Source organism: Endobacterium cereale, from assembly GCF_009617585.1.
GTDB lineage: Bacteria > Pseudomonadota > Alphaproteobacteria > Rhizobiales > Rhizobiaceae > Neorhizobium > Neorhizobium cereale.
The window spans coordinates 56,352-169,171 of record NZ_WIXI01000047.1; the positions used below are offsets into that span (position 1 = coordinate 56,352).

Annotated in this window: 110 protein-coding genes, 3 tRNA genes and 6 pseudogenes (2 of these 119 cut by a window edge); 24 read left to right on the plus strand and 95 right to left on the minus strand. The window is 57.8% G+C overall.

Annotation, left to right across the window (positions count from 1 at the left end; genetic code table 11):
• The 10 genes from cheD to GAO09_RS18980 all read right to left on the minus strand — a co-directional run.
• Positions 1-111, minus strand: the 5' portion of a protein-coding gene (cheD, locus tag GAO09_RS18935; RefSeq protein ID WP_153355943.1) for a chemoreceptor glutamine deamidase CheD. 447 nt of this gene lie to the left of the window's left edge; the window shows 111 of its 558 coding nt (coding positions 1-111); the start codon lies at positions 109-111; its stop codon lies beyond the left edge, outside the window.
• Positions 108-497, minus strand: coding sequence for a response regulator (locus GAO09_RS18940; protein WP_112727551.1), 390 nt, complete (start codon positions 495-497; stop codon positions 108-110). Before GAO09_RS18940 ends, cheD begins: the two co-directional genes overlap by 4 nt.
• Positions 498-1,529: a protein-glutamate O-methylesterase CheB gene (cheB, locus tag GAO09_RS18945; RefSeq protein ID WP_410769383.1), complete on the minus strand. Its 1,032-nt coding sequence runs from the start codon at positions 1,527-1,529 to the stop codon at positions 498-500.
• A 2-nt stretch (positions 1,530-1,531) separates the two neighbouring features.
• Positions 1,532-2,440, minus strand: coding sequence for a protein-glutamate O-methyltransferase CheR (gene cheR, locus GAO09_RS18950; protein WP_153355949.1), 909 nt, complete (start codon positions 2,438-2,440; stop codon positions 1,532-1,534).
• Positions 2,437-2,904, minus strand: a complete 468-nt coding sequence (locus GAO09_RS18955) for a chemotaxis protein CheW (protein WP_132272630.1) — start codon at positions 2,902-2,904, stop codon at positions 2,437-2,439. The genes cheR and GAO09_RS18955 overlap by 4 nt, the downstream gene beginning before the upstream one ends.
• Positions 2,905-2,934: 30 nt before the next feature.
• A complete protein-coding gene (locus GAO09_RS18960) occupies positions 2,935-5,157 on the minus strand; it encodes a chemotaxis protein CheA (protein WP_153355952.1) in 2,223 nt (740 codons plus the stop codon).
• Positions 5,158-5,173: 16 nt separating this feature from the next.
• Entirely contained in the window at positions 5,174-5,539 is a 366-nt protein-coding gene (gene cheY1 / locus GAO09_RS18965) for a chemotaxis response regulator CheY1 (protein WP_112727556.1), read from the minus strand.
• On the minus strand, positions 5,536-5,835 hold the full coding sequence (locus GAO09_RS18970) for an STAS domain-containing protein (protein ID WP_153355955.1): 300 nt from the start codon (positions 5,833-5,835) through the stop codon (positions 5,536-5,538). Before GAO09_RS18970 ends, cheY1 begins: the two co-directional genes overlap by 4 nt.
• Positions 5,836-5,883: 48 nt before the next feature.
• A complete protein-coding gene (locus tag GAO09_RS18975) occupies positions 5,884-7,485 on the minus strand; it encodes a globin-coupled sensor protein (protein WP_410769387.1) in 1,602 nt (533 codons plus the stop codon).
• A gap of 546 nt (positions 7,486-8,031) precedes the next feature.
• On the minus strand, positions 8,032-8,238 hold the full coding sequence (locus GAO09_RS18980; protein ID WP_153355961.1) for a hypothetical protein: 207 nt from the start codon (positions 8,236-8,238) through the stop codon (positions 8,032-8,034).
• 54 nt (positions 8,239-8,292) lie between these two features.
• Between GAO09_RS18980 and mprF the strand changes: the two genes are divergently transcribed.
• From mprF to GAO09_RS19000, 4 genes are all read left to right on the plus strand, one after another.
• Complete coding sequence (gene mprF / locus GAO09_RS18985; protein WP_324185686.1) at positions 8,293-10,866, plus strand: bifunctional lysylphosphatidylglycerol flippase/synthetase MprF; 2,574 nt, start codon at positions 8,293-8,295, stop codon at positions 10,864-10,866.
• Positions 10,863-12,251 (plus strand): virulence factor family protein, encoded by a 1,389-nt coding sequence (locus tag GAO09_RS18990; protein ID WP_153355964.1) that lies wholly within the window; start codon positions 10,863-10,865, stop codon positions 12,249-12,251. The genes mprF and GAO09_RS18990 overlap by 4 nt, the downstream gene beginning before the upstream one ends.
• A gap of 193 nt (positions 12,252-12,444) precedes the next feature.
• Complete coding sequence (locus GAO09_RS18995; RefSeq protein WP_153355967.1) at positions 12,445-13,077, plus strand: TerC family protein; 633 nt, start codon at positions 12,445-12,447, stop codon at positions 13,075-13,077.
• An 86-nt stretch (positions 13,078-13,163) separates the two neighbouring features.
• Entirely contained in the window at positions 13,164-14,390 is a 1,227-nt protein-coding gene (locus tag GAO09_RS19000) for a TIGR03862 family flavoprotein (protein WP_153355970.1), read from the plus strand.
• A gap of 21 nt (positions 14,391-14,411) precedes the next feature.
• Here the strand turns inward: GAO09_RS19000 and GAO09_RS19005 are convergent, their stop codons facing one another.
• Positions 14,412-14,645 (minus strand): hypothetical protein, encoded by a 234-nt coding sequence (locus GAO09_RS19005; protein WP_153355973.1) that lies wholly within the window; start codon positions 14,643-14,645, stop codon positions 14,412-14,414.
• A 961-nt stretch (positions 14,646-15,606) separates the two neighbouring features.
• Between GAO09_RS19005 and GAO09_RS19010 the strand changes: the two genes are divergently transcribed.
• Positions 15,607-16,368: a helix-turn-helix domain-containing protein gene (locus GAO09_RS19010; protein ID WP_153355976.1), complete on the plus strand. Its 762-nt coding sequence runs from the start codon at positions 15,607-15,609 to the stop codon at positions 16,366-16,368.
• A 19-nt stretch (positions 16,369-16,387) separates the two neighbouring features.
• Here GAO09_RS19010 and GAO09_RS30105 read toward each other — a convergent pair.
• Positions 16,388-16,606 (minus strand): annotated as a pseudogene (locus GAO09_RS30105) (contractile injection system protein, VgrG/Pvc8 family); the annotation flags it as partial.
• Positions 16,607-16,741: 135 nt separating this feature from the next.
• Here GAO09_RS30105 and GAO09_RS19020 point away from each other — a divergent pair.
• Positions 16,742-16,993 (plus strand): prevent-host-death protein, encoded by a 252-nt coding sequence (locus tag GAO09_RS19020; RefSeq protein WP_153355982.1) that lies wholly within the window; start codon positions 16,742-16,744, stop codon positions 16,991-16,993.
• 166 nt (positions 16,994-17,159) lie between these two features.
• Positions 17,160-17,381: a hypothetical protein gene (locus GAO09_RS30110; RefSeq protein WP_235938299.1), complete on the plus strand. Its 222-nt coding sequence runs from the start codon at positions 17,160-17,162 to the stop codon at positions 17,379-17,381.
• Between the two features lie 392 nt (positions 17,382-17,773).
• Here GAO09_RS30110 and GAO09_RS19030 read toward each other — a convergent pair whose 3' ends face one another.
• A complete protein-coding gene (locus GAO09_RS19030; RefSeq protein WP_338015086.1) occupies positions 17,774-18,835 on the minus strand; it encodes a nucleotidyltransferase family protein in 1,062 nt (353 codons plus the stop codon).
• Positions 18,836-19,856: 1,021 nt separating this feature from the next.
• On the opposite strand from GAO09_RS19030, the gene rfbC reads away from it, so the two are divergent.
• From rfbC to rfbA, 4 genes are all read left to right on the plus strand, one after another.
• Entirely contained in the window at positions 19,857-20,417 is a 561-nt protein-coding gene (rfbC, locus tag GAO09_RS19035; protein WP_153355985.1) for a dTDP-4-dehydrorhamnose 3,5-epimerase, read from the plus strand.
• 17 nt (positions 20,418-20,434) lie between these two features.
• Complete coding sequence (gene rfbB / locus GAO09_RS19040) at positions 20,435-21,490, plus strand: dTDP-glucose 4,6-dehydratase (RefSeq protein WP_153355988.1); 1,056 nt, start codon at positions 20,435-20,437, stop codon at positions 21,488-21,490.
• 5 nt (positions 21,491-21,495) lie between these two features.
• On the plus strand, positions 21,496-22,386 hold the full coding sequence (gene rfbD / locus GAO09_RS19045) for a dTDP-4-dehydrorhamnose reductase (protein ID WP_153355992.1): 891 nt from the start codon (positions 21,496-21,498) through the stop codon (positions 22,384-22,386).
• 93 nt (positions 22,387-22,479) lie between these two features.
• A complete protein-coding gene (rfbA, locus tag GAO09_RS19050) occupies positions 22,480-23,364 on the plus strand; it encodes a glucose-1-phosphate thymidylyltransferase RfbA (protein WP_153355995.1) in 885 nt (294 codons plus the stop codon).
• Positions 23,365-23,451: 87 nt separating this feature from the next.
• Here rfbA and GAO09_RS30650 read toward each other — a convergent pair whose 3' ends face one another.
• The 14 genes and pseudogenes from GAO09_RS30650 to GAO09_RS19120 all read right to left on the minus strand — a co-directional run bounded on the left by GAO09_RS30650 (position 23,452) and on the right by GAO09_RS19120 (position 43,010).
• Positions 23,452-24,594 carry a glycosyltransferase family 4 protein gene (locus GAO09_RS30650; RefSeq protein WP_153355999.1) on the minus strand — a complete coding sequence of 381 codons (1,143 nt, stop codon included), beginning with the start codon at positions 24,592-24,594 and terminating at the stop codon, positions 23,452-23,454.
• 37 nt (positions 24,595-24,631) lie between these two features.
• Entirely contained in the window at positions 24,632-25,564 is a 933-nt protein-coding gene (locus GAO09_RS19060; RefSeq protein WP_153356002.1) for a rhamnan synthesis F family protein, read from the minus strand.
• Positions 25,565-25,895: 331 nt separating this feature from the next.
• A complete protein-coding gene (cysN, locus tag GAO09_RS19065; protein WP_153356005.1) occupies positions 25,896-27,797 on the minus strand; it encodes a sulfate adenylyltransferase subunit CysN in 1,902 nt (633 codons plus the stop codon).
• Positions 27,797-28,699, minus strand: a pseudogene (gene cysD, locus GAO09_RS19070) (sulfate adenylyltransferase subunit CysD); the annotation flags it as partial. The gene cysN and the pseudogene cysD, both read right to left, overlap by 1 nt.
• 178 nt (positions 28,700-28,877) lie before the next feature.
• Positions 28,878-32,252: a rhamnosyltransferase WsaF family glycosyltransferase gene (locus GAO09_RS19075; protein WP_235938301.1), complete on the minus strand. Its 3,375-nt coding sequence runs from the start codon at positions 32,250-32,252 to the stop codon at positions 28,878-28,880.
• A gap of 121 nt (positions 32,253-32,373) precedes the next feature.
• Positions 32,374-33,780: an ABC transporter ATP-binding protein gene (locus GAO09_RS19080; protein ID WP_153356011.1), complete on the minus strand. Its 1,407-nt coding sequence runs from the start codon at positions 33,778-33,780 to the stop codon at positions 32,374-32,376.
• Positions 33,770-34,615 (minus strand): ABC transporter permease, encoded by an 846-nt coding sequence (locus tag GAO09_RS19085; RefSeq protein ID WP_338015087.1) that lies wholly within the window; start codon positions 34,613-34,615, stop codon positions 33,770-33,772. Before GAO09_RS19085 ends, GAO09_RS19080 begins: the two co-directional genes overlap by 11 nt.
• Positions 34,616-34,777: 162 nt before the next feature.
• Positions 34,778-36,823, minus strand: a complete 2,046-nt coding sequence (locus GAO09_RS19090) for a hypothetical protein (RefSeq protein ID WP_153356013.1) — start codon at positions 36,821-36,823, stop codon at positions 34,778-34,780.
• A 5-nt stretch (positions 36,824-36,828) separates the two neighbouring features.
• Entirely contained in the window at positions 36,829-37,245 is a 417-nt protein-coding gene (locus GAO09_RS19095; protein WP_153356016.1) for a GtrA family protein, read from the minus strand.
• A complete protein-coding gene (locus GAO09_RS19100; protein ID WP_153356020.1) occupies positions 37,242-38,525 on the minus strand; it encodes an NAD(P)/FAD-dependent oxidoreductase in 1,284 nt (427 codons plus the stop codon). Before GAO09_RS19100 ends, GAO09_RS19095 begins: the two co-directional genes overlap by 4 nt.
• A 9-nt stretch (positions 38,526-38,534) precedes the next feature.
• Complete coding sequence (locus tag GAO09_RS19105; RefSeq protein ID WP_153356023.1) at positions 38,535-39,467, minus strand: NAD-dependent epimerase/dehydratase family protein; 933 nt, start codon at positions 39,465-39,467, stop codon at positions 38,535-38,537.
• Entirely contained in the window at positions 39,467-40,204 is a 738-nt protein-coding gene (locus tag GAO09_RS19110) for an SDR family NAD(P)-dependent oxidoreductase (RefSeq protein WP_235938308.1), read from the minus strand. The genes GAO09_RS19105 and GAO09_RS19110 overlap by 1 nt, the downstream gene beginning before the upstream one ends.
• Before the next feature lie 11 nt (positions 40,205-40,215).
• The gene (locus GAO09_RS19115) at positions 40,216-41,553 is read right to left on the minus strand and encodes an FAD-binding oxidoreductase (RefSeq protein ID WP_153356029.1); all 1,338 of its coding nucleotides are present in this window, start codon (positions 41,551-41,553) and stop codon (positions 40,216-40,218) included.
• Complete coding sequence (locus GAO09_RS19120) at positions 41,550-43,010, minus strand: UbiA family prenyltransferase (protein ID WP_153356032.1); 1,461 nt, start codon at positions 43,008-43,010, stop codon at positions 41,550-41,552. Before GAO09_RS19120 ends, GAO09_RS19115 begins: the two co-directional genes overlap by 4 nt.
• Positions 43,011-43,245: 235 nt before the next feature.
• On the opposite strand from GAO09_RS19120, the pseudogene GAO09_RS30575 reads away from it, so the two are divergent.
• Positions 43,246-43,314: pseudogene (locus tag GAO09_RS30575) on the plus strand (IPT/TIG domain-containing protein); the annotation flags it as partial.
• Between the two features lie 136 nt (positions 43,315-43,450).
• On the opposite strand, the gene GAO09_RS19130 reads toward GAO09_RS30575, so the two are convergent.
• From GAO09_RS19130 to GAO09_RS19140, 3 genes are all read right to left on the minus strand, one after another.
• Positions 43,451-43,864: a type II toxin-antitoxin system VapC family toxin gene (locus GAO09_RS19130; protein ID WP_153356036.1), complete on the minus strand. Its 414-nt coding sequence runs from the start codon at positions 43,862-43,864 to the stop codon at positions 43,451-43,453.
• On the minus strand, positions 43,861-44,109 hold the full coding sequence (locus GAO09_RS19135) for a plasmid stabilization protein (RefSeq protein ID WP_153356039.1): 249 nt from the start codon (positions 44,107-44,109) through the stop codon (positions 43,861-43,863). The genes GAO09_RS19130 and GAO09_RS19135 overlap by 4 nt, the downstream gene beginning before the upstream one ends.
• Before the next feature lie 98 nt (positions 44,110-44,207).
• A complete protein-coding gene (locus GAO09_RS19140) occupies positions 44,208-44,414 on the minus strand; it encodes a hypothetical protein (RefSeq protein ID WP_153356042.1) in 207 nt (68 codons plus the stop codon).
• Between the two features lie 29 nt (positions 44,415-44,443).
• Here GAO09_RS19140 and GAO09_RS19145 point away from each other — a divergent pair.
• The 4 genes and pseudogenes from GAO09_RS19145 to GAO09_RS19160 all read left to right on the plus strand — a co-directional run.
• A pseudogene (locus GAO09_RS19145) lies at positions 44,444-44,765 on the plus strand (integrase); the annotation flags it as partial.
• Between the two features lie 228 nt (positions 44,766-44,993).
• Positions 44,994-46,937, plus strand: coding sequence for a sulfatase-like hydrolase/transferase (locus GAO09_RS19150; RefSeq protein ID WP_153356045.1), 1,944 nt, complete (start codon positions 44,994-44,996; stop codon positions 46,935-46,937).
• Between the two features lie 671 nt (positions 46,938-47,608).
• Complete coding sequence (locus GAO09_RS19155; protein ID WP_153356048.1) at positions 47,609-47,749, plus strand: hypothetical protein; 141 nt, start codon at positions 47,609-47,611, stop codon at positions 47,747-47,749.
• 339 nt (positions 47,750-48,088) lie between these two features.
• Positions 48,089-49,168 (plus strand): acyltransferase family protein, encoded by a 1,080-nt coding sequence (locus GAO09_RS19160; RefSeq protein WP_235938310.1) that lies wholly within the window; start codon positions 48,089-48,091, stop codon positions 49,166-49,168.
• 216 nt (positions 49,169-49,384) lie between these two features.
• Here GAO09_RS19160 and GAO09_RS30580 read toward each other — a convergent pair whose 3' ends face one another.
• Entirely contained in the window at positions 49,385-49,558 is a 174-nt protein-coding gene (locus GAO09_RS30580; RefSeq protein WP_420796171.1) for a hypothetical protein, read from the minus strand.
• 119 nt (positions 49,559-49,677) lie between these two features.
• Between GAO09_RS30580 and tnpA (GAO09_RS19165) the strand changes: the two genes are divergently transcribed.
• Positions 49,678-50,100: an IS66-like element accessory protein TnpA gene (tnpA, locus tag GAO09_RS19165; protein WP_153356054.1), complete on the plus strand. Its 423-nt coding sequence runs from the start codon at positions 49,678-49,680 to the stop codon at positions 50,098-50,100.
• A gap of 2 nt (positions 50,101-50,102) precedes the next feature.
• Here tnpA (GAO09_RS19165) and tnpB read toward each other — a convergent pair whose 3' ends face one another.
• From tnpB to rpsL, 6 genes and pseudogenes are all read right to left on the minus strand, one after another.
• Positions 50,103-50,408, minus strand: a complete 306-nt coding sequence (gene tnpB, locus GAO09_RS30585) for an IS66 family insertion sequence element accessory protein TnpB (protein ID WP_153356057.1) — start codon at positions 50,406-50,408, stop codon at positions 50,103-50,105.
• On the minus strand, positions 50,405-50,767 hold the full coding sequence (gene tnpA / locus GAO09_RS30590) for an IS66-like element accessory protein TnpA (protein ID WP_153356059.1): 363 nt from the start codon (positions 50,765-50,767) through the stop codon (positions 50,405-50,407). Before tnpA (GAO09_RS30590) ends, tnpB begins: the two co-directional genes overlap by 4 nt.
• 127 nt (positions 50,768-50,894) lie before the next feature.
• Positions 50,895-51,107 (minus strand): annotated as a pseudogene (locus tag GAO09_RS19180) (GTP-binding protein); the annotation flags it as partial.
• 97 nt (positions 51,108-51,204) lie between these two features.
• The gene (gene fusA, locus GAO09_RS19185; protein WP_153356062.1) at positions 51,205-53,304 is read right to left on the minus strand and encodes an elongation factor G; all 2,100 of its coding nucleotides are present in this window, start codon (positions 53,302-53,304) and stop codon (positions 51,205-51,207) included.
• Positions 53,305-53,337: 33 nt separating this feature from the next.
• Complete coding sequence (gene rpsG / locus GAO09_RS19190; RefSeq protein WP_153356065.1) at positions 53,338-53,808, minus strand: 30S ribosomal protein S7; 471 nt, start codon at positions 53,806-53,808, stop codon at positions 53,338-53,340.
• Between the two features lie 83 nt (positions 53,809-53,891).
• Positions 53,892-54,263 (minus strand): 30S ribosomal protein S12, encoded by a 372-nt coding sequence (gene rpsL, locus GAO09_RS19195; protein WP_003507760.1) that lies wholly within the window; start codon positions 54,261-54,263, stop codon positions 53,892-53,894.
• Between the two features lie 492 nt (positions 54,264-54,755).
• Here rpsL and GAO09_RS19200 point away from each other — a divergent pair, with 492 nt between their 5' ends.
• Both GAO09_RS19200 and GAO09_RS19205 read left to right on the plus strand, forming a co-directional pair.
• Complete coding sequence (locus GAO09_RS19200) at positions 54,756-55,052, plus strand: transcriptional regulator (protein WP_153356068.1); 297 nt, start codon at positions 54,756-54,758, stop codon at positions 55,050-55,052.
• Positions 55,053-55,079: 27 nt separating this feature from the next.
• Positions 55,080-55,520: a hypothetical protein gene (locus GAO09_RS19205; RefSeq protein WP_235938312.1), complete on the plus strand. Its 441-nt coding sequence runs from the start codon at positions 55,080-55,082 to the stop codon at positions 55,518-55,520.
• 99 nt (positions 55,521-55,619) lie between these two features.
• Here GAO09_RS19205 and GAO09_RS19210 read toward each other — a convergent pair whose 3' ends face one another.
• The 13 genes and pseudogenes from GAO09_RS19210 to GAO09_RS19270 form a co-directional block, all read right to left on the minus strand.
• Complete coding sequence (locus tag GAO09_RS19210; protein ID WP_410769507.1) at positions 55,620-56,639, minus strand: cytochrome-c peroxidase; 1,020 nt, start codon at positions 56,637-56,639, stop codon at positions 55,620-55,622.
• A 216-nt stretch (positions 56,640-56,855) separates the two neighbouring features.
• Complete coding sequence (gene rpoC / locus GAO09_RS19215; protein WP_153356071.1) at positions 56,856-61,064, minus strand: DNA-directed RNA polymerase subunit beta'; 4,209 nt, start codon at positions 61,062-61,064, stop codon at positions 56,856-56,858.
• A 187-nt stretch (positions 61,065-61,251) separates the two neighbouring features.
• The gene (gene rpoB, locus GAO09_RS19220; RefSeq protein ID WP_153356074.1) at positions 61,252-65,388 is read right to left on the minus strand and encodes a DNA-directed RNA polymerase subunit beta; all 4,137 of its coding nucleotides are present in this window, start codon (positions 65,386-65,388) and stop codon (positions 61,252-61,254) included.
• A gap of 245 nt (positions 65,389-65,633) precedes the next feature.
• The gene (gene rplL, locus GAO09_RS19225; protein ID WP_153356077.1) at positions 65,634-66,005 is read right to left on the minus strand and encodes a 50S ribosomal protein L7/L12; all 372 of its coding nucleotides are present in this window, start codon (positions 66,003-66,005) and stop codon (positions 65,634-65,636) included.
• 54 nt (positions 66,006-66,059) lie between these two features.
• Positions 66,060-66,578 carry a 50S ribosomal protein L10 gene (gene rplJ / locus GAO09_RS19230; protein ID WP_410769509.1) on the minus strand — a complete coding sequence of 173 codons (519 nt, stop codon included), beginning with the start codon at positions 66,576-66,578 and terminating at the stop codon, positions 66,060-66,062.
• Positions 66,579-66,937: 359 nt separating this feature from the next.
• The gene (rplA, locus tag GAO09_RS19235) at positions 66,938-67,630 is read right to left on the minus strand and encodes a 50S ribosomal protein L1 (RefSeq protein WP_153356080.1); all 693 of its coding nucleotides are present in this window, start codon (positions 67,628-67,630) and stop codon (positions 66,938-66,940) included.
• 1 nt (position 67,631) lies between these two features.
• Positions 67,632-68,063 carry a 50S ribosomal protein L11 gene (gene rplK / locus GAO09_RS19240; RefSeq protein ID WP_153356083.1) on the minus strand — a complete coding sequence of 144 codons (432 nt, stop codon included), beginning with the start codon at positions 68,061-68,063 and terminating at the stop codon, positions 67,632-67,634.
• A 181-nt stretch (positions 68,064-68,244) separates the two neighbouring features.
• The gene (gene nusG / locus GAO09_RS19245; protein ID WP_112730811.1) at positions 68,245-68,775 is read right to left on the minus strand and encodes a transcription termination/antitermination protein NusG; all 531 of its coding nucleotides are present in this window, start codon (positions 68,773-68,775) and stop codon (positions 68,245-68,247) included.
• Between the two features lie 16 nt (positions 68,776-68,791).
• Positions 68,792-68,992 (minus strand): preprotein translocase subunit SecE, encoded by a 201-nt coding sequence (gene secE / locus GAO09_RS19250; protein ID WP_153356086.1) that lies wholly within the window; start codon positions 68,990-68,992, stop codon positions 68,792-68,794.
• A 195-nt stretch (positions 68,993-69,187) separates the two neighbouring features.
• Positions 69,188-69,263 (minus strand) — tRNA-Trp (locus GAO09_RS19255).
• 503 nt (positions 69,264-69,766) lie between these two features.
• Positions 69,767-70,738 (minus strand): annotated as a pseudogene (gene tuf / locus GAO09_RS19260) (elongation factor Tu); the annotation flags it as partial.
• 196 nt (positions 70,739-70,934) lie between these two features.
• Positions 70,935-71,114 (minus strand): hypothetical protein, encoded by a 180-nt coding sequence (locus GAO09_RS19265; protein WP_153356091.1) that lies wholly within the window; start codon positions 71,112-71,114, stop codon positions 70,935-70,937.
• Positions 71,115-71,229: 115 nt separating this feature from the next.
• Positions 71,230-71,348, minus strand: a tRNA-Gly gene (locus GAO09_RS19270).
• Between the two features lie 339 nt (positions 71,349-71,687).
• Between GAO09_RS19270 and GAO09_RS19275 the strand changes: the two genes are divergently transcribed.
• Positions 71,688-71,936, plus strand: coding sequence for a hypothetical protein (locus GAO09_RS19275; RefSeq protein WP_153356094.1), 249 nt, complete (start codon positions 71,688-71,690; stop codon positions 71,934-71,936).
• Positions 71,937-71,963: 27 nt separating this feature from the next.
• Here the strand turns inward: GAO09_RS19275 and GAO09_RS19280 are convergent, their stop codons facing one another.
• The 7 genes from GAO09_RS19280 to GAO09_RS19310 all read right to left on the minus strand — a co-directional run bounded on the left by GAO09_RS19280 (position 71,964) and on the right by GAO09_RS19310 (position 78,920).
• Positions 71,964-72,653, minus strand: coding sequence for a hypothetical protein (locus tag GAO09_RS19280; RefSeq protein ID WP_153356099.1), 690 nt, complete (start codon positions 72,651-72,653; stop codon positions 71,964-71,966).
• A 17-nt stretch (positions 72,654-72,670) separates the two neighbouring features.
• The gene (locus GAO09_RS19285) at positions 72,671-72,862 is read right to left on the minus strand and encodes a hypothetical protein (RefSeq protein ID WP_153356102.1); all 192 of its coding nucleotides are present in this window, start codon (positions 72,860-72,862) and stop codon (positions 72,671-72,673) included.
• Entirely contained in the window at positions 72,859-73,350 is a 492-nt protein-coding gene (locus GAO09_RS19290) for a hypothetical protein (protein ID WP_153356106.1), read from the minus strand. Before GAO09_RS19290 ends, GAO09_RS19285 begins: the two co-directional genes overlap by 4 nt.
• A 4-nt stretch (positions 73,351-73,354) precedes the next feature.
• Positions 73,355-73,672 (minus strand): hypothetical protein, encoded by a 318-nt coding sequence (locus tag GAO09_RS19295; RefSeq protein WP_153356109.1) that lies wholly within the window; start codon positions 73,670-73,672, stop codon positions 73,355-73,357.
• 25 nt (positions 73,673-73,697) lie between these two features.
• The gene (locus GAO09_RS19300; protein ID WP_153356113.1) at positions 73,698-74,378 is read right to left on the minus strand and encodes an NlpC/P60 family protein; all 681 of its coding nucleotides are present in this window, start codon (positions 74,376-74,378) and stop codon (positions 73,698-73,700) included.
• A 332-nt stretch (positions 74,379-74,710) separates the two neighbouring features.
• Positions 74,711-76,648 (minus strand): acyltransferase family protein, encoded by a 1,938-nt coding sequence (locus GAO09_RS19305; RefSeq protein WP_153356116.1) that lies wholly within the window; start codon positions 76,646-76,648, stop codon positions 74,711-74,713.
• A 64-nt stretch (positions 76,649-76,712) separates the two neighbouring features.
• Positions 76,713-78,920: a right-handed parallel beta-helix repeat-containing protein gene (locus GAO09_RS19310; RefSeq protein WP_209018765.1), complete on the minus strand. Its 2,208-nt coding sequence runs from the start codon at positions 78,918-78,920 to the stop codon at positions 76,713-76,715.
• 42 nt (positions 78,921-78,962) lie between these two features.
• Here GAO09_RS19310 and GAO09_RS19315 point away from each other — a divergent pair, with 42 nt between their 5' ends.
• Positions 78,963-79,280 carry a hypothetical protein gene (locus GAO09_RS19315; protein ID WP_153356120.1) on the plus strand — a complete coding sequence of 106 codons (318 nt, stop codon included), beginning with the start codon at positions 78,963-78,965 and terminating at the stop codon, positions 79,278-79,280.
• Here GAO09_RS19315 and GAO09_RS19320 read toward each other — a convergent pair.
• The 11 genes from GAO09_RS19320 to GAO09_RS19370 form a co-directional block, all read right to left on the minus strand.
• On the minus strand, positions 79,222-81,819 hold the full coding sequence (locus tag GAO09_RS19320) for a hypothetical protein (protein WP_153356123.1): 2,598 nt from the start codon (positions 81,817-81,819) through the stop codon (positions 79,222-79,224). The two genes, GAO09_RS19315 and GAO09_RS19320, sit on opposite strands and share 59 nt — an antisense overlap.
• Positions 81,819-83,465 (minus strand): coiled-coil domain-containing protein, encoded by a 1,647-nt coding sequence (locus tag GAO09_RS19325; RefSeq protein WP_153356127.1) that lies wholly within the window; start codon positions 83,463-83,465, stop codon positions 81,819-81,821. The genes GAO09_RS19320 and GAO09_RS19325 overlap by 1 nt, the downstream gene beginning before the upstream one ends.
• Entirely contained in the window at positions 83,462-86,503 is a 3,042-nt protein-coding gene (locus GAO09_RS19330; protein WP_235938314.1) for a transglycosylase SLT domain-containing protein, read from the minus strand. Before GAO09_RS19330 ends, GAO09_RS19325 begins: the two co-directional genes overlap by 4 nt.
• A 5-nt stretch (positions 86,504-86,508) precedes the next feature.
• A complete protein-coding gene (locus GAO09_RS19335; RefSeq protein WP_153356131.1) occupies positions 86,509-87,024 on the minus strand; it encodes a hypothetical protein in 516 nt (171 codons plus the stop codon).
• Positions 87,012-87,377, minus strand: a complete 366-nt coding sequence (locus tag GAO09_RS19340) for a hypothetical protein (protein WP_153356134.1) — start codon at positions 87,375-87,377, stop codon at positions 87,012-87,014. Before GAO09_RS19340 ends, GAO09_RS19335 begins: the two co-directional genes overlap by 13 nt.
• Positions 87,370-90,045 carry a phage tail protein gene (locus GAO09_RS19345; RefSeq protein ID WP_153356137.1) on the minus strand — a complete coding sequence of 892 codons (2,676 nt, stop codon included), beginning with the start codon at positions 90,043-90,045 and terminating at the stop codon, positions 87,370-87,372. The genes GAO09_RS19340 and GAO09_RS19345 overlap by 8 nt, the downstream gene beginning before the upstream one ends.
• Positions 90,045-90,701: a phage connector family protein gene (locus tag GAO09_RS19350; protein ID WP_153356140.1), complete on the minus strand. Its 657-nt coding sequence runs from the start codon at positions 90,699-90,701 to the stop codon at positions 90,045-90,047. The genes GAO09_RS19345 and GAO09_RS19350 overlap by 1 nt, the downstream gene beginning before the upstream one ends.
• Positions 90,701-91,258: a hypothetical protein gene (locus GAO09_RS19355; protein ID WP_153356143.1), complete on the minus strand. Its 558-nt coding sequence runs from the start codon at positions 91,256-91,258 to the stop codon at positions 90,701-90,703. Before GAO09_RS19355 ends, GAO09_RS19350 begins: the two co-directional genes overlap by 1 nt.
• Positions 91,259-91,324: 66 nt before the next feature.
• Complete coding sequence (locus tag GAO09_RS19360) at positions 91,325-91,630, minus strand: hypothetical protein (protein ID WP_153356146.1); 306 nt, start codon at positions 91,628-91,630, stop codon at positions 91,325-91,327.
• Between the two features lie 13 nt (positions 91,631-91,643).
• A complete protein-coding gene (locus tag GAO09_RS19365) occupies positions 91,644-92,477 on the minus strand; it encodes a phage capsid protein (RefSeq protein ID WP_153356149.1) in 834 nt (277 codons plus the stop codon).
• A gap of 189 nt (positions 92,478-92,666) precedes the next feature.
• On the minus strand, positions 92,667-93,641 hold the full coding sequence (locus GAO09_RS19370; protein ID WP_235938316.1) for a hypothetical protein: 975 nt from the start codon (positions 93,639-93,641) through the stop codon (positions 92,667-92,669).
• Positions 93,642-93,669: 28 nt separating this feature from the next.
• Between GAO09_RS19370 and GAO09_RS19375 the strand changes: the two genes are divergently transcribed.
• Positions 93,670-94,200 carry a hypothetical protein gene (locus tag GAO09_RS19375; protein WP_153356152.1) on the plus strand — a complete coding sequence of 177 codons (531 nt, stop codon included), beginning with the start codon at positions 93,670-93,672 and terminating at the stop codon, positions 94,198-94,200.
• A 97-nt stretch (positions 94,201-94,297) separates the two neighbouring features.
• Here the strand turns inward: GAO09_RS19375 and GAO09_RS19380 are convergent, their stop codons facing one another.
• From GAO09_RS19380 to GAO09_RS19410, 7 genes are all read right to left on the minus strand, one after another.
• A complete protein-coding gene (locus tag GAO09_RS19380; protein WP_153356154.1) occupies positions 94,298-94,606 on the minus strand; it encodes a hypothetical protein in 309 nt (102 codons plus the stop codon).
• Positions 94,607-94,662: 56 nt separating this feature from the next.
• A complete protein-coding gene (locus tag GAO09_RS19385) occupies positions 94,663-94,968 on the minus strand; it encodes a hypothetical protein (protein ID WP_153356157.1) in 306 nt (101 codons plus the stop codon).
• Entirely contained in the window at positions 94,965-96,635 is a 1,671-nt protein-coding gene (locus GAO09_RS19390; RefSeq protein ID WP_153356160.1) for a portal protein, read from the minus strand. The genes GAO09_RS19385 and GAO09_RS19390 overlap by 4 nt, the downstream gene beginning before the upstream one ends.
• A gap of 221 nt (positions 96,636-96,856) precedes the next feature.
• A complete protein-coding gene (locus tag GAO09_RS19395; RefSeq protein ID WP_153356163.1) occupies positions 96,857-98,434 on the minus strand; it encodes a terminase family protein in 1,578 nt (525 codons plus the stop codon).
• The gene (locus tag GAO09_RS19400; protein WP_209018766.1) at positions 98,431-98,868 is read right to left on the minus strand and encodes a hypothetical protein; all 438 of its coding nucleotides are present in this window, start codon (positions 98,866-98,868) and stop codon (positions 98,431-98,433) included. The genes GAO09_RS19395 and GAO09_RS19400 overlap by 4 nt, the downstream gene beginning before the upstream one ends.
• Positions 98,869-98,883: 15 nt before the next feature.
• Positions 98,884-99,627 (minus strand): Rieske (2Fe-2S) protein, encoded by a 744-nt coding sequence (locus GAO09_RS19405; protein ID WP_153356166.1) that lies wholly within the window; start codon positions 99,625-99,627, stop codon positions 98,884-98,886.
• The gene (locus GAO09_RS19410) at positions 99,627-100,139 is read right to left on the minus strand and encodes a hypothetical protein (RefSeq protein ID WP_153356169.1); all 513 of its coding nucleotides are present in this window, start codon (positions 100,137-100,139) and stop codon (positions 99,627-99,629) included. Before GAO09_RS19410 ends, GAO09_RS19405 begins: the two co-directional genes overlap by 1 nt.
• Before the next feature lie 57 nt (positions 100,140-100,196).
• On the opposite strand from GAO09_RS19410, the gene GAO09_RS19415 reads away from it, so the two are divergent.
• Positions 100,197-100,373, plus strand: a complete 177-nt coding sequence (locus tag GAO09_RS19415; RefSeq protein ID WP_153356172.1) for a hypothetical protein — start codon at positions 100,197-100,199, stop codon at positions 100,371-100,373.
• 25 nt (positions 100,374-100,398) lie between these two features.
• On the opposite strand, the gene GAO09_RS19420 is transcribed toward GAO09_RS19415, so the two are convergent.
• The 19 genes from GAO09_RS19420 to GAO09_RS19510 form a co-directional block, all read right to left on the minus strand.
• Positions 100,399-100,542: a hypothetical protein gene (locus tag GAO09_RS19420; protein WP_153356175.1), complete on the minus strand. Its 144-nt coding sequence runs from the start codon at positions 100,540-100,542 to the stop codon at positions 100,399-100,401.
• Between the two features lie 26 nt (positions 100,543-100,568).
• The gene (locus tag GAO09_RS19425) at positions 100,569-100,766 is read right to left on the minus strand and encodes a hypothetical protein (protein ID WP_153356178.1); all 198 of its coding nucleotides are present in this window, start codon (positions 100,764-100,766) and stop codon (positions 100,569-100,571) included.
• A gap of 258 nt (positions 100,767-101,024) precedes the next feature.
• Positions 101,025-101,093: transfer RNA gene (locus tag GAO09_RS19430), tRNA-Tyr, on the minus strand.
• 17 nt (positions 101,094-101,110) lie between these two features.
• Complete coding sequence (locus GAO09_RS19435; protein ID WP_153356181.1) at positions 101,111-101,731, minus strand: hypothetical protein; 621 nt, start codon at positions 101,729-101,731, stop codon at positions 101,111-101,113.
• Positions 101,728-102,183 carry a hypothetical protein gene (locus GAO09_RS19440; RefSeq protein ID WP_153356184.1) on the minus strand — a complete coding sequence of 152 codons (456 nt, stop codon included), beginning with the start codon at positions 102,181-102,183 and terminating at the stop codon, positions 101,728-101,730. The genes GAO09_RS19435 and GAO09_RS19440 overlap by 4 nt, the downstream gene beginning before the upstream one ends.
• On the minus strand, positions 102,180-102,455 hold the full coding sequence (locus GAO09_RS19445) for a hypothetical protein (protein WP_153356188.1): 276 nt from the start codon (positions 102,453-102,455) through the stop codon (positions 102,180-102,182). The genes GAO09_RS19440 and GAO09_RS19445 overlap by 4 nt, the downstream gene beginning before the upstream one ends.
• The gene (locus tag GAO09_RS19450; RefSeq protein WP_153356192.1) at positions 102,452-103,078 is read right to left on the minus strand and encodes a GcrA family cell cycle regulator; all 627 of its coding nucleotides are present in this window, start codon (positions 103,076-103,078) and stop codon (positions 102,452-102,454) included. Before GAO09_RS19450 ends, GAO09_RS19445 begins: the two co-directional genes overlap by 4 nt.
• A complete protein-coding gene (locus GAO09_RS19455) occupies positions 103,075-103,404 on the minus strand; it encodes a hypothetical protein (RefSeq protein WP_153356195.1) in 330 nt (109 codons plus the stop codon). The genes GAO09_RS19450 and GAO09_RS19455 overlap by 4 nt, the downstream gene beginning before the upstream one ends.
• Complete coding sequence (locus GAO09_RS19460; RefSeq protein ID WP_338015090.1) at positions 103,401-104,294, minus strand: DNA cytosine methyltransferase; 894 nt, start codon at positions 104,292-104,294, stop codon at positions 103,401-103,403. Before GAO09_RS19460 ends, GAO09_RS19455 begins: the two co-directional genes overlap by 4 nt.
• 101 nt (positions 104,295-104,395) lie before the next feature.
• Positions 104,396-105,880, minus strand: a complete 1,485-nt coding sequence (locus GAO09_RS19465) for a DnaB-like helicase C-terminal domain-containing protein (protein WP_153356201.1) — start codon at positions 105,878-105,880, stop codon at positions 104,396-104,398.
• Entirely contained in the window at positions 105,877-107,037 is a 1,161-nt protein-coding gene (locus tag GAO09_RS19470) for a DNA-methyltransferase (RefSeq protein WP_153356205.1), read from the minus strand. Before GAO09_RS19470 ends, GAO09_RS19465 begins: the two co-directional genes overlap by 4 nt.
• Entirely contained in the window at positions 107,034-107,660 is a 627-nt protein-coding gene (locus tag GAO09_RS19475) for a hypothetical protein (RefSeq protein ID WP_153356207.1), read from the minus strand. Before GAO09_RS19475 ends, GAO09_RS19470 begins: the two co-directional genes overlap by 4 nt.
• On the minus strand, positions 107,657-108,238 hold the full coding sequence (locus tag GAO09_RS19480) for a winged helix-turn-helix domain-containing protein (RefSeq protein ID WP_153356211.1): 582 nt from the start codon (positions 108,236-108,238) through the stop codon (positions 107,657-107,659). Before GAO09_RS19480 ends, GAO09_RS19475 begins: the two co-directional genes overlap by 4 nt.
• Positions 108,239-108,328: 90 nt before the next feature.
• On the minus strand, positions 108,329-108,892 hold the full coding sequence (locus GAO09_RS19485) for a hypothetical protein (protein WP_235938318.1): 564 nt from the start codon (positions 108,890-108,892) through the stop codon (positions 108,329-108,331).
• A complete protein-coding gene (locus GAO09_RS19490; protein WP_153356214.1) occupies positions 108,889-109,305 on the minus strand; it encodes a hypothetical protein in 417 nt (138 codons plus the stop codon). The genes GAO09_RS19485 and GAO09_RS19490 overlap by 4 nt, the downstream gene beginning before the upstream one ends.
• 218 nt (positions 109,306-109,523) lie before the next feature.
• Positions 109,524-109,856, minus strand: coding sequence for a hypothetical protein (locus tag GAO09_RS19495; RefSeq protein WP_153356217.1), 333 nt, complete (start codon positions 109,854-109,856; stop codon positions 109,524-109,526).
• A gap of 192 nt (positions 109,857-110,048) precedes the next feature.
• Entirely contained in the window at positions 110,049-110,405 is a 357-nt protein-coding gene (locus tag GAO09_RS19500; protein ID WP_153356219.1) for a hypothetical protein, read from the minus strand.
• Entirely contained in the window at positions 110,402-111,355 is a 954-nt protein-coding gene (locus GAO09_RS19505; protein WP_209018767.1) for a phosphoadenosine phosphosulfate reductase domain-containing protein, read from the minus strand. Before GAO09_RS19505 ends, GAO09_RS19500 begins: the two co-directional genes overlap by 4 nt.
• On the minus strand, positions 111,304-111,558 hold the full coding sequence (locus GAO09_RS19510) for a hypothetical protein (RefSeq protein ID WP_153356224.1): 255 nt from the start codon (positions 111,556-111,558) through the stop codon (positions 111,304-111,306). Before GAO09_RS19510 ends, GAO09_RS19505 begins: the two co-directional genes overlap by 52 nt.
• Positions 111,559-111,669: 111 nt before the next feature.
• On the opposite strand from GAO09_RS19510, the gene GAO09_RS19515 reads away from it, so the two are divergent.
• Positions 111,670-112,305, plus strand: coding sequence for a LexA family protein (locus tag GAO09_RS19515; protein WP_209018768.1), 636 nt, complete (start codon positions 111,670-111,672; stop codon positions 112,303-112,305).
• 233 nt (positions 112,306-112,538) lie between these two features.
• Here GAO09_RS19515 and GAO09_RS19520 read toward each other — a convergent pair whose 3' ends face one another.
• On the minus strand, positions 112,539-112,820 hold the 3' portion of the coding sequence (locus GAO09_RS19520) for a hypothetical protein (protein WP_153356227.1). Its footprint extends 141 nt past the window's final position; only the last 282 of its 423 coding nucleotides appear in the window; the start codon falls outside the window, past its right edge; it ends in the stop codon at positions 112,539-112,541.

Sequence of the window (112,820 nt, forward strand, 5' to 3'; positions counted from 1 at the left end):
GGCAGCCACGCAAGAACCAAGGATGGTCGAAAGGACGACGTTGGGATCGTCCACCACCTTGAATTCGCCCTGGATAATATGGACTTTCTTGGCAACCGCCAGCTCATTCATTTTAGGGCTCCGAATACTGCCTCGATGGCAGCCTTCATCTTTTCGATCGTGAAAGGCTTGGCCAGAACGTTGTTGGCGCCCAGCTGTGCCGCACGCTGAACCAGCGCACGGTCGCCCTGCGCGGTCAGGATGATGAAGGCGGCCTTCTTGGTGTTCGGGTTTGCACGAACAGCCTGCAGGAAGCCGATGCCATCCATGTTCGGCATGTTGAAGTCCGAGATCACTAGGTGATGCGGCTGCTCGCTCATGATCTTCATGCCCTGCACACCATCACCGGCAGCAGTGATCTGCTTGAAGCCGAGCTGGGTCAGGGCGTCGCTGAGCAGAAGACGGCTGGTGACCTGATCGTCGACGATCAGAACTTTGATTTTTTCAGCGATAGACATTTATTCAGTACCTTCTTTGCGGGCGGCGGTTAATTTCAAAACTTCCTCACCGATGGAGCTCAAGGGCAGCTGGGTTTCAACCGCCCCTATTTCGTATGCGACCCGCGGCATGCCGTAGACCACACATGTCTTTTCGTTCTGGCCCACCGTGCGTGCGCCTGCCTGGCGCATTTTCAGCAGACCGGATGCTCCATCGCGGCCCATGCCGGTGAGGATGACCCCGACGGCATTGCGGCCGGCCAGTTCGGCGACACTGTCGAACAGCACATCCACCGACGGCCTGTGGCCGTTGACCGGATCGCGCTCGACCAGTCGGCAGACCGGAGCGGACGGATTGGCGACCTGCAGATGCCGTTCGCCACCGGGTGCCAGATAGACCTTGCCGATCTCCAGCCGGGCACCGTCGGTAGCTTCCTGCACAACAGGCGCGCAGATACGATTAAGACGTTCTGCAAAACTTTTGGTAAACGTCGACGGCATATGTTGAGTAATTACAGTCGGCGGGCAGTTTTTCGGGAAGTTCTGAAGTACTGTTATAAGTGCTTCTACTCCGCCGGTAGACGAACCGATCGCCACAACCTTGCGACCGACCTTGTATTCTGTAGCAGGTGTCACAATTGCTGCAGGAGCGGAACTACGGCGCAGCGTGGAACGCGCCGCAGCCTTGACCTTGTCGGCGAGATCGCCAAACGGGCGCGCGTCACCCGGCGCTGGCTTGCCGACACAATCGAATGCACCGATTTCGAGCGCAGCCAGCGTCGCATTGGCGCCGTGATGGGTCATGGCAGAGACCATGATGACCGGCATCGGACGCAGGCGCATGATCTTGTCGAGGAACTCGAGCCCGTTCATGTTGGGCATCTCGACATCGAGCGTGACGACGTCGGGATTGAGTTCCTTGATGGCGGCGCGAGCCTCCATGGCATCGCCGGCCTGACCGACGACACTGACGTCCGGATCTGAATTCAGGACGGCGGTGATCAAACCACGCATGGTGGGTGAATCATCTACGACGAGAACGCGTGCCGGCATGATCAGGCTCTCCTTCCTGCAGCTTTACCAGTATAGCGGTAGGTCGTTATTCCGATATTATCGAAGACATTCTTGCTATCTCCCGATACACGCTCGGAGTGACCGATATACAGGTGGCCTCCTTCCGGAAGCAGGCTGGAAAAACGCGACCAGATTTTCATCTGCGTCGGTTCATCGAAGTAGATCACGACATTACGGCAGAAAATGACGTCGAAACCGCCCTTGAACGGCCATTGCGCCATCAGGTTCAGTTCGTTGAAGGTGATCAGCTTCTTGACGCGGTCATCGACCTGGAACTTGCGACGGCCACCGGCATCGACTTCGCGGAACCACTGTTTGCGCATGGCGGGCGAAACCGTTTCCAGCGCGTTTTCGTCATAGACGCCGGCACGCGCCTGCGCCAGGATCTTCGGGTCGATGTCGGTCGCCAGAATGCGGAAATCGTAATCGGCGACATTCGGCATCATCGCCAGGCACGTCAGTGCAATCGAATAGGGTTCCTGTCCATCGGAACAGGCCGCCGACCAGATACGCACGCGACCACCCGAACGGGCGCGGTTGATAAGTCCCGGCAGGACCTCATCGCGCAGATGTTCGAAATGGTGGTTCTCGCGGAAGAAGCGCGTGAAATTCGTCGTCAGATGCGACAGCATTTCCCGACGCGGGGCAGCCCCTTCCGGCGACGAGACCAGCGCGCAATATTCCCGAAAGCCGCTGAGGCCAAGGTTGCGAATGTGCTTCGACAGACGCGAATACACCAGCGACGCCTTGCTATCGTTCAGATAGATACCCGCATCGGCATAAATCATTGCCGCAATGTCGGCGAGATCCTTGCGCGACAGCGGGTATTCGCCGCTGGCAAGTATCTCGTCCGGTGACTGCCGGCTATCCATGGCGTTCATCGCCTTCATGCGGCTTCGCTTTCGTTCTCAGGGAACAGTGAATCGAGTTCGATCATGCAGATCATGCGTTTGTCGATCGCGAGGATGCCCCGCGCGTATTGCTTCACCAGGCTGGAGGCCACTTCCGGCACGGCCTGAATGTTGTCTTCGGTAACGGTGAGGATGTCCGATACCGCCTCGACCAGAAGGCCGACGATGCGCGAGCCGACCTGCGACACGATGATGACGTGGCGCGGGGTCGGTTCGGTCTTGCGCATGCCGAGACGGGCGGAAAAATCCACGATCGGCAGGACGGCACCACGAAGGTTGATCACACCGATGACATAGGAGGGCGCATGCGGCATGGACGTGGCTTTCGTCCAGCCGCGAATTTCGCGCACCGCCATGACATTCACGCAAAATTCCTGATCGCCGACACGGAACGCGATGAGTTCCCGGTCACCTTGAGCAAGATTTTTCACGATATACGACATGCTGTATTTCCGTCTCTTGAGACTGTTCGATCAACCTGCCGCTGCCAGCGACACGTCTGCCTTGAGGGCACCACCATCCTGCTTCATGGACTGGCCACGCGAAGCGCCGACGACGGCATCCACATCGAGAATGAGCGCGACGCGGCCATCACCGAGGATGGTTGCGGCAGCAATGCCCGGAACGTGGGTGTAGTTGGCTTCGAGCGACTTGATGACGACCTGACGCTGACCCTGGATGGCATCGACCATGAGGGCGCGCTGACCGCCGCCTTCCGATTCCACCAGCAGAGCCACGCCTTCGACGGGGTTTGCCTGGGTGGAGCGGAAGTTCAGGATGCGACCGACATCGACCAGCGGGCAGAAGGAGTTGCGGATCGAGATCAGGCGCTGTGTTGCGCCGAAGGAATGGATCGCAGACGCTTCCGGCTGCAGTGTTTCTACGATTGCCGTCAACGGCACCACGAGCGTCTGACCGGCAACGGTAACGACCATGCCGTCGAGGACGGCGAGCGTCAGCGGCAGGCTCATGGTGAAGGTCGAGCCGAGACCCGGACGCGACGAGATCGAGATACGACCACCGAGTGCCTGAATCGAACGCTTGACGACGTCCATGCCGACGCCACGGCCGGAAATGTCGGAAATCTTGTCGGCGGTCGAGAAGCCCGGCGCGAAGATCAGGTTGTCGATTTCCTCGTCGGACAGGTTGGCGTCCGGCGAAATGAGATCGTTGTCGATAGCCTTCTGGCGGACGCGCTCGCGGTTGATACCACCGCCATCGTCGATCAGTTCAATCAGGATGCGGCCCGAACGATGTTTTGCCGACAGCTTGATCGTGCCTTCCGGATCCTTGCCGGCGGCCTCGCGCTTTTCAGGCGATTCAATACCATGGTCGACGGCATTACGGATCATGTGGGTCAGCGGTTCGGCGATCTTGTCGATGACCGTCTTGTCGACTTCGGTGTTTTCACCTTCGGTGACGAGGCGGATCGACTTGCCGACCATGTCGGCCACTTCGCGAACGATACGCGACATGCGCTGGAAGACCGGCTTCACCGGCTGCGCACGGATGGCCATGACCGAGTCCTGGATCTCGCGGGTGAGCTGCTGCAGCTCTTCGAGACCCATGTTGACGGCGGACGTACCGTTGGTGTCGTTTTCGACAACGCTCTGCGAGAGCATAGCCTGGTTGATGACAAGCTCGCCGACGAGGTTGATCAGGCGGTCGACGCGATCGAGATCTACGCGGATCGTCTGGCCGGCAGCATTGGCGGCGGCGGCAGCGTTGTTGGCGGCAGCAGCGGCCGGAGCAGCAGCGGCTTCCTTCTTTTCGACACGTGCGGCAGCAGCAGCCATCTTGCTTTCAGCCGGTGCTTCGGCAGCAGGTGCCGGAGCGGCGGCCGCTTCGTCGTCAAGCGCCGAGAGATCGAACGGAACCGGGACCATCGGTAGTTCTTCGGCAGCTTCCGCTGCCACTTCCTTCACCTCGAGATCGCAATCCCATTCGGCGAATTCGAAGACGGCGCGGATATCTTCCTCGGTCTTGTCGGTGGTGATGGAGATCGTCCAGGAGAAATAGGTCTCTTCCGGGTCCATCGCATCGAGCGCCGGAAGCGCATCGGTGTCGCAATTGATGGCCATGTCGCCGAGACGCGACAGGTCGCGCAGCAGGAGAGCGGCTTCATTGCCCTTGGAATAAAGCTCGCGACGCGGCTTGAAGCTCACTTCGAAGACCGTCTTGTCGTCGCCGCCAAAATCGTCGTCGAAGGAGAACGGGATCGGCTGGAAACCGCTGTCGTCGGTCGGAGCGACCGCAGCCGGTGCGGCAACAGCCGCCGGCTTCGGCGCTTCGGCTGCACCGCCGCTCGGCATTTCGCCCTTGGCAAGCGCTTCCAGTTCCTTGACCAGACCACGGGTACGGCTGTCCTCGACACTGCCGCCATCACGCGAGCAGGTGACGAGGTCGGCCAATACGTCGGCCGACTTCAGCATGACCTTGAGAACGTCCTGATTGGGCTCCAGCTTGTTGGAGCGCACGCAGTCGAGGGTGGTCTCGAAGACGTGTGCGAACGAAACCAGGTCGTCGAGGCCGAACGCGCCGGCGCCGCCCTTGATCGAGTGGACGGCACGGAACACTGCGTTGACCGTTTCCGGGTCGCGGTCGCCGTCATTCAGCTTGAGAAGACCAGATTCCAGTTCTGCGAGCTGTTCCTCGCACTCCTGGAAGAAGATCTCTTTGATTTCGTTCATATCCATTTCAGGAATTCCCGTATCAGGCGGTTACACGCTCAATCGCATCGATCAGTTTTGCAGGGTCGAAAGGCTTGACGATCCAGCCTGTCGCACCGGCCTGGCGGGCGCGGTTCTTCTTTTCCGCATCGCTTTCCGTGGTCAGGACCAGGATCGGGATGGCGCGATACTTTTCGTTGCGACGAACGCCTTCGATAAAGCCGAAGCCGTCGAGACGAGGCATGTTGATATCGGTGACGATGACATCCGGGTTGCAGCCTTCGAGAACTTCGAGGCCTTCGACGCCGTCTTCGGCCTGGATGGTTTCAAAACCGGCATTGTTGAGGGTGACCAGAAGCATGTTACGGATCGTTCTGGAATCATCCACTGTCAGGACTTTTTTCTTCACTGCCGGATCTCCTTGGCGAGCAGATGTTCAATATCGATGCCGATGAGCTGCATCGTCTTTTCGAAAGCCTCCGAAACCTTTTCGAAGACAAAATTCTTGCTGTCGGCTTCCCAGGTCTTGGCAGCGGCCAGAATGACCTGGACGCACTGGACGCCAATGCGCTCGACTTCGGAAGCGTCGATCTTGACGTCCTCGCCACGCATGTTGGTCAACTGGCCGTGCAGGACCGACGCCTCGTTGAGGTCGAGTATGGGAACCAGCTTGAGGCTCCCCTTGTCTGCTTTCTTGCTCGCCATCAGCCGATCCTTGTCGTTGGCATAAAAAGAAAATTGCTTGCCGGCATATCAGCCCCTGAACGCGGCGAGTTGCGCCGAAAACAGTTGTTGCACCGGGTTAATGTATTCTTCTGCATCGGCCTCGCCTGTGCCCTGCTGCACCTGAATGCGCTGTTGCTGGCGGGGGGCCGTTTCATGTGCCTGACGGGTGATGCGGAATTCGCGGATCGTCTGGCCGAGTTCGAGAATGACGGTATGAAGCTCGTCGGCGTTTTCGCCGGAACGAAGCGCGATGCCGGACGTGCTCGACACGCGCTGACCGATCTCGCCGATCTCGCCGGCGACGCGGCCCAGACACTGGACCTGCTCTCCGCTATCGGTTGCGATGCCGGCAATGCTGTCATTGATATCGGAGACCTGACGGACGATGCCGGCAATGGCTTCCTGCGTGCGGTGAACCATGTCGACGCCGGCGCCGACCTGGCTCTTGGTGCCGGTAACCAACGTCTTGATCTCGCGAGCAGCATCGGCTGAGCGCTGCGCCAAGGCGCGGACTTCCTGGGCGACAACGGCAAAACCACGACCGCTATCGCCGGCGCGCGCTGCCTCGATGCCGGCATTGAGCGCCAGGAGATTGGTCTGGAAGGCGATCTCGTCGATGACGCCGATGATCTCGCCGATCTTTTCCGCCGAGTTTTCGATATCGGTCATCGCGTTGATGGCGCGGCCAACGATCTCGCCGCTTTGCTCGACCGATTTGCGGGTCTCGGTCGCGGCCTTTTCAGCGGCGACCGTACGGCCGGCGGTATCGCGGAAACGGATGGTCAGTTCCTGCAATTGCCCGGAGGTGTCGGCAAGGTTGCGGGCATGCTCGGCCGTCTCGTTGGCGATGGTGCGGGCGTCGGTGATAAGGCCCGACGACAGCGCATCAACCCGGCTCATCTTGTCGCCAACGGTTTCGATCGCGGCGCGCATGGCGTCTGCCGCCTTATTGAGAATGCCGGCGAGCTCGGAATAGACGTCCGGCACATCACCTTCGACACGCGCCGTCAGGTCGTTGACGGACAGAGCGGAGGCGAAATCGAAGAACGTGTCGATAGCCTGTGCCTGATCACCCTTGCGCTGTTCCTGTGCAGCGCGCTGGTGGCGCTGGCGCAATTCGTTGAAGCGCAGCGAAACCGCAATCTCCACATCGACCATGACGAGGCGGATGACGGCGGCGATGGCCTCGGAAATTTCCTGATCGCGACGACGCGCGCCCGGCAGAAGAGATTTTGCGCCGATCTGTTCAACCAGCGCCGCAACCAGATGCTCGAGCATGACCGCATGGCCGGCCACATGCCAGCGCGGATCAAGCCCCATACGGCTTTCAGCGTCGGAGAGAACTTTTACCCGCTCGGCATAAAGCGCATCGAAACGCGCGTCGGTCAGAACGCTCCAGTGCGAGGCCTGCAGATCGTGCAGGCGATCGAGCTGGCGTTCGTTCTCGAAATTGCGGGCGGCATCGGGGAAAGACTGGAACCGGAGGAAGAGATCGCGCAAGCCGGTCTGCAACTGCTCTTCAAGCTGAGGGCGGAAACGGCGCAGCAGATCGCATTGCTGGGCATCCAGACCGGCAAAGGCAAGGCGATCGCGCAGGCTGCCTGCCTGTGCGTTTTTCGCCTGATCCATTGGCGTATCCTGCCCCAAAGTACAGTCCCCGGTAGGGTTCCGGCGCGGCCGGAACTGGATGAAATTCTCGCTTTTCTGTCATTGCCGGCCTGCTCGATTCCCCTGTTTCGAGCCAGCCTTCCGCAAAGATGAAACCACTGAACTTCGGCGTACGGCAGAGCTCTGCGGCAGCCTCACGTTCCAGCTTTCCAGCTTTTCGCAATGTCTGGTGGGATACCGGATCGAAACCGGTACGACGTCGGCGGCTTCATGCCTGACGGTCGGACACACGTCCGGCCATTTCGCCGTGTGCTCCATATGTATGGTTAATTCCTTGCCCGAAGGTTAATGAAACGTGCAACCGGGCAGACTTTTATGCGTAAACTTGGTCCGATAGATGCTCGGATAAAATTCCCAAGTGTAAACTAGTCAGCTTCGAGCAAGCTTGACGTGCAATACTTCGATATTCCCCGGCCATGATCGCCTTCGGAGAGAGAGCAATGATTGTTCTTCAAGCATGCGCACTGTTTATTTCTATCACATTTCTGATTGCCATGCTGCGTATCCTTAAGCTGGAGCAGCAACGCTCACCGGTTCATCGAAAAATTCTCTGATCTCGATCGTCATAGACGCATCGTGGCGGCGCAACGCAGATGAAATCGCGTTCACTTGGCTGTTCGTCTGTTCTTCCGCCGAAATTCCGCCTGATTGGACAAGGATGGCTTGCGCTCTATTTGGCGCCGGGTAACGACGGTAAATAGCGCAGCCTTTCATTCAGGTGCTCATGTGATACCCTCAGATACACCCGCCACAGATGAAGCCGCCCCCGTGGCTTCAGAACCGCATCCGTTACTGGCGGTTTTTCTTCGGTTCAAAGTCTATTTTACCTCCGTCGCCGTGATTGCCGTCTTCGGCCTGATGACCGTTGCGGCCTACAACCTCACGCATGAGGTTCGTTACGACGAGGTGCTGGAAGCGCTGTCACAGACGACATGGACGTCGGTGGCATTGGCGGTCCTGTTTACCGGGATCAGTTTTGCGGCACTGATCTGCTATGATCTCAACGCACTCGACTATATCGGCCGCAAGCTGCCGACGGCACCGGTGGCGATGACGGCCTTCAGCGCCTATGCGATCGGCAATACCGCGGGTTTCGGCGCGCTCAGTGGCGGCGCCATCCGTTTCCGCACCTATTCCCGCCTGGGCCTGACACCGGAAGAGATTGCCCGTGTCATCGCCTTCGTCACACTTGCCTTTGGTATCGGCCTTCTGTCCGTCAGCGCCCTGTCGGCATTGGTGACCGCACCGCGCCTTGCCGCGGTTGCCGGCATGGACCCCGACATTCTGCGACTGATCGCGCTTGCGGTAATCGCCGTGCTGGTCGGCCTGCTGATCCTCGGCCGCAATGGCCGGGTGATTGCCATCGGCAAGCTGAAACTTCGCCTGCCCGACACCTTGACCTCGTCACGCCAGTTCCTCATCACGGCGCTCGACATCGCGGCTTCGGCCTCGGTTCTCTACATGCTCCTGCCGGAAACCAATGTCGGCTGGCCAACCTTTTTTGCGATCTATGCCACGGCCGTGGGTTTGGGCGTGCTCAGTCACGTTCCCGCCGGCCTCGGTGTCTTCGAGACCGTCATGCTGGGTGCACTCGGCAATGCGATCAGCATTGATGCACTGCTCGGAAGCCTCGTTCTCTACCGCCTTGTCTACCACGTTCTGCCGCTGGTGATCGCCGTGCTTCTGGTGGTCGGCGCCGAACTGCGGGAAGCATTGCAGCACCCTGTCGCCAACGATATCGGCAACATGGCGGTGCGGCTGGCGCCGCATCTTCTATCAGCCTACGGCCTCATTCTCGGTGCCATGCTGATCTTTTCGAGCGTGACGCCAACCCCCGATACCAATCTCGACTTTCTCTCCGCTTTTTTGCCGCTGCCCGTCATAGAGGGCGCGCATCTGTTCTCCAGCCTGCTCGGGCTTATCCTGGCGATTGCCTCGCGCGGGCTTGGCCAGAGGCTGGACGGCGCATGGTGGGTATCGCTGGTCTCGGCCAGCGGTGCCTTCATCTTTGCCTTCCTGAAAGGCATTGCCGTTGTTGAAGCCACTGTGCTTGCAATATTCATTTTCGCGTTGATCCTCAACGTCAAGCGCTTCAACCGCCCGGCTTCCCTGTTCGGACAGGCTCTCAGCCCGGCATGGCTTGCCGCCTTGCTGGTCATCATCGCCAGCGCAGTGACCATCCTGTTTTTCGTTTACCGTGATGTCGATTACAGCCGCGATCTATGGTGGCAATTCGAATTCAGCGAGGAAGCGCCCCGCAGCCTGCGTGCATTGCTCGCACTGACGGTCGCGGCATCAACGATTGCCTTTTTCAGCCTCCTGCGCCCCGCCTTCAGCCGCCCTGAAAAGGTTTTGCCGGAAGACCTGGAGCGCGCCATTGCCGTTGCAGCCACCCAGAACGTCGCCGATGCCAATCTGGTGCGCATGGGCGACAAGCGGGTGATGTTTTCCGACAGCGGCAAGGCCTTCATCATGTACGGCATTCAGGGCCGCTCCTGGATCGCGCTTGGTGATCCGATCGGCGCAGATGAAGACACGGCAGACCTGATCTGGCGTTTTGTCGAAACCGCCCGCGCTGCAGGTGGCCGTGCCGTGCTTTATCAGGTGTCGCCATCCCTGCTTTCCTATTGCGCCGATGCGGGCCTGCGTGCCTTCAAGCTCGGCGAAATGGCTTCCGTCACCCTGCCGACATTCGAACTGAAGGGCGGTAAGCTGGCGGGCCTGAGACAGGCGCTCAGCAAGGGCGCACGCGAGGGACTGGAATTCTCCATCGTCTCGCCACCGGATGTGGCCGGCATTCTAGGCGAACTCCGGGCCGTTTCCAACGCATGGCTTTCGGAACACAACACGCGCGAAAAAACCTTCTCGCTGGGCGCATTCGATGACGACTATGTCACATCGCAGCCGGTTGCCTTGCTGCGCAAGGCAGGCCATGTCGTCGCCTTTGCCACGATCTTCGTGACGGAGACAAAATATGAAGGCACGGTCGATATCATGCGTTTTGCGCCGGATGCGCCGCGCGGATCGATGGATTTCCTGTTCGTCAGCCTGCTCGAATATCTGAAGGGCGAAGGGTATCAGCTGTTCAATCTCGGCATGGCACCGCTTTCCGGAATGTCGAAACGCGAGATCGCGCCGGTCTGGGACCGGATCGGCGGCACGATGTTCGAACACGGCGAGCGGTTCTACAATTTCAAAGGGCTGCGCGCCTTCAAATCAAAGTTTCACCCTTTGTGGCAACCGCGTTATCTTGCCGTATCAGGCGGAACCGGCGCGGTTCTGGCGCTGATGGATGTTACCCTCCTGATCAGCGGAGGCGTTCGAGGAGTGGTCGGCAAATGAAGCGTCATGTTTCCGTCTTGTTGTCCGCTGCTGTTGCAGTCGCCTGCTGCCTTGCCATTTCCTTGCCGGCAAGGGCGCAGCAGCAGACCTCAACCAGCTATGACACCGGCCTGATCCCTTCTCCCCATATTTTCGAGCCGAGCGGCGAGGTCACGGCCAATGTCTTTCTCGTTTCGGATGCCGGTGGCTGGGGTGAACCCGAGGAAAGCCAGGCAAAGGCGCTGATGGAGAAAGGCGCAGTCGTCATCGGCATCGATTTCCCGACCTATATCGCATCACTTGTGAAAGACCCGCAGGACTGCATCTACATGATCTCCGACATCGAGTCGCTGGCTCAGCAGGTGCAGCGCTCGCTGGGCAACAGCACCTACCATCGACCAATGCTTGCCGGCATCGGTGCCGGCGGCGGTCTGGTGCTTGCCATGGTCGCACAAAGTCCGCCCGCAACCATCGACGAGGCAATCGCCGTGGATCCGGTCGCAAGCGTGCCGATGACGCGCGAACTGTGCACGCCCGCCGCCAAGAAACCGGTCGATGGCGGTATCGTCTATGCGTTGACAGAAGGAGCACTGCCGACCCCCGTGACCGTTCTTCTGACGTCACAGGCGGATGTCGTCGGCAAGGCGCATGTGAAGGAACTTGAACAGACCTGGACCGACATCGATCTCAACGACAGCGACAAAACTGCTCAAGAAGCACTGTCTGCCGCACTGTCGGACCATATCGACGCCGCCGCCAACAGTGATCAGCCGCTTGGCCTGCCGCTGACCATTCTGGAAACCAGGCCGACACTGGACACGATGGCGATCATCTATTCCGGTGACGGCGGCTGGCGCGATATCGACAGCGAAGTGGGCGCCACCCTGCAGGCGGAGGGCATTCCCGTCGTAGGACTGGATTCTCTGCGTTATTTCTGGACCGAGTTGAAACCCCAGCAGGTTGCCGACGATCTCGACCGCATCATCCGGAACTACCGGCGCGAATGGAACGTCAAACACGTTTTGCTGATCGGCTATTCCTTCGGCGCCGACGTGCTTCCGGCCAGCTACAACCTGCTGCCTGCCGAACAGAAATCCCGTATCGCCCAGATGTCCCTGCTCGCCCTGGCGCGCGAGGTGGATTACGAGATTTCCGTCACCGGCTGGCTCGGTGTTGCCGGAGACGGCAAGGGCGGCGACACAGTGGAGGATCTGAAAAAGATCAATCCGAAGATCGTGCAATGCATTTACGGAACCGACGACGACGATGACCCATGCCCTTCACTGGCAGCCAACGGCGTTGAAACTGTTGCCATCGAGGGCGGGCATCACTTCGATGAGGATTACAAGGGGCTCGCCGACCGGATCGTTGCCGCATTGAAGACACGCCTTTCCCTGAAGCCTTGACGACAGCCATTCCGCGGCAAGTTTTCGCTTGCCATCCTCACGGAAATGTCATGTAGCGGTGATCGTAGCATTTCACAGTCTACACCGACACAAAACGCATTGATCGAGGTGCGGCCGGCTTTTGCGGCCGGCGCCCTTGCGATCTTGACTGTTTGCGGCCCCCGGCCACCCAGAGGAGAGGGTAAGACACACAATGGAAATCTTTACGGCTGCGGGATTTGCAGCTCTCTTGCAGGTTATTGCCATCGACCTGGTTCTGGCCGGGGATAATGCCATCGTCATCGGCCTTGCCGCCGCCGGTCTGCCGGCCGAACAGCGCAAGAAGGCCATCCTGGTCGGCATTATTGCCGCCACGGTTCTGCGTATCGGCTTTGCAGCCATCACCGCCCAGTTGCTCGGCATTGTCGGGCTGCAGTTCATCGGCGGCCTGCTGCTTGCCTGGGTCTGCTGGAAGATGTGGACCGAACTGCGTTCCGCCGATCACAATGCCGAGCATGCGGAAAACGAAGATGCCGCCGGCGAAACCCGGGTGAAGAAAACCTTCCTGCAGGCGGCCATGCAGATCGTTATTGCCGACGTTTCGATGTCGCTGGACAACGTTCTGGCCGTGGCCGGCGCTGCGCAGGAGCACACGACTGTCCTCATCATCGGCCTTGTGATTTCCATCGCGCTGATGGGTCTTGCTGCCAACTTCGTTGCCCGACTGTTGCATCGCCACCGCTGGATCGCCTATGTCGGTCTTGTCGTCATCGTCTACGTTGCGGCAAAGATGCTTTACGAAGGTGGTCACCAGCTAATGCCCTATGTCCAGCAGTGGATGGCCTGATCACATAGAACACACGGAAGGAAGGCGGGCGTGGCCAGAACCTTGGACTACATGAACGCCGCCTTCCGCACCAGCAGACAGCCGTCATGACGGCTGTCTCGAAGGCACGCAGGAAAATAGCCATCATAGGTGGCGGCCCCGCCGGCCTGATGGCGGCCGAATATCTTTCCGCCCAAAATCGTGACGTGACCGTTTACGAAGCGATGCCGACCGTCGCGCGCAAGTTTCTGCTGGCCGGAAAATCGGGCCTCAACCTCACCCATTCCGAGGAATTTTCTCGTTTTTCCGAGCGATATGGCGACGCAAACGACTGGTTGCGTCCATCCCTCGACACTTTCACACCCGACAATGTCCGCGAATGGGCGGCAGGGCTCGGCACCGAAACATTTATCGGCTCGTCCGGGCGTGTCTTTCCGGTCGCCATGAAGGCATCGCCGCTGCTGCGGGGCTGGGTGGCGCGTTTGCGGGCACAGGGTGTGGCCATTCTCACCCGGCACCGCTGGACGGGATTTGACGCCGACAGGCTTATCCTCGACACACCGGAAGGCACAAAGGCAATTGAAGCCGACGCGGTGCTGCTGGCGCTCGGTGGAGCAAGCTGGCCGAGGCTTGGCTCGGATGCCGCATGGCTGCCCTGGTTACGGGACCGTGGCGTCGAAACAACAGATTTTCTACCTGCCAATTGCGGCTTCGATGTTGCCTGGAGCGAGCATTTTCGTGAACGCAATGCCGGAGCGCCGATCAAGTCCGTGGTCGCATCGGTCACCTCAGATGACAGCCTGCCCGGTGAATTCGTCATCTCCCGCCACGGCATCGAGGGAAGTCTTGTTTATGCGCATGCCAGCACGTTGCGGGCTCGCCTGATGCAGACCGGCACATCGGCACTGGTGCTCGACCTGATGCCCGGCCGCGCCAGGGAGCGGTTGACGCGCGACCTTGCACGTCAGGACCGCAAGGCAAGCCTTTCCAACCGGCTGCGCAAGGGGGCAGGTATCGACGGCGTCAAAACCGCCCTTTTACGCGAACTGTGCACCCCGGATGTTCTGGCTGATCCTGCAAGCCTGGCAGCGCGCATCAAGGGGCTGGAAATCCCGCTCGTGGCGCCCCGCCCGATCGCCGAAGCGATTTCCTCGGCCGGCGGCATACGGCATGACGCCGTCGATGAGAATTTCATGCTGCGCAAACTGCCCGGCCTGTTTGCGGCCGGCGAGATGCTGGATTGGGAAGCGCCGACCGGCGGCTATCTGCTGACGGCCTGCCTTGCCACAGGCAAGGCAGCCGCCCGCGGTATCGAGGCTTGGCTGGCACGATAACCGGCGTTGCCCGAGTGGCACCTACAGCCCGACGACGCGCCATTTGCCATCGACCATTTCGACAGCGGCCTTGTAGTGATGTCCATGCGGTGATTCCAGCACGATATCGTGCTGCTCGACGGCGCGAACGAGGATATCACCACTGGCGGCAATCGGGCTTGGGCAAATGCGCTTGCTGCCACGCACGCTCTCGAAATGAATATCGCCGGAAACCTCGTGACGGGAACCGTCATTGAGCACGATCTGCCAGGTCATACGCATTCTCCTCCCTATCCGCGGATCACGAAGGCGCCGGAAAATCCGTGAGGCCTGCCCGCGGTTCATACAGCGTCGCGCCGAGATAGCCTTGTGTCAAGCGGATGAGCGGTCATCGATCAATCGATGCGACAATCTGCCGAATATCTGGCTTCTAGAAAGAGAGATGGTGCCCCGAGAGGGGAATACATAAAACGTTATAGAACAGCCACTTAAAGGCAGAGCGGCAATCATTTCTTTCCATGGTTTTATTGGAGCCTCACCGCCTTGGTTAGACTGCACACCTTCAAGTCTTGTAGTGATAAAAATGACAACGCCGCTCGGTGGACGAAACTGGACGACGCACAGAAAAACTTGCAGGGACGCCAAACCCGTAAAGAGCGTCACCACGGAGATGGTCAACATGGTATATCGTAACAAAATCAACCACTCAACTGATCATGACGATCCTGTAGGCTCGGCTTCATTGGATCGCCCGCTTCGGTTCACGACTTCCCTCGGCTTCTCAGGCGCCGGAAAGGAGCCCGGCGACTCACGTTTCGACAGATTATCAATCTGATCGAGACCACCGAAGCTGTTGGTCGCCACCGATTTTGAGGCGGAACTGAACAAACGGCAGCTATCACCGCACAGTCTGAAACCATCAAGCTCAAAACATTTATAGAAAAAGATAAGATGAAAACCCAAGTTATAACATGGGAATAAAATGGTGCCCGGAGGCGGATTTGAACCACCGACACGCGGATTTTCAATCCCGTTCGGATCGCTGCACGGCCACGAGTTACGGCAAATTCGACGTCAAACGAGATAGGCAAAATCAAGCACTTAGCGAGCGTTGGTCAAACAGAAATTGGCGGTATTTCGCGGCCGCAATGACCAGTCAACCGCGCTCAAACATAGCGCTGCATAGGGAGCCGGCTCAGTCCGGCTCTCTGACGCTCTCCTATGGCAGGAGGCAGGCATGAGCGTGTCTAGACCATTTCGGGAAGTGAAGCTGCAGTGGCTCCAGCAGTTGAGTTGCGACAAGCAACTGAGCGACAGTGCTCGATCGATTGCGCTGTACATCATCACCACACATGTAAACGGCCACACCGAGAAGGCGTGGCCGTCTTATCAAACGATTGCCGAAGCGACCGGCAAGAGCGTCAAGACCATTCAGCGCGGGGTCCGCGAACTGGAGCTTAAGGGCTGGTTCGAGATAAAGCGCGGTAACGGCGTTGGGCACAATACAGAGTATCGTCCCTCAGCAGCTTCGATATTACGCGCATCAAATGCCCGTGAAAAGACGGACAAAATTGTCCCCCTTCATCCGCGGGAAGGCGGTCAAAATCGTCCTGTGAGGCGGTCAGATATGTCCAGTGAAGGCGGTCAAATATGTCCACCAAACCTAGAGAAAGAAAAAATATATAAATTTAACGGGCGCGAGGGCGCCCCTCCGCGCAAGGAGGCGCGACGGGCCATCCCGCTTGTCTTTCTGGACGAGCGCAAAGCAAAACAGATCTCGTTGTGGCGCGCCTGGCTGCACCGTTACGGCCTCCCGTCACTTGAGGCTGTCAGAGCCCGAACAATGCGAAGTGGAAGGTTCGGTTACGATTTGCCCGGCTACTGGCCGCCAGACGATGGCGACGTCGCAACCCTTGACTGGATCGCGTTTTTTCAACGTTGCGGTGGCAGTGGCAGCACAAAAACCTTTGAGACCATCGAGCTTCTCGAGGCCTCGTGATTGGTGTTGCAGATAGCGATGTAAGCACACTTGATGTATTCGGTGCGAGAATGCCGTGCTCGGAAAACATGATTTCGGCAATCTCGATCGACGTCTTGTCCATATAGATGGGGCAGTCGGAACCGCGTGTGAGCAGCCACATTTGCCGGCGCAGCACCATGGCATAAGAACGCAGACCGCGGGTAATTGGCGGGCCTTCGTCGAGTTCGGTTACCAGCCCGTTGAACCGGCGGCGGATGGCCGGAATAGCCTCCATGCCCCTACACTCGCCAGCCTTTTACTCTGCTCAGAGCTTATTTTAGATCGCCGACAAGGGCATTTGCATAAAGTAGGTATTTCACCTGAATTACTTAAATAGCTTAGAGACCTTATTATGAAGCAGTTTTCTTTTCCCGACATGAACCGTGTTTCGGGGGAAATCCTCGAAACCGCGTTGATAGAGCCGGTGACGCTTACCAAGCGCGGCAAGGAACGATTGGTTATTCTGACGACTGACACCTATCAACGCCTTTTGGGATTGCCGCAGGCTCAAGTTTTCGGCCTCTACGATGCGCCCGAGGACGTACACCGCGAGTTGATGACCGGCCTTGACGAAATCTTGGTCGAGAGTAACACCGATGGTTAAGCGTGGCGAGATTGTCAGGTTCCATTATGTCTGGAAGCGGCAGGCCGACGCAGGCGAGGAAACAGGCCGCAAAGTCCGACCAGTTTGCGTTACCGTCCGCAGCGAAGGCAATCCCGGCCACCTCTTTCTGTTTCCGATCACGTCACAGCCACCCGCAGCTTGAAGCTTGGCGCTCGCTTTTAATCAAATGGAATGCCGCCGCGCCGGTCTGAAATTTCCATACTGGATCATTCTCGACGAACATAACCTAGTCGACTTGGACAAGACCTATGATTTTGAAAGCACAAAGCCGTTTGGCATTGTCAGCCCCGCTTTTCTCACTGAGATTGCCCGTATCATCAAGCAAGCCGCCGCCACTGGACGGCTTTCAGGCGTTAAACGCTCCTGAAAAGAGAGCCGGTGAGCTGACGTGATTGCTATGCTCGCCGAAGCGGCAAGCAATAACCGACTCAATTCCGAGTGGAAAGCAACAGGTGTCAGCTTTTCATTCTTTGATAATGAGGTGGTGAATGCGCTATGCAAGCCTCAGCTCAAAAAAGCTTGTGCCCCGATTTCCAGCTAATCTCCTACGTCTACTCCGGCGTTGCTGGAATTTCGATCGGTTTCCTGCGAGTGCCTCCAAACCTTGCGATCTTTCTCGAGCCGAAAACCCGAAGCACATCTTCGGCAGCGTCAACAGTGTGGACACACTCATCCATAGTTTGAATCCGGCGTGACCGATCTTCACGGCGGTAAAGCTCAGTCATTCAATTGATGCTGTTTTTCGTCTTTCGGCTTGGTTTACATATCCCGGCCATGGGCGAGGAAAGAGTTCGCTACTAACTGCGCCTCTTCCGTCATCATCCCAATGCTTTCCAGAATCGCGGTCTGCCATGATGGTCCACGCAACCATGCTTCTGCAAAGACTTCGGCCGCATTGTCCCTACGATAATACTGGCGCATGGCGAGTAGCAGCAATTGAGCTTGCAGAATGTCTTTCTGCCGTTTGGCGTCGCCGCCCGCGTCGTTCTGCCGACGACCCGCAACTATCAGCTTGTGAACCGCATATCGTTCCGGCGACGGGATCACGACCGAGACACCGGGGCCATGGAGCAGGATCGAGCGTACGGGATCGTGTATCAAGAAGTCCATGAACCGAAGCGGCTCGGCTGGAGCACCGCCCAGGGCAGGCATCTTTCCCGGTTCGTCGCCGTAATCATCGCTACCCCGGTTGGTCGTCAGGAACTCGACCCTATAGCCGGATTGATTGCGAAAGGCATTGCTGCGCTGAGAACCAGAAATGCGCGGTATGGCGCGGAAAGTCGGGTCGAGACCTTTCAAGAGATCGAGGATAGGCGGCAGGCTGTCAGCGATTTCAGCCGAGATCGCGTAATCCTGGGCGATGTCAGCGTCGCCGGTCAGGATGGAAGCCATAGGAAGGCGAACGCCGAGATATGAGGAATAGCATTGAAACGCGACGGTTCCGACTAGAATACCACGGAGGCGAAACAGGCCAGCCATAGCGAAGGCTTCGACTACATCACCGGTGAACGTATCAGGGGCGATCAGTCCGGCTTCGCGTGTCAGCGTGGAAACCAGTTTTCGACGAGTTTTATAGTCGCTCTTCTCTGTTCGGTGGCTTTCGACGCGCAGCGTGATTTCCGGATCGTCCGCGGGACCGAAGTACCGGCGTTTCTGGCCGCCCTCGCCATCGGGTTGATCGAAGTACCAATACGCGAGATTATCAACTTTCACGGAGACGAAGCGACCCGCCGGCAGAAAGTCCGGGGAGCATTGCGCGTCGAAAGAGCGCTGCTGCAGCTCTGCTACTAGCGTCCGAAAGGCAATGTCAATTTGCTTCACAGATGCCACCTCTATACCATTTTCGAAATTCCAGTATAGTGCGCCAATGTACGCGAGCTTGGGTCAAAGGAAGGTGTTCCCTCTCGGCCACTCGAATCGCACCTTTTGCAATCCTCGATATCATTCAGGCAGAGTGGGACACTGAACAGGTGTCAGTTCCTTTTGAGTGGGTTCGAACCGCCAGTTATGCGACCATTCACGCTGCACTAGTTCATCAAAGCAGTTGCGTTAGCCGCATGGCTGAAAGATCTGTACCCTGTGGTCCCGACGTGAGATCCGGATGCCCAACGCGTTCATCCGTTGCCGCAGCGGCTCCTTCGACAACGAGAATCGAGTCTAGTCGGCTGGCGGCCGACATGGTTTAAAAAGCTCTGTAAGGCACGAAGAGCCCGTCGCTTTCGAGCGGGAACATCTGCATCTTGCCCGCCACCTCTGACAGCTTCTGCGTTTTTAATCCCGGTCGGATCGCAACGGCTACGAGTTATGGCAAATTCGACGTCAAGCGAGATAATCAAAATCAGGCACTTAGCCAGCGTTGATCAAACAAAATTGGCGACAATTCGCGCTCTTAACCACCAGCCAACCGGGATCAAACACAGTGCTGTAACGGAGCCGGCTCTCTGATGCTCTCCACTGACGGGAGGCTGGCATGAGCAACGCGCGACCATTTCGAGAGGTAAAGCTGCAATGGCTTCAGCAGGTGAGTTGCGAAAGGGAACTGGGCGCTAGCGCTATCTAGCGCGCGCGAGGGCGCCCATCCGCGCAAGGAGCGGCAGCGGACCATCCCGCTTGTCTACGTGGTGGAGAGGAAGGCAAAGCAAATCGAACTCTTGTGATCTGAACCCTTCAAACTGGACCATCTTTGGTTAAAGTTTTCCGGTGATAGACGAGAAATCTTTTCATATAGGCGCTGAGCAATTTCTTGCCGCGAGCGCAAGACAATCCTGCACGCCCGGATATCACACTTGCAAGCATGTAAGAAAATTATAGAAAGGCGGATCATGAAACTGACGGGTGCGCAATGAAGATCGAGAGATTGCCTCTGGCCGGGCTGGCCAAGATTATTCCGACGCGACTGGGCGATCATCGCGGCTATTTTTCCGAGGTTTTCAAGGATGGCTGGTTTCGCGAGACTGTCGCGGACGTCACCTTCGTGCAGGAAAACGAATCCCTTTCGGCAACGGTCGGCACGGTGCGCGGCCTGCATTTCCAGCTCGAACCGTTTGCGCAGGGCAAGCTGGTGCGCTGCCTTGCGGGCAAGATCTTTGACGTTGCCGTCGATATCCGCGTCGGTTCCCCGACCTATGGTCAGTGGTATGGCGCCGAGCTTTCCAAGGAAAATGGCGAGCAGCTCTGGGTGCCGGCCGGTTTTGCCCATGGTTTTGCCACGCTCGAACCCGACAGCGTCATCTTCTACAAGGTGACGGCACCCTATAGCGCCGAAAACGATCGCGGCCTGTTGTGGAACGATCCGGCGATCGGCATCGAATGGCCGTTGCCGCTCGACAATGCGGTCCTGTCCGACAAGGACAAAAAACAGCCGGCGCTGGCGGATCTGCCGCCGTCCTTCCAGTATCGATAAGAACAGGAGCAGACCCCATGCGAATTCTCGTCACCGGCGGAGCAGGTTTTATCGGTTCGGCACTCGTGCGGCATCTGGTCAAAAATGTCGGCGCCGAAGTGCTCAATGTCGACAAGCTGACCTATGCCGGCAATCTCGCTTCGCTGAAGGAGATCGAGGGTGCTTCGAACTACCAGTTCCTGCAGGCGGATATCTGTGATCTGCAGAAGATGTCGGAGGCGATGACCTCGTTCAAGCCGGACCGCATCATGCATCTGGCGGCAGAAAGCCATGTCGATCGCTCGATCAGCGGTGCCGCCGATTTCGTGCAGACCAATGTCATGGGCACGTTCTCGCTGCTGGAGGCCGCCCGCCATTACTGGAACGACCTGTCGCCGGCCCGCAAGGAGGCTTTCCGCTTCCTGCATGTGTCGACCGACGAGGTGTATGGTTCTCTGGGCGACGAAGGCCTGTTTGAGGAAGTTACGCCTTACGATCCGTCCTCGCCCTATTCGGCTTCGAAAGCCGCGAGTGACCATCTGGCCATCGCCTGGCACCGAACATATGGCCTGCCGGTGGTGGTGTCCAATTGTTCGAACAATTACGGCCCGTACCATTTCCCGGAAAAGCTGATCCCGCTGATCATTCTGAATGCCATGGATGGCAAGCCGCTGCCGGTTTACGGTCAGGGCGTCAACATCCGCGACTGGCTGTATGTCGAGGATCACGCCCGCGCGCTCGACCTGATCGCATCGCGTGGCCGTCTCGGCGAAAAATACAATGTCGGCGGCCGCAACGAGCGCCGCAATATCGATGTCGTCAAGCGCATCTGCTCGCTGATGGACGAGTTGCGTCCGAAGGCGACGCCGCATGCGGATTTGATCACCTATGTCACCGACCGGCCGGGCCATGATGCGCGTTATGCCATCGATGCCACCAAGCTGGAAACGGAACTGGGTTGGAAGGCGCAGGAGAACTTTGACAGCGGCATCGAGCGCACCGTGCGCTGGTATCTCGACAATGAATGGTGGTGGCAGCCGCTGCGCGAAGGCGTCTATTCCGGCGAGCGTCTCGGCGTTCTGAAGAAGGGGTGATGCGCATGCGCATAGCCGTCACAGGAAAACAGGGACAGGTGGTGACCGCGCTGATCGAGCGTGGACCTCAAGCCGGTGTCGAGATTATCGCCGTCGGCCGGCCGGAACTGGATCTGGCCGATCCGGCCTCGATCCGCCGTGTTCTGTCGGACTTGAAGCCGGATGCGATCGTGTCTGCGGCCGCCTATACGGCGGTAGACAAGGCCGAGAGCGAACCGGAGCTGGCCTTTGCCGTCAATGCCAAGGGGCCGGAAGCGTTGGCGCATGTTGCCGATGAACTGGGTATTCCGGTCATTCATATCTCGACCGATTATGTGTTTCCCGGCGATAAGGATGGTATCTATCTGGAAACGGATGCCACGGGGCCGGTGTCTGTCTACGGCCAGTCGAAACTGGCCGGTGAAGAAGCGATTGCGGCAGCAACGCCCAATCACGCCATCCTGCGCACCGCCTGGGTCTATTCCCCCTTTGGCGCCAACTTTGTGAAGACGATGTTGCGGCTGGCGGAAACCCGCGATGCCTTGAACGTCGTGGCCGACCAGCACGGCACGCCGACCGGCGCGCTCGACATTGCCGATGCGGTGATCGCGATTGCCAAACGTCTGGCGACCGATGCCGATCCCAAGCTTCGCGGTGTCTTCCACCTGACCGGCAGCGGTGAGGCCACCTGGGCGGATTTTGCCGATGAGATCTTTGCCGGGCTGAAGGCCAAAAGCGGCAAGACCATCACCGTCGGCCGCATCACTACCGATCAATACCCGACGCCGGCGAAACGGCCTGCCAATTCGCGGCTGTCGAACGACAAGCTCGCCAAGACTTACGGCATCGTTCTGCCCGACTGGAAACAGTCGACGGCGGTGGTGCTCGACCGGCTTCTGAGCGAAGCGAACAGTTGAACGACCAAAAGCCTTTGCGCCTTCCCGGCGCATGGCATTCCAGCGATCGGCGCGGACCTGCAAAAATGTCCGCCCTCACACGAAGGAAAAAGCATGAAGGGTATCATTCTCGCCGGCGGTTCCGGCACGCGGCTTTACCCCATCACCATGGCCGTCTCCAAGCAGCTGATGCCGGTTTATGACAAACCGATGATCTATTATCCGCTGACCACGCTGATGCTGGCCGGCATCAGGGAAATCCTGATCATCACCACGCCGCATGACAATGAGGCGTTCAAGCGCCTGCTCGGCGACGGCAGCCAGTGGGGCATTTCCATCGAATACGCGGTGCAGCCAAGCCCGGATGGTCTGGCGCAGGCTTTTGTCATCGGTGCGGATTTTGTCGGCTCCAACCCGTCGGCGCTGATCCTTGGCGACAACATCTATTACGGCCACGGCCTGCCGCAGCTGATGCGCCCGAAGGACGGTACGGACAAGGGCGCGCGCGTGTTTGCCTATCACGTCACCGATCCCGAGCGTTACGGCGTGGTCGAGTTCGACCAATCGATGAAGGCGCTGTCGATCGAGGAAAAGCCGGCCGAGCCGAAGAGCAACTGGGCTGTCACCGGTCTTTATTTCTACGACGAACAGGTCATCGACATCGCCGCCAACCTGAAGCCTTCGCCACGCGGCGAGCTTGAGATCACCGACGTCAACCGCATCTATCTCGAGCGCGGCCAGCTTTCGGTCGAATTGATGGGCCGTGGTTATGCCTGGCTCGACACCGGCACGCCGGACAGCCTGCTGGATGCCGCAGATTTCGTCGGCACGCTGGAAAAGCGTCAGGGTTTCAAGATCGCCTGCCCGGAAGAAGTCGCCTACCGCATGGGCCATATCGATGACGCCCAGCTGGAAAAGCTTGCCGTCAAACTCGGCAAGAGCAATTACGGCCAGTATCTCATGAAGCTTGCAAAAGCACCACACGACACCGCTTTTTGAGGAGTTCGACAAATGAACCGCCGTGCCTTCGACGTCGGTTCAAGCAGTTCTCGCGCTCGCCAGACGTCCGGTTCAATTATTGAGACACTAAGCGGGCTTCATAGCGAAACTTCGGTAAATTCCCGACATTTGTGCCATTACATGCGCCTCGGTAAAACCCGAGGTGATCCGCTGGCGCGCATTGATGCCAGCCTGTGCCACAAGCTGCCGATCCAGCGCCAACGCGCAGATCCGGTCCGCAAGCGCTGCGGCATCATCAGGTGGCACCAACCAGCCCTCCTGCCCATCTCGGACAAGATCACGGCAGCCCGGCACATCGGTTGTCAGAATGGCCCGGCCGCAAGCGCCTGCTTCCAGGATCGAACGCGGCAACCCTTCCCCACCCCTCGTCGGCAGACAGGCGAGATCATGGGCCGCCCAGATCTGCCGCACATCGCGCGTGCTGCCGTGCCATTCGATGCCGGGGAGCTTTGACCAGTTTTTCAGCGTGTCTTCCGATAGCGATCGCGGATTGGACGGATCAGGCGTACCGTAAAGCGAAAGACTGACATCATACCCACGTCCGCGGGCGATGGACACAGCTTCCACCGCAATATCTGCACCCTTCGACCAGACCATGCGACTGACCATCGCGATCTTCAAGTCTTTGCCCGCTGGCACAGCAGCGGGCGTATAAAAGTCCGGATCCACACCAGCACCCGGCAAGACCGTTACATTTGCTACATCCGGGGCGATTCCGAAGCTCAACGGATCGGTCACATTTTCGAACAGAAACCGGTTATCACCCCGCAGTGCTATAACGCGGATTATGTTTTTTAAAAGCCCGCGCAACACGGCAGCGCCAAAACCCTTGTTTGCAGTAAGCAGGCCACCACCCGTGACGGCGAGGACACGGTTCCTTAGGCCGGCGAGATTGGCGGCGAGGCCTCCAAGGAAGATCGAGCGTAGCGCGATACAATGGACGATATCAGCTTTCTCCGCCCGCAGTATCCGCGACATGCGCCAGATGGAGGCCGCGACGGCTAGCGGTCCGATATGGCGCCTCTCGACATCGAGGGGCACGACGCGGGCACCAAGGTTTTCAAGTATCTCCCGGTGCTGGTTAATACGAGTGACGATGATCGGTTCAAAACCGGCATCCTGCGCCGCACGCAACATCGGGATGAAATGCGAGACGAAAAACCAGTCTTCGGAGACGACGAAGGCGATGCGCAATTTCTTTGAGGACATGCCGGCAAACCGGGCCTTTCTCCTGATGGGATGCTGATTACCGTCGGATCACTGCTCGAACCATACGTATGGCCCCTTTGGGCATCTTCGCATAGACCATATGCGCGAGTTTCAACAGCCGCGGGCTTTGGCGCCAAAAGTCACGCAACGGCAGAGAGAATGGATTGTCGGGAACCAGCGTCCGGTCAATCAGCAGTTTTAGCTCTGACTCTGACAGCGATGACGGCGGCGCATTGAGGATCGGGCCGGCGTTTTCCATTGCGGCGGAGACAAAACCTTGGTGCTCGACGATTGTGGCGAATAGACGCTCCAACGCGTGTGCCGCGGTACCATCCAGCTGACCGCGCTCGGCAGCAAACAGCGTGTCGACCTCCTCCGAAAGAAGCAGATTAAGCGCCGAACGACGAAACCAGAACATTGATCCGGCGGCGAAACGCGGCATCTCGACGTCGACAATAGCGTCACGATCATAAAAGGCTGCGAGCATATCAGACATCGCACCATCATTGATGGCGGTGCGACCATCGAGCGCCATCAAGTGGGCGCGCGGAGCGATGAGCCCGATGCGGTGATCAGCCGCCATCAGTTTTTGACCAAGCAGCACGCCTTCCCCATCAGTTTCCAGTAGCGAACCGCAAAGAAAACGTCGCCAGTCGGCACCATCGGAGCGATGCGGCGACCGTTTAGTATGGAGTTTCAGGCCGATGTCTGGTGTAGGCAGGATCTGGCCATGTAGCGCCTTCATGAAGGGCAGTATATCACGGCCACGGTTTTCGGCCTCGAACTGGTGGGAAAATTTCAGGAACGGTGTGTTTGGCAAGGGCACCGGCGCCACCGTAGGCGGCCGGCTGATTACCAGCGCGAACGGTTGATGTAACGCTTGCTCGATCTCCCAGCGCATTTCCTCCCAGACATCGGAATAAAAGACATGCACGAAGATCGTGAAATCGGCCTTATCGCTGTCGATCAACGTTTGAAACTCCTCAACCCTCAACAGTCGATGCCTTTGGGCGATAGCAGCTGGCTTCATCTCTTTCCATCGAGCCCGGGCAATCCATGCTAGATGTTCTGAAACTCTCCAGACGCAGGCCGGGCAATGCGAAGAATAGCAGTCGCTTGATCGCCCGCTTGCAAGGACGAACCGCCAACGCCGACTGATGCAACGGCAGCGCGCTAGAATGATAGAATTACGCGCATACTAGTAAGGCCGTTGCCGGATGTGAACAGGAAAGCGGCGTCCGCGACAGGCAATTCAGTCCGGGTGCTTTGATTCCAAAAAATGGCGGATCGATTGTCTCAGGTCACTTCAAATAACCTTTGCTTTGAAGATAATCGAATACCTGCCTAGAGAGAACGTCAGGATTTTGATCTTTTGTTGAGAGGCGAATTTCGGCATCCAGAGGCTCCTCATAAACCGAAGAAACGCCAGTAAAATTTGGTATCTCATCCGCCAGCGCGCGCTTATAAAGACCTTTTGGGTCGCGGCGAATACATTCTTCAATGGGTGTGTCGATATAGATTTCGATAAATTCACCTGCATCAAAACTTTCACGCGCGAATTGACGCTCGGAGCGAAATGGCGAGATAAACGAGACGATGGTTATCAAACCGGCCTCGCTCATCAGCTTAGATACTTCCGTCACCCGCCGTATGTTCTCAACGCGATCACCATCAGTAAATCCTAGATCTCGACACAATCCATGTCGAATATTGTCTCCATCCAGGACAATCGTATGCCGGCCGTGAGCGTGAAGTAACTTCTCAAGGCTGTTGGCAATTGTCGATTTCCCTGAGCCTGATAGACCAGTAAACCACATTACCACGGGTTGTTGCCCCATTAGGCGAGCGCGGGCAACTTTGGTTACTTCCAAAAGCTGCCACTTGACATTGCTGGATCTGCGCAACGCAAAGTCGATCATCCCCGCACCGACGGTGGCGTTGGAATGACGATCGATCAGAATGAAATTTCCGGTCGAGCGATTTTCCTTATAGGGATCGAAAGCAAGCATCGACTGTGTTGCAAGATTGCATATGCCTACTTCATTTCGAGCCAACGAGCGTGCAGGACGACGGGTATAAGTGTTGATATCGATACCGTATTTCAGATGCGTGATGGACGCGGTGACCGTATCGTTCTCCGTTTTCATCGTATAGCTTCTATTGGGAATGAGGGGTGCACTGTCGAACCAGATTATTTTCGCCTGGAATTGATCGGCGACACAAGGTGGTTCTTCAGGAGATGAAAGCATGTCACCACGAGACACATCCAGTTCATCTGCGAGCACGATCGTTATGGCCTGACCACAAAATGCCTCAGAGAGCGAACCATCTTTCGTCACGATATCTTTGATACGCGACGTTTCGCCGGACTTTGCCACAAGAACCGTCTCGCCACGGCGTATTTTCCCGCCCGCAACCTGACCTGCCAACCCACGAAAGTCGGCATTGGACCGACAGACATACTGAACTGGGAAACGGAAAGCTGCTGCGACTGGTGCTTCTACGATATGAGCGGCCTCCAAGGCTTGGAGAAGACTGGGACCTTCGTACCATGTCGTCTGATCCGAAAGGGTGACGACATTGTCACCATAACGGGCGGAAATTGGTATAGCCTGCACGGACGAAAAACCGAATTCACGCGTATATTGTGAAAAGTCCTCGGTAATTCTCCGAAACTGACTTTCCTCGAACCCAACAAGATCGAGCTTGTTTACGGCCAGAATGATATTTTTGATGCCTAGAAGCGACGCGATGTAGGAATGTCTCTTGGTCTGCGTTCTGAGCCCATGCCGTACGTCCAGCAGCACGATGGCGAGATCAGCAGTAGACGCACCTGTCGCCATATTTCGGGTGTACTCCTCGTGACCGGGAGCATCTGCCACGATAAATTTCCGCTTCTGCGTCGAAAAAAAGCGATAGGCAACGTCGATAGTGATGCCCTGCTCCCGCTCAGCCTCCAAGCCGTCGACCAGCAATGCGAAGTCGATATCATCTCCAGCAGTGCCGTAGATCTTGCTATCGCGTGTGAGCGTGGCCAATTGATCTTCGTAGAGGAGCTGAGTATCGTAAAGCAGCCTCCCGATCAGCGTGGACTTTCCGTCATCGACCGACCCACAGGTCAAAAATCGGAGGATTGATTTATCTTCCTGCTCAATGAGAAATTCCGAAATTTTGCTGTCGTGGGTAGTTTCCAATTCACCCATTAGAAATAGCCCTCTTTTTTCTTCTTTTCCATGGATGCGCTCTCGTCTGCATCTATGAGTCTACCCTGCCGCTCAGATGTTTTGGTGGTGAGAGTTTCAGCAACGACATCCTCAAGCGTGGTGGCATCGGACGCGATGGCGGCAGTCAGGGGATAACAGCCCAAGGTTCTGAAGCGGATGAGCCGCTCGGTGACGCTATCTTCCAGGCGGAGCGGCAGGCGATCATCATCAACCATGATCATCATACCTTCCCTGTCGACGACGGGCCGCATTTTCGCGAAATAGAGCGATACGATGGGAATACGTTCCTTGAGAATATACTGCCAGATATCCGTCTCCGTCCAATTGGAGAGCGGGAACACGCGTATCGACTCTCCCGGGGCGATGCGTGTGTTGTAGGTCTTCCACATTTCCGGGCGCTGGGCCTTTGGATCCCAACCATGCTTCTGATTACGAAACGAGAAAATACGCTCCTTCGCCCTGGATTTTTCCTCGTCGCGTCTAGCGCCTCCGAAGGCCGCATCAAAACCATGTGCGTCTAGGGCCTGCCGCAGGGCTTCGGTTTTCATGACATGGGTGTAAAAATTGGAACCGTGGGTGTACGGAGTTATATCTTCCTCCAAGCCCCGTGGGTTGGTGTGGACCAACAGCTCCAGACCGAGATCGCGCACCGTCTGGTCCCGAAATGCAATCATTTCTCGGAATTTCCACGTCGTATCGACATGGAGCAGCGGAAATGGCGGTTTTGCCGGGTAGAACGCCTTCATCGCGAGATGCAGCATCACCGAAGAATCCTTGCCTATCGAATACAGCATGACAGGCTTGGTGAAGGTCGCGGCCACCTCTCTCAAAATATGGATAGCTTCGGCTTCGAGCTGTTCGAGATGTGTAAGTTTCACCCGCGTTCCCTGCTGCTGATATTGGTAGAGCTTCGTTTCATAGTCTTAACCCAGCAAACCGGATGATCATCGTCATTCGAGACGCGACTTTATTGTCTGCCCTAGACCTTAAAGTCGCGCTCGGTTCCAGCCGCCCAAAATTGCCGTCTCCTAATAGAGGAACTAGCGTCGGAAGTTGTTTCTACAATGTCACATCCCTTTTGGGAGTGTCGGAACTGATCGTAGTGTCTACCAGAAGTGCCGCCACGCGCCGTGCGACATGCAAGTTCACTTCGGTCTGCGACAGTATGGTCGACACGTCCTCGGGATTGAATGGAAGGAGATCGGCTTCAACCGCTTGCAATATGGCCGCTGCGACATCCTCCGCCACAAGCCTGCGAACCGGGAAATAGCATCCTTTACGCGTCTCCCACTTTTTGCTTCCCCAATCATTCGTGACAACCGCCATACCGGCTGCAGCCATTTCCTGCGGAGGATAACTCGGATGAGGCGACTGCATCAGCGAAACGCCGACTTTCGCGGTAGTTAGCGTTCGCGCATAGTCCTCCAGGCTCATTTTGCCAAGTAACTTGATCTTGCCTTGCAATATGGTCGGCAAGAGCGCGAGGTCATAGCTTTCGCCCGCCGAGTAGATTTCCCACTCGCTGAATTGATTTGGCTTTTCCAACGCCCAATGCGTCAAGGCGTCAACGATCAGTTCAAAGCAATTTCGCTCGACCGTGGGGCGCCCGTAAAAAATGAGAACCTTCTCGCGTTCGGCATTGCCGTCCGCTTCCTTGAATGCGGCCTTGAGAGAATCGTTGAGCGAAAAGTCGACCGACACGGTTTTCTCGAAGCCATGATCGACAAAATGATCGACGAGGAAACCGTCATTGACGATGTGTATGGTCGCGTAATCGCTGTCGTAAGTTGCTTCCGCCATGCCCGATTTCGTAGACCACGGATAAAATCCCGGCTCGAAATCCTGCACCAGATAAAGAAACTCCGCCTCTTTTCCGAACAGCACTCTCTGCGCCTGCTGCAAGGCCTGAGCCTGCCGTGCATTCCACCAGGCGGAAGCCATAAACACGTCACCTTGACGAAGCGGCGTGCGAACCGGATCGAATTGCGATCGATCCGTGGCAGATACGATGTCGAGCACGCCTTGAAAAGCACCGAAATCCGATGCCACCAGGAATTCGGCACTATCTCGATATTCATCATCGGTGACAATAACGCGCATGTCGAGTTCCGGGTTCTTGCGTCTCACCTCCTCGCAAACACTGCAAAACAAGGTAACAGCCGTCTTGATGCCGCCATAGACCTGAGCTTTGCGCAAGGTGGGGATGAGCAGATTGATCCTGGGTCGACGCGTCGAATCGAGGCTGAAAGGAATGCGGCTCGATTCCGGGTGCCGTTGCTGGGAGCTGCCCAACTCGACTTCGTTGAAGAGCAAGCTGAGCGTGACTGGAATGACCGGCAGCTCCCGGCCAGCGCCAGTTTCGCCGACGCTGTATTTTGCCCAGCGATATCCGGAGAGTTCGCAAAGATAGAAAAGCGTGCGTTCGATCGCGTGAGCGAGCGTTCCGTCGACCTGACCGTCCTCGGGGCCGAAATCATTCGCATCCAGGTTCTGGTCAAGAAGCGGCTTCAGCGCTGCTGTACGAGCCCAGAACATTGAACCGGATGGAAAATCAAGGCGGGTCGACGCCAGCAGCTCTCCCCCGGCATGGCGAACCAGTTGCTGGGCTCGATCAAAATTGTAGCCCCAGTTCACCGGCTGGTGCGCCGTGAGTTGCGGCCAATGATGGGGCGCAAGCATCCCGATGTTTTCGTTTCGCAGGAATGCGTAATATATGTTCCGCCTGAGCGCTGGAGTTCCAATAACGCTTTCCCAAAGATAGTTGCGCCATGTCTCCCCCGAACTCAAATGCGGAGAGCGCTTGGTATGTAGGAAAACCGCGAATTCGCATTCGGAAAGTTCATCCCGACACGAAAGAAAACGCGGCCCGAGATCTCGACCGATATTGGGCGCTACCTTGACGACATGCGAACCGACCCGGTGCTCCGACAGCGTTTTCTCGATTCGCTCTTTTTTGGTTTCGCTGTCCGTCGTTATGACCAGTCTTTCCCAGAGGAAAAGACGACCGATCATTGCCAGCAGCTGATCCATTTGCTCCGGATAATAAGCATGGATAAAGATTCCGACTGTCGGCGCCTTGTCCTCGCTAAAATGAGCGGGAGCGTCAAATACCTTTCGGCTCGGCATGATTAACGGAGGATGGACATCGGCGCCAAGGCCAACGCCCTTGATGACCCCGGGTGCCATAGAATCGAAAAGCTGGAAGCTCTCCTTGTCAACAGGCTTGTCGGCATTGTTGGAAGCCACAATTCTCGCTCGGGATACAACGAAAAATTTGGAAAGCCCTTCGCGACGGTAAATTCCCCAACCCTTTCTGAGGACGGAAAGCAGGCCACCATGTCTTGCTATGAACTTCAGCCCCGGCAGAGATCCAAGCCGTTTGATGGACTTGAGCCTGCCCAAAATAAAACGAAAGGGAGCTGTGAGACGCCAGCTGGTGCTGCGCCGAATACCATCCAAGGCGACCCGGAGATGCATGATCTGGTGGTCGCGGACTTCGATATTCTTCTGAAGCTCTTCAATCAATGTTTTAGCAGATGACAAAGCCTCTTGAGATTTAGTTCGTTCCACATCGAGCAGGCGAACCTCCTGCTCTTTCGCCCCAAACGCCTCGTTCAGTTGTTGCAAGTCGCTCTCAACCTCAGCCAAGCGGCTTTGAGATTGAATACGCTCATTGAGCGTCCTATCCACCCATTTAAGAAGCGGCTGGAGCCGCTCAAGTTCATGACGCCATGCCTCGACCTGCTCGGCGCTAGCTGGATCGTCCAACGACGTTTGGCCGCTTGGCAGTTTTTCAAGAAAGAGCTGTATATCCCGGACCAACTCGGATGCAGCGTCGTCAACATAAATGTCAGTACCGGAGAATACAGAATGCCGCAGGTCCTCATCAAGAAACTTCTGCTGATATTCCGTGAAAGCCTCGACATCAAAGTCATGACCTAGCCATTTGGCCAGTCGGCGCAACTCTTGCTCGGGATGCTCTAAAACAACGTCATAGTTTACCGCGATAGTCGGCCAGCGTCCCCGGTAGGACAGTCCGCTCACCACATGCTCTGCCCAGAGAAAATAGGACATTTCGGGCGAAAAACCATCTCTGTTGACAAGAGATTCCGCTACCGCCATTGGATTGCGAAGCGCCAAGACAAAACGCACATCAACGCCTGCTGCATCAAAAACCCGCTCCCAAAACGGAAGCAACTTGGTCGTGCGCGGATCCTTGAACGCAAATGACCTATGGTGTGCCAGTCGCGATCGGATCAATTTCAGCGCGCGCGTGAGATATCCGCGATCGCAGAGGTAATCAACCTCCGGGCGCTGCACGGGAGCGAGACTGTACCACTCCCGCCCTATGCGTTGTAGCATCTCCTCATTCAGCGCTACAAACTCGAGATCCTCCCAAAACCCCTTGGCATTGTTGCCTTCGGCTTCGGGCATGAGAGCTTGCCCCAAGTGAACACCGGCAACCTCCAACCCGCGAGTGATAACGCTGGTGCCGCTTCGGTGCATTCCGAGAACGACAACCAACTGAGACCTGATAGGCAACAAATCCATAGTTTTACATAACCTGATCTGACGAATTCGATGGAAGGGTTTCGATACGGGATTCGCAGGAGAAATCCACAATTCCCGTGGCGACGTTATCGACCTCGGACATGACCCTGAACATGGCTACATCAATGAGGCGATGCAAAAAGGTCTCGCTCCCGTTGAGATCGCCGACAACGCCTGCATTCAGGAAATAGACACCTGGATTGAGACGGCAGGAAAATTCGAATTCGACCAGATATTGCTGACCAGGCAGGATATATGGCAGACTGGTACGTGCCGAGGATGCAGAAGCCGCCCCTCCCAACTCGACGCCGCTTGTCGTCTTGATCATCATGCCGAACCGGACATTGCTCGCAGCGCGCGAAAACCTGACCTTGTAGCGGTAACGATAAGTCTTTCCTCTTGTGAGGTTGTTGACCCGTTCATTGTCGATCGTGAAGAGCGCCGGCTCTTCGATCAAGGCTCCATGGGATTCGTAGGCGATTGTGCTGCTTGGGCTCAACGCGGGATCGTAGCTGTCCGGCAATTCTTCAGAGAGTTCCAATCCAGAATATCCATCCAATGGTTCCGCGATTTCCGTCTCGCTGATGGATGAGTGCGGTTGATCCCCTTCTGCGCGAATTTCGTCGCGAATATCCGAGCGCCGCTCTTCAGGCGCATAAATAAGGCGCTGATATCGAGCGACCATCTTTTTCGGCGTTCCGATAGTCAAACACTCGCCACTGTCCAGCAGAACCGCGCGATCACATAGCTCGACCACAGTTCCCCCGGAATGCGAGACAAATAGAATCGTTGAACCGGCTGCACGGATCGCTTCGATCCGCGAAAAACATTTCCGCTGGAACAACTCATCCCCGACAGACAGGGCTTCATCCACGACAAGGATTTGGGGATCGGCATTGATGGCGACGGCAAAGGCCAATCGCACGACCATGCCGCTGGAATAGGTCTTCACGGGCTGCTCGATAAAGGGACCGATATCGGCAAATGCCGCAATGGCATCGAAGCGTGCATCAATTTCGTCCGTGCTCAACCCCAACACCGAACCATTCAGATAAACATTTTCACGCCCGGTAAATTCGGGATTGAAACCCGATCCCAATTCCAAGAGCGCGGCGATCCGGCCATTGGTCACAATCGAACCGCCAGTAGGATTGAGAGTGCCGCAGATCATCTGCAGCAGAGTGGACTTTCCACTGCCGTTGCGGCCGATGATGCCGACGGTCTCGCCTTTGCGGACTTCGAAGCTGACATTCTTCAGCGCCCAGAATTCACCGAAATATTGCCGTGGCTGGCGCCCGAGATGCCGGTCGATTGCAGGAATAACGAACTGCTTGAGCCGATCCCGTGGCTGATCGTATATTTGATAGCACTTGCTCAGGTTCTCGACGCTGATTGCAATCTCAGAGGACATCGGCAAAACCTTTACGCGTCTTTTGGAACCATGCGAAGCCGATCCAGGCAATGCAAATCCCTACAATCCAATAGATGGTCACAAGCTGGAAGTCCGGGGCTGCGCCCCAATAAAGGACGGCGCGCACCTGTTCAATCACACCTGTCAGCGGATTGAAGTAGAGCAAGTGGCGATAGCCTTCCGGGATCGCGGTTACAGGAAAAAAGATCGGACTGAGAAACAGCAAGACGCTCGTCAATACCGAGGTGATTTGGGAAACATCCCGCAAAAACACTCCCAAGGACGCCAGCGCCCAACTCAGCCCCATGACGAACATGAGAAAGGGAATAACGATCAAAGGCAGGTAAAAGACCGTCGCATGCGGCATGCCGATAAGCAGAACATAGGCGGCCAGCCATACGCCCAGACTGATAGCGGCGTGATACAGCGCGGACAGAAGCACGACGAACGGCAGGATTTCCAAGGGAAACACCACCTTCTTCACATAGTTTGGATTGCCCAGCACCAGTCCCGGTGCACGGTTGAAACATTCCGCGAAAAGATTGAATACGAGAAGGCCGGCGAACAGCACCAGAGCGAACTCGACCTTTGAATCATTGGCCGCATTCCAGCGCGCCTTGAACACCTCGCTGAAAACGAAGGTATAGACTGCCAACATGAACAGCGGGTTGAAAAACGACCAAAGAAGCCCCAGCAAAGAACCACGATAACGGCCGAGAACTTCCCGTTTTGCCGACACATAAATCAACTCTTTATGGCGCCAGAGGCCGGCAATCATTTCGACCGGAGTCGCTGGATATGTACGCATGCGCGGGGACTCTTTCGACAGAAGCACTATCGGGTTTCTTGACCCAGTGTGCTAACTGCCGAGCCCGCAAGATGCAAGCACGAGGAGATTTATTCCACGACTCCGGCTACGCTCCCGCCTACGCGTTCGATGGCCCGCAAGGCAAATACGCCCAGCAAAGCCACTTTATCCACCCTACAAATTTCATGTCTATTGAACGACAGCAATGGCCGACCAAGCGCCCCAATCTTGACCTTGATCTTCAAAGGTCGCCGTAAAAGTTTCAGGAAGAAGCGGATTGGAGAAATCCAGCATCACCCACTCGGTCGATATCGGCAGCCGCAACTTCCCTGCACCATTGAGCGAGATTGTCTGCCCAAAATTGTTTGGGCCTGTACGCAACAAAACCCTGTCACCACGTTTAAGATTTATATCGACAGCGCCCACATCCTTATCAGACAGAGAACCAGTGCCGAGGACAATCAATCCGTCAAACCGCGACTGTGCGAAATCAGCGCCGGACCAGCCGTCACGTCGTACTATCGCCGAGGCGCTCGCGGTTACTTCGGCAGCCTCGAACTTGCTCAATGTTTCGAAGCTAGCTATCGGCACGTCTATGGTCATGGCACAGCCTGTTGCCAAGTCTTGCGCGACAATGGATTGCCCTTGCGTTCCGAACGTCACATAGCCTTTCACCTTGGCAGGCCCAACGCCACTTCGTTGATCGAGCAGGAGCCGACCTACTTCGATACCGCTGGAGTTGCGCAGCGACAAACCACGAACGTCAGCGTTTGCCTGAGCACCGGAATATGAGCCAAGAATGGAGATATAGGATGCTCCAGCGACCTGCCGAACTTCGTCAACAACGACTTGGCAACTTATGCCGCTACGAAGGGCAAAGACTCCGTCATCAACAAGCTGCCTGCTGCCAAATACCGATAGCTTCTCCGTGGCAGGGACACGGGCAACATCCAGCGCCCACTGCCGGCTCGGAAATACATAGTCGATCTGTTTGTCGGCGATGCCGAGTTTCAGTGCCAGTGCAGCAACCCACCACTCGAACTGAAGATCCGCTTTCGACCGCATTGCCTGAAGCTGAAACGGTACAAGGCAGAGCGTCACAGCCGTAAGAGCGATCAGAATTCCTACACGGCCCACACGGAGCCATCGAACGACCAACGGCGTAAGAAGAACGAACAACGCCGCCCATGCCATTACGGCCGGCGTCGTATATCGACTGGATACCGCTTGCTCAATTCCAGTCATCGACCGGCCGCCGGCCGTTGCAAAGGCAGTCAAACTCAAATAGCCGAGAAATGCGAGAAGGGCGAGTTCTGCTGCACACTCGCTTGGTCGACGGACGTGAAGAAAGAGCAACATCAAAGTAGAGAAACTACAAAATACCCCAGCCAAAGCTGCAGCCCAAAAACCACCTAGCGCATAATAAAAGGGGCTACCGAGATAAACCAAATAAAATTTTAGAACCGACATGGGATGATTAATCACCGTATCGATTGTGGAGTATTCTGAAGGTGGAGATTTATAGTCACTAAAATATAAAAATGCGAAAATTGCAAATATGAAAGCAAGGCATGCAATCCTTCGCCAAGGGTATCTCACGAGGATTGCGTAGGCGATGACAACGGGTAGTGTCGCAACACCATTAGCCATTGTTCCGAACGACAACACGCCAAAAACGAGAGCCCCAATGAAATAGGAATATTTATTATCGGAATTTTTGGATTTGAATAAAAAGTACAATGCAACCAACGGCAATAGCTGCGCCATGATGAACTGACTTTGAAAGCCCCATGTCAAATTGTTTTCCTGCGACCAGAACATCAGCCAGCAGGACGCAATCACGGCGACAAAAAGATATCCTTTCGGGAGGATCGCCCGCCCGAACAGCATGTACATCACGGCCGACATGCCAACCAGCAAATAGTTGACGACGATCAGCATCGCTCCTGAACCGTGCAGAAAATGGATATCGAGCCAAAACAATATGCGTGTTAATATAATTCTATGTTCGTTGTGCTGCATCCACCAAACGGAGAACTCTCCAGATTGCAGTCGCGTGTAAAAACCCAGATAACCGTTCCACATATCCCAAAAAGGTACAGGGGAGTATCCTCTCATGCCACCAATGATTGCTGTTACAGCAAAGAAAAAGAACAACGACGCGACGACGAACGCGACCAGTGCGCTTATGCCACGAGCGTGTTTATTTATCCCCACGTTATCGAAACCGTTCATATTTATTACTTCTTTGAAAACGTGAAATACTTATGCATGAAGTAACTCGTCGCTATCGGACTGAGCACGCCAACGACATGGCCGACAATCTCCGCATGGGTCACCAAACCAATCGCCGGTAGCAGATAGTGGGCAAGGCCCATGCTCACCAGCCATACCTGCACAAAAGCTACCGCGTTCACCATCGTAAAGCGGATATATTCCTGATGAACACGCTGTCCCGACTCTTCGAAGACCATAAGCTTCATCAGCACATAGGCCGTTGTCATGCCGAACAGATAGGCGATCGCCACTGCGACAGAATAGGGCATGACCTGCGACAGGGCGATGCGCGACAGGATGTTGACGCCAGCTGCTATGCCGCCGGAAATAGCGAAACGGATAAACGGCTTCGACAGCCAGTGGTCCAGCAGTGCCTTCATGCCACGACAGTTTCCGCCATCATGCGCCCATAGCGTACACTCTCAGCAATGCCGCGATCCTCGGGATAATAGTAGCAGGTATCGGCGATCTGCAGACCTTCGATGGGCGTCTGTATCGGCGGCAGCATCTCGAGGAAATCCGGTTCGCAAACCGGCTGTGCATATTTCAGGCGGCCGACCTTGGCGTCGATCAGGTCGCTCTCCGTGATCTGCGGATTGACCTTGCGGATATAACCGAATGCCTCGTCAATGAACTGCTGGTCGCTCCACTGCCATTTCGGCTTGGTCACCGGCATGTAATACGGCACATAGACGACCGTATCATCGATCGGGCGCAGGTTGGAAAATTCGATCACGCCGGGGATCTCGATCTGATCGTCGACGATGTTGATCCAGAAATGCTTGCTGATCGACTTCTTCAGGCGGAAGATCAGGCAGACCACGCCGATGTTCTTGATCGCATCATACTGCGCCTTCGATGCCTCCGGCAGATCCGGCACCATTGTAGAAATCAGCGGCGTCGGAACGGTGGAGATCACAGCGTCGGCGGCAAAGAAACGGCCGCCGGCAGTGACGCCAGTCACCTTGCCATTTTCCGTCTCGACTTTTTCGACCGAAGTCGCCAGATGCATGCGGCCGCCCTTGGCGCTGTAGGCAGAGACCAGGGCATCGACCAGCGTCTGGCTGCCGCCCTCGATATATCCCAGTTCCTCCTGGAGGATCGAGCGGCGTGAATTGCCAATCCGGCGCACGCGCGTGGCGATCCACGAGGCCGACACGTCATTGGCCAGCTCGTAGAACTTCAGCTCCATCAGCCGCTTCCACAGCGTGTTGTAGACTTCTCTGCCAGAGCCGCCTTCCAGCCACTGGCGGGCCGTCTTGTGCTCGATCGAGGCAAAACTTTTTGCTTTGGTGGTCAAAAACATCTGCAGGCCGGTGCGAATCTTGGCGATCAGGCTCAGGTGCGGGAACCGCAGCAGCGAGAACGGATCGCCCCACGGATGGATCCTGCCCTTCATGAAATAGCCCATGGAGGTCGGCCGCCAGCGCATCTTGTCGCCCAACCCCAGTTCGCGCATGAGTGAAAAGGTCGGATCGTCGGACTTGCAGACGAAATGATAAAACCGCTCGATCGACAGACCGCCGAAATCGAAATGCGCGGCCATGCCGCCGGGCACGCTGTCAACCTCGATCAGGTCGACGTCATGTCCAAGGTCGGCTGCGCGATGCGCTGCTGCCAGACCCATGGCGCCAGCGCCGATGACCACAACACGGCTCATGTTCTTCTCCTAAAAGTCCAGTACGATCTTGCTATAGCGCGGATCGAGATAACTTTCCGCAATGGCGTCCTTCAACGGCGTCGCCTGCACGTTGAAGATGGCCGGCCAGTCGATCACGGCAAACGTTTCCGGGATCACCAGCGCTTCGAGCTGGCTGGTGGTGAAGGGCGGTTTGGCGGACACCTTGCCGTAAATGAATAGCAGCCACCAGAACAGCTGGTAGGGGATATGGACGATGCGGGCCTTCGGCTTCACCGTGTCGTGGATCAGCCGGATGACGTCGCCGTAATAGGTCTGCTCCAGCCCGGAAATGTCGTAGGTGCCGGTCTGCTTGCTGTTGAGCGACGAAATGATGATGCTGGCGAAATCACCGACATAGAGCGGCTGGCGGATGAATTTTCCGTCGCCGGGGATCGGGAAGACCGGCACGCGGTCCATGAAACGGCGCAGCCAGCCGAGATGCTTGCGGTCGAACCAGCCGAACATCAGCGTCGGCCGCAGCACGACATGAGGAATGTCGGTGACGGTGTCGATGAAGCGTTCCTGCGTGGATTTCGAGCGCGTGTAGAAATCGTCGGCCTTGGAATTGACCACCGAAGACGAGATATGCACGAAATAGGGCGTGCCGTGGCGGCGCATCGCCGCGACGATTTTTTCCGTGGCAATGACGTTGTTGTCTGTGAATTCCTGCTCGATCAGACCGCCGATCTGCGCCTGGTTGAGCAGCACCGTATCGGCGCCTTCAAAGGCATCCATCCACGGTCCTTCGACGGCGAGATCGGCCTCAATCACCTCGATTTCCGGATGCAGGCGGCGCAGCAGCGCCGTGTTGCTCGGATGTTTGTCGATGCCGACGATCTTAAGGCCGGGCTGGGTCTTCAGACGGGCGATGACGTTCTGGCCGACAAGACCTGCGGCGCCGGTGATGACGATCTTCTGCATCAGATTTCCATCCGGTTGAAAATGGCCGCCGGAAGGTTACGGATGATCAGCATGATATAGCGCCAGAAACCCGGCGCATAAGCAATCGCGGCGCCGCGATAGGCGCGTGCATGGGCAATTTCGGCAATCTGCTCGGGCTTGGCCCAGAGCGCGCCCTTGCGATTCATGCCATCGGTCATCGGCGTGACGGTCGGGCCGGGCTTGATCAGCACGGCGCGCGGACCCTTGTTGGCAAAGCGGTGGGCAATCCCTTCGACCAGCGCTTCGAGACCGGCCTTGGCGGCGCCATAGATGAAGTTGGCGCGGCGGCCGCGGTCGCCGGCGACCGAGCCGATGACGACGAGGCTACCGCGGCCCTGGGCTTCCAGCACGTTGGCCGCCACCAGCGACCATGCGGCGGCGGAATTGAAATTGACACGCAGGATTTCCTCTGCGGCGACGAGGTCGCGCTCGGCGGCACCCTGGTCCCCGAGAATGCCATAGGCGAGCAGGACATGATCGACACCGCCGAGCTGCTGCACGAAACCGGCAAACTGCTGCGGCGCGTCGGTGGCGGCGGCCAGATCGCTGAAGGCGACGGTGGCATTTTCAGCGCCACGTGCCTTCAGATCCACAGCCATCTGCGACAGCCGGACCTCGTCACGGCCGACGAGAAGGATCGAAGCGCCTTCCTTGGCATAGAGCCTTGCCGTGCAGGCGGCGATCGCGGAGGTCGCCCCTAAAATGATGACGCGCAATGTTTTGTCCTTCATCGTTGCGAGACGCGCTGCCAGAAATGCGAGCTGAACCCGTGATCCACGTGTCGAGCGAATTCCTGCCAGGCGGGATAACCCTGTTGAAACATCTCGGCCGACATGCGGCCGTCTTTTGCTGGATAAAGGCGGCCGCCGGCTTCCAGCACGATGGCGTCGAGCCGGCGCATCAGCCGTAGCGTGTCATCGCCGTGATTGGGAAAATCGAGCGCGAGCGTCGTGCCTTCTCTGGGGAAGGACAGCATGCCGGGCGATGTCACCGCACCAAATGTTTTCAGAACCGCAAGAAAAGACCCCTGCCCGCTGACAGAGATCGCGCGCAGCATGTCCCTGGTGGCCTCCACCTGTACCGATGGCGGCACGACGGACTGATACTGATACATGCCGCCGCGGCCATAGAGGCGGTTCCAGCGACCGATCGAATCGAGCGGATAGAAGAATGGATGCAGACCGATTCGGGCCGGACCCGCGGTGCGCTTGCCGTTCCAGTAATACAGCGCGTTAAATGCATTGATCGAATAGCGGTTCATTGCCAAGCCAGGCAGGTTCATCGGCATGGTGAATCTAGTATTGCCCAGATCCGGCAGGCGCGAGCCGGCCTTCGCGTGGTTACCACGCGAAAATATCCCGCGCCCCAGGGCGTCGCCCTTGGCCAGGCAATCGATCCACGAGACCGTGTAATCGAAATACTCTTCGCTTTCCTTCGCCAGAGCGAAGAAGGAATCGACGTTTTCAAAGGGAATGTTTTCCGCGTCGATCATCGCACTTTCGACGGTGATCAGCTCAAGCTCGACCCAGGTGATCAGGCCGGTGAGGCCAAGACCGCCGATGGTGGCGGCAAACAGTTCGGGGTTTTCGCTGGTCGACAGTTCCAGTTCCTCGCCATTGGAGCGCAACAGCCCCAGGCGGCGGATCCAGCGGCCGATCGGACCGTTCACATGATGGTTCTTGCCGTGCACGTCGTTGCCGACCGCGCCGCCAAGCGTCACGTAACGTGTGCCGGGCGTCACCGGCAGGAAAAAGCCCTGCCGCACAATCACTTTCAGAAGCGTGTCGAAGGAAATGCCAGCTTCCGCCCGCAACAGCCGTTTTTCCGGATCAAAGGCGATGATCCTGTCGACACCGGCCATGTCGATCATGCCGCCAGCCGGATTGAGGCCGCTGTCGCCATAAGAGCGCCGCAGACCTGCGCCAAGCAGAGACAGGCCCTGCTGGCGGCCATTCAGGATGGCGCTTTTCAGCTGGTCACGCCAGATGGGCCTTGCGACCGCGTGACTTTCCTTGAGCACGTTGCCCCAGGAACGGAAATCGTCTTGGCTGTCGAAATTCGTCATAGCGCCGCCAGAAACAACAGAGCCACCACGATACCGAGCCCGAGACTGACGCGGTCGCTGATGGCGAAGCTGACCGGGTCGTCATTCATTTGTCCACGATGAGAAAGGAGCCATATACGGCCGAGCCAGATCGACAGCATAATCGAAATGCCGGTCAGAAGCTCCGGCCGCGCGTAGGCGAAGCCGGGTGTCAGTTCCTGCAGCACGAAGATCATGAAGACGACAAGCGATGCGATGGCCGCACCGACGCCTAGTGCCAGCGTCAGGGCTGCATCTTCAAGCTCGTAGCCGCGGCTCTTGAGGCTGGTGGCACCGCTCGATGCGGCCCGCACGATTTCCGTATGACGCTTGGCGGTAGCCAGCGAGAAGAAGAAGAACAGCGCAAAGGTCAGCAGCCATGCCGGACGCGGATTGTCGAGAAGCGTGGTGCCCATGATCAGGCGCGTCGTGAACAATACTCCGATGATCAGCGTGTCGAGCAGCGGCACTCGTTTCAGCCCCAGCGAATAAGAACCGGTGATGACCAGATATGCCAAAAGGACAGAGGCGAATTCCAGCGACAACAGGCTTGCGACGAGGAAGCCGCCGAGCAGAAGGCAACCTGCCAGTGTGAAGCCGAAGCGTATCGACATGCGGCCGCTTGCAAGGGCGCGGTTGCGCTTTGACCAGTGCTGGCGGTCGGCATTGAGATCGGCGATATCGTTGAGCAGATAGGTGGCGGAAGTCACGGCCAGCAGGCAACAGAAGGCCAGGACCGTATGCAGGATCAAAGAGATGTTAGTCCATTCGTGCGCCAGAATGAGCGGCACGAACATCAGCACGTTTTTCGTCCAGTGATGCACGCGGATCGCCTTGATGAATTCTTTTGGCGTAAGCGACGGCGTCTGGAATTCCTTGATGACTGGCTTACCTAGGGATTTGGCACGCCGTTCGACCTGCGCGCTGACGCCGGCCAAAACGATGCCCTGTGACGCCTGCCAGACCGGCATATCAACAGCGTGGTCACCGGCATAGATGAAGCCATCCGGAAACCGCTCAGACAGATAGGCGGCTTTTGCCTTGCCTTTCAGGTTCGTCGTTGCCGAGCCCGTGGCAGAACTGAAGATGCCGACGCGCTGCGCCACTTTATCGACGATCGTCTGATCCGCTGCGGAGCACAAGTGCAACTCATGACCTTCTAAGGCCTTCTCACGAAGCCACTTCACCAAGTCTTCCCGCAATGGGAGTATCTCGTCGGTGACGTCGACTGCGCGTGCCAACGCGGCCTTGAGCATATGGCGCCCTTTTGCAAGCGTCGACAGCGACCGCGCCAAGCCGAGAGGATTACGGAACAGAGCAATGGCCGCAGTCTCGTGAAGAGTATCTGAGAGCACCAACGTCCCATCGAGATCAACCACGATAGGCAGCAGATCCTGCGAAACAGGAAGTGATTGATTGGAGGTATTTGTCTGATGCATGTTGCCTTCGAGCTCTGGGCCTTGCTTTCGCCACCGTATACGTCGGAAACAATCAAAACTCTATAGAAACGTGGCAACTTCCAGTGGGCAGCGATGTTTTTACTGCGCTCACAATTCTCCGCTCATCGACAACACGCACCTTTCACACAGCGACTGTCGATCCCAAAGCTCTGAGAAACATCGCGCCACTCAGCAATCATAAAAATGCACACACAAACCGACACACCCTCAATGTATGGTGACGGGTCCAATAAGCGGCGGCACGGTGGTGACCATTACCGGCGTCAATTTCACCGGCGCAACGGCCGTGCGTTTCGGCGGCACGTTGGCGACAGCCGTCAGTCTCGGCATCAGTCGGTGCAGCAGGCGTCCACCTATTACAACAACGCAACGCGCCGCAGTGGTCGCGCAGCGCGACTATTGTAAAGGCTAATTCAGTCTTAGAATTCCCAGGGCGAGATCAGTTCCAATCCTGTCGTCTGGAAATCCTTGAGGTTGCGTGTCGCCAGACGGCCTCCGTTGATCCTTGCGATCGCGGCGATCATGCCGTCGGGAGCAGACATTGCCCTGCCCTGACGGACCGCATCACCCATGATCTCACCGTACGACAGTGCCGCGTCTTCCGTGAACGAAAACATCCGGTCCGAGAAGCGGCGACGCCAACTCGAAAGCCCCTCCTCCAATCGATTTGCACGCTGATCTGGTCGAATCTTCTGGATACCAAAAGCGATTTCCGCAACGGTGACTGTTGGCAATGCAAGTTCAGCGTCGTGGCGAACCAACCATGCGATAACTGCCGGGTCCGGCACTTTCTTCAGCGTCTCTGACAAGACATTCGTGTCGAGGAAGATCAAAGTTCCACCGCTTTGTGGGGAACTCTGTTTTCGTTGATGATGATTTCCAGATCGACATCCGTGCCCGATTGCAACGAAAGGCGTCGATAGAAATCCACAGCGAGCTCACGCCCTGCTTCACGGGATTCATATGCCTCGAGTGCACGCTCGACGATATCGGCGATCGTACGATTCTCGCGACGTGCAAGACGATGTGCGATATCGCGTGCTTTTGAACTGCGAACCGAGAGCTGTGGTGCGGCCATGAACGCCTCCTTATAACTCAAATATACTATCATGCACGCTTGCCATCAAGATGGCACTTGCAAGCTTGATGGCATCATCACCTAATGTCGTGTTGCATTTAATGGCTAGGGTCCGCACTCGTTAATTTCAACAAGATAGGCGCAAAGCAGCCAAATTTGCTCCACAGGCGCGCCAGAATGGGTGCTGCAACTTTCAGATATTCAGAATAATGCGCGTCCACCATGAGTTCAAAATGAAACAGGCTCCGCATCACGATGGCAATGTCATTGTTGGTCTGGTGCTCTAACTCCGAAACTCTGCTCAACAGGCTACTCTTCGGTGGAAACCTTGATGTCGCTCCGCCATCTGGTCAACGAGGGCATGGGCGAAAACACCCTTCGAGCCCTCACCTCCGATCTGGCTTATTTGCAGGCATGGCCTTTGGCGGCCACCGGAAAATCGCTGCCCTGGCCGGCGCCTGAAGCACTGCTACTCAAATTTGTCGCCCATCATCTTTGGGATCCACAGAGGCGGCAAGAGGATCCTCTGCACGGAATGCCCCATGAGGTTGCGGAAAATCTTCGAAACCAGGGCTTCCTGAAATCCACCGGACCGCATGCGCCCGATACCGTGCGCCGGCGTCTGGCCCACCTGGTCCACCCTGACGAAATGGCGAGACGCCCGCCTCAGGAACTGCATCTCCACTTTATCCAGTGCACCAACCCGCCAGTGAGCAAGGAGAAACAGGACTTTAACACCCGTATGCGTTACCGCAAGCTGAGCCACCTCTGTCATTGAAGTTCCCAAAGGGTTGGTCCAGTTCTTGAGCGTCAATGCCGCTAGGTTTTGATTGACGCTGGCGATATTTATCATCGGCTCACCGCCGTCTTCAACGACAGAAACGTTGACAGACAAGTTCCACCCATCAACCTGCAAGGGAATACTGGCGATTTGCTGGCGAGGGATTAAGACGGAGACATGTTTACATGCGTCGGATCCATCTGCGGCAAAGCCCACACATCACCACTTTTTTTGGGTTAATACGGCGGATCGCGTTGCTTTAAAAAGAGCGATGTTCAATGACTGGCCGAACTTTCAGAGGCTGGACATCGAATTGGAAAAGACTGCGCAGATAAACAAGACTCCGAGACACTTTCGCAGGCGTTTCAGCGCGCACTGGCGTGCAGCACTATCCGTCGCGATCGTTCTGGCAGTGCTGTTGTTTTCGGCACTGACAGAGATACGCGTCATCGGTTTCATGGTCACCGTCCTGACATTCGTGACGCTCGCGAGCGCGTTCAGGTTGTTGGCGATCGGCCCACTAGCCTCAACGAGCTATGCCTTTATCTGCGTCTTGGCGATCCATTTCGCGTCCAAGTTCAAATTCTGGCTGACATCCAAAAGGCTGCATCCTTACGACATCCATACCTATGTAGACTGGGACACCGTCGCCTACCTCAAGGTTCTTTATCCGAGCCACTATCTTTATTTTTACGGATTGTTGCTGTTTGTCGCAATTGTCGTCGTCGCCCTATTATTGCTGGACGGTTTCAGGCGTCCATCGCGGTGGACCTTCGCGTTGTTCGCTTCCTGCATTCTGGCGTTTTTCACGCTTTACACCGCCACGCTTGATCGTGAGGGTGAATTGCTCGGCGACGGCAACCGTTTCATGCATTTCGATCACCAGCACGTCTCAACATTCGTCATCTCAGGCATGGTGTCAGCCCACCAGCTCGCGAGCGGAAACGTTTTCGATTATGGCGATGAGCGGTCTGGCGTAAGTCAGGCCTCCATCGTTTCGAGCGAGAAATGCCAAGTTTCGGATAGCAGCGCGCCACCTAATGTTATCCTGATCCTGCGGGAAAGCGCCGCGTCATTGGCAGCCGTTGAAGAACTTCATACGAATGTACTGTCGAAGGAGGCTTTCCTTTCTTCGAATGACAAATTCTATCAGATGCGTGTCGAGACGCATGGAGCCGGCTCAGCCTATACGATATTCAACGTCTTGACGGGACTTTCATCCGAAGCCTTTGGTGGGATGAAGAACATGGCCATCGATCTGGCCACCAAACATGTTCATCTGGGGCTTGCCGGCCAGTTTCGTGATTGCGGATACAAGACAGTGGCCATTACAACGGGTCAGGACGGCTATATCGCTGGCAAGGAATTCTATCAAAGTCTTGGCTTCCAAGAATATTTGGACATGTATGACATCGGAAAGCAGACCGCCGGAATCTTCGACGACCATGCGATCTACGATGTTGTTCTCAAAACCGTCGCGGAGAATGCTGCCACACCCACATTCGTCTATGTCGACACCGTGGCGTCGCATGGTCCCTATGTTGACAAGCTGCGCGCAGATGAAGACGTAGGTGTCGAGCCAAGCAGTAATTCCGAAATTGATGAATATGCTCGGAGAATTCTGTTAGGTGAAAAAGACCTATATGGGATGATAAAGAAGCTTGAATCCCAATCCGCGACGGACCAACGACCCGCACTGGTCGTAGATTTCGGCGACCACCAGCCCAACATCACCAAAGACCTGCCGGGGCTTCCGGGCTATGTCGATGAAGATATAGCGAAAGACGATCCGCTTCTCCTGACGTATTTCCGAATGCGAACGATCGGCATGCCTCTTCCCCCACTGCCGGATCACCCGCGCATTGATGCGGCCTTCCTGCCGGACTGGCTATGGAAAGCGACCCAGCTTCCCACAGTGGGCATGGGCGCCGCCCGGTGGAGCATCGTGGAAAGGTGCAGCTCCCGTTATTGGCAATGCGATGGTGGAAATTCGGCCCGTGAATTGCATCGCCTACTAAGGGATCAGAAATTGATCTCGTTTCCTTGAAGCCAGAGTTTTGCCCACCCATCGGTAAAAGTGAACCAATTCACTGCGGCCATGAAACGAAAAGCACGAACGCCAATTAAGGCGTCCGGGCTCGACATCCTATACATGAACCGCGGCGATCTATCGCTCCCGGCGCGCTATTTCGGGAGTGATATGAAGCTCTTCCCGCACGCGCTTCCTGCGCAAGCTCCTCGACCGATTTCCCCACCCCTTCAAGCGCGTTCACCAGACGGTTTGTTGCGAGCGTATGGCTCTCCAGCGCCACCGTCGCCTTGCGCAGCTCGGTAGAATCTGGGTGTTGCCAAGATCCTTGCGGCCCTCATAGCGTTTCTGCGCTGCAGTCGGTCCCCACACCTTCGCGATCGAACCGCAGACCGCCGCTTTCGTGCATCACCTGCGCGAGAACGTGCACGAGCTGATGAGGCTTGTACTCTGGCGCTATTGCAAGGATCGCCGCCAGCAAATTGGTCTTCGGTGATTTTGTCTTGCTGATCTTTCGCAGCATGGCTTAAGTGAGCATGGGAACCTCCCACGCGCACGGCAAATGGATGCGCCGGTTGCACACTCATTAAGTTTCTCCGATATTTGGGTATCTTGTCGAATTAACCAACGGCGCTACCTTGGCGGTCGGCAGATTGTTTTGCGTCCTGCCTCAGTTACAGGAGGACGCAATGAACGAAGATCTCGCCGCGCTATCAATTAGCGAAATCGCCCAGCAGTTGGCCGCACTTGCCGCCACGCTAAGCGAGCTGGCGGAAACGCCGGTGTTTGACGAGCCTGCGAATGATGATGACGCTGAGTTCGTGAGCTAGCGCACGGAAATCCGCTGCGCTGGCTGCGGCGTCTTGTCCATGTCTGATTTACTTGTAAAGTGCAGCCTCCGCCCCCCTCTACCAAGAGACGATCATGAAACCGCTGATCATACTCATGAGCCTAGCTGGCGCTGTTTTGGTTGCAGCAGTAGCGTTACGCTTATTCGATTGGTCTGTGGGGTTGTGAAAGCGTTTAATCGCGCGCCGTGGAAAGCTCTCCGGGGGATCGGGTCAGGTCAGGAACTAAGGCGTCGGCTGCCACACAATGCCTATAGCTTGCTTTCAGCGGCATGGCGTAATGAAACAAAGTCCGCGATAGGAATAAGGGCCGCTCAACCAATGAATGCACACCGACCAGATATTGATGGCCTTCGCGGGATAGCGTGTCTGTTCGTGCTTGTCGCACACTCCCTTTCGAACCACTTTTATCCGGAGGGCGCGTGGCTCTTAGCGGGAACTGGCGGGATTGGCGTCATATTGTTCTTTGTTCTGTCGGCGTCATTGCTGACGGTTAGGCTGTCTGAGGATGGCTTGGCACCAAAATCGCTTGTTGCTTATGCGGTGGCTCGGTTCGTCAGAATTCTGCCGATGTTCTGGATCGCAGTGGTGGTCTACTTCGCGTTCGGAGAAATTGATATTCTCACGGTCAACCTCCTTTGGACCGCTCTCACTTTCCAAACATGGCATTGGCACCTTTGGACGATCCCCATAGAGCTACAATTTTACCTGCTACTGCCGGTCATTTTGATTGCAAGCGCCGCTGTTACGCGCAAATCCCCATACCTCTCTATCGCGATCCTGCTGATTTCAGCGGTGGCATTAGATCTGTACTGGCAAGCGAATGGAGACCTTTCGAGGAACACTTTGGCTCGATACCTCCCCAGTTTTGCTGGCGGTGTCGTTGTGGCTTTGGCGCTTCTGCACTTGCCGAGACCTTCGATCAGAATATCGACTGCTATCGGAGGGGTTGGGTTCTTCGGTGTCGTCGCCTTGACCATTCTCATGAAAAGCGGGCTTTTGACAGAGCCACGGCAATCTCTCTTTCGCGTCCATAATCTTTATGGGATGCTGTGGTCACTTGCTACGTACTCGGTCTTCGTGAGCGGAACCGTCTGGTCTAGATGGCTTTCCTGGGCGCCCCTTGCGGCATTTGGCAAAACGATCTACTCGACCTATCTGTTTCACTATCTACTCGTGATATTGATCGCGCGACAGCCAGAATGGTGGAGAGTACCCGCTTGTATACTCACATCGATTGCGGTTGGGTGGGCAGTTCACCACTTTGTAGAAAGGCGTATGGGCAAATTGCGTGCGCCAATCACTCGCGTGTTGACCAGATCCAGTTCGGCGCAGTTCAAATCTCATCTTCTGCGAGACGGCGGTGTTTATACTTCGCCTACTTCAGACCGTGCGACTTGATGTTTAATTTGGACCTCAAAACTATATACTCGAGGAATTTATCCACATAGCATCTATCTCTTTTTCGGAAAGGCCCAAGGAGAAGCCAAACGATTCTACAAGAGGATGCGACCTCTCAAACTGCTAAGCGTATTCCCACTCTATTTCGGCGATAGCACGTTTTTGCTCATCCCCAATTTTCGCGATTGCTGCAAGGTAAGAATTAGTTGTGCCTGGCTAGAGCCTGACGACTTCGATTTTTTTCCACATAACTTTGAAGGCAGTGGAAAAATGTAACACCCCCTCGGGCGTAAGGTGCTCGGTATCCCAATAATACATATCCTTATTATCAGCCACAATCTCACAATGATCCATGGGACAGACTAAACTATACGTATCGACAGAATACACATCGTTAGCCGCCGCATCATGAGAAATGACCTCATTCGTAAGCGCGAATTTCTACGCACCTTCTGAGGGAGATTGCTTTCAGGCATGAGGTGTCCACCAAAATAGGTGGACACCAAATCATGGATGAAGATGCTCCTAAACTGCAGGTGCGGCTTGTTGGTCGCGACGGCCGCCGTCGATATGACCCTGCTTCGCGTGATCAGCTCGTCGCAGCGTGTTTAGAGCCCGGCGTTTCGTTGTCTCGGCTTGCGCGGGAACACGGCGTGAATGCTAATCTCGTGCGCAAGTGGATAAAGAAGGCCATGGAGGAGCGTCCTCTGCCCTCGGTCTCGGCATTCGTTCCGGTTCAGATTGCTCCAAATATGCCTCCGGCTTCTGGCGGCGATTTACTGACGAAGAGCGTGCCGATGGGCAAGCCGTGCCAGGCGTCCAAGGTGAGTGCGCTCCTGCCGAACGGGATCAGCCTGACCGTTGAGTATGACGATGAGAATGGACTGGCCGCAATCATAGGAGCGTTGGGTCATGTTCAGACTGGGCGCTGATCTCAGGGTCTACCTGCATCGCGAACCGATCGACTGAAAGCGGTGTTTTCCTCGCACATTGACCAAGGTAACCGCCCGGTTGTTACCGCGGAGATTTTGCTTTGATGCGAGCAACAAGCTCTTTGTCGTCGACAAATCCGTCGAGGAAGTCGGTCAGCGCGCTTTCCGCGGAAGCCGAAGATCGCGCCCGAGCCCGGCGCCTCCTTCACGACCGTTTCGACCAGCGCCGATAGGCCATCGATGCCACGCCGCATATCGGTCACTCCGCAGGCCAGGTAGACCCGCACATTCCCCGATGGCCCGATCATGCCGCCTCCACGCAAGCGACGAGCAGGCCAAGCAGTTTCAACTCGACGTCAACCGGAACCTTCAAGCTCCGACCGTTTCGAAGCAAGATCTCGACGATCGCCGGCCTCGTTGCTGCGGTAGACGGCTGGCTTACGCCAACGTCCTCGGTGATTTCCACTGGGAGGAATACCGTTGGCCGATCGGCATAGCTGAATGATTGCCGCCACAAGCGGATCTGGCCCGGATGAATGTCGTTCCGGCGCGCCACATCCCCGATGCGAGCACCGGGCTCATCAGCTTCCGCAAGTATCCTCAGCTTCGCCTCGTCCGACCAACGCCGTCTGCGCTCGGTACCGGACATGATCTCTATGCGAGCCATGTAACCTCTTTGTTCTGGTATTAATGTCAGCACTAATGCTGGTTCTAATGTAAGCGTCCGGCGAATAGATTTTATGCCTGCTTACGGTTTTGAGCCTCGATTCGAACCTGTTCTTTAGCCATGATGCGTGGCGGTTGGCCGTCTCGTATTCGACGTGTGCCGTCGAGATGGTGATGCCACGTGCCTTTTCTTCCGGAGCAGCGTCGATCTGGTCGTACGCCTTGAACTCGCCGAAGAACTTCGTGATCGCTGCCGTCAGAGACGTCTTGCCGTGGTCGACGTGGCCGATCGTGCCGATGTTCACGTGCGGCTTGTTACGCTCAAACTTGCTCTTTGCCATTGCAGGCTCTCCATTTTATGTGGACCGTTTCAGGCCCTAATTCTTGTTTGATCGCCCCGGTTTTGAGACCGGGGCGTAGTCTGGTGTCGTATTCCGATTACTTCTGACCGGAATACTTTGCCTGGATTTCAGTCGCGACGTTCGACGGAACCGGTGCGTAGTGATCGAAGGTCATCGAGTACTGCGCGCGGCCCTGCGACATGGAGCGCAGGTTGTCGACGTACTTGAACATGTTCGCAAGCGGAACATGCGCGTTGATGACGATGGCGATGCCACGCTGTTCCTGGCCCTGGATCTGGCCACGACGCGAGTTCAGGTCGCCGATAACGTCACCGACATAGTCTTCCGGCGTTACGACTTCGACCTTCATCATCGGCTCGAGCAGCTGAGCGCCGGCCTTCTTGGCAGCTTCACGGAAGCATGCACGCGATGCGATTTCGAAGGCGAGAACCGACGAGTCGACATCGTGGAATGCGCCGTCGATGAGGGTCGCCTTGACGCCCAGCATCGGGAAGCCAGCCAGCGGACCGGAAGACAGAACGCTTTCGATACCCTTCTGAACGCCCGGGATGTATTCCTTCGGAACAGCACCACCGACGATCTTGGATTCGAAGACGAAATCTTCGCCATCCGGGTTCGGCTCGAATACGAGCTTGACGCGCGCGAACTGACCGGTACCACCGGACTGCTTCTTGTGCGTGTAGTCTTCTTCGTGCTGACGCGTGATGGTTTCGCGGTAGGCAACCTGCGGAGCACCGACGTTGGCTTCAACCTTGAACTCGCGACGCATACGGTCAACGAGAATGTCGAGGTGAAGTTCGCCCATGCCAGCGATGATCGTCTGGCCGGATTCCTGGTCGGTCTTGACGCGGAACGACGGATCTTCAGCAGCGAGGCGATTGAGCGCGAGGCCCATCTTTTCCTGGTCGCCCTTGGACTTCGGCTCGATCGCGATCTGGATGACCGGCTCGGGGAATTCCATGCGCTCAAGGATAACCGGCTTCAGCGGATCGCAGAGCGTATCGCCAGTGGTGGTTTCCTTGAGGCCGGCGAGAGCAACGATGTCGCCTGCAAAGGCTTCTTCGATGTCTTCACGGCTGTTGGAGTGCATCTGCAGCATACGGCCGACACGCTCGCGCTTGTCCTTGACCGTGTTGATGACAGACGAACCCTTTTCGAGCTTGCCCGAGTAGATACGTGCGAAGGTGAGCGAACCGACGAAGGGGTCGTTCATGATCTTGAACGCCAGCATCGAAAGCGGCTCGGCATCGTCAGCGTGACGCTCGATTTCGGCTTCGGTCTTGAAGTCGATACCCTTGATCGCCGGGATGTCCATTGGCGACGGCAGGTAGTCGACAACGGCGTCGAGCAGCGGCTGAACACCCTTGTTCTTGAATGCGGTACCGCAGAACATCGGGTGGAACTTGACGTCGATCGTGCCGCGGCGAACCAGTTCACGGATCTTGTCGTTGTCCGGCATGTCGCCGTTCAGGTAGGCTTCCATTGCCTCTTCGTCGATTTCGACGACCTGTTCGATCATCTTCTCGCGATATTCGGCAGCCTTTTCCTTCAGGTCGTCCGGGATTTCGACAACGTCCCATGCTGCGCCGAGCGATTCGTCGCGCCATACGAGAGCATTCATCTCAACCAGGTCGACAACGCCCTTGAATTCGGTTTCTGCACCGATCGGGAGCTGCATGACGACGGCGATCGCACCCAGACGGGTCTTGATCATCTCAACCGAGCGGTAGAAATCCGCGCCGGTCTTGTCCATCTTGTTGCAGAAGATCATGCGCGGAACGTTGTACTTCTCCGCCTGACGCCAGACGGTTTCCGTCTGCGGCTCTACACCGGCGTTGGCATCGAGAAGAGCAACCGCACCGTCGAGCACGCGCAGCGAACGCTCGACTTCGATGGTGAAGTCAACGTGGCCGGGGGTGTCGATGATGTTGAAGCGGCGCATCTTGCCATCGCGACCCTTCCAGAAGGTCGTGGTGGCAGCAGAGGTGATCGTGATGCCACGCTCCTGCTCCTGCTCCATCCAGTCCATGGTGGCAGCGCCGTCATGAACTTCACCGATCTTGTGCGACTTACCGGTGTAGTAGAGAATACGCTCGGTGGTCGTGGTCTTGCCGGCGTCGATATGCGCCATGATACCGAAGTTGCGGTAGTCTTCGATTTTATATTCGCGAGCCATAATGACTGCCTTTCGAAATTCGATCGGTTAAGATTACCAGCGGTAGTGCGAGAAGGCGCGGTTGGCGTCGGCCATCTTGTGCGTGTCTTCGCGCTTCTTGACAGCGGAACCACGGTTGTTCGAGGCATCCATCAGTTCACCGGACAGGCGGTCAACCATGGTGGTCTCGTTGCGCTTGCGGGCAGCAGTGATCAGCCAGCGAATGGCCAGCGCCTGACGGCGCTCCGGACGAACGTCGACCGGGACCTGGTAGGTTGCACCACCAACGCGGCGCGAGCGTACTTCAACATGCGGCGCGATATTCTCGAGCGCCTGATGGAAGATCGCCAGCGGCTCAGCCTTGGCCTTTGCCTGCACGCTATCGAATGCACCGTAAACGATGCTTTCGGCAACCGACTTCTTGCCATGAAGCATGATGGCATTCATGAACTTGGTGACGATCAGATCGCCGAACTTCGGGTCCGGGTTGATCTCACGCTTCTCTGCACTATGACGTCTGGACATACGTTCCGTCTCTCAGTTGTTGCGGGCGCTTTATCACGCGGAGAACCTCGCGCAGCGCCGAATAGGATTTGGGTGACCGAAGATTACTTCGGACGCTTCGCGCCATACTTGGAGCGACGCTGCTTACGGTTCTTGACACCCTGGGTATCGAGAACGCCGCGGATGATGTGGTAACGAACGCCCGGCAAGTCCTTTACGCGGCCGCCACGGATCATGACGACAGAGTGTTCCTGCAGGTTGTGACCTTCACCCGGAATGTAGCCGATGACTTCGAAGCCATTGGTCAGACGGATCTTGGCGACCTTACGGAGAGCCGAGTTCGGCTTCTTCGGCGTCGTGGTGTAGACGCGGGTGCAGACGCCACGCTTCTGCGGGTTTTCCTGCAGAGCCGGGACCTTGTTGCGCTTGACCTGTGCCTGGCGAGGCTTGCGGATCAGCTGGTTTACGGTAGGCATATAACCATCCCTTGCAAAATAATCTCAAAACCCCTTTTGGGGGTCGGTTTCGCCGTTTCCGGCCACGGCACACGCATTCCAACATGCACAAAACGTGGCCCCACCCTGTCTCGGAAGGACCACGGAAGGCAGAGGACGCGCTTTAAAAAACGCGTCGTGCGTGCAGCATTCTTGTCTTCAACGTGCGTATGGAAGCCTGTTTGAGGCTTAAGTCCGGTACAAGTCGTCCCGGATATGGCAGCCTCACATCTCTTCCGATGCGGCGCGTTTACTGTTTCCGTCCCTGCGCGTCAAGGGAGAAAACGAATTTACCCCCTGCCCCGCACGGCAGAGAGCCTTGTATTCCGGCCTTTATACGCCATTTCGGGGGAATTGCGATACGCGCTCGGCAATCATGGTGGGAATCGGCTGCCAAAGCCGTTAAGAATCGATAAAGACCTGAACGGCACCCGCCGACCCGCGATGCCAGCAGCCTTGGAAATGGAAAAACGCATGATCGACACGCCCGATAACGACAACTCGCTCGACGAACCGATGGTCTTCATCATCATCGGCAAGGGTTACACATCGAAGACGAGCGACGGTACGGAGCTGCACATCCTGCTGCGTGCGCCGGACGATGACACCGCTGTGCGCGACGCCTTGAACGCGCTGTCGGAAGAAGGCTTCCTTGAGGCCGATCTCGACCAGATCGGCGTCATGACCGAAGAACCGGTCGACGAGCCGCATGCCTCTGCCTATCAGGGCGCGCTCGAAGGCGAAGTGTCGATCATCCGCTTCAGCGAATAAGCGAAACGCTCGGGGGCTGAAACTTCAATGAGACCGTTCGCTTCCTTCCTGACCGCCTTCACAACTGTGTTGCTCGTTTCCGCCAGCCAGGCATCGGCCTGCCGTTGCCCGGACATGACCGACGAGGAAAAACTGGCGAAGGCCACGCTGTTAGTAAAGGGCAGGATGAAGTCGATCACCTATGGCGTCGACGTCCCGACGGGCAATGCTGACGGGGAGATCGCTCGAATGGCCCGTGGTGATTTCGAGATCGAAACGTTGCTCAAGGGCAGCTTCGAAGGCAAGACCATCCAGATCTACACGGGTACGGGAATGGGCGATTGCGGTCGACTGGAGGAATTCTTGCGCGCCGCATTGCTTTACGACCGACCGGATTTCGGCCCGATCGAACTGGGCCTCACCAAAACCGAGCATGAGGGCCAGACCTATTACAGCTCATTGATCTGTGACTATGCGAAAGACCCCTGAAATCCGGAGCAGTCGATGCCCCCTCGTCGCACACTCACTGGAAAGCCGCCGGAATGTTCCGGCGGCTCTTCTTTTATACTACGGTTGAGAAACTCAGTTTCAATTTGCCGGAATGATCGTGGCAACCGGCTTTGGCGTGGTTGAAGTTTCTGCCGGCAAAATCGGATAGGTCACTTCCGGCGCCTTTCCGGTCAGAGTGTCGAGGAAAGCAACGATCAGATCGACATCCTTGTCGTTCAGCGCCTCACCCAGCTGGGCCGTCCCCATGATGGCGACCGCCTGCTTCAGATCCCAGACTTTGCCGGAATGGAAATACGGTGCCGTCAGTGCGATGTTCCTGAGCGGCGCCGCTCGGAAGACATAACTGTCGTCAGCCGTATTGGTCACCGCAAAGCGGCCCTTGTCGTTTTCCGGCAGAACATCGGCGCCGGGCTTTTCGACGAGACCGAACGGATAATACCCTTCCCCGCCGATATTGATGCCGCCGTGACAGGAGGCGCAGCCCTTGTCGATGAACAATTGCATGCCCTGTTTCGCTTCGACGGTGATGGCATCATCGTCACCATTCAGGAATGCATCGAACGGCGCCGGTGTGATCAGCGTCGCCTCGAATGCTTCGATCGCCTTGGCAAAGTTGTCGAACGTGACCGGGTCTGCCTCACCCGGGAAAGCAGCCTCGAACCATTCGATATATTGCGGCATGGATTTCAGCGTCGCGATGACCTGTCCCGGCGTGTTGGCCATTTCGACACCCGCCTGAACCGGACCTTTCGCCTGTGCCTTCAGGTCTTCGGCGCGACCATCCCAGAACTGCGCAGCGTTAAAGACGGAATTGAAGACGGTCGGCGAGTTACGCGGCCCTTTTTGCCAACCATGGCCGATCGAGGTTTCGAGATTGTCGTCACCGCCTGTCGCCAGATTGTGACAGGAATTGCATGAAAACACCCCCGATGCCGAGACACGGGTGTCGAAGAACAGCGCCTTGCCGAGCGCAATCTTTTCCGGGGTAATGCGGTTGTCCTTCACTGAAGGGACGGTGGAAGGCAACGGCTTGAAGACCTCCTGCGCTTGCGCGCGCAGTTCGGCCGGCGACGGATCCGCAGCATAGGCGGGCGTCATCAGCATCGCACAAAGTGCGACGGAAGATAGAAACCTGTTCATGTGAACCTCCGTTTCATAGAACGATTCCATTCTAGAAACGGTCTAAATAGCGCCTTTGACCGGGATCAAATCGCCGCCGCATATTGCCTTTACGGACGCAAAAAGGCCCGGAGAGATCCGGGCCTTTGACTTTTTTCAATGACGTGATCTGCGAAACCGCAAACCTCTCCGGCCTTATTCGGCCGGAGTGTTTTCCGGGTTCATGTCCTGCAGCATCGGGGTGGCAGAGCCTGCGCCCGAACCCTTCTTGCGCTCCTCGAGGATGAGGTCGTCGCGCGAAGTGGCGATGCGGCGGATCTGCGTCATGGTGCCGCCGGTACCGGCCGGGATGAGGCGGCCGACGATGACGTTTTCCTTCAGACCCTGCAGCGTGTCCATCTTGCCGGCGATCGCAGCTTCCGTGAGAACCTTGGTGGTTTCCTGGAAGGATGCGGCCGAGATGAAGGACGGCGTCTGCAGCGATGCCTTGGTGATACCGAGAAGAACCGGATCGCCATAAGCAGGCTTCTTGCCTTCTTCTTCCAGACGCTCGTTGGCTTCGTCCAGTTCGATACGATCGACGTTGTCGCCGACGATGTACTGGCTGTCACCACTGTCGGTGATCTCGACCTTCTGCAGCATCTGGCGAACGATCACCTCGATATGCTTGTCGTTGATCACAACGCCCTGCAGTCGGTAGACTTCCTGGATTTCGTTGACCAGGTAGGAAGCGAGTGCTTCCACGCCCTTGATCGCCAGGATGTCGTGCGGAGCCGGGTTACCGTCGAGGATGTAGTCACCCTTTTCGATATAGTCGCCTTCCTGAAGGTGGAAGGGCTTGCCCTTCGGGATCAGGTATTCGACCGGCTCGACACCGTCTTCGGCAGGCTCGATCATCACGCGACGCTTGTTCTTGTAGTCGCGGCCGAGGCGGATCGTACCATCGATCTCAGCGATGATGGCGTGATCCTTCGGACGACGAGCTTCGAACAGTTCTGCAACGCGCGGCAGACCACCGGTGATGTCCTTGGTCTTGGCGCTTTCCATCGGAACACGCGCAAGAACGTCACCCTGCGAAACCTTGCTGCCCGGTTCTACGGACAGGATGGCTTCGACGTTCAGGAAGAAGCGGGCTTCGCCACCACGTGCCAGCTTCAGGATCTGACCCGAAGCGTCTTTGACGACGATTGCGGGCTTCAGATCGACGCCACGCGGGGTCGAACGCCAGTCGATGACCTGACGCTTGGTGATACCGGTGGATTCGTCGGTCGATTCCGAAACCGAGATGCCGTCGACGACATCTTCGAACGAAACGATACCGGCGACTTCCGTCATCATCGGGCGTGTGTATGGGTCCCACTCTGCCAGACGCTGACCGCGACGAACCTTGTCGTTGTCATCGATGAACAGCTTGGAGCCGTAGGCGACGCGCTGCGAAGAACGCTCGACGCCACGCTCGTCCAGGATCGTCACCGACATGTTACGACCCATGGCGACGAGAACGCCGTCCGAGTTGCGCAGCATGTTGCGGTTCTTGAGCAGGATCGTGCCTTCGTACGATGCTTCCAGGAACGACGAGTCAACCACGTTAGCCGTACCACCAAGGTGGAACGTACGCATGGTCAGCTGGGTGCCCGGCTCACCGATCGACTGAGCAGCAATAACGCCGACTGCTTCGCCCATGTTGACCGGCGTACCGCGAGCAAGGTCGCGGCCGTAGCAAACCGAGCAAACGCCGGTCTGGACTTCGCAGGTCAGTGCGGAGCGAATGCGGATCGACTGGATGCCAGCCTTTTCGATTTCGATGACATCCGGCTCAAGGATCATCTTGCCGGCATCAACGATGCGCTCACCCGTGACCGGATGATCGATGTCGTCGAGGGCCGTACGACCGAGAACGCGGGCGCCGATGGAGGCAACAACCTGACCGGCGTCAACGATGGCGGTCATGGTGAGACCGGTCTCGGTGCCGCAATCGACGAGGTTGACGATGCAATCCTGCGCGACGTCGACGAGACGACGGGTCAGGTAACCCGAGTTCGCCGTCTTCAGAGCCGTGTCTGCGAGACCCTTACGGGCACCGTGGGTCGAGTTGAAGTACTCGTTAACGGTCAGACCTTCCTTGAAGTTCGACGTGATCGGCGTTTCGATGATTTCACCCGACGGCTTGGCCATCAGGCCGCGCATGCCGCCCAGCTGACGCATCTGGTTCGGTGAACCACGAGCACCCGAGTGCGACATCATGTAGATGGCGTTCATCTGCTTCTGGCGACCGGTCTCCGGATCGAACTCGACAGCCTTAATGCGGGCCATCATGTCTTCCGCGACCTTTTCGGTAGCCTTACCCCAGGCGTCAACGACCTTGTTGTACTTCTCGCCCTGAGTGATCAGGCCGTCGTTGTACTGCTGTTCGTATTCCTTCACCAGGGCTTCGGTGTCACCGACGATCTTGGCCTTGGTTTCCGGAATGATCATGTCGTCCTTGCCGAACGAAATGCCGGCGCGGCAAGCATGGCGGAAGCCGAGCTGCATGATGCGGTCGCAGAAGATGACCGTGTCTTTCTGACCACAATGACGGTAGACCGTGTCGATCATCTTGGAGATGTTCTTCTTGGTCATTTCCTGGTTGCAGGTGTCGAAAGGCACCTTGAAGTTCTTCGGCAGAAGTTCGCCGATGATCATACGACCAGGGGTCGTGTCATGGATCTTCGAAACCGGGTTGCCGTCCTCGTCGACCGTTTTGAAACGACCGCGGATCTTGGCATGCAGGGTCACGACCTTGTTTTCCAAGGCATGGTGCAGTTCGCCCATGTCCGAGAAGACCATGCCCTGGCCGGGCTCGTTCTCGTTCATGATCGATAGGTAGTAGAGACCCAGAACCATGTCCTGCGACGGAACGATGATCGGTGCACCGTTGGCCGGGTGCAGGATGTTGTTCGTCGACATCATCAGAACGCGGGCTTCGAGCTGAGCTTCGAGCGACAGCGGCACGTGAACGGCCATCTGGTCACCGTCGAAGTCGGCGTTGAAGGCCGTGCAGACGAGCGGGTGCAGCTGGATGGCCTTGCCTTCAACCAGGATCGGTTCGAAGGCCTGGATGCCCAGGCGGTGCAGCGTCGGTGCGCGGTTCAAGAGAACCGGATGCTCGCGGATAACCTCGTCGAGGATATCCCAGACTTCCGGCTTTTCCTTTTCAACCAGCTTCTTGGCCTGCTTGACGGTCGAGGAGTAACCCTTGGCGTCGAGGCGGGCGTAGATGAACGGCTTGAACAGTTCGAGCGCCATCTTCTTCGGCAGGCCGCACTGGTGCAGCTTCAGTTCCGGACCGGTCACGATGACCGAACGGCCGGAATAGTCGACGCGCTTGCCGAGAAGGTTCTGGCGGAAGCGGCCCTGCTTGCCCTTGAGCATGTCCGACAGCGACTTCAACGGGCGCTTGTTGGCACCGGTGATGACGCGACCACGACGGCCGTTGTCGAACAACGCGTCCACAGATTCCTGCAGCATGCGCTTTTCGTTACGGATGATGATGCCCGGAGCGCGCAGTTCGATCAGGCGCTTCAGACGGTTGTTACGGTTGATGACGCGGCGATAGAGATCGTTCAGGTCAGACGTCGCGAAACGGCCGCCATCGAGCGGAACCAGCGGACGCAGGTCCGGCGGGATGACCGGGACGACCTTCATGATCATCCATTCCGGGCGGTTGCCGGATTCGATGAAGTTCTCGACGATCTTCAGGCGCTTCATGTACTTCTTCTGCTTCAGTTCCGACGTCGTGGACGCCAGTTCCGTACGCAGTTCGCCGGCAAGCTTGTCGAGGTTCATCGACGCCAGCATTTCGAAGATCGCTTCTGCACCGATCATCGCCGTGAACTGATCTTCACCGAACTCGTCGATGGCGATCATGTATTCTTCTTCCGACAGAAGCTGGCTTTCCTTCAGCGACGTCAGGCCCGGCTCTGTGACGATGTAGTTCTCGAAATAGAGAACGCGCTCGACATCCTTCAGCGTCATGTCGAGCAAGGTCGAGATACGCGAAGGAAGCGACTTCAGGAACCAGATATGGGCAACCGGAGCAGCGAGCTCGATATGGCCCATACGCTCGCGGCGAACGCGCGACAGCGTGACTTCGACGCCGCACTTTTCGCAGATGATGCCTTTGTACTTCATGCGCTTGTACTTGCCGCACAGGCACTCGTAGTCCTTGATCGGACCAAAGATGCGCGCGCAGAACAGGCCGTCACGTTCCGGCTTGAAAGTACGGTAGTTGATGGTTTCCGGCTTCTTGATCTCGCCGTAGGACCACGACAGGATCTTTTCCGGGCTCGCAATCGAGATCCGGATAGAATCGAAGTGCTGTGCCGGCACCTGCGGGTTGAAAAGGTTCATGACCTCTTGGTTCATGCCTGTCTCCTTGATGGGGCGCAAAGGCCCTCAAACGGGTCGTGCTCGACAAATTCCCGGGCTGTCGAACCAGACCCTTAAATGACAATAGACGCCATCTCTGGCGAAACTCCCCTGCCCGTCCGGTTGCCCGGAGAGGCTTGGGAATGGCGTGCGCGATTGCTCCCGCACGCCGTTTGTCAAAATATTATTCGGCTGCGTCCGGCAGCTGACCATCCTGCTGGTTCTCGAGCTTGGAATTCTCCAGCTCGACCGACAGACCGAGCGAGCGCATTTCCTTGACGAGAACGTTGAAGCTCTCCGGAATGCCCGCTTCGAACGTGTCGTCGCCACGTACGATCGCTTCGTAGACCTTGGTACGGCCTGCCACGTCGTCCGACTTCACGGTCAGCATTTCCTGCAGGGTGTAGGCGGCGCCGTAGGCTTCCAGAGCCCAGACTTCCATTTCCCCGAAGCGCTGGCCACCGAACTGCGCCTTACCACCGAGCGGCTGCTGGGTAACGAGCGAGTACGGACCGATCGAACGCGCGTGGATTTTATCGTCCACAAGGTGGTTCAGCTTGATCATGTACATGTAGCCAACAGTAACCTGACGGTCGAACTGTTCACCCGTACGACCATCGTACAGAACCGACTGGCCGGACGGGTTGAGGCCCGCCTTGGTCAGCATGGCTGCAACGTCAGGCTCATGCGCACCGTCGAAGACCGGCGTTGCGATGGAAAGACCACGCTTGGACTGCTCTGCAAGGCGGATGAGCGACTCGTCGTCAAACGTCGAGACTTCATTGTTCGCCTGGCTTTCGTAAGCCTCGGTCAGCTCCTTCTTGAGCTCGGTGATGTCGTTCGATGCCTTGTACTCTTCGAGCATCTGACCGATGCGCTTGCCCATACCGGCGCAAGCCCATGCAAGATGCGTCTCGAGGATCTGGCCGACGTTCATGCGCGAAGGCACGCCCAGCGGGTTCAGAACGACGTCGACATGTGTTCCGTCTTCGAGGAACGGCATGTCTTCGACAGGCACGATACGCGAGACAACGCCCTTGTTACCGTGACGGCCGGCCATCTTGTCGCCCGGCTGGATCTTGCGCTTAACAGCAACAAAGACCTTGACCATCTTCATGACACCCGGAGGCATTTCGTCGCCGCGCTGGACCTTTTCGACCTTGTCCATGAAGCGGTGCTCGAGGAGCGACTTCGACTCGTCGTACTGCGCACGCAGAGCTTCGATCTCGGCCTGAACCTTTTCGTCTTCGACCGCGAACATCCACCACTGCGAGCGGGGGTATTCGGAGACGATGGCGTTGGTCAGTTCGACGCCCTTCTTGAAGCCCTTCGGCCCCGCGACGGACATCTGGCCGCGCAGCATTTCGATCAGACGGCCGTAGACGTTACGGTCGAGGATCGCCTGTTCGTCGTCACGGTCCTTGGCGAGGCGTTCGATTTCCTCGCGCTCGATCGCCATCGCACGTTCGTCCTTTTCAACGCCGTGGCGGTTGAAAACACGAACTTCGACGATGGTGCCGAACGTGCCCGGAGGCATGCGCATGGAGGTGTCGCGAACGTCGGAAGCCTTTTCACCGAAGATGGCGCGCAGAAGCTTTTCTTCCGGCGTCATCGGGCTTTCGCCCTTCGGCGTGATCTTGCCGACGAGGATGTCGCCAGGAGCAACTTCCGCACCGATGTAGACGATACCGGCTTCGTCGAGGTTCTTCAGAGCTTCTTCCGAAACGTTCGGAATGTCGCGCGTGATTTCTTCCGGACCAAGCTTGGTGTCACGAGCCATCACTTCGAACTCTTCGATGTGGATGGAAGTGAACACGTCGTCCGACACGATACGCTCGGAGAGCAGGATCGAGTCTTCGTAGTTGTAACCGTTCCACGGCATGAACGCGACGAGCGCGTTGCGGCCGAGTGCCAGGTCACCCAGGTCCGTCGACGGACCGTCGGCGATGATGTCGCCACGGTTGAGGACGTCACCGACGGCGACCAGCGGACGCTGGTTGACGCAGGTGTTCTGGTTGGAACGCTGGAACTTCATCAGGCGGTAGATATCGACGCCAGACTTGCCGGCTTCGAGGTCTTCCGTGGCGCGGATAACGATACGCGTCGCGTCAACCTGGTCGACAACACCGCCACGACGGGCAGCAATCGCAGCACCGGAGTCGCGAGCAACGACCGGTTCCATGCCGGTGCCGACGAACGGCGCTTCGGCGCGAACCAACGGCACGGCCTGACGCTGCATGTTCGAGCCCATCAGAGCGCGGTTGGCGTCGTCGTTTTCGAGGAACGGGATCAGAGCCGCAGCAACCGAAACCAGCTGCTTCGGCGAAACGTCCATCAGGTTGATGGTGTCGCGCGGGGACAGCATGACTTCGCCAGCATGACGGCAGACAACGAACTCTTCGACGAACAGGCCGTCAGAGGTCAGCTCGGAGTTTGCCTGAGCAACGTAGTACTTCGCTTCTTCCATTGCGGAGAGATAAACGACGTCCTTCGTGACCTTGCCGTCAACGATCTTGCGGTACGGGCTTTCGATGAAGCCGTACTTGTTGACGCGGGCAAACGTGGCCAGCGAGTTGATCAGACCGATGTTCGGGCCTTCCGGCGTTTCGATCGGGCAGATACGGCCGTAGTGGGTCGGGTGAACGTCGCGGACTTCGAAGCCTGCGCGCTCGCGGGTCAGACCACCCGGTCCAAGGGCCGAAAGACGGCGCTTGTGGGTGATTTCCGAAAGCGGGTTCACCTGGTCCATGAACTGCGACAGCTGCGAGGAGCCGAAGAATTCGCGAACAGCGGCAGCAGCCGGCTTGGCGTTGATCAGGTCCTGCGGCATGACAGTGTCGATTTCGATCGACGACATGCGTTCCTTGATCGCGCGCTCCATGCGGAGCAGACCAAGGCGGTACTGGTTTTCCATCAACTCGCCGACAGAACGAACACGGCGGTTGCCGAGGTTGTCGATGTCGTCGATTTCGCCCTTGCCGTCGCGCAGTTCGACCAGCATCTTGACCACGGCCAGGATGTCGTCCTTGCGCAGCGTACGCACGGTGTCTTCAACCTGCAGGTCGAGACGCATGTTCATCTTCACGCGGCCAACGGCGGAGAGGTCGTAACGCTCCGCATCGAAGAACAGCGAGTTGAACATGGCTTCGGCCGAATCCATGGTCGGCGGCTCACCCGGACGCATGACGCGGTAGATATCGAACAGAGCGTCCTGACGGTTCTCGTTCTTGTCGACCGAAATCGTGTTGCGGATGTAGGCGCCGACATTGATGTGGTCGATGCCGAGAACCGGGATCTCGTCGAAACCATTCTTGAGGATGATGCCGAGGGTCTTCTCGTCAATCTCGTCGCCGGCTTCGAGATAGATCTCGCCGGTTTCGTAATTGACGATGTCTTCGGCCAGGAAGTTGCCGTACAGATCGTCGTTGGTGGCCTTGAGAGCCTTGAGGCCCTTTTCGGTCAGCGTACGCAGCAGACGCGGGGTCAGCTTCTTGCCGCCTTCGACAACAACTTCGCCGGTATCGGCGTCGATCATGTCGGAGAGAGCCTTGGCACCCTTCAGCGTTTCCGCGTTGAACGGAATGCGCCAGCCGTCGCCGTCACGCTCGTAGTTCGACTTCGAATAGAAGGTCGACAGGATTTCTTCGCCATCCATGCCCAGCGCCATAAGCAGCGACGAGACCGGCAGCTTGCGGCGACGGTCGATACGGGCGTAGACGATGTCCTTGGCGTCGAATTCGATATCGAGCCACGAACCACGATACGGGATGACGCGAGCCGCGAAGAGCAGCTTGCCGGAAGAGTGGCTCTTGCCCTTGTCGTGGTCGAAGAAGACGCCCGGCGAACGGTGCATCTGAGACACGATAACGCGTTCGGTGCCGTTCACGATGAACGTACCGTTATTGGTCATGAGCGGCATGTCGCCCATGTAGACCGACTGTTCCTTGATGTCCTTGATGGACTTCGCGCCTGTATCCTCGTCGATATCGAACACGATGAGGCGCAGCGTCACCTTCAGCGGCGCAGCATAGGTCAGGTCGCGCTGACGGCACTCGTCAACGTCGAACTTTGGCGGTTCGAACTCGTAGGACACGAACTCGAGCATCGAGGCACCGGAAAAATCGGTGATCGGGAAGACAGAGCGGAAAACCGCCTGCAGCCCCTCATCGGGGCGGCCGCCTTGCGGCTCGTCTACCATGAGAAACTGGTCATAGGACGCCTTCTGAACCTCGATGAGGTTCGGCATCTGCGTCACTTCAGGAATTTTTCCGAAAAACTTGCGTACGCGCCTGCGACCATTGAACGAAAGGGTCTGAGCCATCGTCGCTCCTTCAAAATTGCATCCGGGCCTGCAACGGACGGGAACCGATGGCCAGTCGATCCCGTCGAACATGGGTAGTCTCAATCTCGTTTCTCAATTTCAACCGCAGGCCGGATTGCCTGTCGCTTGAAAAGGAAACCATCCTTTTGAGAACCCATTACCCAGGAACCGTTTTTGCGGTTCCTGGGTAATAAGTTCCAGAGAAACGGGAGGGAGAAGCAAGCTTCTCCCTCCACATTCCGATATTACTTAACGTCGACCTTAGCGCCGGCGTCTTCGAGCTTCTTCTTGAGGTCAGCAGCTTCGGCCTTCGAAACAGCTTCCTTGACAGCCTTCGGAGCGCCTTCAACGAGGTCCTTGGCTTCCTTCAGGCCGAGACCTGTGATAGCGCGGACTTCCTTGATGACGTTGATCTTGTTTGCGCCGGCATCCGTGAGGATGACGTCAAACTCGGTCTTTTCTTCTTCAGCGGCAGCAGCCGGGCCAGCAGCAGCGGCAACAGCTACAGGAGCAGCTGCGGAAACGCCCCACTTTTCTTCGAGAAGCTTGGAAAGCTCAGCAGCTTCCAGAACGGTCAGAGCCGAGAGGTCTTCAACGATCTTTGCGAGATCAGCCATTTTCATAGTTCCTTATATAGGTTCGAACTTGGTTTTGAACAGCGAAAAACCGCCTTAAGCGGCTTCGTCCTTCTTTGCATAGGCCGCGAACACGCGGGCAAGCTGGCTTGCCGGTGCTGCAACAACCGATGCGATACGGGTAGCCGGCGTCTGGATCATGCCCAGAAGCTTTGCACGCAACTCGTCGAGCGAAGGCAGGGTCGCAAGCGACTTGACTTCTTCTGCGCCGAGCATTGTGGAACCCATGGCACCACCGAGAACAACGACCTTGTCGTTGGTCTTGGCAAATTCCATGACGACCTTCGGTGCCGTGATAGGATCTTCGCTATATGCGATAAGCGTCTGACCCTTGAAGAGATCAGCGATCCCTTCCGACTCCGTACCCTGAAGAGCGATCTTGGCCAGGCGGTTCTTCGCGACTTTGACGGTGCCGCCAGCAGCGCGCATTTTCGAACGGAAGTCGTTCATCTGCGCAACTGTGACACCAGCATAGTGGGCCACGACAACCGAACCGGAAGCCTTGAAGACTTCGTTCAGCTCCGTGACGAATTCGCGTTTTTCCGCTCTTTCCACTGTCTGTCTCCAGTTGACGGGACCGCAATCCTGCAGGCCCCATCGGTTTGCCTTTGCCACTTGAGATCTCTTTCGAAACCTCAGGAAGCGTTTGAGGATCCTGCCCCCCTGCTCTGCAACGTATTGCAGGCACAAGGCATTCCAGGCTCGAACCAACTTTTAAGGGGATGCATCACGCATCTCAAAAACCTTGGGTCTTACCAGTCTCATGCAGGTCATACGATTAAGGTTTCGATCTCGAGAGACCTAGACCACCCACAATCTCGGACAGGAATTCCGGATTTCTCCGGAAATCTCCGCTCCCTTGCGAGAGCGGAAATCAGTGCGGCCGGACTGACGAAGCAGCCCGGCAAACTTGATTAGAGAACCGACGACGGCTCGACGCGCACGCCCGGACCCATGGTCGAGGAGAGCGCAACGCGCTTGACGTAGTTGCCCTTGGCGCCGGCCGGCTTGGCCTTGACGACCGCATCGGCAAAAGCCTTGATGTTTTCTTCCAGAGCCTTGGCGTCGAAGGAAGCCTTGCCGATGCCGGCGTGGACGATACCAGCCTTCTCGACGCGGAACTCGACTGCACCGCCCTTGGATGCCTTGACGGCGCCGGCGACGTCCATGGTCACGGTACCGACCTTCGGGTTCGGCATCATGCCACGCGGGCCGAGAACCTTACCGAGGCGACCGACCAGCGGCATCATGTCCGGGGTAGCAATGCAACGATCGAAGTCGATCTTGCCGCCCTGGACGATTTCCAGCAGGTCTTCTGCACCAACGATGTCTGCACCAGCAGCCTTGGCTTCGTCAGCCTTGGCGCCACGTGCGAAGACGGCAACGCGAACGTCGCGGCCGGTGCCGTTCGGCAGATTGACAACGCCGCGGACCATCTGGTCTGCGTGACGCGGGTCAACGCCGAGGTTCATCGAGATTTCGATGGTTTCGTCGAACTTGGCGACGGCACGTTCCTTGACAGCCGAAACGGCGTCGGAAAGTGCGATCAGCTTGGTCGGATCGATGCCTTCACGGATCTTCTGGAGACGCTTTGCAACTTTTGCCATGTTACGCCACCACTTCCAGGCCCATGGAGCGGGCAGAGCCCTCAACCATCAGCATTGCGCCTTCGATATCGGCTGCGTTGAGATCCTTCATCTTACCTTCGGCGATCGCACGGACCTGAGCCTTGGTGATGGTGCCGGCCTTGCCGCCCTTACCAGGCGTCTTGGAACCAGCAGTGATCTTTGCTTCCTTCTTCAGCCAGTAGGTAACCGGCGGCTGCTTCATAGCGAAGGTGAAGGACTTGTCCTGGTAATAGGTGATGACGACCGGGATCGGCATACCCTTTTCCATTTCCTGCGTGGCAGCGTTGAACGCCTTGCAGAATTCCATGATGTTGATGCCGCGCTGACCAAGCGCCGGGCCGATCGGCGGGGACGGGTTTGCCGATCCTGCCTTGACCTGAAGCTTGAGCTGGCCTGCTACTTTCTTAGCCATTTCTCTGCCTTTCGTTATGGACCGGATGCCGGCCCGATATGCCGACCCCAGGGATCGGCGGCTGCGGTTGCGTGGTGCGGTCGGAACGTCCGGCTAAGACGCCTCCCCTCCCACGCGGTTGCGGCAAACGCCGCGCGAGGCCGATCGCCCGAAAGCAATCGACCCCAATTCGAAACTCTTGTCAGACCTTCTCGACCTGAGCGTATTCGAGCTCCACCGGAGTGGCGCGACCGAAGATCGAAACTTCGACCTTGAGGCGCGAACGCTCTTCATCGACATCCTGAACCACACCGTTGAACGATGCGAAGGGACCGTCGGAAACGCGGACCTGCTCGCCGATCTCGTAGGAGATCGAGGATTTTGGACGCTCGACGCCTTCCTGAACCTGACCGAGGATACGGTCAGCTTCGAAGTCCGGGATCGGAACCGGCTTATTGTCGGAGCCGAGGAAACCCGTAACCTTGGGCGTATTCTTGATCAGGTGGTAGGCTTCGTCGGTCAGGTTCGCACGAACCAGAACGTAGCCCGGGAAGAACTTGCGCTCGCTGTCGACCTTGCGGCCGCGACGCACTTCCGTCACCTTCTCTGTCGGCACCAGGATCTTTTCGAACAGGTGCTCAAGCCCCTTCTGGCGAGCCTTGTTCTCGATGTCCTCGGCAACCTTCTTTTCGAAATTCGAATATGCGTGGACGATGTACCAACGTGCCGCCATCTTCATTACCACCCAATCAAACGCCGAAATTCATAACAAAGCCGAGAAGCCATCCGATAAGCTGGTCAGCGGCAAAAAAGAACAGGGCCGCAACAACAACCATGACCAGGACCATAGCGGTCGAGATCCCGGTTTCACGACGCGAAGGCCATGTGACCTTCTTCGTTTCGGTGCGAACCTGCTTCAGGAACGTAATCGGGTTGGTTTTGGATGCCATAACTGTCCACGCAATTACGGCGCGTAAAGCTGATCTTATTCAGCCCCACGCACCGCGTGTCTGTTTTTACCCTACATAGACACCGATCTCAGCTTTCACAAGAGAAAATCGCTATCCGATGAAGCCGGACTACCGGCAGACCATTTATTTCGACGACCACGCTGCGGGCGAACCGCGCCCGTCAATCGAAGAAAATGGCAGGGGCGGCCGGGCTCGAACCGACGACCTGCGGTTTTGGAGACCGCCGCTCTACCAACTGAGCTACACCCCTAAACCCTCTTTCGAAACGGCGCCGAAGCGCTGTCCGTCAAGGACGTGTGCGCTCTTTAAGGTGATGTACCGGAGTTGGCAAGTGGGTTTTTGCAAGAGATGCGACACTTTTATGGATGAACGGTGGAAAGATGGCCTAACCCTCCGATTTCGCCGCCTTGTCACCGAGCGCGCATTCGCGATTTTCGCCTGTGCCGCGCGCATTTTCAAATGTGCAGCGGGTTTCCGGCGGGCTACCACACACTTTGGCCAGCTGTTTAAAACCGACACAGCGGCCATCCGGATCACGATAGCCCGGTCCACCCTTGCATCCACATCCCTTGCAGGCAGGCCTCTCCGGACAACGCGCCTCGGCCGATTTGGGAAGAACCACAAATGCAGAGAGAATCGCAATCGCGACAACCAGATACCGAATCAAAGAAGCCCCCCCTCCCCGATAGAATCAGAAATGAAAAAGGCCCCGCTGTTTCCAGCGAGGCCTTCTTTATTCAATGCGACGATCGATTAAGCGATGATCGAGGCAACGATGCCGGCGCCGACGGTACGGCCGCCTTCGCGGATAGCGAAGCGCAGCTTTTCTTCCATCGCGATCGGAACGATCAGCTCGACTTCAACCGTGACGTTGTCGCCCGGCATAACCATTTCCGTGCCTTCCGGCAGCGAAACGATACCGGTCACGTCCGTCGTACGGAAGTAGAACTGCGGACGGTAGTTGGTGAAGAACGGCGTATGACGGCCACCCTCTTCCTTCGTCAGGATGTAGGCTTCTGCCATGAACTTCTTGTGCGGCTTGACCGAACCCGGCTTGCACAGGATCTGGCCACGCTCAACGCCGTTACGGTCAACGCCGCGCACGAGTGCACCGATGTTGTCGCCGGCCTGGCCCTGGTCGAGCAGCTTGCGGAACATTTCAACGCCGGTAACCGTCGTCTTCGAAGTGTCCTTGATGCCGACGATTTCGACTTCTTCGCCAACCTTGACGATACCACGCTCGACGCGGCCGGTCACAACCGTACCACGGCCAGAGATCGAGAACACGTCTTCGATCGGCATCAGGAACGGCTGGTCGATCGGACGCTCAGGTGTCGGGATGTAGGCGTCAACCTGGGCCATCAGTTCGCGAACAGCGTCTTCGCCGATGGTCTTGTTCGAATCTTCAAGAGCGGCCAGAGCCGAACCCTTGACGACCGGAACGTCGTCGCCCGGGAAGTCGTAGGACGACAGCAGTTCGCGAACTTCGAGCTCAACCAGCTCAAGCAGTTCTTCGTCGTCGACCTGGTCGACCTTGTTGAGGAATACGACCAGAGCCGGAACGCCAACCTGACGAGCAAGCAGGATGTGCTCGCGGGTCTGCGGCATCGGGCCGTCGGCAGCCGAGCAAACCAGGATCGCGCCGTCCATCTGTGCGGCACCGGTGATCATGTTCTTGACGTAGTCGGCGTGGCCGGGGCAGTCAACGTGGGCGTAATGCTTCCTATAATCTGTAGGGATGATAGATCCGCAGTGAACGGATTTGGTGTCGCCGTTTAAGGCTTTCACTACGAATGCGCAAGACTTAATTGCTGCGCCCTATCTAGGGTGTCCTTCGCCGAACTCCAAGCCCTGCGAAGTGACTGTTTTCCTGATTGCTTATAAACATGCGGCCCGGGCGGCAAAGCGCCCTGCCCGGTTCTTACCGGCTCATGACATAAAGGCCGAAATTGACGGCGATGAGCAGAGCGATCGTGGCGATGAAGCCGCCGACGAAATACAGCATGCGCCGGCCAAACGGCTTGTGGCGGTTCTTGCCGGTAAAGGCTGCAAAAGCGGAAGCGCCGAGCGAAATGCCGACGATGGCGGGTAAAGACATCATGATAAAATCCTCTCCTTGGCGGCCAGCGCGACGGAAGACGTTCGCACGCTCGAAATCGGCCACCCCGGCGGGCTGCATCGTATGGAGAGAAGCAAAAATTGAGAGATTAAAAATCTGGAGCGGGTAGCGGGAATCGAACCCGCGTATTCAGCTTGGAAGGCTTCCAGAACATTCAACGATGTCAGCGCCGCGTGTCACTCTGTTTCTGTCTCGTTCACCTCAGAACATGCCCCCCATACACGTGATGTTCTCTTGACGTTCCGCCCGATCTGCGGAATCCATCCCCCATGGCATGGCAGAAGAAATACCGTTGGACGCGAACGTGGGGAGACGAGCCGGGATTGAACGGCAAGCCTCATGAGGATTACGTCGGCTGGGATGGCGGCTTTAACATCGGGCGAATCTATCTCGACGTTCAGACCCTCCACAAAAACGAATGGCGCTGGTGCGGGTATGGCCCGAAGCGTGTCCCGGTGCTCTTGCCGCATAATGGGTGGAAGCCTACTTCCGCCGAGGCGGCTAAGGCAGTGGAAGACTATTATGATAGGATGGTCGCTCGGAGGGATGCCGACCATGGACGAGATCAAACCACCTAAGCCAGGATTGCAGGACCGCTTCATCGAGTGTCAGGAAGCAATCGAGGACCGTGTGCAGCAGATCGTATCCGATGCCCATGTCGCGGGCTGGGAGCATGCGGAGACGCTGGCAGCGATCATTGAGGTTGCGGAGAACCTTGCATTGGGGCTTGGAGAGAATCAGGCGCTGGATGAATTGCTCGGACGCCTGAACGCACGAAAAGGCCCCTCACACCCGAAGGCATGAGGGGCTAGGCGGGGAGAAGGATGGAGGTCAGGGCTGAGTGAGGCGCTGGCGCTCTACTCGATCGAGGCGTTCACGAAGATCAAGGATCACGTCGCGGGCGCCGTAGACGCTTCCTGCCGCCTGTTTCGATTCGTCCAGCTGGCGCTGATGATCTGCGAGGCGCTGATCGTATGCGGACCAAACTCGCTCAAGCTCTGCCCGCGGCACCTGAGCGTCACGGACATCCTTAATCGAGCCTTCCATGCGGTTTCTGTCCTCTGCGCCCCTCGCCTGTCTCCAGTCCATTTCCTGACGCGTCACCATCTTGTCGGTGAGCGCAGTAAACGCGATCTGCGTGGTTTCGGACAGTTTGGAAATTGAGGCCTGCTGCAGCTTCGAGCTTTCAATCATAGCGGTGTCCAAGCGGTCCTGCCGAGTCGACAACGTTCCATACACAAACGTGCCGGCCGCTATCAAAGCAGCCGTGCAGACGCCGGCAGCAGACCATATCACCGGCCATTGCGTGCGGCTTCGCTCCGCTAGGTTAGCCGACAGGGCAGAAACGGAAGCCCGCATCTCGTTCGCGAGAGTGGACATTCCGCTTTCCATAGCCTTGAAGCCAGCCCGCATCTCCGTTTCAAGATCGGTTTGGCGTCGGCCAAGGTTGGTCACACGCTCGCCCAGCTGCGCTGTCACGGCGTCGGTATAGCTGCGGTTCAGATCGTTTCCGTTCGCCATGTCATCGGTTCCTGGCATCAGTCCCCATGCCCTTTCAATTCACTCACCATCGCCAGCGCGAAACCTTCCAGATTGGAAGAGGCAAGCGGCAGGAGATGAATTCCCTCGATGCTGAAGTAAGCCCGCCCACTCTGTATCTCGCGGACGGTGAAGATGTTGCCGTGCCGATCCGCATAGGACCGGCCAGCGTGGATGTCGGGAACCTTCATCCGGTCGATGCCGTCTTGTCAGGCAGATCGGGGATCTTGCTCATGATGATCTCGCGCAGCCCATCACCGCTCACCTTGAGCTTGTCCAACGCCTCGGGGTTCTTGTCCTCGACATAGCGGACTGCTTCAGAGATAAGCGTCGAGCCGATCACCGCCGGCCCTCCCCCGGATTTTGCCAAGGCATATTTCAAGGCGTTCATCGCGGACTGGTGGAGAGCTTCACGCAATCGCGCTTCCACCTCTGCCTTCTTCGCGTCATCGGAAACCTTGAGCCATGAAATCAGCCGGGCACTGATCCACGTCACGAGCACCGGACCGACTGTGGAGACCAGCAGAACCACGACCGGCTGCACGATGCTCCAGAGGTCGAACCAGATGGACGACGGCGCGATGACAGGTGCAGCATCCTGGGCGAATGCCGGATAGGCGACGAAGGCCAGAATGGCAGCGATGACCACCACGAGGCCGATAGTGAAGTATGGTCGCATGGGATCAGTCCTTCGCGTTACGCAGAGCGACGGCCAGCGTCAGTCCGAACGATGAGATTTTGACGAGAGCGCCGGCAAGCGTGCCGGTCGGCTGCCCCACGCAAAGGCCGGTAGGCTCAGAGAACAAAGCCGCACGCGCGGTCGAGACGTTGGCCGCGTCTTTGCCCTTGATGACACCTGCGTCAATCCAAGGCTGGAGGGCATCGCTCGTGTCCTGAGCGACAGAGCAGGTACGCTTGATGAGCGCGGCGGTATCTTCCGGTGAAGTCTGGCACGAGGCGAGCGAAAGCGCCGCCACGCAAAGGATTGCGATACGTTTCATGTTCAGGTTCCGTTGTTGGAAAGGGTCAGGCTTCGTTCGTGGTAATGCTGGCGTTGATCGTCGTCATCGCGAGCGTGCCGGTCGGCAGCGGGTAGGAAGTCGGCCAGCGATAGCCGAGCAGCCGGTCCTTCGCGACACGCGCGACACTGACCTTGTCCGACTGATTTCCACCAAGGATGTGCAGGTGCGTCTTGTCGTGACCGACGACGAACCCGACGTGGCCTTGCCATCCATCCTTGCCGCCGCGCCAGAAGACGGCAACGGCGCCGATCTGCGGAGAGCCTATCGTGTGGCCGAACTTCAGCCAGTTGCGCGATCCGAGCTGGTTGGCGATCATCGGCTCGGACGGCAGAGCAGTAGCCACGCACATGCCCACGAACGCCCCACACCACGCAATCTCGCTGGTGTCGAGGCGAAGCGCCTTGTCCAGCTTCTTCGCGTCCTTGACCTCGTGCAGGCCCAGCAGCTTTCGGGCTTCTGCGATCCACGGCAATTCCACGGGCTTGACGTTTTCCGAGCCGCTGAGCGCCGCCAGCGTCTTCGGCCCGATGGTGCCGGGGAACTGGATAGCCAGCCCCTTGTCCTTCTGGAACTGCGTAACAGCGGCGGTCGTGAACCGGCCGGGATAACCGTCCGCACCCGCAGGCCCCAGGTTATAGCCGAGCGCGATCAAGCGCCGCTGCACTTCCTGCAACGTCTTGTCCATGTCCGATTTCCTTGTAAAGTGCAGCCCCCGCCCCCTCTACGAAGAGACGGTCATGAAACCGCTGATTATACTCATGAGTCTAGCTGGCGCCGTCTTGGTTGCAGCAGTAGCGTTACGCTTATTCGATTGGTCTGTGGGGTTGTGAAAGCGTTTAATCGCGCGCCGTGGAAAGGCATTCTGGTATAGGCCGTTGGTGGGGGCCGCCCCACCAACTTGCACGGCAATGCGCTGCGCTGGCTGCACAGTCATGGTGTTTCTCCGATGTTGGAACGAAAAAGGCCCCGCGTGAGCGAGGCCTTCAGAGGTTCGTGTTTATGGCGTTAAAGTGCGCACTAATGATGTAAAGCGAGGTCTTTTCGTCCCTCGATCTTTTCCCACAGCGCTTTAAAGCCAGAAGAAAAGTGCAGTACGCCTTCGGGTGTAAGATGCTCCGTATCCCAATAATACATATCTTTGTTATCTGCTACGATCTCGCACCGCCCTTCGGGGCACACTAAGCTATAGGCGTCTACGAAATAGACACCGCTCGCATTCGCGTGGTCCGAAATAATGTTGTTCAGCTCCACGGCTGCTGGTTGGCGTGAAACATCGATAGACGAGATACGAGGGTGCAACGCATTCTGCGCCAGGAATTGCTGACCGTTCACGGAGATAGATTTTCGCCCGACGATAACTATCGTCTTCACGCCAGCTTGCTTAAGGAAGCCGATCGTCTTCTCCATTTCAGGAACCCACCAATCTGACCACATCGCAGCAAGAACAACTGTCTCGGGATGCCTGTCGATTACGGCGTTGTTGAAACCAGCAGCTTCTTTGATGCAAAGATCAGCATACTTCGGGACGGCCGATGTGATGACATCGTCTGCAGCAACAGGTGCTGGCAGGCATGGGTAAGGCATCGGATATGATTTGAGATCCAAACTCCTATCTATGCTGGCAGCGTGCAGGAGGTTCATGAAATCGCCGGTCATACTGTCACCGACAACCATGACTTTCGGCCTGCCGTCGTTATCAAACTGTGCGTTGGAGGAATTCTTCAGGGCATGAACGAAGTTGTTGATTGCGTCTTCTCGATAAGGACTCAGTTGCGCCGCAACATTATCGGCATACCTCCACATCCACCCCCCGTTATACCACGCGTGGAATGACGCCGCCGACAGTGCTAGCGCACATGTTGCCATGCCAGTCAGGTAAAGCTTATGCCGAGTGCCTTTCCTGAACGGGTTCTCGACGGAGTAGTAGAGCAGACTTGCCAATACCAAAGTAGCGGCGATGATCCAAACCTTGTCCAACCCGTTGAGGTCATCCATCGTGATGTAGGTGGCGAAAACAATCAGGGGCCAATGGACGAGGTACACCGAGTAGCTGATTTTTCCCAGAAACAGCGAAACCGGATTGCGCACCACGTATCCAAGGTGTCTGGCATTACCAGCGACAATCAGCAGGGCCGTTCCAATACAAGGGATCAGTGCGTTGAAAGAAGGGAAGACAGTCGTCGGCGTGAAGCTGAAGATTGAGTAGGCAATCATGAACAAGCCAACGGACGACAAGACCTCGGCCGTTGGCCCTGTCGTTCTCCCACGGATTGGCATCCAAGCAATTGCGGCGCCGATCGCAAATTCAAAAATCCTGAACGGCATGAGGTAGAATATGGTCGAAAGCCCGTCTGCGTTGATAGCACCGCCTGACACCGATACCAAAAAGTGATGCGTCCAACCGCCCCTGAAAAGCTCGTTCAGGCTTAGGCTAACGACGCCTAAAAGACCAAGGAAAAGGAGCGGCCGGATTTTCGATCGAACCATGAATGCAACAGTGGCTGGCCAAACCAGATAGAATTGCTCTTCGACGGACAGCGACCAGGTATGAAGCATCGGCTTGAGGGTCGAGGCCGTATCAAAATACCGAACTTGAACCCAGAAGAAGATATTCGAAACTGACGCAACCGCTGCCGCGATAGATGCACAAAACTCAGTGAAGTGCCTTGGCCCAAAGACGGAGAACGCAACACCAAACGATGCCAGGGCGACAACGAAGAATGCTGGGAATAATCGTCTGAATCGCTTCACGTAGAACCGCGAGTAGTTAAAACTCCCCGTTTCCTCGACTTCAGTTTTGATGATGTTGGTAATCAGGAAGCCGCTGATGACGAAGAAGACATCCACGCCAACATAGCCCCCGTGGAAGCCATCGACTCCTAGATGGTTTAAAACAACCGCCATCACGGCAATTGCTCTCAGTCCATCAACCTCAGGCAAATTTGGCAGTTTCATCGTCGGCCCCTTGAATTGAGGCCAACGAATAAACCCTGAATTGTGCGTTTGACAATGCGGTAATTCAGGCTTCCAAGTAAACGTTAGCCTGAACGTTACCTGCTGTGACAAAGTTCTGGACCCGAACCTTGACCACGGACTGCGTCGAACTCACGGAAACGACCTGCATTGGGAGAAGGTCCATCGCGCCGGTAGCCGCTCGAACGGAAAACTGCACCTTGTCGATGTTTGGTACGACGCCAAGAGAATGGTTCAATGTGATGTTATAGTCACCGTTCGCCGATATCGCTCCCACACCTTTGAAGTTCCCGTAGGTGTTTTTCACGGTTACGTTTCCGCCATCTGCCGGGCCCGTCATCCGGTTCGTTACATCCTTGAATTGGTTGTCCAGAACCTTTGTATTAGTGACGGAGCTTGGCAGGGAGATACCGAAGAGCATCGGCGTGTCGCTGGTGCCTCTGAGCACGTTGGACTGAACGAACCCGTTTCCACAGCCATTGAGGTCGATCCCCACCCGCTGAGTTCTGGTGGCGTTGAACGAACTGATAGTGTTGTCTTTGACCCAGAACTCGACAACATTGACCAGCGCAACACCTACCCAGTTGCCTGTTCCAACCTCCATTTCATAAAGCTCATTGTCGCGAATGTGTACTTGGCTGCCACCGTCAGCGAAGTACACGCACGTGCTGAAAGCAGAGATATGGTTGTTGACAATGTGGAACAGGGGCCGAGAGTTGACATCCCCCGAACGGACAATGCCGGTCCGGGTGGCTACAAACTGGTTCTTCGCGATAAAGAAACCTTCTTGCGCGCCGGTAATTTCCAGCCCCTTGTCCGTGAATACAGACCTGTTGTTCTCAATTATGTGATCGGTTGCGAGATTGTTGCCGCGAAGCCGTATGAACGTGGCGTTATATTCATAAGAGCCCTGCCAGTTACCCAAGAATTCGTTATCTTTGATCGTGGACTTGGTGCTGTTGAGGATGTCGATACCATAGCCCCAGCCTTTGTTTGCATCATTTCCCCGCAGGAGATTTTCAGCAATCAGCAAGCCTGGATGGGTCATGCCCTCAGCATTGTTGCCATTGATCGAAATAGCCGTCCCAGCGAGGTTAGCCTGGCGCGTGGTCACAAAGGTGCATCCTTTGATCGTCAGCGTATTGCGCCCAGATCGAACCCCATTGTTCAGGGTGAAGTCAAACCCACCGTTATCGCAGTCGAACACGAATGCGCTGACGTCACGGCCCCCTCCCTCGATTGAAAGTGGGGCCAAGCTCACCGGCATGTTGTATGTGACTTTGCCGGTAAGTCTGTAATAGCCACCGGTCAGAACGCCGCGAACTTTGCGCTTAACGCAATAGTCGAGCCATGAAATGACGGCCAAACTGTCATCGGACCCAGAAGAACCGTTCCAGTCGCCCTTGGCCCCAAACATCTTTGGAGACGGTGAGCTTTCAACAAGCTCCCACCAGCCTCCCCCAACTCGGGGCAACTTTCCAGGGTGCGACGGCTCAGACGCGACCCATGCATACTGAGACCGACCGCCGTCACCGGCAGATGCATACCCGCCGACAACCACAGACATGACCACCGCCGGAACTGCAGTCACAGCCAGTAGCGCGCGGGTGGCTACATTCGCCCAATTCGCAATGGAAGCTGCCACCGCTTGATCTCTGGCTTCCAGCGCATCTTCGACAAGCTCAGCCACCTGCTCAAGAGCGGGGGAGAGCGCACCATATCCGAAGAGAATTCTGAACTTGCCATCTTTGAAGATCAGGAGCGTCGGACGTCCCTGAAGAAATTCACCGGTAGCGATCGGGTTTCCGTTTGGATAAACCGCTTGGAACGTACCCACACCAGCCACCGCGATCGTCACCGCGCCAGTACTCGTCAGATTTGGGGTGATGCTGTAGAGCCTGCTCTCGATCATGATTGGGGGCTGGCTTACGGTAATATTGTTCGCAGTTCCGCCGGTGACGGTGAGGACGGTGACAGCCGCACGCTCAAAGATGCGCTCGAACGTCATCGGCATCCACGCCGAGCCGATGCTGTCCCATTCCTTCAGAACGGCCGGATCAGTGTTTTTGTCCAGCCACAGCCGATTGGTCGCGGGCGGATCGACATCATCGACCATCCGGTCGAGTAGCCCTGCCGCACGCATGGTGGCGAGCGTGAACTCTGACGGCCGCACGTCATAAGCATTGCCGGTTCTCATCGCACCAGGACCTTTGAAGGTCACGAAGTGCTGGCTGTCGTTGAGTTCGGTGGCCATGCCATTCATCCCATAGAAAAAGGCCCCCGAAGGAGCCTGTGATTGAGTATCTGCGAAGGATCGTGCTATTGCTCGCTCATGAGCCGAGACACGCGCCAGTTCGCTTCATTCCTTGTGGTCTTATTGGTCCCGTCAGCTTTGGCCGGCGTGGTGATCGATACGCGTTGGGGTCAGCAAAATGCTTGGCTTATATTTGCTGTCTGGCTAGCCGCTATTCTCGGCGGCACAGGTTTCATCATCGACGGCAAGAAAGGTGCGGCAGATTCCATCATCGGCACTGGCCGCGCGTGGCTCATCACGCTCAGCGTAGGGCTTCTGATAGGGTCGCTGGCAGCGGCGAAGTTTGGCCATAGTCTTTGAGGCGCGTCTTGCGCTGACGGTTGATGTAGCCGGGGCTTGCCCAATCCTTCATTGAGTTCAGAAACAGCACATCGAGCGCCGGGCGGGTGTAAGCCAGGTTGATGAATGGCGTGTTGTTGAGTGCGAGATTGAGCAGGTCGCCCGCCATCTTCGGGCTTTCGCCCTTTTCAATCGCCGTGCGAGCTTTCAACGGTACGTTAATGATATCGCTGACAGTTCCGATGAACGGGCCAGAAAACGTCTCCAGCGCGCCAGAGCCAAACCGGTTGGCCTCACCAAACAGGAAGTCACCGTAAATGCCGAGCGCACCGCCTTGGGTCAGGGCAGCCGTCATCACCTTCGGATCGAGCGGGTCGCGTGGAGGCCAGTAACCTTTGGCTGCGTCCTTCATGGTCATGGCCATGTAACCGGCCACCGTCAGGCCCGCCATGAGCGCGCCGAGGTGCGGGGTGTTATTCATCACCCTTTCCCACTTCGTTGCCCCACGACCGCCGAACAGAGACCGGCCGAGGATGCGCTGGGAAAAGGCGATCGGGAAACCCTTGAACTGCATCACGAAGCGGACGCTTTCGCCGGCGAACGTTCCAGGCCGCGTTCCGAGGGTTGAGATGCGGCGGCTGGCGGCGTCTGTCTCGACAATGGCATAGTTCGTTTCGTCAGCCACGAACCGAAGAAGGGAAAGCTCGAGGTCACGCTTCCCATCGGCAAGGATTTCAGCCTTGCGCGCTTCAGTCTTCGCACCGGCCAACCGATCGGCAACCAATGGAGCTATGGCTTCATCCGAGATGTCCCGCACCGCGTCAGGGGTGATGTATCGCTTGCCGCCAATCTCTCGGCGGTCGACCTGCTGGATGGCCTTCCACTGCTCTTCACCGATGCCGTGCAGTCCCAGAACGTGCCGATAGTTTGCCGGCAGTTCCGCGTGCGCCACAGCGGCGCGCATGCCCATCTCAGCGGCGACCGTGCGGCCTACCACCGATCGACCCACATCTGTCCACCAGTTCAAACCGTTCCACTTGAAGAACGCCTCCTGCATGCGGCTCAGCTTCCCGACAGCGCCATCACTGGCCATGCCGCGGCTCATGACCTCCCCGATCAGGCTGTCGAAGCCCTCTCCGAACAAGAACGAAATTTCTGCCTGCTCGCCCTTCGGCCTGCCCTTGAAGATGCCGCTGATCTGCTTGACCATGCCGTTGAAGAAGCCATCGCCTCTGAACATGGACGCCTGAGCCGCACCCACCACGTCGGTCGGCATTGCCGTCAGGACGGCCCCACCGAGTTTCGCCATCGACTGAACGGCGCGGATATCGCCAGCGATCTTGGCGGCGTTGACATTACCGGGTCTGGAGACGGCGCCCGACATCACATCGAATGCACCGCGGAGCGCGCCGGCCTCACCATTCAGTGCGTCGAGCTGCTTGATCTTTTCCTTGTCGGAGAGCGTGGCGCTGTCGCGGATCTTGCGGCGTTCGGTATCGACGATCGAATTGAACATGATTTCGGGGTTTGGCCCGAAGGTCTCCATCTGGCCAGCCATCTGCGCAGCGCGGCGCTGGTGAGCCATGACGCCATAGATCGAGTTGCCGTAGCCGAATGCATCGCGATAGGCCAAGGCTGCTTCCGCGTCCTTGAAATGCAGAACGCGCGTCTTCCCGAGGCTCTTGGCGAGATTGGCCGGATTGACGCGCTGTCCCTTCTCCTTCGCCGTCGCCTTATTCGGTATACCGGTGATCAGGGTATCGTAGACATCGCGCAGGATATCGCGCACCTCGTTGGCCGATCCGGCATCGGGGAAGGTCCGCTTCAGGTCCAGCCATGGGGCGATGGCTTCCACCCAACTATCCTTGCCAGCGGCCATCATTTTGAGGTCGTCGTGGACCTGAGCCCCAGCCCAACCGTCGAGCTTGCCGATCGATGCGCCCAGCCGGTTGAGTTCCGTGCGGCTCATCTCCGCATAGTTGGCGAAGACCCCAGCGAGGTATCGAGCGTCATCATTGCCAGTCACGCCGGGATTGCCGCCCTCGCGCAGCTCGCCCATCTCGCGGAAGGTGTCATCCGATAGTCGCTTGTCCGAAAGGACGTTGACGAGATGCGGCCGGTTCTTCTGGATCTCCGACAGCATGCCGCCGACATAGCGGGCTTCATAGGCCAGCGTCTTGGCGGCGACAGAGTTCCGGGCGCCCGCCACGCCCTGCTGGCTTCCTTCCATCACTGCAAGGATGGCGTTGCGCGGCGATAGGCCAGCGGCCTTGAATGCTCCGATGGTCTGGTCGAGCCGATCGCGTGCGATGATGTTCAATGCGGCATGGCGCTTTTGGAGAGCAGCCGCAATGCGGGTCCGCTCGGCCAGACGCTCGGCAGCTTCCCTCACCTTGGCGTCGACGTTGTCGCCGGCTCCCGATGCCTTGATGCTGTCACGCTCAGCCTGCGCCGCACGATACGCGGCAGCAAGGTCGCGATCATCCAGTTCTTGGCCGGCAGCCTTGGCCGCGTTTGCAGCGGCGGCATAACATGCAGAGTTTTTGAAATCGTCAGCCATCAGATTGCACAGCTCGCGAAGGCTTTGACAGCCTCACCGTAAGAGTTCGCCGCTTTGATTGTCTCGTCTGCTTCGGCGAGTGCAGCACGGTCTTCGTCCGTCAGCCGTCCTTCGGCAATCAGGCGATCAAGTTCAGCCATTTCCGCAAAGTCTCCGGTATCCGGATCGACGCGATACTGCTGGGCAATCTCCCGCGATGCCTCAGGCTTGCCCACTCTCACCTTTGCCGGAGCGAGTTCAGGGTCTGGTGCAATGACAGGGCTGGAGGTGTTGACCGCACGTCCCTGCTGGGCAGCATTACTCGCCGCCTGGCGTACCGTACGCGGGCGTTCTGCCCAATACTGGTCTCTGGCCTGCGATCGAAGTTGATCAGCACGCTCGCGAAGCTGTGCCCGTTCCAGCGCTACCGGCTCATTCGCTTGACGGCGCGATGCCAGCGAGGCGTCGATATCTTCGATCTGCTGCACGACACCGTCGTCAATGGCGGCGAGATGAGCCCTCAGAACCTCGCGCGCGTCATCCCTTCGGGCCGTTCGGGTTGCTAATTCCTTGTCATTGGGAGCCTTGGAGAGGTTGTCCTCGGCTCGCTTAAGACGCTCTGCCAGCCGATCGGCCTCAATCATGGCGGCGCGCGTCGAGCCAAAGCGTTCGTTATTCATGGATTCGGACAACAGGCGCGAGATTTCGGCCTCGTTAATTTCTGCCGTTCGGCTCAGCGCGTCCAAACGATCAAACGACGGCGCGTCCATATCGCGAGCCATGCGCTCTATAACGACCTTCGGCAGCTCGACGTCAGCCACCCGCGCGACCACGTCTGCTGTAGCCGACGAAACCGTTGCCTCCCCTCGGTGGATCATACCGTCCAGCGCGTCATTGAGCGCTACGCGGGCTTCCTGCACGTTCTGGAGTGTTGCCAGCTTGCGCTCTGCCTCGACGCGAAGCTCTGCCGGTGTCTGCCTGCTGAAGCGGCCAGCGACAGCGCCGAACGCCCCGCCAATAACCGCCGCCATGGCGACCTGTGAGATGGTCGACTGCAGGGATACGTCGTCGCCCAGTTGCCGGCGCACCGGAGCCGTCACCACAGCGGCGGCGGCAGTATTCACTGCAGCGTCAATCGAGCTGGTCAGCGCTCTGCCCGCAACGCGCCCGAAACGCGCCGTGTTCGCTGCGACTACAGCCTCACCCGCAACAGGGATATAGTTGATCGGGTCCAGCGCCTGACCGCCAAGGTTGCCGAAGAACGCCGTCACTGGACGCTTGGAGGCGTAGAATTCCCGCACCTTGCGCAGGTCGTCTTGATCGGCCAACGCCGCCGCCCGCTCTTCCGAAAGCCCCTTCTGCCAAGGAATGTCTTTCCGGAATGATGGCGAGGCCTTGTACTGATCTTCAGACAAGGAACCAGCATAGGCGTCATATCGGCGTTGCCGTGCTTCGGGGTTCTCGCCGCGCGCCGGCCGATTGTTCAGGACAGGAGGGAGTTCTTCTTCCCTGATGATCGTGCCAAGGCCAAAGCTTTCCCGAACGCCACCCTTTGCCTGATCCCAGAAGGTGGATCCGAACGACATCGGCTGATCAAGCGCCGATGTGATCAGGTCCGTCTCGGTCATGGCGGCGCCGGTTGGGTTCTGGATGAACTGAAAACTCATCGCCCACCCATGCTTTCAAAAGTCGGTGCGAACATATCGGATATGATCCCTTCACGGTTGCCGAGCGCTGGGGTGCTGGTTGTCGGCGCGGCGTTTGGCCGAGGCGCCGTCAGGCTTTCGAGGCTGACCGTCAGGGGCTTCCCATCGGGACCGGCCACGAACTGCCCGGTGTACGGGTCGCGCAGGCCGATGCCGTTGCCCGTCTGGACAAAGACGCCACTGTCGAGAATGTCGTCGATCCGGTTCTCGGTAGACGCGTCGATAACCGCTCGCTGACCGCCTTCAGTCGGGATGTCCCGCGCTACAATGGCGTTTCTCTGGCCGATCAGGGCTTCCCTGAAACGAGCCTTCGATGCTTCAAGACCATCGGTCACGGCCACTTGGTCAACATCAGGCGAAAGAGCTAGGTCTGCGTTGATACCGCGCCCGCCTGAATAGACGACCTTGTCGCCAAAGATATCCTTCTTCGCCCCTTCGACTGCAGCCGGCAGGTCTTCACCTCTGGACATGCGAAGCTTGACGGCGCGGTTCATCAGATCCGTGCCGCGCTGTGCCCTCTCAAGGCTAGAGGCATCACCGTAGGACAGGCCGTAGGCGGTATAACCGATCTCACCCGGTGCCCATACGTCAGCATAAACCTGCTCGGTGATCTGGGCCGGCGTCGTCTCGCGGCTGTTCGGAAGCTTCGCAGGATCAACCGTGATGGCTTCCATCAGGCGGTTGGCAGCCCCTTGGTCACCGCGCGCCATTGCCTCAAAGACGCCATCCATTGAGGCTGGCATGCCTTCCTTGACAAGCTGATCATAGATCGCTGCACGCTGCCCTTGATCTGGCGTCGAGAAGACGAGGCCAGCGACTGATGCCATACGATCGGCACCAGAGGCGTTGGGATCGCCATAAGCCGCCACCGCCTGCGTGGCGATGTTCTTCGGCAAGAGCTGCGGGTTCTTGATGCCGAGCATCTGCTGAGTGGAGGCCGTGATCGACAAGGCGTCCTGATAGTTCCCGGTCGTGCCGGCGTGCACCCACGCTTGCGCCACGTCGGGGAATACCCGCTGGGCGTAGGTCGCTGGGTCAGCCTCGCGGGCCTTGATGGTTTCGGCGGCAGCTTTGCTCAGCGCTTCATACTTGCGGCTTTCCAGCGCCGCATTGTCGCCTGACGATACGGGCGAGGCTGCGCTCACCGCTGCGGTTATTTCCGCTGCTGGCATGGTCTGGAAGCGATATGACTGCTCGCTGGTGTCCACTGCCGCACGGAACTGATCATAGCGTTGTGCGCCATCCTCTGGACCGTATGCGAACATGAACTGATCGGCAGTCGGCATTGCGTTCTGATATGAGCCGGTATTCTGGATTGCGGCCGGCGCGTTGTTAACGGCGACCTCGATTGATCCTCGCGCCTGCTGCTTCTGCTCGTTCGTCTGACGCGTCCAGTCGGACTGCGCCCAATCAGCGAGCTGCTGTCGGCGATTGTATGGGATGGCATCAAGATCAGGGTCTACCGGACGGGCTTTGCCGCCGCGCGTGCCGGAATCCTCGATGTGCCAGTTTTCATTAGCCAGTGGGAATTTCAGACCGAAGCGTTCGGCGTTCTGGTGAACCCACTGAACGACCTCTTTCGGAGCGTTCTTCAGGGATTGTCCGTTGAACCCGAGATCTGCCGCGTTGCCGTGGTTGTGCTGAGAGTTGCCGGGAGGAGCGACCCAGCGGCGAGCCTCGTCAATAGATCCGTATTTCTTCAGAGCCTCCTGCCAAAGCTCGCGCTGTCGCTCGACGCTTCGGGCACCGGAATAGATGCCAAGGCCTTCTTTGATGCCTGGAGGCGCGCTGTCCATGAGCCGCGAAAGCTTGACCGCGAAGCCATCCTGCAGCCCATCGATGTGGCTGGCGTCCTTGTCGGTGCGTCGAAGCAGGGCAACCTTGGCGCTCGACGCATCCTGGGACGTGAAGCTCTGGACCTTAGCGCGATCGAGAACCTTCTTGTAATAGTCGGCGGTCTCTTTTGGCAGCACGCTGTCGTCACGACCAGCGGCGATCCATGCGTCGGCGCGAGTCGGCCCACCGTTGTAAGCCACAAGCGCCGCCTCGCGGTCGCCTTCGTATCGGGTCAGCATCTCGTTATAATAGCTCTCGCCATAACGACGGCTGACCTCTGGGTTCTTGAGATAGGCTTTCTGCTCTTCGACGGTGCCGTTCACCGGGAAATTCGCATCGCCCAGCTTGCGCGCGATACCAGCGCCGGTCTCCGGCATGACCTGCATGAGGCCAGATGCCCCCTTGCGCGATTCCGCGCCGGCGAAACCTTCGCTCTCCACGCCCTCGATAGCGGCAAGCATGGCGTCCTGCCCGCCAGTGCCACGGATTTCGTCAATGGCCTGCTGCGGATTGGCTGCATATTTCCAACGCCATTTGCTTTCTGCGGCATCACCATCCCAGATCGCGCGCCGTTCTGCCTTCCACGGCTCCGGCATATCCGCCTTGTCGATCGCAGCGAGACCCTGACGCTTCAGCTCATCATAGGGAGCGGCATTGTTCCGGATCTGCGTGCGGATGCCGTCGAGGCCCTGGTTGGTCGTGCGATCATAGAAACTGGTCTTAGCCTGCTGCTCATAGGCGTAGGACTTGCCGTACAAACTGTTGCCCAGCCCCATGAGGGTCTGGCGGCTTTGCGCGTCCTGAGCCTCAGACACGCCCTTGAAGTTTTCCTTGATGAAGCCGTTGACCCGCCCCTCGTACCCCTCGATGAAACCGCGAGTGAAGCCTATACCGCTTTCGTTTGAGCCTTCCTTGGCCGCGTTGAATGCCTGCTCCTCCTGATTGCGGAACTCGGCAATCTTGAGGTCGAGGTCATAGCCAGCCTTGGCGTTGAGGTCGCGGTTCTCCTGCGTGCGCAGATCGTTCAGATCATACGCAACGCGGGTCACATCCTGACCAAAGCCGGCAAGCGCCTGCCCGATGCCACTCGTCGGCGCGTTGGGCGCAATACGGCCAGACCGCGTGTTCGAGCGGTTGATATCCCGTGAAGTGGGAAGCTTCATTCAGATCACCCGTAGAGCGGGCGCGTGCTGCCCGATGCCGTTGCTGTCGTTTTGGCCTGCGCACCGAAGCGCGAATACATGTTGGACACGCCGCTGAAGAGATTCCCGGCGGCGCTGATGAATGCTGCTTTCTGGGCGTTCTTGCCGCTAATCCGACTGTTGACCGCCGCGTCGTTGAGACCTCTCGCCTGCTGTTCGCCCCGATAGATGTCCGTGCGAGCGGCAAGGTCCGTCTCAAAATCCGTATCGGCCATGATGTCGATGACAGATGGGTCCGTCAGATCACCCCCGGCGCCGGCCACCGCCGCCCGTTGCTGTGAGGCAATCAGGCGACCTTGGCGATACGTTGCGGCTGCATCACGCTGGGAGGCTGCCTGCGCCTCGTCGGCCTGCATCTCCTGCACCTTGGCCTGATAGTCGGCCTGTGCTTTTGCCTCACGTCCTGCCTGGATGGTGCCGAGCACGGAAATGCCTGTGCCGATGGCACCAAAGATCGGAGCGAGACCTGCTAACGCACCCATGCCCACACCACCTTGTCGTCAATCGTTTCATCTGTCGGCTTAAAGCCAAGCTTGAGCATCATCGCTTCGGCGCGAGGAATGCTGTCGTCGCACCATGTCTTGATCGTCGTTGCGCCGGATGCCTTGGCGGCGTCCAGCATTTCGATCACATGCCGGTACAGAGACGGCCGTCGCTCACCGGCGGGAACCTCAAGGAACCCAACCCAGACACCGGGTTCGACTTCCAGAACGCCGCCCATGCCCGCGACAAGCCTTCCTTTGCGCATCGCCTTCGCGTGCCATGCGCTGCTGAACTGGATGCCTCCATAGAAGCGCGCGACATCGTCATCCGTCGCTCGTGTCACTTCAGCCATTGGTCGTGGCGTCCAGCACCATGGCCGAAGCCGTGAACGGGTAAGGCGCCCGTTGCTCGAGGCAAACGCGGCTGTCCGTATTCCAATCCGAGCTAATCGGCAGAAGATCGAAATCAAACGCTTCCTGCAGTTGGCCTTTCGGCAGAGGCCCGCCGTTCTTGGTGCTCGTCAGTTGCCGAAGGGTTGCGAAGTCACGACCGGCCCTCAGGCCGTCAAGAACGGTATTCGTGAGGTACAGACCGAGCTGCGCGATCTTCTTACGCATGAACAAGGCAGTCCCCCCGCCTGCCCCATAGGCAAGCTTGGTGCTCTGCCAGCGGCCTATATACGGCAGCCCGATAACCACTGTCTGACCAGCGGGCACCGGCGTGGTAAGGGTCACGTTGCCCCCCGTCGCGGTGGCAAGGTTGTTCTGATCGTGGACCGCTTTGCCGTTCACCCAGACCGTCACCTGCTTGCCCGCCAATTGCGGGACCGAAAACACCGTCTGGTTTGCCGTAGCGGTGAAAGTCGTGAACCCATCGGCCAGGCAGTTAAGTGCGCCTCCGCGGCAGTCCTTGGCATCAGCCAGACGCTCGAGCCGCTTCTTGCCGTTGCGGATGACGGCGAAGTAAACCGAGTCCTGCCCCTTGCCTCGCACCGCTGCCACGTTTGTGATCTGGCCATCGGTGACAAACCGAGACCAAGCCACAACGTTTTCCGAAGGCTCATAGGTCAGTGCGCGTGCCTCGCCATTAGTGAGAACAAACCAAACGGTTGTGTCCGGCCGGCGCTGAACGGTGATATCCACGATCGGGGAACCGTCGCAAATCTCCTCATGCATAGCCATGAGGTTTGATGCGCCGTAGTTGCCCCCCTGATCCTGAGCCATCCGATATACCGAAACACCGGACGACTGGATGAAAATCCCGTCCTTGTCAGCCTTGACCGGGCGAATATCGGAGCATCCCAAGGTGGAGACGTCAACCGGGAACCACGCATCTGGCGTCAGAGGCTCGTCGAAGCTCGACGCCTTGATGGATATCTCGGACACATCCGAGCCGGCAAAGAGCCTTTCCAGACCGAGCAGCCAAAGAATGCCGCGCTGCGACCCCGCTCCTACCGATCGAGCGATAGGCGCACTGGCACCCTCGATCGTGTCGTCAAAGCTCTTGAAGGCATCAGGTACCGAACCATAGGCGATATCGCCCTTGCCCCAATACAGGCGCCCACCGAACCGCTCCACAGCGCTTGGCCATCCATCGTAGTCGGACCATGTCGAATAGTCCCAATCCGACGTGGCCGTCGTGTTGAGGAACCGCTTCAGCACTTCCATGCTGGCATTGGTCGGGCTGTTCACCGCCGTAATCCGGCAGATACCGGACTGGCTCCCGCCGGAGTAAGCGATGGTCGTGACGATTGAGCCACTCGTGTAGTTCCCGGCCTTTACAGTGAACCGGAAGAACTTGATGACGTTGTCGTCTGAGTCCTTGTAGGTGGTGTTTATCGGAGCGGTGACGTTGACGACGTCGACCCAACCGGTCGGGTTTCCTGACCCGTCATCATTGGCGGACTGCAAGGTAACAATGCCAGAGAATGTGCCCGACACCTGATAGCCAATGCGACGAGCTTCACCCACTCCTGAAATTCGGACACGAGCGCCTTCCTGACCACCGGTGTTGAAGGTGTCAGTGACCAGCGCGCCATTGTGGAAAAGCCGGAACAGGCGCCCGACCATGCCCGCCTCAAAGTAGGGTTGGCTGGCAGTGATCGTTCCATTGCCTTCCGATACGCTGTTCTGCAGCTGGATGTTGCCGTCATAAAGCGAGAATGGGCCATCGCCCACCTTGTAACGCTGCATGCCCCATGACGTATCACCGCGGCGCTGGATTTCGCGCTGCTGGTAGGCCGTCGACGAGGCGTAGATCACGTCGGTCTTCTGACGGTATTTGACGAGGTTGCTGCTCAGATCGGCGGCATCCCACGGGGTGGGGATGACCATCGGGCCAGCGGCTTCGAATTGGCATGACTCTACCCGGCTTTGACGGGCTGCCGTGTTCGCGAGTTCGATGTAGATGGTAGAGGCGAAAGGCGTGAACGACAGCGAATGCACGCCGTCCTCGATGCCCAAGGCCTCCACCAGATCACCGCGCCCCGCTGATGTGCCAATGCGGACATCCACCGGGCCACGCTCGATATCCACGCGGAGGGCGTGCTCCTTCTCCTGATCACCTGACGCTACCGAGATGGTCTGCCGTGCGGCTGCTCTGTTCTGGAGCGTGCCAGCAAGGACGAGGTCTCCTGCGCTGACAGACGCCGACGCCCCAGAACCACTTGCTTCGCTCCATCCGGCAAAAGAACCGAACTCGCCATTGACGACGGTTGTTGCCACAGCCTGACGAGCCACTACCGCCCGGTCCTTCACCACCCTCATCTCAAGGTTGGAGAGGATCGGGAGCAAGGTTGCTCCGCCCGAATAGGCATATTCGAGAAGCTGGACGGGTCCAAAGTCGATATCGGCGATGTGCTCAAGACCGGGGCGCAAGGACATCGAGCCGATGACCTTCGGCAGCATGTTGGAGTAGAGCGCACCGGCAAATTGCATGCGCTCCAGATCGAGGCGTGCAAGGGCTTCCTCTCCGACTTCGCCGCCATTGAGGGAAAAGATAGGCGCGTTGACGCGGGGCATTAAACGTCGCCCTCTTCCGGCACAATTTCACCGCCAAGGGTGGTGGCAATTCCGCCGTTCCCGAGATTGCCCCAGCCGCCACGCGAGCGGAGCCATGAACCGGGAGGCAGGCGCTTGTTGTTCTCGTTGCGAGCGTCGACGCTTTTGGCCTTGGCAAGGGCCTTCTTCATGCGGGCTTCGAGGTCCTGCTGCTTCGTGCTCCCGTTGGTCAGGGCCTCGCATGTCTCGTAGGCCAGTTTCAGCGCCACATAGCGCCAGAACATCGTAGGCCACACCTCAACCGTATTGATCAGATCCTTGCGAATGTATCTGATCACGAGGTTGTCGGTGTTGGCGTAGATATTCCCAGCCTGATCGGCAAAGTCGTAGAAAGGCCCTGTCCAACGGGCGTATGGACCCACCGATAGCGTCCGAAGGTAGTTCGACGGGTAGGTGAAGGAATACGACCAGCCGTCGATAGGCGCCTCTGCCGTGGCAGTAAGGCTCGACGTCTGCTTGGCAAAGTTCCAGTCACCCTCATTGAAGGCTTCCTCAACCACGCCAAGCCAAGCCTGATCGAACTTGTACCGGGCTTCGACATCATCCGACAGCGTCGAAATGGTGCCTTTGCCGATATGCAGTTCGGCCTGCTTGTAAACGTCGAGCTTTGTGACCATTACTCGGCAGCCTCACCGTTGACCTTGGCCAGGTATTTGTCGCGAGCAGCTTCGGCATCGGCCTTGGAGCCGAAACCCTGCTCGACGATCTTGTCGCCGTGCTTGAAACGCCAGCCCTGCGGACCACCGTGCGTGACCTCAAGGTCTTCGGCCTTCACCTTGCCGGTCAGCTGACCGCTGATAGTGCCAGAGCCTTCACCGCCTTTGCCTTCGGCCTCCTTGGCGCCGCTGCCCTTTGCAGGCTTCGGTTCCTTCTCCGGCTTGGAGTTCGTCTCCTTGGCGCCGCTGTAGTCGTCCAGAACGCGCAGGGATGCCGTGGTCTTCTCGACTGTCAGAACGCGCAGGCGGGCGTCGAGCTGGAAGTCATCCGACAGAACGGTGATTTCCATACCGGGCTTCATGCGGTCCAGATGGTTGGAGAAGAACTCCGGGTGCAGAATGTCTTCCAGCGTGGTGTCGTTGGACACCTTTGCTGCAAAGCGCTGGATGGAGAAATCGGATGGCTGGAAGCGGGTGTTGCCGCCCAGCTTCGGGGTCTTTGCGGGTTTGTCACTCATCGTGATCACCTCTGAAATTTAAATGGAGGGGTGGAGGCCAGCCGAAGCCAGCCTCCGAGCGTGCCATCAGTCGGTGTCGGTCGCGTCGACGACAGTGCCGTCAGTGATATCGACGCCCATCAGGTCGGCACCGGTGCCAACGTCCTTGACCCATGCGATGAACATGGCAGACACGGCGCCAAGCGGCAGGGAGGCGCGAACCTTGACCTGCACTTCGTCACCCTGCTTCATGCCGCGGGTCACGCCATCGCTGATGTAGTTCGACGTATTGACCGTCGCGATGGCGTCAGTGGTGTTCAGTTCCCACTTGTTGTTGTTCGTGTTGGACATGCCAGCCTGAACAAGCTGGAGTCCGCTCTTGTCATAAGCCATTGCTCAGCGCTCCTTACGTGATGGCTGCAGAGTCGTCGTGGACGACCTTGAGAACGCCGGCCTGCTGGAGGATGAGCGCACGATGGTAGATCGTGGCGCGGTCCCAGGAATAATCCTGTTCCTCGTTGTAGCCGGCAGCGACCTTGATCTCGTCGGTCGCAAGCGCATGGCCAACGGCAGACTTGGCGTAGACGAACATCTGGGCAGTGGCGCCGGTGCGGCCGGGAAGGCCGTTGTGGAGCATGTGCCAGGCGTTCGCGTAGATGAGCGGGCGCGGAGCCTCGTCCATCAGGGGCTTGCGATCGACATAGTCCGAGCTGGTGAAGTTCGGCATGGTCAGCAGGCGTGCCCAGCTCTTCGGGGTATGAAGGAAGGTCACGCGCTCATCGACGTTGCCTTCCCAGAGGTCGGACACGATGTCGACCATGCGGCCCAGCGACATCGTGACGGCAGTGCCGCCATTGTAGACGTTGGTGGCGGTCGAGAGAGCACGGATGATCTCGTCGTCGATTTCACGAACCGCGTCCATGCGGGAGCGCTTCTGCATCACTTCGCGCAGCTTGCCGCCCTGCGAGGTGAATACGTTGAAGCTCGTGTTGTTCTCGAGCGAGTGCATTTCCTTCAGTTCCGCCGTGACCTGACGGTCGTTGGCGTTGCGGGTCGGGATCAGGCCGTTGACGCCGCGTTCCGACATGCCGCTGGACTGTCCGGCGATGGCAAAGACTGCCGAGCTGTGGCCGTTGGTGATGGTTTCCTTGGAGACCGTATCCTTGAGGTAGGTTTCACCACGCTGAAACTCGTGGATCCACTCATCGCGATACTGAGCCGCCGTGACTGGATAAGCCATGGTCGTTTCCTTTTCGGAGGATGGGAGGGTTCAGGTTCAGCCGCGTGGAAGGGTGCCGGGGCTTTCGAGCGGGGTGCTTTGGTCATGCCAAAGGGGCCGCTGGGTCGAAATCCATCGGGGGCTTACAGTCAGCTTTTCATGCTTTATTTCAGGTGCGGGGGCCGTTGCCGGGGTGCCGCGGTAGTCCCTTCAGCCCTTGCGGGCGTCGAGCTTTTCCTTCTGCGCATACAGGGCCGCAACGGCCTCCTGAACTGCGGGAGAGCGGTATTTCGCGGGGTCATCGGTCTGCATTTTCCGATAGTCCGCAATCTTCTCGTCGATGGTCTTCGACGTGGTCTCGATGTCGCCATTGAAAATGGCGTTCGAGCCGTAATAGTCGGTGGCGATCTGGGCCATCATCTTGACGAAGCCGGGATGATCCTGGAGGCGCGAGCCGTCCATCATCCGCATTTCCATCATGTCGCCGAAACCATCCTTGCCAAGGTGGGTGGTCATCAGTTCCTGCACAGCGCTGATGTTGCCGTCGTATTCGCCGCCCCATTCGGAGCGGAGAGCGCCCTGCGTTTCCTTGGCGACCTTGACCATGTTGCCGTCCAGCTCTTGCTGCTGGGCGGTGGCGAAGTCCTGATACCAGTCGAGAGCGGCGGCAGCGGCGGCCGGCGGCACGTTCTTGGAATGCATCGCGGCCTTGAACTCACCAAGGATGGCGGTGTCCGCTTCGGATGCCTTGAAGTCATTCCGGAAATCGCCGGGATAAGCGGCAGCGTCTTCAGGGATGCCGTAGGCCTCGCGGAAGGCCTTGACCTCTTCAGGCGTGGATTTGTCGGTCAGTGTAACAGGCTTGCCAGCGGACGCCGCTGCCTGTCGGGCTTCCTTGAAGGCCTTGCTGATCGAGTCGACGGACTTGTAGCGGCCGAGATGGTTCAGGAATTTTTCGTCGCCGCCGGCCAGCTGCTCGCGAAGTCGCTGGAGATCACCTGCGTCTGCGGCGCCGGTTTCCTTGCCTGCCGTCGCGTCTGTGAGCGTACCGCCATCGCCGCTGCCCTGCGTACCCTGATCAGCACCCTGCTGAGAGGAGGCAGCCGCATCACTGCTTTGACCGGTCTGCGTTGCGTCCGTCTGCTGGCTTGCCTGTGCGTCGGTCGTGTTGGCTTCGTCCGCCATCTGTGTCTCCTGCGAGAATATCGAGTGAATGGGTGAGCAGCTTGCGAAGCTGGAGGCCTACGTGGCGCATACCGCCTTTGAACGTGGAGCCTCGTTCGCCGCCGTGCTCATCGGGAACAAATTCAAGATCGGCCACCGCAGCGATGTGGAGCACCGCAGCGATTGCCTGCTTCTGCTGCCCCTCGTTTGCGACACCGGCCTGCACAGCCTGAAGGGCCGCAACATCGGACTTGCGCAATTCGAGGTGGCTGGTGGGCTGGCCCTCTACGATCTGGACCGGGAGCCATGGAAGGTATTTGCGGTCAGCCATCAGCGCCGATCTCTGGCCGATACCACCGGTCCTGTTCGGCATGGTATTGATATCCTTCGGCGGCAAGCTTTGAACGGGCATCATTGCGCGCCTCGACAGCAAGGCGCTGAGATTCTTGCCTCAGAGCCGGCGCCGCTTCTGCTTCGCGCATACCATCAGGGCTTTCGGCGTGCTCAGTGCGGACTATCCATTCATCACACTCGGCAATTGTCGCCGCTGAAAACCTCGCCCCCCACGACCAATTCTTGAATGGCCAAGGACCGAGTGCGCGCCGAACGTAAAAACGCCCCTCGATATTCTCGATCCTGAACTGCCCGGAAGGGCTATCTTTTACGACTGGCATGCCTCACGCCTCCGGCACAGAGGCGCGGTAGGCGGCATCGTCGCCAGACGTCCGGTACGTCTCCAACTGCCGCTCGCTGATCTCGCCGCGGGACTCGCTGACGCTGGAAGCCGGGAAGAGCACGCCCATGTCGCCGGGTTCAAGGCCAAGGCGCTCGCGCTCATCGCGGGCCAGAGCCGTGGCGACCTCGTAAGCCTGTTCGAACGAGGGGTAATCAGGCCCCTTCTGCTGGGTGGAGCCGGTGCCGCCCGTGTCCTCATGTCTGGTCACGATGAAACGCTCCACGCTTTTGACGCGGTATTCTACGGTCATATCGATGTCCTCTTGTGAAAGCGGCGCCCGCAAGCGCCTATCCGGTCATTCGGATTTCAGTCGGGCGATCCGCCCTTGAGTGTCAGGTTCGGTCGCCAGTCGTCGGCGACATCGGCCTGACAAATGTCTTCGCGTAGGACGTGGGCGACAGTGTCAGCAAAGGCCCACATAGGCAGAACAGCCCCGGTGTCCCATCTGGCGTAGGCCGTGCCATCGGCAGCGATGGCCACGAAGGCGTAGGCGCGAACGTCCTTTTCTCGGATGAGAGCCTCAACCTGCGCCTTGGCGTCCTTCGCCAGTTCACGTTTGCGGCGGTTCTCGACCTTGTTGCGATGGACGCTGAGCGACACGGACTTGGTCATCCTGCCAACACCTGCTGGATCTGCTGAGCCGCCGACGCTGCCTGACCGGCAACCGCTGCGCCCTGCCCTACCTCTGCCATCTCCTGCTGGCCCGCCTGCTGCTCTTGGATGGCAGCGCGAGACTGCTGGGCAGCCTTGTCATCGACGAGCCAGTCGGCGCGCGCGTTCGGCACCGCGGCGAATGCATCGCGGAACGCTGTCCGCATATCCACCTCTGCCACCAGTGACGGATCGAACTGTGCCGCTTGAGCGATAAGCTGGCCGCTCTCCATGAAGCCGGTGATGACCTGGCGGTCGCGGGCTTCCTTCAGGCTGTTGTTGAATTCATACGTGATGTTCTGCCCGAGCAGGATGTCGGGCATATCCTCGGGAATGCCATTGCGATCCACCGGACCATAGCCCCCGGCGCGCATGACCTTCTCGGTGACGAGATCCAGCGTGCGTCCGGTCCATTCATCCTCGATCGGTTCGAACAGCGGAAGAGCGTTGCGGATGTACTCCTGCACGATCTGCGAGGTTTCGTAGGCCGTTTTGGTCTGCTGAGCCGTCGCCATCGGCTGCAGCTTGTTGATGTAGAAGGCATCGGCAAGCATGCGGCGGGCATCGGTGATCAGGTCCACGCCCAGACCGACGTTCTTGCCAAGCTCCAGAGGGCGCAGAGCAGCACCAAGGCGCTCGTCATACTCGCTGTCCACATAGGTGATGCCGCCGGCCGTGATATCCACCGGTCCGGTAATGGCGTCTTCGGTGCCGATCAGCGGCGGGTCAACCTGCTTTTCACCTGCCTCGATGATGGTCATCATCATACGCTGGATCATGCGGGCCTGCGGCAGGGCAATGATCGTGGCAGGGCTGAAGGCGTAGAAGTGGCCACTCACCGTCTGCCAGCGTGGCACGATGTAGTCGAACGTGAAGGCCGGCGTTTCCTGGAGGATTGTTCCGTCTTCAGTCACATAGATTTCTGCCCACTTGGCGCCCTTGGGGAACTTGCGGTGCGGGCTGTAAAGCTCAACCGGGATGAAGATGTGGCGCAGTTTGAAGGAGGTTTTGACGTCCTTCTCGTTGAGCGCGTTCTTCACAGCCTGCGGAAGCTTTGCCTCTCCGAACCAGTGCGCCATCACGTGGGCCGTCATGTCGCATTTGCGATGGACGTGCCAGACCTGACCGTCAGGCCCTTCGGCGCCGGCGCAGTTCTTCGGGTGATGTGTGCGAAACATCAGATTGTCGCGGGTCTTGTTGTAGCTGACCTGCGTCCAGCCCATGCCGAACGTTGCGAAATCGTGCTCGTTCTCCTTGGCCGCACGACGATAGCCGCTGTCTCTCGAATAGAGGATCGAGCGGTTCACATTGGTCATGAACTCAAGGAACGAGGCAGCCGAACGGTCGCGCGAGATATCCTCGTTCGACGCGGCAGCCTTGAACCAGGGCCGGTCAGCGGGTCGCACCATCGTGCCGATCTGGTCACCAAGCTCACGACGAACCAGCGTCGGGTAGAAGTCCGTCAGGTGTGACGCGAACTCCTCCCCATAGGTGATCTCGCTCGTGAAATTGGCGCGTTCGACATAGAAAAACTCGGCAATCTCCTGGTGGAGACTGTCCATGCTCCCCTTTGCGGAGAACATGCGACCATCCATGTCGATCAGATCGCGGCCTTGGCTGTCAGTCATTACTTGGCACCGAGCGTCGTGCGAGAGAATTCACGGCCGATCGTGCCCGGTACCGGTGCAAGGCGCGTTTGTGCCGAGGAGCTTTCACCAGCTGTTGATGCGACCTTCCGGCGGCGTGCGCGCAGAGCAAGAGGGTCATCCGCATCCGGCATAGTGGCCGGCGGGGTAGGCTCTGGCATTTTAGGTTTGGAGAACAGACCGCCCATGGGAGGCTCCTTCGTTTAACGCTTCTTGCCGCGCAGTTTGTCTTTCAGCGCGGTATTAGACGTGACCGCCTTGAACGATCGCCGCTTCTCGTCTCTGCGCTCCTGCGCTGCCTTGGGCCGCTTCAGGCCACCGGCATTCGAAGCGTGGAGCATGATGGTCGTGTCGCCCTTGTCGGGGGAGCGGCCTAGTTTCTCCTTCATGTCCTCCTTGGGAAGGACGAGTATTTCACCCCGGCGCTCTTCAAAACGATAGGCGCACAGATCGACCAGCATTTCAGGATCAGGCGGCAGCGCGATCTTGCTGCCGTAGGTAGGGTCGAGAGCTTCACGGAATTGCCAGACGGCTTGGGCGCGAAAGTTCACGAACCCGAATATCCCGTCTCTCGTCCGACTGGCCGACCCGGTGCTGCCCTTGAAGCCGAAACAATCGATGTCAGCATGGGCAAGCTGCGTCAGCGTATCGCCGCCATAGCCGCCGCCAGCGTCCACAACCACCCGGCAGCGGTCTCGCATCACCTTCGTAATCAGAGCCGCTACAGACGGGCCGTCAGGCGTCTCACTGCCCTTGTGGCTGTCGAAGCGGGAATACCACCAGTCGTAGCGGGTCTGGATTTGCGTCTTATCCGATCCACCTTGCGCCACGTCTGCAGCAACAGCGGTCATCGGCACATTGTCAGGCGGCGTATCGGTCCAGCGCGCCATAGCTGCCTGGATCCACATCGTCGGGATGACCTGCCAAGGATCGTCAGTGGTGGCCACATCGAACCGGCCTTCGCGCATCATAGTGCGCAGTGGCTCAGGCATGGCCTCGATGACGGAAGCATATCCAGTCTCTGCGAGGTCTGGGTTGTCCTCAAGCAGAGCCGGAATGAAGGTGCGAGACCGTGGGCGCTGACCATTTGGCCCAACGTAGTCCTGCGTCACCTCAGTGTCTTCGCCGTCAATCGTCGTATACCAGCGCAATTCACCGGGCTTTGCCGGGTTGTGGTGGGTCTTGTCCAGCCATGCGGCCCAGCGCCTGATTACCCATTGACCTTCGGCACTTGTCGGCGGGTTGCCGGTAGCGATTACCCTGCACCGCTGGTTCGGATCAGCCGAACGATTCCAGCCGATGACGTAGGCGTACTGGCTCTCGGTGAACTGCGTGATTTCATCGAAACCCTTCAGGTCATGCGGTACGCCCTGATAGTTCTCCTTGTCGCCTTCGTGCTCACAATGGCCAAGGTCGATGACGCCAGCCCCATGACGCCAGACGCCTGCCTGATCATTAAAGCCGTCGTATGATCCGAGGATGCCATGCAGCTCGCGCTTGATGCCCTTCAGGTTCTTGGAGATGCGGCGAAGGATCAGAGCGTTCTTGTGCTCATTGATCGCCACGCCACAGAGGAGAGCAGATTTCCCGCCTCCAGCGCCACCGCCGTAGAACAGTTCATCGGCCTCGGAGAAATAGGCCATGGTCTGCGGGCCGGGGTTCGGCAGCCAACGGCGACCGTCCCGAAGCTGATGTGCCGCCTCCAATATCTTATGCTGGTCGCCCTCCGGCAGAGCATTGTAGCTCCGCAGGATATCGTCCAGCGTCGATGATGCGCTCATTCCTCGGAAGAATCCTTTGCGGCCTTCTGCCCGGCAGCCAAAGCGAAGGCGATTTCACGAGCAAGATTGCGCGGTGTGGCGCTCTTGTCCTCGATCGGTATTGCTCCACCGGCCGGCCCAGAAAGCTCCATAGAGGTCCGCTCACGCCAATCTTCGCCCGCCATGTTCTTCAGCCCGAAGATGACGAGCGTTGCGTTCCCGCCCCCGTTGACGGCGTTTTTACGGCCCAATGCCTCCCACCAAGAGGCGCAGCGAGCCTTGCCTCTTTTTACGGCTTCCGAAAATTCGTAGTTCTGATCGATCCATTCGTTAATGGTCGACCGCGCTACTCCGATTTCAGCAGCGAAAGAGGTGAGGCTTGCGCCTTCCTTCATGTGTTCGACAACCGCATCGCAATAGGACGGGTCGTACTTCGTGGGGCGACCGGCTGCCATTACGCGAATTCCTTGTTACCGGTCATAGGTGTACCCGAGCGAATAGATGGTGAGGCTGCCAGAAAGGATTGCGAGGATTGAACCAAGCAGCCCATTGGCAGAGAGAATTGCTGTCATGCGCTGGCTGTCGTCCAGCATGATATCGGCGATGGGACATGCCGACGGTCCTGCCATCACCTGAAAATTGGTCACGCTTGGATCAGCCATACCGGGACGTGAGATGTAGACGAACCGGTTCGACATGTTGACGATCTGGCAGATGGCTTCCTTGGCGGTGAGCGGAAGAATGGGGTTGAGCGCGATCGTCTGCACAGTGGTGGCGACGAGACCGCTCAGGAGCGGGTTGGGGACACTGCCGGCAGTCGTGCTGGCATCGAACAGAATGCGGTTGCCAATATCCCCGGCGATCGTGTGGCGGAATGGCCTGATCTTGCCGTTCGATCCTACATACATCGAGCCGAGGTAACGGCGGGTCGTGTCACCGGTCTTTGTGCGGGCCGTGCCCAGATACGGGGCAGACGGGGCGGTCGTCACGACCTCAAGAGCAAGTGTGCCGTCTGCGCCTTGATAGGCGTAGGCGTGATACCACGTGCTGATCGTCGGGCTTGCAAGGGTCAAGGAGGCGGTGCCATCGCTGATCAGGCGGATGGTGTCAGGCGTGTAACAGACACCAGGGCCTACCGAGACCGTCAGCCCATCAAAGGCCACGGCGATCTGCAGTCGGCGGATGACGCTATTGGCCGGGTTGAGCGCGGGCATTAGTTCGCAATGCTCCGGTCAGACATGCGGCGCCAGTTGCTCCCGTCGCTATAACAGAACTCAGCCCCGCCGGTCAGATCGGTCACATAGACCATCGACCGAGCGAAGGTTGCGACATTCGGTAGCGAGGCCTTGGCATATGCAGGCTGGATGAGAGGGCCCGTCATTGTGTCGCCACTCTTGGCGACCTTACCTGCCGCCGTTGTGGAGAGGCCAGACAGCGACGAGGATAGCCCGGTGACGTCGTTGATCGACACCGCCGCCCAGACCTTGTCGCCACGATAGAATTGCGCTGCCGTGCCTGCGGCGACTTTTGGCTCGTACAGGAGCGAGAGTGACGTGCCGAACGATGCAATCCGCTGGTCGACGTAGGAGTTGCTATCCGTGTTTGTCGCGCGCAGCGATGCCGTTACAGTTTCTTGCGATGTTGCTTGCCCTGAGAACGATGCGAGTGTGGCCGGTTCCCGCCCTTGGCGGCGCGCCTGGCTGCGGATCTGTTCAGCGAGAAGCATGCTTGCCATCTCCGGCCATGACGTGCTCCTATGCGGGTTCAACCTTGGGAGGATGGGATGGCTATAGAGAAACCAACCGAAGAACAGTTGAACGAAGTTCTCGATATCATCCATGACATTGCAGCGCGGGTCTCAAGCGAAGAGGATATCCCTCGCGAAGTCGCCGTTGCCTTGGACGAAATAATTGCACTGTCGCGCTACGAGTCGAACGTGACGAACAGTAAGCGGAGATAACCTGCCTCACGCTCGCGGGCGGTGGTCATGCGGCTAAATTCAGCGCTGCTGCTCCGGCAAAGAGCGCTGCGGCGGAGACATATGCGGGACCGTGCCCGGAGATGATCGCCGCAACCAACATGATCACGCCCAGCCCCAGAACGAAGTAGATGCCTTGGCGCTTGCTCATGGTCTGCCTTTCGGGCTAGGCGGCGGTCAGGCGACAAGCGCCCAGATCAGCCATGCGATGAGAGTGGCAACCAATCCTGCGCCATAGATTATCAAGCTGATGAAAGCGCCGGCACCATACGGACCGGGCGAATTGTCGCGATCGGCATATGCCGCAAGAGAGAAAGCCACGATCATTATGGCGGTGGGTACCATCCACCATCCAAGGCTGATTGTGATCGTCATCTTTCACTCCTCAAACTAAAGCCCCGCAACCTTTACGGCGACGGGGCTTATGGGCGATATACCCTGTAGGAAGAACGGAAAGGCTACTCACAGCCACAGTGAACGGTGGCATGCTGTCTGCCCCGCAGCGTTTCGAACCACTGCTTTGGGACGCCCTAAGGGTAAACCCGTTGTGGTTTCGCCTTCCCGATCAATGACCCACCTGGGTGCGCATCGTTGAGAGGCGTTGGCGGGTTCTGTTCTCTTGCCCCAGAGGCAGGCCACCGGCAGGCTTTGAACCTGCGACCTCGCCATACAGCGCGCTCTGACCTGCTGAGCTACGGCGACCTGTTGGCCCTCTGAGATTATGCTGCCTTTCGGCGTGCCTCGCGCTCGCGGCGCCTGGCGTTCTGAGCTTCGGCCCAGGAGAAGTCTTGAAGGGCGCCGTCGAAACCGCAGACCGGCTTGCTTTCCTCTGGGCGCCAAACTCCGATGATGGACCTTTTATCCTCGATTTCGGGGTGATTTGTAAAGTCCGCTTCATCGGTGTTTTCGTTATGCTGCAATGGCTTGCGGTCGAAAGCTCGTGCAATTTGTAAAATAGCCGTGTCTTTTCGATAATTTCCGAGCTGTCGGCTGATGCCTTCCTCGCTCTTGCACCACTTGGCGAAAGCCTTGCCGCCGGCTTCCGATCGTGCCCATGCCCATAGTGCTCGTCGCTGGGTCTCGCTGGGGCAGAGCTTGATCACCTCCATGGCGGCTGCCCATATGCCCATGTCATTCGTGGTGTTGCGGAGGTTCTTCGGGTCTAGCCACGCCCAGTTGGCAGCCTTCTTGTCCTCTTCGAACCACTGGTTCATGTCTGCCCGGTCGTGAACATAGCCGACGTTCATGGCCTTCATGGCTGCCGGCTTCGCTGTGTTGGGAAGCTTTCGATCCGCCTCAGCAGCTCGAATGAATAGCTCTGCGATCTGCGCCTCGTTCATGCCGTCATCCTTCTATCGTCGAGGAGTTCCATCTGGCCCTTACGGAATACTCGGCAGGCCCTTTCCCAAATGAGGCCGACGAGGGCCGCACGCTTGTTCGTAATCCCGTCGAGACCATAACACCAAAGCTGCAGTCTTCCGACTGGCACCCTGTCAAAGAATGAGAGGAAGCGATCGATGTCGTTTTCCATCAGGTCGGGGAAATTCTTCCTGAATGCCAGGATGATATCGCTCGTCGCCCACAGTCCCGTCTCGTCAAGCGCTGTATTGTTGTTGGCGGTCTCCACAAGGGTGAGAATGACAAAACGAGCGTGTGCCTCTCCATGGCGGCGCCTGATGCGGTCGATCGAGGCGACAGCCCTCGTCTGTCCGTGCTTGGGCATCACGTTCTTGGCGACAATCTCCACGCCGAACTCAGCCAGTATCTGCTCCGCTTCAGGGTGAGGTGTCATTCTTGGGCCCTCAAGTGGCTGACAACTTCTGTCCTTATTCCCTGTTGCGAAAAGGTCCCTCTGGTAGGGCTGAACTCATCGAGCACCAATTCGACAAGGTGCTTGATCTGCTTCGGCTTGGTGACACCCATGCGGACAAAGTTGTCGACCACGGTGAATCCGTAATCGTGGACAAGCTCTCGCAAAGCGGGCGGCAATTGGTCAATCCGATCCATGCGAGCAGCCCGCTTACGCTGAACCATTACATCGAAAGGCTCTTGATGCTCAATCATTCCACCCTCGCCTTCACCGATCGCACCCGATGGTGCTCGCAATACCCGTTGATGACTTGCGTAGGAGCCGCGCAGAAGATGAACGGACCACCGTTGTTCAGTGGCCAGTGGCAGCACCGCCGCGTCAGTTCGTGCAGTTCCTTGCCGTGAGACAGCCGGTCAGCGTCATAGCCAGCCGGTGGCAGGAAGATGCTGGGATCGATGCAATCCGGCGCCGGTTCAGCCGATGGTGCGCGCTTGACTTTGTAGTTCGTCCTGCCGCGAGGTCTGGCCGGGAAAATATCGCGGTTGCTGTAGGCATAGTTCAGCAACTGGGAGACCGACTTGCCGATGGCTTCCGCGATCTCCTTTGCAGGCCTCTTTTCAGCCCATAGCCTTGACGCCTTCTTGACCATCTCAGGCGTCATCGGGTTGACGGCGCGCTTCGGCGGGGCTGGCTCCTCTACCCCCTTCACCGGAGGCTTCACGAAAGACAGGTCAGGTGTTCGGTTGATCTTGCTGATGACCGAGTTGCGCGAGATGCCCATGCGCTCACCGATCATGCGAGCCGTCAGACCTTCGGCGCTGAGCTTTGCCAGTCTGGCTGTGTTTTCGTCCGTCCATTTGAAGTTCTGGATGTTCATGCCTCTGCCCTCCTCTCGACTTCCACTACCTTGCCGCCGCCGAGGAAGAGCTTGCGATCAGCCGCGGCAAACTTGGCCTTTTTGGCAGGTGTCATCCCGTCGATAGCTGACTTGGCCGCGAAGATGATCTCGCCATCCCGGTTCATCACCCTTCTCTCGATCGAGTAAAGGAAGCGCCAAGCGGCGACCTCGGCAGCCAGTGCCGATGTGAAATAGGCTGTCACGCCCTTGTTCTTGACCTTGCGGAAGCTCGCGGCCCATACGGGGCGATAGTGCGCCTCGTAGCCGTTGATCGTCCCTACCGCTTCAACTGCTGACTGGTTCATGCTGCAATCTCCATGTAAGCGCCGATCACTTCTGCCGCGACTTGCGGGACGATGGCATTGCCGTAGGCGCGCAGCTTTCCCACTCGGGCTGGAACCCCATGAGCCAGCAGACGAATGCTGGATTCAGCGCGCCGGGCTTTTCCGTCTGCTCCCGCAATCCAGTCACATTCTCCCCAAGGCCCAGAGCGTCGGTTGCTTCCGTGGTTAGGGACTTCTGCGATCCTTTTGCATCCCCCATCCGGCGCTGGTAGCCAAGGCGCGCTTCGTGAGCCATTGGCGTCGGCCAGAGGCTCACATGAACACTCTGGATTAGGTCCTGCGGAGACCCTTTCCGGGCTATTTCGCGCATCGTCCCGGCCGAAGTTCGCACATTCTTCTCCCCGTCCGCCGTCCGAGGTGTCGGCCAAAGAGAGCAGCCCTGCACCGCCTGCTTTAATGCCAGACCACCTTGCCTGTTCGGCGGCACCTTCGCGCCGGTCCCCTCGTTCGCCCGCGGCGTCGGCCACAAACCAAAGTCGATCTCTTCGATGGGGCGTATCGACGGCACAAGCCGGAACAACAGCCGACCAGCAGGAGTAACGGATGCTTTCCATGTCAGAATGCACTCTGTCGAGCCAATCCTTGCCAGCCGCAGCCGCAACCTGTTCTCCCACATAGACAGCCGGTCGTCGTGCAGCGATGAGGCGGTGGACGTGCGGTCGGAGATAACGGTCGTCGGCTTCGCCAAGGCCCTTGCCTGCGACACTGTACGGCTGGCATGGCTCGCTTCCGCTCCAGAGTTCCCGATCGTCAGGAAATCCAGCCAGTCTAGCTGCATAGGACCATCCACCGATGCCCGCGAAGAAGTGGACCTGCGTGTAGCCCTTGAGGTCATCCGGTTGGACATCCACGATACTCCTTTCATCGACATCACCAGGTGCGATGAGGTTCTTGCTGATGAGGTTGCGAAGCCACTGGGCCGCGTATGGATCAAATTCGTTGTAATACGCGCTCAAAGCCCCAACTCCTGCTGGTTCCGCTTGGGTTTGGGGGAGACGTAGCGGGTGAACTCCGCTTCGAAGTTGACGAACTCCTGAATGGTCGGATCACCGAAGCGCACCTTGATCGATGCCAGCTCGGCAACGCCTTCGACCTCGGAGCCGAACACGCTGTTGATGGTCTTCCAGTCGCTTGCGGTGGCCGCGACCTTCTCCCGTTCCTTCTTGTATTTCTCGGGCCGGTAGAGGGTCATGACGGCGTCGTAGTCAGCTCGGGCACCCTCCCCGCCGTAAAGGTCGGCAGCGATCGGACGCGGGTTGTCACGCTTGGAGCCAAGGCCGTTACGCTGGTTGAGGATGAGGACCGCTGATTGCGTCTCGTAGGCTAGAGACTTCAGCTCGACGGTTACCTCACCGGAGATGCGGTCTGGTGAGAGCTTTGGGTCGCGAGGCTTAACCTTGCCGATATGATCGATCACGATGAATGGCGTCTTGCCGTTGGCCTGCTTCTTGATGAAACGGCGGGCGTAGGCGACGAGCTTGTCCACGCCCTCGCGCTGGCAGCGGATGATATCGAGCGGCCGATTGTTGATGGCCGTGGCGAACATCACGCAGGTATCACGCTCCCGATCACTCATCAGTCGGGTCGGCTCGCGCTGCTTCTTCATGCTGATGCCGTGAACCTGGGCAATCATCTGCCCGATGCACTGATCCGAGGATTGGTCGTAGGAGAGGAACAGAACCGGATGGCCTTCCTCGACAGCATGATAGATGAGCTGCATGGTCAGGCTGGATTTGCCCTCACCCGATGATGACAGGAGGCCATAGAGGTTTCCAGCCTCGAATGCTGGCTCCGAAAGCACCCGCTGAATTTCGGGCAGAGCGATCGGCACCCCGACCACGCCATCACGCCGCGAGGATGCCTCAAACTTAGCGAGATACGAAGCGCCGGGGGACGCGCCGGACTTAAGGGCTGACAGCCGCTGACGGCGCTCCTTGAGGCGCTTCTCAAGCTGTTCGATCTCATCGTCCAGCGTCAGGAGGTTATGGCCTTCCTTGGCTATCTCCGCGGCGATGGTGGCTTCTCTGGCCAGTTGGCGACCGAGGGACATGCCCTTGATGATGTGCAGGGAAGGATCAAGCCGGCGCATGGTGGATGGCTCAAAGCCGAGGCTCATCAGGCGCGACATATAAAGCGCCGGAGACATGCCGCCCTCATCACCGGCATAGTCGGCCCTACCGCTGCGCGACTTGCTGAGAGTCTTCGGAAGGAAAGGCTTCAGCGATATGGCGGTAACCGGCTGCCCGCTCCGGAACAGCTCGATCGCTTCCTTGAAAACCAATTGGTGTATCTCTTCGGCGAAGTCCTCGAACTCCAGACCGCAATCGGTCAGGATGGAATTATTCGTCAGCATGCAGGCCAAGAACACTTCGGAAGCCTCAAAGGCATCGTCCTCGGTGATACGGTCGAACTGGCTGCGATCTACGGGGCCGCTCATGCTGCTTCCTCATTCTCGATCGAGGAAAGCCCGCCAGTAATCCGGCGCTCGGCAATGTCCGCGTATTCGGGGTTCAGTTCGATCATGACGCTGCGAAGGCCGAGCTGCTCGGCTACGAGCGAGACCGTACCGGCACCACCGAAGGGATCGAAGACGATGCCAGGTTCGGTACCGAAGACTTCACAGATTGGACCACAGCCAGCGGCAGATCCGCAGCACGCGCATATCTGCTTCGGCGTACCTGCCTTCATGCAACGTTCGGCAAGTGCCGGCGGGAACGTGGCGAAGTGCGCTTCGCGAAAAGCCTTTGGCGCGATCGACCAGACGTTTCGAGCGTTGCGAGTTTCGACCAGATCGCCAGTAGCGGCGGCAAATGATGGCTTGTTCTTGCGAAACGGGTCGTTTTCATCAGCCATCTTGCTGATACGATCGCGTCCTCGATCGGATTCCGCAGGATTGATCTTGTCCAGTCTGCCCCAGCCAACGCCCGTTTGTGATTTCTTGCGAGACACGGGAACTCGATCGACGTTCTGTCGACTGTTAGGCCCCGGCTTGCGAGCATGTGCGGTACCGGTGACCGGCTCGCGGATCTCCTCGTGCGCATAGAAGTAATCTTCTCCCTTGGTCAGGAGCCAGATTTTCTCGTGCGATGTGGTCGGACGGTCGTAAACCGATTCCGGCATGGGATTTGGCTTATGCCAGATGATCTCAGATCGGACGTACCAGCCATCCTCCTGCAGCGCGATCGCCAACCGGTTCGGTATCATGCAGAGGTCTTTTGACTTCAGCACGCCGCCAATCGTTGAGAATGGCTTGTCGCGAAACGTACGATCGTCTGTTCCGTCTGCCTTATAGGCTGCCGCCGACTTTCCATTTGGCGTCGTGGCATAGCAGTCACCATAGTTCAGCCAGAGCGTCCCGGCGGGCTTCAGCACGCGCCAGACCTCACGGAAGACGTTGACCATAACCTCGAGGTGTTCGCCCAGCGTCGGCTCGAGACCGATCTGACCGACAACGCCATAGTCGCGCAGTCCCCAATAGGGTGGCGATGTCACGACGCAATCGACCGAGTTCGCCGGCATAGACCGCATGACCTCAATGCAGTCACCAACATGCATGGTGCAGCGCCCGTCGAGAAGAGTTCGTGTCTGGCTCATGCTGCCACCGATGGGCGCTCATTGCGCTGCTGGATGAGTTTCAGCCAAGGCTCGTGATACCGGCCGGCGTGGACCTTCATGTCGCGGACGCCCCAGCAAATCGCGAGAGCGCATGCTTCGGCCGCGTTGTGGCCAAGAGCCTTCTGCTTAGGAAGCTGGATGCCCAGACGCTCGCATTCATCGACCGCGGCTGACTTCCAGTCCTTCTTGCCTTTCTTATCGACAGGAGGCTTGAAGCCTTCACCGAAGAACGACTTGCGCCAGGAGGCGGGCATTAGCGTGCCGTAGGGGATGCCGAAGTTGGCGAGCGTGGCGACGATGGCAGAGGTCGCGACCCAAGGATAAATCATGGCGTCGGCGCTGGTGTTGCCGACCTTGGCGAGGATCTGCTGCTCAAGCACTGCGAACTTCGGATATGCGCCATGCGCTTCCTTGTGCGCCCGCAGGAGCGCCGTGGTCTTCAATCCGATCTGGTCGCCAGTATAGTAGTGGTCAGCGCCGTCAGGCATCTGGAAGACGCCGCATTCGATGTGGGAGAAGTTACCGTCTGCCTTGCGGCGATCTGGGCTGTAGAGGCACCAACCAGTGCTCTTGGAGGGGTCGAAGCCGATGATGTAGGTCATGCCGCCGACTCCAGCAGAGGCTTGAGCTTCTTGTAGTGCCGCTCAACGGCCATGTACGGCATCTTGAGGATTGAGGCGCACTGAGCGACCTTCATCTTGCGGCGCATAAGGCCAAGCAACTCGTTGTCGAGATCGTCGCTCCATCGGCGCGTGGTGCCGGCCGCGCGGTTGCGAATGCTCGCCTCTTTGATCAGCAGCGCTTCCGACGCATCAGCCTCGACAAGCTTGTAGCCCTTGCCCCATACGGTTTCCACGACGAGACCGACGTCGGCCATAGCCGGTCTGATCTTGCACACAATGACATCCACAATCTTGATGTCTGGGCCTTCGCCGTTCTCGCCCATAAACACTGCGTCATAGATAGCCTCTTTGGTGGCCATGCGAGGGAAGCAGTCGGTCAGATACTTCGCTAGATTGAACTGCTGACGAGAGAGCTTGATAGTCTTGTCGCCGTTCGTGATCTGGCATGTGTTCGGATCGACCAGAAACCGCACATCCTCGACAAACTGGAGGCAGCAAGGGCAGATCAACGCATTACGCTTGGCGGGGATTTCAGGAAAGCTTTTTTCGGCCTGCATGGAATGCGCTCCATATTGAGGGAAAGAGAGCGCCGCATTTGCGCGGCTAGTTGGGCGGCTTGCGGGGATGAAAAGCCGCCGGGAGGAACTTCAGTGAACAGTGTCAGCGTCGGGGAATGGGTCCTCTTCAGACGCTGGCTCTTCCTTGTTCGACACCGCCTTGGCCGCGTTGCGCTTGTTCATCGCGCTTTCAAGGTTCTCGCGAACGATGCGCTGGCCATCATCCCAGCCGGAGAGCCACGTCTTGTCGTCCACGCTGCCGGCGTCGTAATTCGACACCCGATCGCGCGCCATGAGGCCTGCCGCCTGCCCTGCGGCGAAAATCTTCTGTTCCTTGGTGGCGCGGTCCGCCAGCAGATCGCCGTTCGGGTCTTCGTGGATCAGGCCAAGCCAGATGAGATTTTCCTTCTCCGACCGGTGCTTATCGACCGGCTTCTGCTTGTCTTCGGCTTGCAGGGCCTTGGTGTAGTGATCGATCTTGGCAGAGGGGAAGCCGTCATTCTGGGCCAGCTTCCGGTTCGCCTTCTTCTGCTCCCGCAGCTCGGCAATCTTGGCCTCGATGCTGATGTCCGTGCGGACGTGGTGAGCAAACAGAGCTTGGCGCTCCTTGTCCGTCAGTTCGTTTGAATTATGCCCTGCTGTCGCCATCGTCATTTTCCTTTCGCTTGTCTGACCTTCTCAGCCAGTGTTTGAATCTCGCGACCAAGATCTGCAAAAGCAGCATCGCCGTACCTCGCCTTGTCGATTTCGACCTCGTGTTTCAGTCTGCTTATCTGCCGCTCGCACAGGTCTAAGTATGCGGAGCGGACGCGCCCGAAGACGCTGATGCTTGGGTCTTTCGTCTCACCGTTCATGAGACGCCGGAGAGCACGTGTGCCAATGCCGCAATGCCTGGCGACTCTCTCAATTGCGTTGAGCTGATCGCCATTGCCGCGGCTCTCAAGCTCAACCATTCGACGCGCGTAACTCGCTGTCAGATCGTTTGAAAATTCGAGGGTACTCATCAACTTGGCCCTGTTTTCGTTTTCGCTAATTGTCTTCTGGTGGTCTGAAGTTTGACGCGTCATGTTCCGCCATCCTGTTAGGTTTGCCCTTGTCGGACGGCGGGATTGCCTTTCGGCGGTATGCTCATGGAGGACAGCGCGACATGCTTGCAGGCTGCGGCGCGCGTCCCTCTTTGGCTTTCAGACCGAGGGTTCCCGGTTCCGATGTTTGAGAAATTTGCCGACAGCGACGGCCAGAGGCAGCGTTGTCAGGAACCAGCCAGTGAGGGCGAGGAAGATTGTCATGCTGACACCGGCTGTTTGGATGGGGTGAGCAGAGACTTGAAGATCGAGATATCGGTCTTGCGATCGACAACCGGACGGAACCGGTACGATTCGAAGGCCGGCTCCAACATCAGGTTCAGAACCTTGCAGATCGGCGTGTTGTCGATTTCCTGCAGATGGATCATCTCCACACCGGTAATCGAATGATAGACAATGCCTCTGACTGTGTAGACGGCGTTCTGGTCAGGATAGATCGCTCCAGCCATCTCCCACTGCTTCCGGGTTTCCCCACCGTCTCTGCTCGAAACATCAACCAGAACGACCTTCTGGCCCACTCGGAAAATGCTCATGCCCTGTTCCTCTTCGTGTCTTTCCGTTCCCACACAGGCGAGCGAGGAGTGGCTTCGACTGCCATCTGCGCGTCTAGGTCGCCTTGGGCTGCTTTCGTGTCTGCTGGGTCTTCTGTGGGGCCGCGATGGCCGAAGTCCTCGCGGGGCTGGCGCATAATGCGGAGAACGTCGGGGTTGGTGACGGTGCGCATGTCAGTCGTCCTCGTATTTCGGAGGAGCTGGAAGCGGTCGCCACATCGTTGGCAGGAACGGTATGTCGATCCTGCTTTCGCAGACCGGCCATCTCGCGCCGGGTATCTGGCTATCGACCCACTGAAGGGTCACCCATTCGTCAGCAGAGATATTATGGGTCAGGCAGACGAGGATCTCGGTCCCATCCTTCGGAGCCGTGGCGATGTCCTGCCACTGGTCGCGCTGGCGCTCTGCGAGGATGGCTTCGGAGAGACCGACGACGACGCCCGCACCTTCCCAGCCTTCCTCGCGGATCTTCTTCACGATCGATCGCGCCGCCTCTACGATATCCGCCGGCATGTCGGTGAGAGAGGTCATGCGGCCTCGCTTTCGGGTGCGCAATGAAGGCCGCACTCCACGTCAAACTCGTAATTTTCATCATCCAGAAGACCGGGCATGAACGGCTGAGCCGCTACTTCGCGCTCAAGATCGGCATAGCTGTATTCCGTGGTGAAGCGGCGACCAGCTTCCGTGGCTTTGGCGCTGCGCATGGTGATGGATGCTTCACGCTCCTGCCACCAATCGGAAATGCCTGGGTTGTCGCGGATCAGCCGCTTAAGAGCGCCGCGCGATTTGAGCATGCAAAGATCACAGTTGCCCTCGTAGTCTCGGATACCGAGATCGAACCCTTGGGGCAGATCGTGCGTCAGGTTGATAGGGTCGGCGTTCTCGCCCAGCCAGAAAGGCAGTACGTGACCACGCTTCGTGTGATGCGCCTTCGCCATTGGCATGGAGGTCGTCCAGCGTTCCTTGCGCGCGTCATTTGCCGCAAGTTGCTTGAGAACTCGGTGCCCCTCGTCGTAACGAAGGCCAATGACATTCGTCCAATGGGTCCAGCCAAGGTTGAGGCAGAACTGCTTCATCACGCGGACCTTGAGTTCGCTTGTGCAGAAGCGGGTGACTGCGTTCGGCAAATAGCCCTTCTTGTCGATAAGAGCCTTGAATGGCTCACCGAGGCGAGCGGCGCTGTTGAAGCCGACCTCGTCGTAGCCATCGGCGGTATACTCAAGCCAATGGATCTTCACATTCCAGCGCGATCCGCACTCATGGACGAACCTCAGCGTCTCTTCGCGCTCCTTGCCGGTGTTTGCGAAGACAACCACCACATCATCAGGCAGCTTGCCATCATACGCTTTGAGTATCTCGTGGAGCATGAAGGCCGAGGTGCGACCGCCGGAGAACGAGATCAGCGCTGGGCCGGTGATGAGGTACGGGTTCATGCCGACACCTGTTCGGTCTGGTGTTTCTGCTCGGCTTCGTTCAGCCACTCGACCATCCGCTGGTACGTCTTGATGTTGAAACCCAGCTCGGGGTTCTCGACGCGCGAAAGGAACTTGCTATCGTTCACGGCAGCGATGCTCATTGCCGAGAAGCTTGTCTTGGTCGCCTTGCGGAACGCTTCGGCGCGAGCGATCAGGCTAGTCCTGATCTCGTGTGCGGTGATTTCTGGTTGCTGGGTCATGACGTTCATATTCGGGATTTGTCCCGAATTGTCAAGGGATACTTCCCGATGGACGTGATATTTCCCGAAATGCGATACTCCGGTATGGAAACGTCTCTGCAAAAACGCCTGAAAATCCGAATGGATTTGATGAACATGAATGCGCTTCAGACCGCCAAGAAGGCTGGACTGGGCGAAAGCTTTGTGCGCGATATCCTTCGCGGGAAGTCGAAGAACCCCGGCGTCGAGAAGCTTGAACGCCTTGCGGCCGCACTCGATACCAACCTCGACTGGTTCACCTCATCGGCCGAATTCGACAAGTCGCCGGCCAAGCCAAAGACCGTCGAAGGTCTGGATGTCGTCGGGTCCATTCAAGCTGGCAACTGGATCGATCGCAGCGTCATCGACGAGGAAAGCGAGAGAGAAATCATCCCTGTGGCCCGCGATCAGCGTTTCCCACACGCAAAGCAGTATGCGCTTGAGGTGATCGGGGACTCGATGGACCTGGAATATCCTGACGGGTGTTTCGTGACCTGCGTCGATTTCTGGGATAGCGGCCTAAGCCTGAAGGACGGGCACATCATACACGTCGAGCGCCATAACGGCCCACTGGTCGAGATGACGCTGAAAGCCGTGGAAACGATCGATGGCGTCCAGATGCTTGTCCCGCGCAGCTCCAATGCTCGCCACAAGGCCATCCCATTGGAAGGTGACGGCGGGACAGAAATCCTCGTGAAGGGCATCGTCACAGGCAGCTACAAGCGCGCAATCCTCTGAAATTCATATGGACACCCGTGGTCCCTATGATTTGAGCGATTCATATGGACACCCGTGGTCCCTCCTTACGCGTGCGCGCGCAGCGTAGCTTTCATGGGGTTCCACCCCACACCCCGCAAGGAGCTTCGCCCCTTGACCCAAAGCGAGCGCATTCGCGCCCGCCGTAACCACGATTGATCCTTGCATCCGTGGATAGCTCACAGGCTTTTGCTTTTGAGGATGGTCTTAAAAAATCAGCGGACGTGTATGCCACTAAGGTCAGAAGGGACAGATAGCCGGATGCGGCGTCCCTTCGTCATCTTCCCAGACTTTTCGATCCAGCCAGGTTCTGCCGTTATCAGGCCGAAGCCCTTAAGCACGCCCAACTCACGCGAGACAGTTTTTGTCGTGCAGTGACCGCCAGCTAGGGCGAACTCCTCGTTCGTCTCCCAGCACTCGCACGCGTCGAAATCAAAGACCTCTTCCAATATCGCGATGATCCTGAATGAGCCACCGCGCTTGTTCAGCACCTGCAT

Coding starts and splice junctions, on each gene's coding strand:
- cysN (WP_153356005.1), bottom strand. CDS start 27,797: ATGGGTGAATTGGAAACTACCCACGACAGCAAAATTTCGGAATTTCTC.
- rfbD (WP_153355992.1), top strand. CDS start 21,496: ATGCGCATAGCCGTCACAGGAAAACAGGGACAGGTGGTGACCGCGCTG.
- GAO09_RS19325 (WP_153356127.1), bottom strand. CDS start 83,465: ATGAGTTTTCAGTTCATCCAGAACCCAACCGGCGCCGCCATGACCGAG.
- GAO09_RS19470 (WP_153356205.1), bottom strand. CDS start 107,037: ATGAGCCAGACACGAACTCTTCTCGACGGGCGCTGCACCATGCATGTT.
- secE (WP_153356086.1), bottom strand. CDS start 68,992: ATGGCATCCAAAACCAACCCGATTACGTTCCTGAAGCAGGTTCGCACC.
- GAO09_RS19265 (WP_153356091.1), bottom strand. CDS start 71,114: ATGATGTCTTTACCCGCCATCGTCGGCATTTCGCTCGGCGCTTCCGCT.
- GAO09_RS19370 (WP_235938316.1), bottom strand. CDS start 93,641: ATGGCGGACGAAGCCAACACGACCGACGCACAGGCAAGCCAGCAGACG.
- GAO09_RS19365 (WP_153356149.1), bottom strand. CDS start 92,477: ATGGCTTATCCAGTCACGGCGGCTCAGTATCGCGATGAGTGGATCCAC.
- rpsL (WP_003507760.1), bottom strand. CDS start 54,263: ATGCCTACCGTAAACCAGCTGATCCGCAAGCCTCGCCAGGCACAGGTC.
- GAO09_RS19345 (WP_153356137.1), bottom strand. CDS start 90,045: ATGCCCCGCGTCAACGCGCCTATCTTTTCCCTCAATGGCGGCGAAGTC.
- GAO09_RS19355 (WP_153356143.1), bottom strand. CDS start 91,258: ATGAGTGACAAACCCGCAAAGACCCCGAAGCTGGGCGGCAACACCCGC.
- GAO09_RS19380 (WP_153356154.1), bottom strand. CDS start 94,606: ATGACCGTAGAATACCGCGTCAAAAGCGTGGAGCGTTTCATCGTGACC.
- cheB (WP_410769383.1), bottom strand. CDS start 1,529: ATGCCGGCACGCGTTCTCGTCGTAGATGATTCACCCACCATGCGTGGT.
- GAO09_RS19495 (WP_153356217.1), bottom strand. CDS start 109,856: ATGAGCATTTTCCGAGTGGGCCAGAAGGTCGTTCTGGTTGATGTTTCG.
- GAO09_RS30650 (WP_153355999.1), bottom strand. CDS start 24,594: ATGTCCTCAAAGAAATTGCGCATCGCCTTCGTCGTCTCCGAAGACTGG.
- GAO09_RS19415 (WP_153356172.1), top strand. CDS start 100,197: ATGGCTATAGAGAAACCAACCGAAGAACAGTTGAACGAAGTTCTCGAT.
- GAO09_RS19450 (WP_153356192.1), bottom strand. CDS start 103,078: ATGAACATCCAGAACTTCAAATGGACGGACGAAAACACAGCCAGACTG.
- GAO09_RS18955 (WP_132272630.1), bottom strand. CDS start 2,904: ATGTCGTATATCGTGAAAAATCTTGCTCAAGGTGACCGGGAACTCATC.
- rplA (WP_153356080.1), bottom strand. CDS start 67,630: ATGGCAAAAGTTGCAAAGCGTCTCCAGAAGATCCGTGAAGGCATCGAT.
- GAO09_RS19395 (WP_153356163.1), bottom strand. CDS start 98,434: ATGAGCGCATCATCGACGCTGGACGATATCCTGCGGAGCTACAATGCT.
- GAO09_RS18970 (WP_153355955.1), bottom strand. CDS start 5,835: ATGGCGAGCAAGAAAGCAGACAAGGGGAGCCTCAAGCTGGTTCCCATA.
- GAO09_RS18990 (WP_153355964.1), top strand. CDS start 10,863: ATGAAGCGTCATGTTTCCGTCTTGTTGTCCGCTGCTGTTGCAGTCGCC.
- GAO09_RS19285 (WP_153356102.1), bottom strand. CDS start 72,862: ATGAAGGTTCCCGACATCCACGCTGGCCGGTCCTATGCGGATCGGCAC.
- GAO09_RS19515 (WP_209018768.1), top strand. CDS start 111,670: ATGGATTTGATGAACATGAATGCGCTTCAGACCGCCAAGAAGGCTGGA.
- GAO09_RS18980 (WP_153355961.1), bottom strand. CDS start 8,238: ATGAAAGGCTGCGCTATTTACCGTCGTTACCCGGCGCCAAATAGAGCG.
- GAO09_RS19095 (WP_153356016.1), bottom strand. CDS start 37,245: ATGAAGGCACTGCTGGACCACTGGCTGTCGAAGCCGTTTATCCGTTTC.
- GAO09_RS19090 (WP_153356013.1), bottom strand. CDS start 36,823: ATGAACGGTTTCGATAACGTGGGGATAAATAAACACGCTCGTGGCATA.
- GAO09_RS18960 (WP_153355952.1), bottom strand. CDS start 5,157: ATGGATATGAACGAAATCAAAGAGATCTTCTTCCAGGAGTGCGAGGAA.
- rfbB (WP_153355988.1), top strand. CDS start 20,435: ATGCGAATTCTCGTCACCGGCGGAGCAGGTTTTATCGGTTCGGCACTC.
- GAO09_RS19135 (WP_153356039.1), bottom strand. CDS start 44,109: ATGGCCGCACCACAGCTCTCGGTTCGCAGTTCAAAAGCACGCGATATC.
- fusA (WP_153356062.1), bottom strand. CDS start 53,304: ATGGCTCGCGAATATAAAATCGAAGACTACCGCAACTTCGGTATCATG.
- GAO09_RS19275 (WP_153356094.1), top strand. CDS start 71,688: ATGGACGAGATCAAACCACCTAAGCCAGGATTGCAGGACCGCTTCATC.
- rpoB (WP_153356074.1), bottom strand. CDS start 65,388: ATGGCTCAGACCCTTTCGTTCAATGGTCGCAGGCGCGTACGCAAGTTT.
- GAO09_RS19335 (WP_153356131.1), bottom strand. CDS start 87,024: ATGGGTGCGTTAGCAGGTCTCGCTCCGATCTTTGGTGCCATCGGCACA.
- GAO09_RS19155 (WP_153356048.1), top strand. CDS start 47,609: ATGAACGAAGATCTCGCCGCGCTATCAATTAGCGAAATCGCCCAGCAG.
- GAO09_RS19420 (WP_153356175.1), bottom strand. CDS start 100,542: ATGAGCAAGCGCCAAGGCATCTACTTCGTTCTGGGGCTGGGCGTGATC.
- GAO09_RS19210 (WP_410769507.1), bottom strand. CDS start 56,639: ATGACGCCCGCCTATGCTGCGGATCCGTCGCCGGCCGAACTGCGCGCG.
- GAO09_RS19020 (WP_153355982.1), top strand. CDS start 16,742: ATGAAGCAGTTTTCTTTTCCCGACATGAACCGTGTTTCGGGGGAAATC.
- GAO09_RS19455 (WP_153356195.1), bottom strand. CDS start 103,404: ATGAACCAGTCAGCAGTTGAAGCGGTAGGGACGATCAACGGCTACGAG.
- GAO09_RS19280 (WP_153356099.1), bottom strand. CDS start 72,653: ATGGCGAACGGAAACGATCTGAACCGCAGCTATACCGACGCCGTGACA.
- GAO09_RS19310 (WP_209018765.1), bottom strand. CDS start 78,920: ATGGCCACCGAACTCAACGACAGCCAGCACTTCGTGACCTTCAAAGGT.
- GAO09_RS19405 (WP_153356166.1), bottom strand. CDS start 99,627: ATGCCCGCGCTCAACCCGGCCAATAGCGTCATCCGCCGACTGCAGATC.
- GAO09_RS19100 (WP_153356020.1), bottom strand. CDS start 38,525: ATGAGCCGTGTTGTGGTCATCGGCGCTGGCGCCATGGGTCTGGCAGCA.
- GAO09_RS19080 (WP_153356011.1), bottom strand. CDS start 33,780: ATGTCCTCTGAGATTGCAATCAGCGTCGAGAACCTGAGCAAGTGCTAT.
- GAO09_RS19120 (WP_153356032.1), bottom strand. CDS start 43,010: ATGCATCAGACAAATACCTCCAATCAATCACTTCCTGTTTCGCAGGAT.
- rpoC (WP_153356071.1), bottom strand. CDS start 61,064: ATGAACCAAGAGGTCATGAACCTTTTCAACCCGCAGGTGCCGGCACAG.
- GAO09_RS19360 (WP_153356146.1), bottom strand. CDS start 91,630: ATGGCTTATGACAAGAGCGGACTCCAGCTTGTTCAGGCTGGCATGTCC.
- GAO09_RS19295 (WP_153356109.1), bottom strand. CDS start 73,672: ATGAAACGTATCGCAATCCTTTGCGTGGCGGCGCTTTCGCTCGCCTCG.
- tnpB (WP_153356057.1), bottom strand. CDS start 50,408: ATGATCGGGCCATCGGGGAATGTGCGGGTCTACCTGGCCTGCGGAGTG.
- GAO09_RS19465 (WP_153356201.1), bottom strand. CDS start 105,880: ATGAGCGGCCCCGTAGATCGCAGCCAGTTCGACCGTATCACCGAGGAC.
- GAO09_RS19435 (WP_153356181.1), bottom strand. CDS start 101,731: ATGAACGAGGCGCAGATCGCAGAGCTATTCATTCGAGCTGCTGAGGCG.
- tnpA (WP_153356054.1), top strand. CDS start 49,678: ATGGATGAAGATGCTCCTAAACTGCAGGTGCGGCTTGTTGGTCGCGAC.
- GAO09_RS19510 (WP_153356224.1), bottom strand. CDS start 111,558: ATGAACGTCATGACCCAGCAACCAGAAATCACCGCACACGAGATCAGG.
- GAO09_RS19000 (WP_153355970.1), top strand. CDS start 13,164: ATGACGGCTGTCTCGAAGGCACGCAGGAAAATAGCCATCATAGGTGGC.
- GAO09_RS19440 (WP_153356184.1), bottom strand. CDS start 102,183: ATGACACCTCACCCTGAAGCGGAGCAGATACTGGCTGAGTTCGGCGTG.
- GAO09_RS19500 (WP_153356219.1), bottom strand. CDS start 110,405: ATGACCTCTCTCACCGACATGCCGGCGGATATCGTAGAGGCGGCGCGA.
- GAO09_RS19350 (WP_153356140.1), bottom strand. CDS start 90,701: ATGGTCACAAAGCTCGACGTTTACAAGCAGGCCGAACTGCATATCGGC.
- rplK (WP_153356083.1), bottom strand. CDS start 68,063: ATGGCTAAGAAAGTAGCAGGCCAGCTCAAGCTTCAGGTCAAGGCAGGA.
- GAO09_RS19200 (WP_153356068.1), top strand. CDS start 54,756: ATGATCGACACGCCCGATAACGACAACTCGCTCGACGAACCGATGGTC.
- GAO09_RS19375 (WP_153356152.1), top strand. CDS start 93,670: ATGGGTGAGCAGCTTGCGAAGCTGGAGGCCTACGTGGCGCATACCGCC.
- GAO09_RS19480 (WP_153356211.1), bottom strand. CDS start 108,238: ATGCAGGCCGAAAAAAGCTTTCCTGAAATCCCCGCCAAGCGTAATGCG.
- GAO09_RS18975 (WP_410769387.1), bottom strand. CDS start 7,485: ATGGATCAGGCGAAAAACGCACAGGCAGGCAGCCTGCGCGATCGCCTT.
- cheR (WP_153355949.1), bottom strand. CDS start 2,440: ATGAAGGCGATGAACGCCATGGATAGCCGGCAGTCACCGGACGAGATA.
- GAO09_RS19160 (WP_235938310.1), top strand. CDS start 48,089: ATGAATGCACACCGACCAGATATTGATGGCCTTCGCGGGATAGCGTGT.
- GAO09_RS19445 (WP_153356188.1), bottom strand. CDS start 102,455: ATGATTGAGCATCAAGAGCCTTTCGATGTAATGGTTCAGCGTAAGCGG.
- rfbA (WP_153355995.1), top strand. CDS start 22,480: ATGAAGGGTATCATTCTCGCCGGCGGTTCCGGCACGCGGCTTTACCCC.
- GAO09_RS19390 (WP_153356160.1), bottom strand. CDS start 96,635: ATGACTGACAGCCAAGGCCGCGATCTGATCGACATGGATGGTCGCATG.
- GAO09_RS19410 (WP_153356169.1), bottom strand. CDS start 100,139: ATGCTTCTCGCTGAACAGATCCGCAGCCAGGCGCGCCGCCAAGGGCGG.
- GAO09_RS19340 (WP_153356134.1), bottom strand. CDS start 87,377: ATGGCTGAAGTGACACGAGCGACGGATGACGATGTCGCGCGCTTCTAT.
- GAO09_RS19075 (WP_235938301.1), bottom strand. CDS start 32,252: ATGCCCGAAGCCGAAGGCAACAATGCCAAGGGGTTTTGGGAGGATCTC.
- rpsG (WP_153356065.1), bottom strand. CDS start 53,808: ATGTCCAGACGTCATAGTGCAGAGAAGCGTGAGATCAACCCGGACCCG.
- GAO09_RS19205 (WP_235938312.1), top strand. CDS start 55,080: ATGAGACCGTTCGCTTCCTTCCTGACCGCCTTCACAACTGTGTTGCTC.
- GAO09_RS19385 (WP_153356157.1), bottom strand. CDS start 94,968: ATGACCAAGTCCGTGTCGCTCAGCGTCCATCGCAACAAGGTCGAGAAC.
- GAO09_RS19330 (WP_235938314.1), bottom strand. CDS start 86,503: ATGAAGCTTCCCACTTCACGGGATATCAACCGCTCGAACACGCGGTCT.
- GAO09_RS19300 (WP_153356113.1), bottom strand. CDS start 74,378: ATGGACAAGACGTTGCAGGAAGTGCAGCGGCGCTTGATCGCGCTCGGC.
- GAO09_RS18995 (WP_153355967.1), top strand. CDS start 12,445: ATGGAAATCTTTACGGCTGCGGGATTTGCAGCTCTCTTGCAGGTTATT.
- GAO09_RS19105 (WP_153356023.1), bottom strand. CDS start 39,467: ATGCAGAAGATCGTCATCACCGGCGCCGCAGGTCTTGTCGGCCAGAAC.
- GAO09_RS19490 (WP_153356214.1), bottom strand. CDS start 109,305: ATGACGCGTCAAACTTCAGACCACCAGAAGACAATTAGCGAAAACGAA.
- GAO09_RS19320 (WP_153356123.1), bottom strand. CDS start 81,819: ATGGCTGACGATTTCAAAAACTCTGCATGTTATGCCGCCGCTGCAAAC.
- tnpA (WP_153356059.1), bottom strand. CDS start 50,767: ATGGCTCGCATAGAGATCATGTCCGGTACCGAGCGCAGACGGCGTTGG.
- GAO09_RS19010 (WP_153355976.1), top strand. CDS start 15,607: ATGAGCGTGTCTAGACCATTTCGGGAAGTGAAGCTGCAGTGGCTCCAG.
- GAO09_RS18940 (WP_112727551.1), bottom strand. CDS start 497: ATGTCTATCGCTGAAAAAATCAAAGTTCTGATCGTCGACGATCAGGTC.
- GAO09_RS19475 (WP_153356207.1), bottom strand. CDS start 107,660: ATGACCTACATCATCGGCTTCGACCCCTCCAAGAGCACTGGTTGGTGC.
- rplL (WP_153356077.1), bottom strand. CDS start 66,005: ATGGCTGATCTCGCAAAGATCGTTGAAGACCTCTCGGCTCTGACCGTT.
- GAO09_RS19305 (WP_153356116.1), bottom strand. CDS start 76,648: ATGAAACTGCCAAATTTGCCTGAGGTTGATGGACTGAGAGCAATTGCC.
- GAO09_RS19425 (WP_153356178.1), bottom strand. CDS start 100,766: ATGACGATCACAATCAGCCTTGGATGGTGGATGGTACCCACCGCCATA.
- nusG (WP_112730811.1), bottom strand. CDS start 68,775: ATGGCGGCACGTTGGTACATCGTCCACGCATATTCGAATTTCGAAAAG.
- GAO09_RS19290 (WP_153356106.1), bottom strand. CDS start 73,350: ATGCGACCATACTTCACTATCGGCCTCGTGGTGGTCATCGCTGCCATT.
- rfbC (WP_153355985.1), top strand. CDS start 19,857: ATGAAGATCGAGAGATTGCCTCTGGCCGGGCTGGCCAAGATTATTCCG.
- GAO09_RS19005 (WP_153355973.1), bottom strand. CDS start 14,645: ATGACCTGGCAGATCGTGCTCAATGACGGTTCCCGTCACGAGGTTTCC.
- GAO09_RS19115 (WP_153356029.1), bottom strand. CDS start 41,553: ATGACGAATTTCGACAGCCAAGACGATTTCCGTTCCTGGGGCAACGTG.
- GAO09_RS19400 (WP_209018766.1), bottom strand. CDS start 98,868: ATGGCAGCCGGTCGCCCCACGAAGTACGACCCGTCCTATTGCGATGCG.
- GAO09_RS19485 (WP_235938318.1), bottom strand. CDS start 108,892: ATGACGATGGCGACAGCAGGGCATAATTCAAACGAACTGACGGACAAG.